This is a genomic window from Hydrogenophaga sp. PAMC20947 (genome assembly GCF_004795855.1).
GTDB lineage: Bacteria > Pseudomonadota > Gammaproteobacteria > Burkholderiales > Burkholderiaceae_C > Hydrogenophaga.
Window position 1 is genome coordinate 2,643,996 of sequence record NZ_CP039252.1, and the last position, 115,343, is coordinate 2,759,338.

The 115,343-nt window shown below is 58.8% G+C and carries 110 protein-coding genes, 1 tRNA gene and 2 pseudogenes (2 of these 113 cut by a window edge); 30 read left to right on the forward strand and 83 right to left on the reverse strand.

The window, feature by feature from the left end; translation table 11 throughout:
* The 11 genes and pseudogenes from E5678_RS11880 to E5678_RS11930 form a co-directional block, all read right to left on the reverse strand.
* A protein-coding gene (locus E5678_RS11880) for an Ig-like domain-containing protein (RefSeq protein ID WP_136178723.1) crosses the window boundary here: on the reverse strand, positions 1-786 show its start. 17,811 nt of this gene lie to the left of the window's left edge; the window shows 786 of its 18,597 coding nt (coding positions 1-786); the start codon lies at positions 784-786; its stop codon lies beyond the left edge, outside the window.
* Positions 787-1,310: 524 nt separating this feature from the next.
* Entirely contained in the window at positions 1,311-1,760 is a 450-nt protein-coding gene (gene nudB, locus E5678_RS11885) for a dihydroneopterin triphosphate diphosphatase (RefSeq protein ID WP_136178724.1), read from the reverse strand.
* 175 nt (positions 1,761-1,935) lie between these two features.
* Positions 1,936-3,738, reverse strand: a complete 1,803-nt coding sequence (gene aspS, locus E5678_RS11890; RefSeq protein ID WP_136178725.1) for an aspartate--tRNA ligase — start codon at positions 3,736-3,738, stop codon at positions 1,936-1,938.
* Positions 3,739-3,791: 53 nt separating this feature from the next.
* Positions 3,792-4,472: a DUF502 domain-containing protein gene (locus E5678_RS11895; protein ID WP_136178726.1), complete on the reverse strand. Its 681-nt coding sequence runs from the start codon at positions 4,470-4,472 to the stop codon at positions 3,792-3,794.
* A gap of 11 nt (positions 4,473-4,483) precedes the next feature.
* Positions 4,484-4,846, reverse strand: coding sequence for an FmdB family zinc ribbon protein (locus E5678_RS11900; RefSeq protein WP_136178727.1), 363 nt, complete (start codon positions 4,844-4,846; stop codon positions 4,484-4,486).
* A 162-nt stretch (positions 4,847-5,008) separates the two neighbouring features.
* Positions 5,009-6,574 (reverse strand): ubiquinone biosynthesis regulatory protein kinase UbiB, encoded by a 1,566-nt coding sequence (ubiB, locus tag E5678_RS11905; protein ID WP_136178728.1) that lies wholly within the window; start codon positions 6,572-6,574, stop codon positions 5,009-5,011.
* A complete protein-coding gene (locus E5678_RS11910; RefSeq protein ID WP_136178729.1) occupies positions 6,571-7,167 on the reverse strand; it encodes a hypothetical protein in 597 nt (198 codons plus the stop codon). Before E5678_RS11910 ends, ubiB begins: the two co-directional genes overlap by 4 nt.
* A 47-nt stretch (positions 7,168-7,214) precedes the next feature.
* Positions 7,215-7,709 (reverse strand): annotated as a pseudogene (locus E5678_RS11915) (Tim44-like domain-containing protein); the annotation flags it as partial.
* Positions 7,710-7,871: 162 nt separating this feature from the next.
* A complete protein-coding gene (gene ubiE, locus E5678_RS11920; protein ID WP_136178731.1) occupies positions 7,872-8,603 on the reverse strand; it encodes a bifunctional demethylmenaquinone methyltransferase/2-methoxy-6-polyprenyl-1,4-benzoquinol methylase UbiE in 732 nt (243 codons plus the stop codon).
* Positions 8,604-8,619: 16 nt separating this feature from the next.
* Positions 8,620-9,033, reverse strand: a complete 414-nt coding sequence (locus tag E5678_RS11925; protein ID WP_136178732.1) for a DUF971 domain-containing protein — start codon at positions 9,031-9,033, stop codon at positions 8,620-8,622.
* Between the two features lie 147 nt (positions 9,034-9,180).
* A complete protein-coding gene (locus E5678_RS11930) occupies positions 9,181-13,086 on the reverse strand; it encodes an FAD/FMN-binding oxidoreductase (RefSeq protein ID WP_136178733.1) in 3,906 nt (1,301 codons plus the stop codon).
* A gap of 182 nt (positions 13,087-13,268) precedes the next feature.
* Here E5678_RS11930 and ugpB point away from each other — a divergent pair, with 182 nt between their 5' ends.
* From ugpB to ugpQ, 5 genes are all read left to right on the forward strand, one after another.
* A complete protein-coding gene (ugpB, locus tag E5678_RS11935) occupies positions 13,269-14,591 on the forward strand; it encodes a sn-glycerol-3-phosphate ABC transporter substrate-binding protein UgpB (protein ID WP_136178734.1) in 1,323 nt (440 codons plus the stop codon).
* A 97-nt stretch (positions 14,592-14,688) separates the two neighbouring features.
* Positions 14,689-15,570 carry a sn-glycerol-3-phosphate ABC transporter permease UgpA gene (ugpA, locus tag E5678_RS11940; protein ID WP_136178735.1) on the forward strand — a complete coding sequence of 294 codons (882 nt, stop codon included), beginning with the start codon at positions 14,689-14,691 and terminating at the stop codon, positions 15,568-15,570.
* 2 nt (positions 15,571-15,572) lie between these two features.
* Positions 15,573-16,427: a sn-glycerol-3-phosphate ABC transporter permease UgpE gene (gene ugpE / locus E5678_RS11945; protein WP_136178736.1), complete on the forward strand. Its 855-nt coding sequence runs from the start codon at positions 15,573-15,575 to the stop codon at positions 16,425-16,427.
* 39 nt (positions 16,428-16,466) lie between these two features.
* Positions 16,467-17,471, forward strand: a complete 1,005-nt coding sequence (gene ugpC, locus E5678_RS11950) for a sn-glycerol-3-phosphate ABC transporter ATP-binding protein UgpC (RefSeq protein ID WP_136178737.1) — start codon at positions 16,467-16,469, stop codon at positions 17,469-17,471.
* A complete protein-coding gene (ugpQ, locus tag E5678_RS11955) occupies positions 17,468-18,235 on the forward strand; it encodes a glycerophosphodiester phosphodiesterase (protein ID WP_136178738.1) in 768 nt (255 codons plus the stop codon). The genes ugpC and ugpQ overlap by 4 nt, the downstream gene beginning before the upstream one ends.
* Before the next feature lie 3 nt (positions 18,236-18,238).
* Here ugpQ and E5678_RS11960 read toward each other — a convergent pair whose 3' ends face one another.
* Positions 18,239-18,517 (reverse strand): hypothetical protein, encoded by a 279-nt coding sequence (locus E5678_RS11960; RefSeq protein ID WP_136178739.1) that lies wholly within the window; start codon positions 18,515-18,517, stop codon positions 18,239-18,241.
* Between the two features lie 47 nt (positions 18,518-18,564).
* Between E5678_RS11960 and hemA the strand changes: the two genes are divergently transcribed.
* The 5 genes from hemA (at position 18,565) to E5678_RS11985 (ending at position 23,444) form a co-directional block, all read left to right on the forward strand.
* Positions 18,565-19,857, forward strand: a complete 1,293-nt coding sequence (gene hemA, locus E5678_RS11965; protein WP_136178740.1) for a glutamyl-tRNA reductase — start codon at positions 18,565-18,567, stop codon at positions 19,855-19,857.
* 97 nt (positions 19,858-19,954) lie between these two features.
* The gene (prfA, locus tag E5678_RS11970; RefSeq protein ID WP_136178741.1) at positions 19,955-21,043 is read left to right on the forward strand and encodes a peptide chain release factor 1; all 1,089 of its coding nucleotides are present in this window, start codon (positions 19,955-19,957) and stop codon (positions 21,041-21,043) included.
* Positions 21,044-21,056: 13 nt separating this feature from the next.
* Entirely contained in the window at positions 21,057-21,905 is an 849-nt protein-coding gene (gene prmC, locus E5678_RS11975; protein WP_136178742.1) for a peptide chain release factor N(5)-glutamine methyltransferase, read from the forward strand.
* Between the two features lie 51 nt (positions 21,906-21,956).
* Complete coding sequence (gene grxD, locus E5678_RS11980; protein WP_136178743.1) at positions 21,957-22,280, forward strand: Grx4 family monothiol glutaredoxin; 324 nt, start codon at positions 21,957-21,959, stop codon at positions 22,278-22,280.
* A 159-nt stretch (positions 22,281-22,439) separates the two neighbouring features.
* Entirely contained in the window at positions 22,440-23,444 is a 1,005-nt protein-coding gene (locus E5678_RS11985; RefSeq protein ID WP_136178744.1) for an AAA family ATPase, read from the forward strand.
* Between the two features lie 101 nt (positions 23,445-23,545).
* Here the strand turns inward: E5678_RS11985 and E5678_RS11990 are convergent, their stop codons facing one another.
* A complete protein-coding gene (locus E5678_RS11990; protein WP_136180747.1) occupies positions 23,546-24,190 on the reverse strand; it encodes a lytic transglycosylase domain-containing protein in 645 nt (214 codons plus the stop codon).
* An 8-nt stretch (positions 24,191-24,198) separates the two neighbouring features.
* Positions 24,199-25,947, reverse strand: coding sequence for a proline--tRNA ligase (locus E5678_RS11995; RefSeq protein WP_136178745.1), 1,749 nt, complete (start codon positions 25,945-25,947; stop codon positions 24,199-24,201).
* Positions 25,948-26,144: 197 nt separating this feature from the next.
* Here E5678_RS11995 and E5678_RS12000 point away from each other — a divergent pair, with 197 nt between their 5' ends.
* Positions 26,145-26,774 carry an RNA pyrophosphohydrolase gene (locus E5678_RS12000; RefSeq protein ID WP_136178746.1) on the forward strand — a complete coding sequence of 210 codons (630 nt, stop codon included), beginning with the start codon at positions 26,145-26,147 and terminating at the stop codon, positions 26,772-26,774.
* Positions 26,775-26,855: 81 nt separating this feature from the next.
* Here E5678_RS12000 and proB read toward each other — a convergent pair whose 3' ends face one another.
* From proB to rplU, 4 genes are all read right to left on the reverse strand, one after another.
* Positions 26,856-27,989 carry a glutamate 5-kinase gene (gene proB / locus E5678_RS12005; RefSeq protein WP_136180748.1) on the reverse strand — a complete coding sequence of 378 codons (1,134 nt, stop codon included), beginning with the start codon at positions 27,987-27,989 and terminating at the stop codon, positions 26,856-26,858.
* 72 nt (positions 27,990-28,061) lie between these two features.
* Entirely contained in the window at positions 28,062-29,138 is a 1,077-nt protein-coding gene (gene cgtA, locus E5678_RS12010) for an Obg family GTPase CgtA (protein WP_136178747.1), read from the reverse strand.
* Between the two features lie 129 nt (positions 29,139-29,267).
* Positions 29,268-29,525 carry a 50S ribosomal protein L27 gene (rpmA, locus tag E5678_RS12015; RefSeq protein ID WP_136178748.1) on the reverse strand — a complete coding sequence of 86 codons (258 nt, stop codon included), beginning with the start codon at positions 29,523-29,525 and terminating at the stop codon, positions 29,268-29,270.
* A 15-nt stretch (positions 29,526-29,540) separates the two neighbouring features.
* Entirely contained in the window at positions 29,541-29,852 is a 312-nt protein-coding gene (rplU, locus tag E5678_RS12020; RefSeq protein WP_066092426.1) for a 50S ribosomal protein L21, read from the reverse strand.
* Between the two features lie 274 nt (positions 29,853-30,126).
* Between rplU and E5678_RS12025 the strand changes: the two genes are divergently transcribed.
* The 7 genes from E5678_RS12025 (at position 30,127) to E5678_RS12055 (ending at position 36,799) form a co-directional block, all read left to right on the forward strand.
* The gene (locus tag E5678_RS12025; protein ID WP_136180749.1) at positions 30,127-31,056 is read left to right on the forward strand and encodes a polyprenyl synthetase family protein; all 930 of its coding nucleotides are present in this window, start codon (positions 30,127-30,129) and stop codon (positions 31,054-31,056) included.
* Positions 31,057-31,344: 288 nt separating this feature from the next.
* Positions 31,345-33,084: a type IV-A pilus assembly ATPase PilB gene (gene pilB / locus E5678_RS12030; RefSeq protein WP_136178749.1), complete on the forward strand. Its 1,740-nt coding sequence runs from the start codon at positions 31,345-31,347 to the stop codon at positions 33,082-33,084.
* 31 nt (positions 33,085-33,115) lie between these two features.
* Positions 33,116-34,333 carry a type II secretion system F family protein gene (locus E5678_RS12035; protein ID WP_136178750.1) on the forward strand — a complete coding sequence of 406 codons (1,218 nt, stop codon included), beginning with the start codon at positions 33,116-33,118 and terminating at the stop codon, positions 34,331-34,333.
* Positions 34,333-35,190, forward strand: coding sequence for an A24 family peptidase (locus tag E5678_RS12040; protein WP_136178751.1), 858 nt, complete (start codon positions 34,333-34,335; stop codon positions 35,188-35,190). Before E5678_RS12035 ends, E5678_RS12040 begins: the two co-directional genes overlap by 1 nt.
* Positions 35,191-35,261: 71 nt before the next feature.
* Complete coding sequence (gene coaE / locus E5678_RS12045; RefSeq protein WP_247597027.1) at positions 35,262-35,795, forward strand: dephospho-CoA kinase; 534 nt, start codon at positions 35,262-35,264, stop codon at positions 35,793-35,795.
* Positions 35,796-35,833: 38 nt separating this feature from the next.
* Positions 35,834-36,589, forward strand: coding sequence for a cell division protein ZapD (gene zapD / locus E5678_RS12050; protein ID WP_136178753.1), 756 nt, complete (start codon positions 35,834-35,836; stop codon positions 36,587-36,589).
* A gap of 6 nt (positions 36,590-36,595) precedes the next feature.
* Positions 36,596-36,799, forward strand: a complete 204-nt coding sequence (locus E5678_RS12055) for a DNA gyrase inhibitor YacG (RefSeq protein WP_136178754.1) — start codon at positions 36,596-36,598, stop codon at positions 36,797-36,799.
* A 16-nt stretch (positions 36,800-36,815) separates the two neighbouring features.
* Here the strand turns inward: E5678_RS12055 and E5678_RS12060 are convergent, their stop codons facing one another.
* From E5678_RS12060 to petA, 11 genes are all read right to left on the reverse strand, one after another.
* Positions 36,816-37,250, reverse strand: a complete 435-nt coding sequence (locus E5678_RS12060) for an NUDIX domain-containing protein (RefSeq protein ID WP_247597028.1) — start codon at positions 37,248-37,250, stop codon at positions 36,816-36,818.
* A gap of 46 nt (positions 37,251-37,296) precedes the next feature.
* Positions 37,297-38,181: an ATP-binding protein gene (locus E5678_RS12065; protein WP_136178756.1), complete on the reverse strand. Its 885-nt coding sequence runs from the start codon at positions 38,179-38,181 to the stop codon at positions 37,297-37,299.
* A complete protein-coding gene (gene argJ, locus E5678_RS12070; protein ID WP_136178757.1) occupies positions 38,178-39,425 on the reverse strand; it encodes a bifunctional glutamate N-acetyltransferase/amino-acid acetyltransferase ArgJ in 1,248 nt (415 codons plus the stop codon). Before argJ ends, E5678_RS12065 begins: the two co-directional genes overlap by 4 nt.
* Before the next feature lie 76 nt (positions 39,426-39,501).
* On the reverse strand, positions 39,502-42,252 hold the full coding sequence (gene secA, locus E5678_RS12075) for a preprotein translocase subunit SecA (protein ID WP_136178758.1): 2,751 nt from the start codon (positions 42,250-42,252) through the stop codon (positions 39,502-39,504).
* 166 nt (positions 42,253-42,418) lie between these two features.
* The gene (locus E5678_RS12080) at positions 42,419-43,366 is read right to left on the reverse strand and encodes a M23 family metallopeptidase (protein ID WP_247596759.1); all 948 of its coding nucleotides are present in this window, start codon (positions 43,364-43,366) and stop codon (positions 42,419-42,421) included.
* 394 nt (positions 43,367-43,760) lie between these two features.
* Positions 43,761-43,836, reverse strand: a tRNA-Thr gene (locus E5678_RS12090).
* A 21-nt stretch (positions 43,837-43,857) separates the two neighbouring features.
* Positions 43,858-44,394: a ClpXP protease specificity-enhancing factor gene (locus E5678_RS12095; protein ID WP_210731905.1), complete on the reverse strand. Its 537-nt coding sequence runs from the start codon at positions 44,392-44,394 to the stop codon at positions 43,858-43,860.
* Between the two features lie 51 nt (positions 44,395-44,445).
* Positions 44,446-45,057, reverse strand: coding sequence for a glutathione S-transferase N-terminal domain-containing protein (locus tag E5678_RS12100; protein WP_136178760.1), 612 nt, complete (start codon positions 45,055-45,057; stop codon positions 44,446-44,448).
* A 118-nt stretch (positions 45,058-45,175) separates the two neighbouring features.
* Entirely contained in the window at positions 45,176-45,931 is a 756-nt protein-coding gene (locus E5678_RS12105) for a cytochrome c1 (protein ID WP_136178761.1), read from the reverse strand.
* 31 nt (positions 45,932-45,962) lie between these two features.
* Entirely contained in the window at positions 45,963-47,366 is a 1,404-nt protein-coding gene (locus E5678_RS12110) for a cytochrome bc complex cytochrome b subunit (protein WP_136178762.1), read from the reverse strand.
* A gap of 37 nt (positions 47,367-47,403) precedes the next feature.
* Complete coding sequence (gene petA / locus E5678_RS12115) at positions 47,404-48,015, reverse strand: ubiquinol-cytochrome c reductase iron-sulfur subunit (RefSeq protein WP_136178763.1); 612 nt, start codon at positions 48,013-48,015, stop codon at positions 47,404-47,406.
* 256 nt (positions 48,016-48,271) lie between these two features.
* Between petA and mscL the strand changes: the two genes are divergently transcribed.
* A complete protein-coding gene (mscL, locus tag E5678_RS12120; protein ID WP_136178764.1) occupies positions 48,272-48,700 on the forward strand; it encodes a large conductance mechanosensitive channel protein MscL in 429 nt (142 codons plus the stop codon).
* A gap of 48 nt (positions 48,701-48,748) precedes the next feature.
* On the opposite strand, the pseudogene pdxA reads toward mscL, so the two are convergent.
* The 3 genes and pseudogenes from pdxA to E5678_RS12135 form a co-directional block, all read right to left on the reverse strand.
* Positions 48,749-49,776, reverse strand: a pseudogene (pdxA, locus tag E5678_RS12125) (4-hydroxythreonine-4-phosphate dehydrogenase PdxA).
* A 40-nt stretch (positions 49,777-49,816) separates the two neighbouring features.
* Positions 49,817-50,593: a Nif3-like dinuclear metal center hexameric protein gene (locus E5678_RS12130; RefSeq protein ID WP_136178765.1), complete on the reverse strand. Its 777-nt coding sequence runs from the start codon at positions 50,591-50,593 to the stop codon at positions 49,817-49,819.
* Between the two features lie 140 nt (positions 50,594-50,733).
* Positions 50,734-50,883 carry a DUF3149 domain-containing protein gene (locus E5678_RS12135; protein WP_136178766.1) on the reverse strand — a complete coding sequence of 50 codons (150 nt, stop codon included), beginning with the start codon at positions 50,881-50,883 and terminating at the stop codon, positions 50,734-50,736.
* Positions 50,884-51,339: 456 nt separating this feature from the next.
* On the opposite strand from E5678_RS12135, the gene E5678_RS12140 reads away from it, so the two are divergent.
* Positions 51,340-52,491, forward strand: a complete 1,152-nt coding sequence (locus tag E5678_RS12140; protein WP_136178767.1) for a Do family serine endopeptidase — start codon at positions 51,340-51,342, stop codon at positions 52,489-52,491.
* Between the two features lie 339 nt (positions 52,492-52,830).
* Here the strand turns inward: E5678_RS12140 and tatC are convergent, their stop codons facing one another.
* The 7 genes from tatC to hisI form a co-directional block, all read right to left on the reverse strand.
* Positions 52,831-53,637 carry a twin-arginine translocase subunit TatC gene (tatC, locus tag E5678_RS12145; RefSeq protein ID WP_136178768.1) on the reverse strand — a complete coding sequence of 269 codons (807 nt, stop codon included), beginning with the start codon at positions 53,635-53,637 and terminating at the stop codon, positions 52,831-52,833.
* Entirely contained in the window at positions 53,637-54,128 is a 492-nt protein-coding gene (locus tag E5678_RS12150) for a twin-arginine translocase TatA/TatE family subunit (RefSeq protein WP_136178769.1), read from the reverse strand. Before E5678_RS12150 ends, tatC begins: the two co-directional genes overlap by 1 nt.
* A gap of 92 nt (positions 54,129-54,220) precedes the next feature.
* Positions 54,221-54,466 carry a Sec-independent protein translocase subunit TatA gene (gene tatA / locus E5678_RS12155; protein ID WP_136178770.1) on the reverse strand — a complete coding sequence of 82 codons (246 nt, stop codon included), beginning with the start codon at positions 54,464-54,466 and terminating at the stop codon, positions 54,221-54,223.
* Between the two features lie 115 nt (positions 54,467-54,581).
* On the reverse strand, positions 54,582-54,944 hold the full coding sequence (locus tag E5678_RS12160) for a histidine triad nucleotide-binding protein (protein WP_136178771.1): 363 nt from the start codon (positions 54,942-54,944) through the stop codon (positions 54,582-54,584).
* A gap of 76 nt (positions 54,945-55,020) precedes the next feature.
* Complete coding sequence (locus tag E5678_RS12165) at positions 55,021-55,419, reverse strand: hypothetical protein (protein ID WP_247596760.1); 399 nt, start codon at positions 55,417-55,419, stop codon at positions 55,021-55,023.
* Positions 55,420-55,444: 25 nt separating this feature from the next.
* The gene (locus E5678_RS12170; protein ID WP_136180753.1) at positions 55,445-55,828 is read right to left on the reverse strand and encodes a phosphoribosyl-ATP diphosphatase; all 384 of its coding nucleotides are present in this window, start codon (positions 55,826-55,828) and stop codon (positions 55,445-55,447) included.
* The gene (gene hisI / locus E5678_RS12175; RefSeq protein WP_210732062.1) at positions 55,828-56,229 is read right to left on the reverse strand and encodes a phosphoribosyl-AMP cyclohydrolase; all 402 of its coding nucleotides are present in this window, start codon (positions 56,227-56,229) and stop codon (positions 55,828-55,830) included. The genes E5678_RS12170 and hisI overlap by 1 nt, the downstream gene beginning before the upstream one ends.
* Before the next feature lie 117 nt (positions 56,230-56,346).
* On the opposite strand from hisI, the gene E5678_RS12180 reads away from it, so the two are divergent.
* The gene (locus E5678_RS12180) at positions 56,347-56,847 is read left to right on the forward strand and encodes a lipopolysaccharide assembly protein LapA domain-containing protein (RefSeq protein ID WP_136178773.1); all 501 of its coding nucleotides are present in this window, start codon (positions 56,347-56,349) and stop codon (positions 56,845-56,847) included.
* A gap of 55 nt (positions 56,848-56,902) precedes the next feature.
* On the opposite strand, the gene hisF is transcribed toward E5678_RS12180, so the two are convergent.
* From hisF to E5678_RS12335, 31 genes are all read right to left on the reverse strand, one after another.
* A complete protein-coding gene (gene hisF / locus E5678_RS12185; RefSeq protein ID WP_136178774.1) occupies positions 56,903-57,682 on the reverse strand; it encodes an imidazole glycerol phosphate synthase subunit HisF in 780 nt (259 codons plus the stop codon).
* Positions 57,683-58,336: 654 nt separating this feature from the next.
* Positions 58,337-58,735: a hypothetical protein gene (locus tag E5678_RS12190; RefSeq protein WP_136178775.1), complete on the reverse strand. Its 399-nt coding sequence runs from the start codon at positions 58,733-58,735 to the stop codon at positions 58,337-58,339.
* A 147-nt stretch (positions 58,736-58,882) separates the two neighbouring features.
* Entirely contained in the window at positions 58,883-59,623 is a 741-nt protein-coding gene (gene hisA / locus E5678_RS12195; protein ID WP_136178776.1) for a 1-(5-phosphoribosyl)-5-[(5-phosphoribosylamino)methylideneamino]imidazole-4-carboxamide isomerase, read from the reverse strand.
* A 27-nt stretch (positions 59,624-59,650) separates the two neighbouring features.
* Entirely contained in the window at positions 59,651-60,313 is a 663-nt protein-coding gene (gene hisH, locus E5678_RS12200; RefSeq protein WP_136178777.1) for an imidazole glycerol phosphate synthase subunit HisH, read from the reverse strand.
* A gap of 26 nt (positions 60,314-60,339) precedes the next feature.
* The gene (gene hisB / locus E5678_RS12205) at positions 60,340-60,966 is read right to left on the reverse strand and encodes an imidazoleglycerol-phosphate dehydratase HisB (protein WP_136178778.1); all 627 of its coding nucleotides are present in this window, start codon (positions 60,964-60,966) and stop codon (positions 60,340-60,342) included.
* Complete coding sequence (gene hisC / locus E5678_RS12210; protein ID WP_136178779.1) at positions 60,963-62,051, reverse strand: histidinol-phosphate transaminase; 1,089 nt, start codon at positions 62,049-62,051, stop codon at positions 60,963-60,965. The genes hisB and hisC overlap by 4 nt, the downstream gene beginning before the upstream one ends.
* Positions 62,052-63,395: a histidinol dehydrogenase gene (gene hisD, locus E5678_RS12215; protein ID WP_136178780.1), complete on the reverse strand. Its 1,344-nt coding sequence runs from the start codon at positions 63,393-63,395 to the stop codon at positions 62,052-62,054.
* Positions 63,392-64,048 (reverse strand): ATP phosphoribosyltransferase, encoded by a 657-nt coding sequence (hisG, locus tag E5678_RS12220; RefSeq protein WP_136178781.1) that lies wholly within the window; start codon positions 64,046-64,048, stop codon positions 63,392-63,394. The genes hisD and hisG overlap by 4 nt, the downstream gene beginning before the upstream one ends.
* Before the next feature lie 4 nt (positions 64,049-64,052).
* On the reverse strand, positions 64,053-65,336 hold the full coding sequence (gene murA / locus E5678_RS12225; protein ID WP_136178782.1) for a UDP-N-acetylglucosamine 1-carboxyvinyltransferase: 1,284 nt from the start codon (positions 65,334-65,336) through the stop codon (positions 64,053-64,055).
* A gap of 141 nt (positions 65,337-65,477) precedes the next feature.
* The gene (locus E5678_RS12230) at positions 65,478-65,714 is read right to left on the reverse strand and encodes a BolA family protein (RefSeq protein WP_136178783.1); all 237 of its coding nucleotides are present in this window, start codon (positions 65,712-65,714) and stop codon (positions 65,478-65,480) included.
* Between the two features lie 38 nt (positions 65,715-65,752).
* The gene (locus E5678_RS12235; protein WP_136178784.1) at positions 65,753-66,508 is read right to left on the reverse strand and encodes an ABC transporter permease; all 756 of its coding nucleotides are present in this window, start codon (positions 66,506-66,508) and stop codon (positions 65,753-65,755) included.
* The gene (locus E5678_RS12240) at positions 66,505-67,440 is read right to left on the reverse strand and encodes an ABC transporter ATP-binding protein (protein WP_136178785.1); all 936 of its coding nucleotides are present in this window, start codon (positions 67,438-67,440) and stop codon (positions 66,505-66,507) included. The genes E5678_RS12235 and E5678_RS12240 overlap by 4 nt, the downstream gene beginning before the upstream one ends.
* Positions 67,441-67,561: 121 nt before the next feature.
* Positions 67,562-67,855, reverse strand: a complete 294-nt coding sequence (locus E5678_RS12245) for an STAS domain-containing protein (RefSeq protein WP_136178786.1) — start codon at positions 67,853-67,855, stop codon at positions 67,562-67,564.
* A gap of 11 nt (positions 67,856-67,866) precedes the next feature.
* Positions 67,867-68,496, reverse strand: coding sequence for an ABC transporter substrate-binding protein (locus tag E5678_RS12250; RefSeq protein WP_247596761.1), 630 nt, complete (start codon positions 68,494-68,496; stop codon positions 67,867-67,869).
* A 133-nt stretch (positions 68,497-68,629) separates the two neighbouring features.
* The gene (locus E5678_RS12255) at positions 68,630-69,370 is read right to left on the reverse strand and encodes a VacJ family lipoprotein (protein WP_136178787.1); all 741 of its coding nucleotides are present in this window, start codon (positions 69,368-69,370) and stop codon (positions 68,630-68,632) included.
* Positions 69,371-69,443: 73 nt separating this feature from the next.
* Positions 69,444-69,923 carry an outer membrane lipid asymmetry maintenance protein MlaD gene (gene mlaD, locus E5678_RS12260; protein WP_136178788.1) on the reverse strand — a complete coding sequence of 160 codons (480 nt, stop codon included), beginning with the start codon at positions 69,921-69,923 and terminating at the stop codon, positions 69,444-69,446.
* A gap of 19 nt (positions 69,924-69,942) precedes the next feature.
* Positions 69,943-70,722: a lipid asymmetry maintenance ABC transporter permease subunit MlaE gene (gene mlaE, locus E5678_RS12265; protein WP_136178789.1), complete on the reverse strand. Its 780-nt coding sequence runs from the start codon at positions 70,720-70,722 to the stop codon at positions 69,943-69,945.
* Positions 70,719-71,534 carry an ATP-binding cassette domain-containing protein gene (locus tag E5678_RS12270; protein WP_210731906.1) on the reverse strand — a complete coding sequence of 272 codons (816 nt, stop codon included), beginning with the start codon at positions 71,532-71,534 and terminating at the stop codon, positions 70,719-70,721. Before E5678_RS12270 ends, mlaE begins: the two co-directional genes overlap by 4 nt.
* Positions 71,535-71,741: 207 nt before the next feature.
* Positions 71,742-73,208 carry a glutamate synthase subunit beta gene (locus tag E5678_RS12275; RefSeq protein ID WP_136178791.1) on the reverse strand — a complete coding sequence of 489 codons (1,467 nt, stop codon included), beginning with the start codon at positions 73,206-73,208 and terminating at the stop codon, positions 71,742-71,744.
* A 28-nt stretch (positions 73,209-73,236) separates the two neighbouring features.
* Positions 73,237-77,967 carry a glutamate synthase-related protein gene (locus E5678_RS12280; RefSeq protein WP_136178792.1) on the reverse strand — a complete coding sequence of 1,577 codons (4,731 nt, stop codon included), beginning with the start codon at positions 77,965-77,967 and terminating at the stop codon, positions 73,237-73,239.
* 196 nt (positions 77,968-78,163) lie between these two features.
* Positions 78,164-78,868 carry a transposase gene (locus tag E5678_RS12285; RefSeq protein ID WP_136178793.1) on the reverse strand — a complete coding sequence of 235 codons (705 nt, stop codon included), beginning with the start codon at positions 78,866-78,868 and terminating at the stop codon, positions 78,164-78,166.
* 199 nt (positions 78,869-79,067) lie between these two features.
* Complete coding sequence (locus tag E5678_RS12290) at positions 79,068-80,285, reverse strand: MFS transporter (RefSeq protein ID WP_136178794.1); 1,218 nt, start codon at positions 80,283-80,285, stop codon at positions 79,068-79,070.
* Positions 80,282-81,445 (reverse strand): deoxyguanosinetriphosphate triphosphohydrolase, encoded by a 1,164-nt coding sequence (locus tag E5678_RS12295; protein WP_136178795.1) that lies wholly within the window; start codon positions 81,443-81,445, stop codon positions 80,282-80,284. Before E5678_RS12295 ends, E5678_RS12290 begins: the two co-directional genes overlap by 4 nt.
* A 4-nt stretch (positions 81,446-81,449) precedes the next feature.
* The gene (gene aroB / locus E5678_RS12300) at positions 81,450-82,571 is read right to left on the reverse strand and encodes a 3-dehydroquinate synthase (RefSeq protein ID WP_136178796.1); all 1,122 of its coding nucleotides are present in this window, start codon (positions 82,569-82,571) and stop codon (positions 81,450-81,452) included.
* Between the two features lie 48 nt (positions 82,572-82,619).
* Positions 82,620-83,180: a shikimate kinase gene (locus E5678_RS22640; protein WP_136178797.1), complete on the reverse strand. Its 561-nt coding sequence runs from the start codon at positions 83,178-83,180 to the stop codon at positions 82,620-82,622.
* A gap of 25 nt (positions 83,181-83,205) precedes the next feature.
* Positions 83,206-83,610, reverse strand: a complete 405-nt coding sequence (locus E5678_RS12310) for a hypothetical protein (RefSeq protein ID WP_136178798.1) — start codon at positions 83,608-83,610, stop codon at positions 83,206-83,208.
* 17 nt (positions 83,611-83,627) lie between these two features.
* A complete protein-coding gene (locus E5678_RS12315) occupies positions 83,628-85,742 on the reverse strand; it encodes a type IV pilus secretin PilQ (RefSeq protein ID WP_247597029.1) in 2,115 nt (704 codons plus the stop codon).
* Between the two features lie 44 nt (positions 85,743-85,786).
* Positions 85,787-86,356 carry a pilus assembly protein PilP gene (locus tag E5678_RS12320; protein ID WP_348770346.1) on the reverse strand — a complete coding sequence of 190 codons (570 nt, stop codon included), beginning with the start codon at positions 86,354-86,356 and terminating at the stop codon, positions 85,787-85,789.
* On the reverse strand, positions 86,353-87,048 hold the full coding sequence (locus E5678_RS12325; protein WP_136178799.1) for a type 4a pilus biogenesis protein PilO: 696 nt from the start codon (positions 87,046-87,048) through the stop codon (positions 86,353-86,355). Before E5678_RS12325 ends, E5678_RS12320 begins: the two co-directional genes overlap by 4 nt.
* A gap of 21 nt (positions 87,049-87,069) precedes the next feature.
* Positions 87,070-87,693, reverse strand: coding sequence for a PilN domain-containing protein (locus E5678_RS12330; protein ID WP_136178800.1), 624 nt, complete (start codon positions 87,691-87,693; stop codon positions 87,070-87,072).
* Complete coding sequence (locus tag E5678_RS12335) at positions 87,690-88,769, reverse strand: pilus assembly protein PilM (protein ID WP_136178801.1); 1,080 nt, start codon at positions 88,767-88,769, stop codon at positions 87,690-87,692. Before E5678_RS12335 ends, E5678_RS12330 begins: the two co-directional genes overlap by 4 nt.
* 269 nt (positions 88,770-89,038) lie before the next feature.
* Here E5678_RS12335 and E5678_RS12340 point away from each other — a divergent pair, with 269 nt between their 5' ends.
* Positions 89,039-91,450, forward strand: coding sequence for a penicillin-binding protein 1A (locus E5678_RS12340; protein ID WP_136178802.1), 2,412 nt, complete (start codon positions 89,039-89,041; stop codon positions 91,448-91,450).
* On the opposite strand, the gene cyaY is transcribed toward E5678_RS12340, so the two are convergent.
* From cyaY to E5678_RS12375, 6 genes are all read right to left on the reverse strand, one after another.
* Complete coding sequence (gene cyaY / locus E5678_RS12345) at positions 91,440-91,772, reverse strand: iron donor protein CyaY (protein WP_136178803.1); 333 nt, start codon at positions 91,770-91,772, stop codon at positions 91,440-91,442. The two genes, E5678_RS12340 and cyaY, sit on opposite strands and share 11 nt — an antisense overlap.
* Before the next feature lie 392 nt (positions 91,773-92,164).
* On the reverse strand, positions 92,165-92,770 hold the full coding sequence (locus E5678_RS12355) for a protein-methionine-sulfoxide reductase heme-binding subunit MsrQ (protein WP_247596762.1): 606 nt from the start codon (positions 92,768-92,770) through the stop codon (positions 92,165-92,167).
* An 86-nt stretch (positions 92,771-92,856) separates the two neighbouring features.
* Complete coding sequence (gene msrP, locus E5678_RS12360) at positions 92,857-93,855, reverse strand: protein-methionine-sulfoxide reductase catalytic subunit MsrP (RefSeq protein WP_136178805.1); 999 nt, start codon at positions 93,853-93,855, stop codon at positions 92,857-92,859.
* 119 nt (positions 93,856-93,974) lie between these two features.
* Positions 93,975-95,336, reverse strand: a complete 1,362-nt coding sequence (ccsB, locus tag E5678_RS12365) for a c-type cytochrome biogenesis protein CcsB (protein ID WP_136178806.1) — start codon at positions 95,334-95,336, stop codon at positions 93,975-93,977.
* On the reverse strand, positions 95,333-97,468 hold the full coding sequence (locus E5678_RS12370; RefSeq protein WP_136178807.1) for a cytochrome c biogenesis protein ResB: 2,136 nt from the start codon (positions 97,466-97,468) through the stop codon (positions 95,333-95,335). Before E5678_RS12370 ends, ccsB begins: the two co-directional genes overlap by 4 nt.
* 168 nt (positions 97,469-97,636) lie before the next feature.
* Positions 97,637-98,269 carry a c-type cytochrome gene (locus E5678_RS12375; protein ID WP_136178808.1) on the reverse strand — a complete coding sequence of 211 codons (633 nt, stop codon included), beginning with the start codon at positions 98,267-98,269 and terminating at the stop codon, positions 97,637-97,639.
* A 114-nt stretch (positions 98,270-98,383) separates the two neighbouring features.
* On the opposite strand from E5678_RS12375, the gene yihA reads away from it, so the two are divergent.
* A complete protein-coding gene (gene yihA / locus E5678_RS12380) occupies positions 98,384-99,169 on the forward strand; it encodes a ribosome biogenesis GTP-binding protein YihA/YsxC (RefSeq protein WP_136178809.1) in 786 nt (261 codons plus the stop codon).
* 9 nt (positions 99,170-99,178) lie between these two features.
* On the opposite strand, the gene E5678_RS12385 is transcribed toward yihA, so the two are convergent.
* Both E5678_RS12385 and E5678_RS12390 read right to left on the reverse strand, forming a co-directional pair.
* Positions 99,179-100,099 carry a lipid A biosynthesis acyltransferase gene (locus E5678_RS12385; RefSeq protein ID WP_136178810.1) on the reverse strand — a complete coding sequence of 307 codons (921 nt, stop codon included), beginning with the start codon at positions 100,097-100,099 and terminating at the stop codon, positions 99,179-99,181.
* Positions 100,083-101,000 carry a lysophospholipid acyltransferase family protein gene (locus E5678_RS12390; RefSeq protein ID WP_247596763.1) on the reverse strand — a complete coding sequence of 306 codons (918 nt, stop codon included), beginning with the start codon at positions 100,998-101,000 and terminating at the stop codon, positions 100,083-100,085. Before E5678_RS12390 ends, E5678_RS12385 begins: the two co-directional genes overlap by 17 nt.
* A 203-nt stretch (positions 101,001-101,203) precedes the next feature.
* Here E5678_RS12390 and metK point away from each other — a divergent pair, with 203 nt between their 5' ends.
* From metK to E5678_RS12420, 6 genes are all read left to right on the forward strand, one after another.
* Entirely contained in the window at positions 101,204-102,388 is a 1,185-nt protein-coding gene (gene metK / locus E5678_RS12395) for a methionine adenosyltransferase (RefSeq protein WP_136178811.1), read from the forward strand.
* 274 nt (positions 102,389-102,662) lie between these two features.
* Positions 102,663-104,738: a PAS domain-containing sensor histidine kinase gene (locus E5678_RS12400; RefSeq protein WP_168708552.1), complete on the forward strand. Its 2,076-nt coding sequence runs from the start codon at positions 102,663-102,665 to the stop codon at positions 104,736-104,738.
* 175 nt (positions 104,739-104,913) lie between these two features.
* Complete coding sequence (locus E5678_RS12405; RefSeq protein ID WP_136178813.1) at positions 104,914-105,717, forward strand: SDR family oxidoreductase; 804 nt, start codon at positions 104,914-104,916, stop codon at positions 105,715-105,717.
* Between the two features lie 242 nt (positions 105,718-105,959).
* Complete coding sequence (locus E5678_RS12410; protein ID WP_066091498.1) at positions 105,960-106,253, forward strand: co-chaperone GroES; 294 nt, start codon at positions 105,960-105,962, stop codon at positions 106,251-106,253.
* Positions 106,254-106,332: 79 nt separating this feature from the next.
* Positions 106,333-107,979, forward strand: a complete 1,647-nt coding sequence (groL, locus tag E5678_RS12415; protein WP_136178814.1) for a chaperonin GroEL — start codon at positions 106,333-106,335, stop codon at positions 107,977-107,979.
* Between the two features lie 573 nt (positions 107,980-108,552).
* Positions 108,553-109,878: a C13 family peptidase gene (locus tag E5678_RS12420; protein ID WP_136178815.1), complete on the forward strand. Its 1,326-nt coding sequence runs from the start codon at positions 108,553-108,555 to the stop codon at positions 109,876-109,878.
* A gap of 97 nt (positions 109,879-109,975) precedes the next feature.
* On the opposite strand, the gene tal is transcribed toward E5678_RS12420, so the two are convergent.
* Positions 109,976-110,917 carry a transaldolase gene (gene tal, locus E5678_RS12425; protein WP_136178816.1) on the reverse strand — a complete coding sequence of 314 codons (942 nt, stop codon included), beginning with the start codon at positions 110,915-110,917 and terminating at the stop codon, positions 109,976-109,978.
* A gap of 70 nt (positions 110,918-110,987) precedes the next feature.
* Between tal and E5678_RS12430 the strand changes: the two genes are divergently transcribed.
* On the forward strand, positions 110,988-111,836 hold the full coding sequence (locus E5678_RS12430; RefSeq protein ID WP_136178817.1) for an SIS domain-containing protein: 849 nt from the start codon (positions 110,988-110,990) through the stop codon (positions 111,834-111,836).
* Between the two features lie 226 nt (positions 111,837-112,062).
* Here E5678_RS12430 and E5678_RS12435 read toward each other — a convergent pair whose 3' ends face one another.
* The 4 genes from E5678_RS12435 to E5678_RS12450 all read right to left on the reverse strand — a co-directional run.
* On the reverse strand, positions 112,063-113,088 hold the full coding sequence (locus E5678_RS12435; protein WP_136180759.1) for a dipeptide ABC transporter ATP-binding protein: 1,026 nt from the start codon (positions 113,086-113,088) through the stop codon (positions 112,063-112,065).
* Positions 113,089-113,114: 26 nt separating this feature from the next.
* On the reverse strand, positions 113,115-114,089 hold the full coding sequence (locus E5678_RS12440; RefSeq protein WP_136178818.1) for an ABC transporter ATP-binding protein: 975 nt from the start codon (positions 114,087-114,089) through the stop codon (positions 113,115-113,117).
* Between the two features lie 100 nt (positions 114,090-114,189).
* Entirely contained in the window at positions 114,190-115,101 is a 912-nt protein-coding gene (locus E5678_RS12445; RefSeq protein ID WP_136178819.1) for an ABC transporter permease, read from the reverse strand.
* An 85-nt stretch (positions 115,102-115,186) separates the two neighbouring features.
* Positions 115,187-115,343 carry the end of an ABC transporter substrate-binding protein gene (locus tag E5678_RS12450; RefSeq protein ID WP_136178820.1) on the reverse strand. Its footprint extends 1,421 nt past the window's final position, so the window shows 157 of its 1,578 coding nt (coding positions 1,422-1,578); its start codon lies beyond the right edge, outside the window; it ends in the stop codon at positions 115,187-115,189.

Sequence of the window (115,343 nt, forward strand, 5' to 3'; positions counted from 1 at the left end):
TTGGGACTGTTCCGTGCTCGTATCGACCGAATCATCGCTCGAGTTTTCGCCTGCGGAAGCGCTGAGATCGGTTTCTGCACCTCCCAGGGGCGCCGAGTTGTCGCTCACATTGCCAAAGGACAGGGAAGCCGTGGTCGTAGCGCCTCCATCTGACACGGTATAGGTAGCTGACGGGATGGCGCCCTCATAACCTTCCACGGGTGTGAACTCATAACTGCCATCCGCGCGAATGACCAGAGAACCCACGCCATCAATGCTGGCAGCATCGCCAGCCTGGTAAATCCGGGTATCACCAGCCACCGTGAAAGAGACCACGGACAACCCCTCACTGCCCACGCCAACACTGTCGTTGTCCAGCACATTGCCTGAATGCGCTTGAGTCCCTACCGCACGGTCGTCGGCTGCGTGCAGGCCTTTGTCCGGCGCATCTGCCACCACGACGTCCAATGCCTCGCCTGAGACCTCGGATGGTGCCTCAGCCGGCTCGTCCACCGCTGGTGCTTGCGGCGCAGCTTCTACCTCTAGGGCCGCCAGCTGATCGATGCCTTCGAACAAGGGGTCATGCGCCGCATCGGGTGCGTCTTGCACATCAACGATGGTGGCTGCCACGGCCGCATCAAAGACAATGCGCTGCTCTAGCGCCAACTGACCAGCATGGGCGCGCGCTGGTGTCCGGCGTGCCTTTCGACTGGATGACGACTTGCGACCACTGGTGCTGGCAGTCTCGGCTGCCGCCACATAGGTACCCAATGCTTCGTTCCAGATCGATTTGTATGACTTGTTCATGCTGCTCAGTGGTGTTTCGCCAACCGTTTGTAATCAATGTAACAATACGTGTCGTTAGCTACTTAAGTTCTCAATCTCCTTAGGGTACCAAAAAAGCCTACTTTTCGGCTGCTTATTCAACCTTTGTGTCGGTAAAAAATGGCTTTCAGGCGCAAATTCTCACGCTTCTTACCATGCACATTCGGCGGTGTTTAAGGAGCCCACAAATAAATCACGGTGAGACCAAACGAGGTAACGTGAGCGCGCCCTCCTCAAAGAGGGCGTGCCATCCAGTCAATGCAGGTGGTCGGAACCTTTCCTGGATCCATTTTTGGCTGGCGACACCTGGTGGGCAATGAGGCCATCGCTTGTTCTGGCACAGAGGCGGCAAGGCTCCGGGCTCTGAACCTGAACCCGCTTGGGCGAAAGAAGAGAGACCCCATGCGTCGTTGGATTCAGGGACTGTGCCGGTATCTGAAATCCAAACAACGCCACCATGCATCAGAGGAAAACACCCCTCGGCCTGCCAGCTTCGAAGTGGTCGTTTACCTGCTCGACAGCTGCAAAATTGCTTCAGCGTTTGACGGAGAAAAACACCGATCTGCTGCTTCCCGCCAAGGCAACCAGCAGAAATCGACGTGCTCTCGCGGATTCAACACCACCGGCAACATGCTCGGGAGCTGCAAACCAAACAGGTGTTCGGTGTTGCGCACCACACCCGGTTCATAGCGGCCACGCCAGCCCGGATAGATTTCGTAAATATTCTCAATACCCCAATCCAGCAAACGGTTCGTTGTGGCTGAGGCATCGATCCCGGTCTCTTCCAAAACCTCGCGGGCCGCGGTCACGTCCAAGGGCTCATCGATCCAGTCTTTGGAACCGGTGACAGATTGCCAGAAACCCGGCGCATCTGCGCGCTCGATCAGCAAAACGTCGAGTGCGCGCGTGTGGATCACCACCAGCACAGATTGGGGAATCTTGTAGCGCACGCTCACACCCTCACACCACCTGCTGATCCCAGATCCACAACCCAGGACGAATCAACTTCGACAGCGGGCTTGCTGTGGCCCCATGGCGGTGAACCTTTGTCCTTAAACACAGGGATGATGGATGAGAATTTCATAAAAAAAGAGCACCCTAAGGTGCTCTCATTTTGCCTGGTCGCGACGATCAGGTCGCCTTGACGGCATCGGGATTGCGCAAGCGAATGTGCAGCTCGCGCAGCTGCTTGTCGTCGACCACCGATGGCGCCTGCGTCAGCAAACATTGAGCGCGCTGGGTCTTGGGGAACGCGATCACATCGCGAATGGACTCGGCACCCGTCATCAGGGTAATCACGCGATCCAGGCCAAAGGCCAGCCCACCATGCGGTGGAGCGCCATACTGCAGGGCATCCAGCAGGAAGCCAAACTTGACCTGAGCATCTTCCCGGGAGATTTTGAGCGCGTCAAACACCTTTTGCTGCACCGATGCCGTATGAATACGCACCGAACCACCGCCGATCTCCCAACCGTTCAAGACCATGTCATAGCCTTTGGCGATGCACTTCTCAGGCGCTGTGACCATCCAGTCCTCGTGGCCGTCTTTCGGTGCAGTGAAGGGGTGGTGCACAGCCGTCCAGCGGTCCTCTTCCTCGTCATGTTCGAACATCGGAAAGTCCACCACCCACATCGGAGCCCAACGGCTCTCGAACAATCCATTTTTCTTGCCCAATGCACTGTGGCCAATCTTCAACCGCAGTGCACCGATGGCATCGTTGACGACTTTGGCCTTGTCCGCACCAAAGAAGATGATGTCACCGTCCTGCGCCTGGGTGCGCTTGAGAATTTCAGTGAGCGCTGCGTCGTGGATATTCTTGACGATCGGCGACTGCAACCCATCACGTCCCTTGGCGACTTCATTGACCTTGATCCAGGCCAGACCCTTGGCACCGTAGATTTTCACAAAATCGGTGTAGGCATCGATTTCGCTGCGACTCATTTCGGCGCCGCCGCGCACACAAAGCGCCACCACACGTCCATTGGGCATCAGCGCAGGCGCACTGAACACCTTGAAGTCCACATCGCCCATCACATCGGTGAGCTCGGTGAACTCCATGGTCACGCGCAGATCGGGTTTATCTGACCCAAAACGGTGCATGGCTTCGCTGTAGGCCATTACCGGGAACTCACCCAAATCAACATTCAAGGTGTTCTGAAACACCGTTTTGATCATGCCCTGGAACATGTCGCGAATCTCTTCCTCGTCAAGGAACGAGGTTTCGATATCGATCTGGGTGAACTCTGGCTGGCGATCGGCACGCAAATCTTCGTCGCGGAAGCACTTGGTGATTTGGTAGTAGCGATCAAATCCCGCCACCATCAACAGTTGCTTGAACAGCTGCGGCGACTGGGGCAGCGCGAAAAACTGGCCATCGTGCACACGACTGGGCACCAGGTAGTCGCGCGCGCCTTCAGGCGTGCTCTTGGTGAGCATGGGTGTTTCGATGTCGATGAACCCATTGGCGTCCAGAAACTTGCGCACTTCCATCGCCACGCGGTAACGCAGCATCAGGTTGTTTTGCATGTAGGGGCGGCGCAGGTCCAGCACGCGATGGGTCAGACGGGTGGTTTCCGAGAGGTTCTCATCATCAATCTGGAACGCTGGCGTGACCGAGGGGTTGAGCACCTTCAACTCATGACACAAGATTTCAATCTGACCACTCTTGAGCTTGTCGTTGGTGGTGCCATCGGGGCGGGCACGAACCAGACCAGTCACCTGCACGCAAAATTCGTTGCGCACGTCTTCGGCGGTCGAAAACATTTCCGCGCGGTCCGGATCACACACCACTTGAACGTAGCCCTCACGATCACGAAGATCAATGAAGATCACGCCACCATGGTCACGACGGCGGTTCACCCAGCCACACAGCTGAACGGTTTGGCCCATCAGGGCTTCGGTCACCAGACCGCAATAGTGGGAGCGCATGGCCATGAAATACTCTTCTTTCAGCAGTTTCGCTACCGGGGCAGCGAGGGAGGTCAATATCAGTTCGGAGAAGCCGACGCCACATCGGCGAGGGCCTTCACGGGCGATTTTTTAGGGAAGCTTGGCACGATCACGCCCATGGACACGATGTAAGTCAAAGCCTCATCCACACTCATGGACAGTTCCTGGCACGAGCTGCGTCGCACCAACACGAAATAACCACCAGTCGGATTGGGTGTGGTGGGCACAAAAACACTCAGGAACTCATCGCCCTCCCCGGTCGCACCGGGCTGGGCTTTAAGCTGGCTCAACAGGTCACCAGAGGGCGCACCGGTCAGAAATGCAATGGTCCACATGCCTTCATGGGGCCATTCCACCAGCAATGCCTTGCGAAAGGCGTTCCCTTTTTCTGAGAAGAGCGTATCCGATACCTGCTTGACGCCCGAATAGATCGAGCGAACCACCGGGATGCGGTGCAACAACGCATGCCACCAGTTGACGAGGCGATTGCCAATGAAGTTGGATGCGAAGGCTCCAATGGTGAGCACGACCAGCAGGGCAAAAACCACACCCAGTCCGGGAATGTGCACGCCAAACAGTTTGTCGGGGTGCCATCCGTTGGGAAGAATAAAGAGGGTCAGATCCAATGTGGACACGACCCACTCCAGCACCCACAAAGTGATGATGAGAGGCGCTAAAACCAGCAAGCCTGACAGCAACCACTTGCGCAATGAGGGCATCACCAGTGAGCTCAGTGGGAAGATGAGCCACCACCCGAGGTGGTTGGCTTGGGTGCGGGTGCGGGCGATGGAGTGGCCGCAGCAGGCGCAGCAACGGATGGGGCAGGCGATCCAGACGCAGGCACCGACGCAGGTGCTGCCGTGGTTTCGGCCCCGCCTGCGGCTGGCGCTGCGGCCGGCTCGCCCTTGCTGCCGCCACGAAAATCGGTGACGTACCAGCCCGAACCTTTGAGCTGAAATCCTGCGGCAGTGACCTGCTTCTGGAAGGACGCCTCGCCGCAAGCGGGACAAACCGTCAATTGGTCATCGGACATCCGCTGCAACACGTCTTTGGCATGGCCGCAGGACGCGCACTTGTAGGCATAAATCGGCATGGTAGATCCGTGAGGGGGGAATGCGGTAGGAGCCGTCGTATGGGCAGCCGATCAACGGCCCTGCCTTAGAGCAGCAACAAAACCCACGATTATAAATTGGACCGCTGCCTGTCGGGGCGTTAGTTCACCCATAGGCTTAAAGTACGAGTGCAAACGCCCCGATCACCACAAACGAATGCGGGTCAACACCTGCATGAGGATCAGCCCCAGCACAAATCCCACCCCACCCCAGATGATGCCCTGCAGGAGTTTGTTGGTGCGTCGCTGCTCCACCAGCAAGGCATCCAGCTCCCTGCGCAACTCGTGGGGTTTGTGCTGCAGATAGTCTTGCAGCAGGCGGGGCAAAGCCGGCAACAACTTGGCGTACTGCGGCGCCTCGGCCTTCAACTGTTGCAACAGTTTTTGTGGGCCAACTTGCTCGACCATCCATTTCTCAAGAAATGGCTTGGCCGTGTTCCAGAGATCAAGCTCAGGATCCAGTTCGCGGCCCAAGCCCTCGATGTTGAGCAATGTTTTCTGCAGCAGCACCAACTGCGGCTGGATTTCCACCTGGAAGCGGCGCGAAGTTTGGAACAGACGCATCAGCACCATGCCCAACGAAATTTCCTTCAACGGACGATCAAAATAGGGCTCGCAAACGGCGCGAATCGCCCCCTCCAACTCGTCAACCCGGGTGGAGGCTGGCACCCAACCGCTTTCTATGTGCAGCTCGGCCACCCGTTTGTAGTCCCGCCGGAAGAAAGCTGTGAAGTTTTGGGCCAGGTATTCCTTGTCGAATTCGGTGAGCGTTCCCACGATGCCGAAATCGAGCGAGATATACCGCCCAAACGAGGCCGGATCAATGCTCACCCGAATATTACCCGGGTGCATGTCAGCGTGGAAAAAACCATCCCGAAAGACTTGCGTGAAAAAAATCGTGACACCATCCCGGGCCAGCTTGGGAATGTCCACCCCGAGGCGCCGCAATTCGTCGACTTTGTTGATCGGGACGCCGTGCATGCGCTCCATCACCATCACTTCTGTGTGGCAATAGTCCCAGAACATCTCCGGAATCAAAACCAGATCGAGTCCTTGCATGTTGCGACGCAGCTGTGCCGCGTTGGACGCTTCACGCACCAGGTCCAACTCGTCGTGGAGGTATTTGTCGAACTCGGCCACCACTTCCCGAGGTTTGAGACGTTTGCCATCGGCGGACAGCCTCTCGACCCAGCCCGCCATCATGCGCATCAAGCTCAGGTCTTTCTCGATCGCGCGCAACATGTTGGGCCGCAGCACCTTGACGGCCACTTCGCGCCCGCCGTGCCGACCGTCACGCAAGGTCGCAAAATGGACTTGGGCAATCGAGGCACTGGCAACCGGCACGTGTTCAAAATCGGTGAATATGGCGTCCAGCGACTTGCCAAAGGCGCGCTCAATCGTCGCCACAGCCACCTTGCTCGAAAAGGGCGGTACCCGGTCCTGCAAATGGGTCAACTCATCGGCGATGTCTGGCGCCAGCAAATCCCGACGCGTCGACAACACTTGGCCAAACTTCACAAAGATCGGCCCCAGCTGCTCAAGCGCCTCTCGAAGTCGTTGTCCTCTGGGTGCATCCAGGTTCCGCCCCATCGAGACCACACGTCTCAAAACCTTGACCCACGGGCTGTCAAAACCAGACAAGACCAGCTCGTCAAGACCATGTCGCAACACCACCCAGACGATAAACACACCGCGAAACAAGCGGCTCATGTGTCGGATCCGGTCGTATCGGAAGAGGCCTGCGTCGCACCGCTGGCGCCAGGTTTACGCCCCGCAGCAAAACCTTTGATCGCCGTGGTAGCGCTGCGCGCCACGCCAGCGAGGGTGTGCGCTGTGGCATCGCCGACCACCCGGGACAGGTCTTCTTCAACATCCCAGCGAACGTTGTCCACCAGCCAGGCCACTTCGGCCGCCAGCTGCACATCGCCCTGGATATCAACCGCCGGTTTGTCACCCAGCAACAGGGACTGCGCCAGATCCAATGGTGAGGTTTGTGTCAGGGAGACCGACAGCTCAGCTTTCGCAGGCCCGGAAGGCCGCTCCAACAGGCCTGCCGGCGTTGCGGAGAGGGTGAGATGGAAATCACCCCACTGCACCCGAACCGGTTTGCCTTTTTGGCGTTTCAAACGCTCCTGGGCCACGGGCTCTTGCTGCAACACATGGTTGAGCAAGAGCACGACACGGTTTTGCACTTCGTCCACGACCCAGTCGGGTGGGCGAATACGCCCCAGGATAGATTGGAGAAAGCCAGGAATACCGGGCTTGCCGGCGGCAGGGCGGGAATCGGAGGTTGATTCGGTCATCCCCCGATTTTGACGGATAAAGTGCACCCTATCGGCACGCTCCCCTTTTATTGCAGGGCTTGCACGCCAGCCACCAACCAGTCGCCAAAGCCTACCTTGGGACGGGTAATCACCCAGATTTCACGAAACGGGTTCGGGCCCGCCGAAGACTCTTCGCGCAACATGCCGGAAAACTCAACGCTGGCCAGGTAAACCTCACCCTGATCCTCCACACCCAGCAAATGGGCGTCCAGCATGACCACCTCGGTGGTTCCCTGTGCACCGGCACTGGGCCGCTCCCGCTCAGCCAGCTGACCCTGAATTTGCTCCAGCATTGCTTCGGTCATCATGGCGCGCAGGCTGGCCACATCGGCCTGATTCCACGCGGCCTGGAGGCTCACAAAATTGGTTTTGGACGTCGTGAGGAATGCCTCAACATCAAAATCCGCAGGTATGCCCGACGCCGGAGCGCTGTCGGGCTGCGGCGAAGAAATCGCCACCGACTCCCAAGGCCTGGCGGAAGCATCATTGCCCACATTTTTTGGACTGTAGCCCCGTGGAGCAATGACAGCAGTGTCTCGCACACCGCCTCCAGGCCCTTGAGCCACCACAGGGTTGCCACTGGCGTCGGCTGTCTTGGGGCGAATTGCACCCCGAACCCCTGCCAACAAACCTGCCCACAACCCGCTCATTCCCCGCTCCTCTGATGAATTTTTTTCAATTTCTTAACATTTGATACCCAAGTGCAAAGCCACCAAGCCCGCACTGAGGTTGTGAACATCCACGTGCCCAAAGCCCACCGACTTCATGAGCTGTCGCAGCTCTTCCTGACCTGGGTGCATGCGGATGGATTCCGCGAGATACCGGTAGCTGTGGGCATCGCCCGCAACGAGCTGCCCCAGCTTGGGCAAAACATTGAACGAATACCAGTCATACGCCTTCTCCAGCGGTTTGGCCACTTTGGAAAACTCCAGCACCAGCAATTTACCGCCCGGTTTGAGCACGCGCTGCATTTCCGCCAGCGCCCGGTCTTTGTGCGTCATGTTGCGCAAGCCAAAGGCCACGGTCACGATGTTGAATGACTCGCTGGCAAAGGGCAGCTTTTCGGCATCACAGACCATGGTCGGCAACACCACGCCCTTGTCGAGCAACCGGTTGCGCCCTTCGCGCAGCATGGCTTCGTTGATATCGGTATGGACCACGCGGCCAGTGGGCCCGACCTTGCCGGCAAATGCCAAAGATAGATCCCCAGTACCGCCAGCGATATCGAGCACTTGATCCCCTTGCTGAGGATTGGCCACGGCGATCGTGTATTTCTTCCAGACACGGTGTAACCCAGCCGACATGAGATCGTTCATCACGTCGTATTTGGGCGCGACGGAATCAAACACGCTGCGCACATGGCGTGCTTTTTCTTGCTCGTCGACGGTCTCGAAACCAAAATGTGTTGAAGCCATTTCGCAATCCTAAGTCTCAGTGACCCTTGCAGGCCGCACCCGCGGCTGCAATCATCGGTTGATCGCGGTCCAGGCCCGCCGATTGAAGCCGAACGTTGTAGTCAGCCCACAATTTAGCTTCTTGTGATCCAAGGAAATACAAATAGTCCCAGGAAAAAAGTCCGCTGTTGTGACCATCAGAAAAAGTGGGTTGGACCGCGTAATTGCCCACCGCCTCCAGCGCGTCAATCGTCACTTCGCGCTTCCCGCTCTGCAGCGTCTCTTGCCCGGGACCATGGCCCTGCACCTCCGCCGATGGCGAATAGACCCGCATCAGCTCGAATGGGATTCGGAAACGCTGCCCATCGGAGAACAACACCTCCAGCACGCGCGACTGGCTGTGCACCGTGATGTCTTCGGGCGTCGGGGAGTCTTTTTTCAATCCAGCCATATCAGTGATCCCAGGTTGTGAAAATGAGGCAGCGCCATCCAGGTGCAGCTTGAAGCCCCTCGATTGGAGGACTCCGCCGGGCCGACGTTGCCGAACAACTGATGCCGCCCACTTGATGGGGCACCGAAGATGGCGCAGGGAGCTTTGCTACACCAGCACCCGCTCAATACCACCGTCGTTGGCTTTGGCCACGTAGTCCGGCAACCAATCCGCACCCAGAATCTGGCGCGCCATTTCCACCACGATGTAATCGGCTTCCAGCAGACCATTCTCGAGATCGTCACCATAACGGGTCAGGCCTTGCAGGCAGCTGGGGCAGGAAGTGAGGATTTTGACGTTGTCTTTCTCACCCACAGAGCCCGCAGCGCGCAAAGCAGCCTCGCCTTTTTTGATTTCTTCTTCCTTGCGGAAGCGCACCTGGGTCGAAATATCGGGTCGGGTCACACCCAACGTGCCACTCTCACCACAGCAGCGCTCCGATTTCAGCACCTGATCGCCGATCAATGCCTTGACCGTCTTCATCGGGTCACCCAGCTTCATGGGATTGTGGCAAGGCTCGTGGTACAGGAACCCGGGTTGCCCGGCCGGCAAGGTGATGTTTTTTTCCAGCAGGTATTCGTGGATGTCGATGATGCGGCAACCGGGAAATATCTTGTCGAATTCGTAGCCTTGCAGCTGGTCGTAACAAGTGCCACAACTCACCACCACCGTCTTGATATCCAGGTAGTTAAGCGTGTTGGCCACGCGGTGGAACAAGACACGGTTGTCCGTGATCATCTTTTCCGCCTTGTCGAACTGGCCCGAACCCCGCTGCGGATAACCGCAACACAGGTAGCCCGGTGGCAAGACGGTTTGGACTCCCGCGTGCCACAACATGGCCTGAGTAGCCAACCCCACCTGACTGAACAAACGCTCCGAGCCACACCCGGGGAAATAAAACACAGCCTCGGTGTCGGCGGTGGTGGCCTTGGGGTCGCGAATGATCGGGACGTAATCTTTGTCTTCGATGTCCAGCAAGGCGCGTGCGGTTTTTTTGGGCAATCCGCCAGGCATCTTCTTGTTGATGAAGTGGATGATCTGCTCTTTAATGGGCGCAGCACCCAGCGTAGCCGGCGGCGCGCTGGTTTGTTTGCGCGCGGCCAGCTTCATCACCTTGTTGGCCATGCGCTGGGCCTTGAAGCCCACGCCGACCATCGCTGTCCGCATCACCTTGATGGTTTCCGGGTTGGTCGCGTTCAGGAAGAACATGGCAGCAGCGTTGCCCGGGCGGAAGCTCTTTTTCCCCATCTTTCGCAACAGGTTGCGCATGTTCATGGTCACATCGCCGAAGTCGATATCCACCGGACAAGGCGAAAGGCATTTGTGGCACACCGTGCAGTGATCGGCGACATCTTCGAACTCTTCCCAGTGCTTGATGCTGATGCCCCGCCGAGTCTGCTCTTCGTAGAGGAACGCTTCGACGAGAAGCGAAGTCGCCAGGATCTTGTTGCGCGGTGAGTAGAGCAAATTGGCCCGCGGCACATGGGTGGCGCAGACCGGCTTGCATTTGCCACATCGCAGGCAGTCTTTGACACTGTCAGCGATGGCGCCGATGTCGCTCTGCTGCATGATCAGAGACTCGTGGCCCATCAGGCCAAAACTCGGCGTGTAGGCGTTGACCAGATCGGAGCTGCGCAACGCGCCATCGAACACGGACTCGGGCGCACCAGGCAAGCTGCGCAGCAGCTTGCCTTTGTTGAAGCGTCCTTCGGGATCGATCCTGGCCTTGTACTCGGCAAACGGTCGCAGCTCGTCGTCGGTCAGGAACTCCAGCTTGGTGATGCCGATGCCGTGCTCACCAGAAATGACGCCGTCCAGGCTGCGCGCCAACAACATGATGCGGGCCACTGCCTGGTGGGCGCTTTGCAGCATCTCGTAATCGTCGCTGTTGACCGGGATGTTGGTGTGCACGTTGCCGTCGCCGGCGTGCATGTGCAGCGCCACCCATACGCGGCCTTTGAGCACTCGCTGGTGAATAGCGGTGCATTCTGTCAGGATGGGCGCAAAAGCGGCACCCGTGAAAATGCCTTGCAGCGGCGTGCGCAGCTGGGCTTTCCAGCTGGCGCGCAGTGAGTGGTCCTGCAGCTGATCAAACAGCCCGTCCACGTCTTGCAGCCATCCGCTCCACAAGGCCCGCACTTCGCCAACCAGCGCCAGCGCTTGTTGCACGCGGTCGTCCAGCCATTCGGACTGGGCCAGATCACTGGCGTCTTCGGCCTTTCCCAGCGGGAGGTTGCCACCCGAAAAGAACGCCTCCAGTTCGTTGCACAGTTTGAGTTTGTTGCGCAGCGAGAGCTCGATGTTGATGCGCTCTATGCCCAGCGTGTACTCCCCCATGCGGGGCAGTGGGATGACCACGTCTTCGTTGATTTTGAAGGCGTTGGTGTGCTTGCTGATCGCGGCGGTGCGCTTGCGATCGAGCCAGAACTTTTTGCGTGCTTCTGGGCTGATGGCAACGAAACCTTCACCATGGCGCGTATTGGCCATGCGCACAACTTCGCTGGTGACACGGGCGACAGCATCGGCATCGTCGCCCACGATGTCGCCAATCAACACCATTTTGGGAAGGCCGTTGCCCGCTGCATTGCGTTTGCTCTTGGTGGCGTAGCCCACTGCTTTCAGGTAGCGATCATCCAGATGCTCCAGACCGGCCAGCAGCGTGCCCGAGCGCTTTTGCTCGGCGAACATGAAGTCTTTGATGTCAACGATGCTGGGCACACCGTCTTTCGGATTGCCGAAAAACTCCAGACACACGGTGCGCACGTGTTCGGGCATGCGGTGCACCAGCCAGCGCGCGCTGGTGATCAGGCCGTCACAGCCCTCTTTCTGGATGCCCGGCAAGCCGCTCAGGAATTTATCGGTCACATCCTTGCCCAATCCCTCCTTGCGGAAGGACTTGCCGGGGATGACCAATCGCTCGGTGTGCACAGCCGTTTTGCCGTCCGCTTCGAATGTTTTCAGCTCGAAGGTGGCGACCTCTGCGTCGTGAATCTTGCCCAGATTGTGATCCAGGCGCGTGACTTCCAGCCACTGTGCCTGCGGGGTCACCATGCGCCAAGACACCAGATTATCCAGCGCGGTGCCCCACAAAACGGCCTTTTTACCGCCGGCGTTCATGGCGATATTGCCGCCAATGCACGAAGCTTCCGCACTGGTCGGGTCGACCGCAAACACATGGCCGGCACGCTCGGCTGCGTCGGCCACGCGCTGGGTGACCACCCCGGCTTCCGTCCAGACCGTGGGCAACGGTTTCTGGTGGCCAGGTACTTCTATCCACTCCACTTCGGTCATGGCCTCAAGCTTTTCGGTGTTGATCACCGCGCTCTTCCAGGTCAGAGGAATGGCGCCGCCCGTGTAACCCGTGCCACCCCCACGGGGAATAATGGTCAGCCCCAACTCAAAACAGCCTTTGACCAGCAAGGCCATCTCGGTTTCGGTATCGGGCGTGAGCACGACAAAGGGATACTCCACGCGCCAGTCGGTGGCATCGGTGACGTGAGAGACACGCGAGAGGCCGTCAAACTTGATGTTGTCCTTGGCCGTCAGCTTGCGAAGCACCTTGACCGAGCGCTGGCGCAGGCGGGCCATTTCCTCAAACGACAAGGCAAACGTGGTCACAGCCCCTCGAGCGGCTTTGAGGAGCTCATCGACCAGCGCATCACGCGCTGCGTCGTCTTCGGGCGTGCGGCGCTTTTGCACTTCGCCGAGCCGGTGCTGCAAGGCTTCAACCAGCTGCAGGCGCCGCTTCGGGTTGTCCAGCAAGTCGTCCTGAAGGTAGGGGTTGCGTTGGACCACCCAGATGTCGCCCAGCACTTCGTAGAGCATGCGGGCCGAACGCCCGGTGCGCCGCTCACCGCGCAAGCCCTCCAGAACAGCCCAGGAGCGCTCCCCCAACAACCGCAAAACAATTTCACGATCCGAAAAAGAGGTGTAGTTGTAGGGAATTTCGCGCAAGCGCGGAGCTTCGTCTCCGGCGGCGATTTCGAGCAATTTGTGAGGGATCGGGGCGTTCATTGGCGGTGTGTACTGTCAGCAAAAGACGCTGAACAGCGATGGTACCGCAGCGCAACTTACACTCACGTCCCTTATGGAAACCCCTGTTGTCACATTTCTGTCGCAAAGGTGCAATAGAGGTTTCACGAAACTGACCTAACCTTCGCCCCGAAAGTTCAACCGTTTGACCCGATGGAGACCCTATGAAAAACACAATCAAAACCACCGCGCTGACCGGCGCCATGGCACTGGCGGCCCTGATCAGCGCCCCTGCCCACGCAGCCACCGAAGTGCAGTGGTGGCACTCCATGGGCGGCGCCCTGGGCGAATGGGTCAATGACCTGGCCAAAGAATTCAACGCCAGCCAGACCGAATACACCATCGTGCCTACCTTCAAAGGCAGCTACGACGAATCGATGACGGCAGCCATCGCGGCCTTCCGCTCGGGCAATGCCCCGCACATTTTGCAGGTGTTTGAGGTCGGCACCGCTACCATGATGGCCAGCAAGGGTGCGATTGTTCCCGTGGCCAAAGTCATGGCGAACGCCGGGGAAAAATTTGATGCCAAGGCCTACGTGCCTGCTGTGGCCGGCTACTACACCGCACCAAACGGCCAGATGTTGAGCATGCCGTTCAACAGTTCCACGCCCGTGTTCCACTACAACAAAGACGCCTTCAAAGCGGCGGGCATGGATCCCGAGAGCCCTCCCAAGACCTGGCCGGAAGTGGCGTTGGCCGCGGGCAAACTCAAGGCCGCCGGCCACAAGTGCCCCTTCACCACCAGCTGGGTGAGCTGGACGCAGCTAGAGAGTTTCTCGGCCTGGCACAACACCGAGTTCGCCACCAAGGGCAATGGCATGCGCGGCATGGACGCCCGCCTGTCATTCAACTCACCACTGCATGTTCGCCACATTGAAAACCTGGCGAACATGGCCAAGACCGGCCTGTTTGTCTACAAAGGCCGCGGCAACGCTGCCGACGCGACCTTCGTTTCGGGCGAGTGCGCCATGATCACCGGCTCCTCGGGCTTGTATGGCAGCGTCAAGCGCAACGCCAAGTTCGCATCTGGCACCAGCACCCTGCCCTACTATCCCGACGTTCCAGGCGCTCCACAGAACACCGTGATCGGTGGCGCCAGCCTGTGGGTGATGTCCGGCAAGAAGGCCGAGGAATACAAGGGTGTGGCCAAGTTCTTCAACTACATTGGCAAGCCCGAAGTGGCTGCGGCCAGCCACCAGCGCACGGGCTACCTGCCTGTGACCCTCGCGTCGTTCAAACTGACCGAAGACAGTGGCTTTTACAAAAAGAACCCGGGTTCCGATGTGGCTGTTACACAAATGATCCGCAAGACGACGGAAAAGTCGCGCGGCATTCGTCTCGGCAACTTCGTGCAGATCCGCACGATCATTGACGAAGAGCTCGAAGGCGTGTGGTCCGGAAAAACAGCTCCAAAAGAGGCGCTGGACGCTGCGGTAGCCCGTGGCAACGAGCAACTCGCGCGCTTTGAAAAAGCCAACAAGAACTGATCTCCCCGCCCATTGAGCAACATCCGCCCTGGCGCTTCTCGCGCCCAGGGCGGTTTTTGCGTTTTGATCCCCTCCGTTTTCCGACTTTCTATTCCTCATGGAAAAACGCGTCCGCTTTAAATCAGCGTGGTTGCCCTGGGTGCTGATCGCACCCCAGATGACCATCGTGCTGGTGTTCTTCTTCTGGCCTGCTGGCCAGGCCATCTACCAAAGCCTGCTCACGCAAGACCCCTTCGGGCTGTCCACCGAATTCGTCGGGTTGGAGAACTTCGAACGCCTCTGGAACGACGCCAGCTACCTCGCGTCATTCAAGACCACGGGCGTCTTCTCCCTGTTGGTCGCCACCATCGGCCTGGCCATCGCGCTGCTGCTGGCCGTGATGGCCAATCGCGTGCTCAGAGGTGCGTCCGTCTACAAAACCCTTTTGATCTGGCCTTATGCCGTGGCGCCCGTGGTGGCAGGTGTGCTGTGGCTGTTCATGTTTGCGTCGCCCATGGGCGTCGCCGCGTACTATTTTCGGGCCATGGGCATTGAGTGGAACCATTTGTTGAATTCAAACCATGCCATGGGCTTGATTGTGGCTGCGGCCGTCTGGAAGCAGATTTCCTACAACTTCCTGTTTTTCCTTGCCGGGTTGCAGTCCATCCCCAAATCGCTGATCGAAGCCGCCGCCATTGATGGCGCCAGCCCCTGGCACCGTTTCTGGACCATCGTTTTCCCGCTCCTTTCGCCAACGACCTTCTTTCTCTTGGTCATCAATATCGTCTATGCCTTCTTCGATACCTTCGGCATCGTGGATGCGACCACCCAGGGCGGCCCCGGCAAGGACACGTCCATCCTGGTCTACAAGGTGTATTACGACGGTTTCAAAGCACTGGACATGGGAGGATCGGCAGCCCAGTCGGTCATATTGATGGTGGTGGTGGTCACGCTCACAGTGATCCAGTTCCGCTTTGTGGAAAAGAAAGTGAACTACTGACCATGATTGAAAAACGCCCTGGGCTCACCGCCCTGTCCCACCTGATTCTGCTGCTCGGTGTGCTCATCGTTGGCTTTCCGCTCTACATCACGCTGATCGGCTCCACCCAGTCGGCAGAGCAGATCGCTCAGTCTTTTCCCATGTCGTTAATGCCGGGCGGAAACGCGATTGCAACCTACAAAACCGCCTTGTTTGGCGGCATGACCAGCCAAGGCAGCCAGATCCCGGCAGCCGCGCCCATGTTGTGGATCAGCCTGGTCAGCGCCTTGATCATCACGGTTGGAAAGATCTCGATCTCGCTGCTCTCGGCTTTTGCGATCGTGTACTTCAGATTTCCGTTTCGCACCCTCGTCTTCTGGATGATCTTCGTCACGTTGATGCTGCCGGTGGAGGTGCGCATCGGGCCGACCTATGAGGTGGTGGCGAACCTGGGCATGCTGAACACGTATGCGGGTCTGACCGTCCCGCTGATTGCGTCGGCCACCGCGACGTTCCTCTTCAGGCAGTTTTTCCTCACGGTGCCCGACGAGCTGGTGGAAGCCGCGCGCATCGATGGCGCGGGGCCCATGCGGTTTTTCAAAGACATTCTGCTGCCACTGTCCACCACCTCGATTGCGGCCCTGTTCGTGATTCAGTTCATTTACGGCTGGAACCAATACCTTTGGCCCCTGCTGGTGACCACGGACGAATCCATGTACCCCGTGGTCATGGGCATCAAGCGCCTGATTTCGGGCGAGTCGCACACCGAGTGGAACGTGGTCATGGCCATGGCCATCCTTGCCATGCTGCCGCCCGCGGTGGTCGTCATGCTGATGCAACGCTGGTTCGTCAAGGGCCTGGTAGACACCGAAAAATAAGTCAACCCAGTACCGCACCCATTTCCGAAAAAGATAACCATGTCATCCATTTCCCTTCGAAACGTCGTCAAGCGCTACACCACCGGCAAAACCGAGCTGCAGGTCATCCACGGCGTAAACGCCGAAATCCAGCAAGGCGAATTCATCGTCATCGTGGGCCCTTCTGGTTGTGGAAAATCCACGCTGTTGCGCATGGTCGCGGGTCTGGAAGACATCAGCGGCGGTGAAATTGCCATTGGCGAGCGTGTCGTCAACACCTTGGAACCAGCCGAACGCGACATCGCCATGGTGTTCCAGAACTACGCGCTGTATCCCCACATGAGCGTGTTTGAGAACATGGCCTACGGCCTGAAGATCAAAAAAATGCCGGCTGCCGAGATCCAGCAGCGGGTGGACAAGGCCGCCGCCATTCTCGAACTGGGTCACCTGCTGCAGCGCAAACCGCGCGAGCTCTCCGGAGGCCAGCGCCAGCGCGTGGCCATGGGCCGAGCCATCGTGCGCCAGCCCAAAGTGTTCCTGTTTGACGAACCGCTGTCCAACCTCGACGCCAAGTTGCGGGCCCAGACCCGGCTGGAAATCCAGAAACTCCACCGCGAACTGGGCATCACCTCGCTTTTCGTCACTCACGACCAGGTCGAGGCCATGACCCTGGCCCAGCGCATGATCGTCATGAACGGCGGCAAGATGGAGCAGTTCGGTACACCCGAAGAGGTGTACTCCCGCCCCGCCACCACCTTTGTGGCCAGCTTCATGGGCTCCCCCCCGATGAACCTGCTGAAAGACGCGCCGGGCGGCAAGCCAGGCAGCATTCTTGGCGTGCGGCCCGAGCACCTGGATATTGGCGATGCGGGCTGGGAACTGCAGGTCGAGACTGTGGAATTGCTGGGCGCCGAGCGCCTGGTGCACGCCTACCTCGGCAACGAAAGGCTCATCATCCGCATCCACGAAGACCAAGGCGCACCGGTCGTGGGCAGCACCATCCGCGCCCAACCTCGGGAAGAACGACTGCACTGGTTCGATGCCGCGTCCGGACAACGCCAATGAAGCCGGATACAACATCTTCGCTGAAAGGCTGGCCCTACCCCCTCTGGATCGCCCACCGGGGCGCGGGCAAGCTGGCGCCAGAGAACACCTTGGCAGCCTTCCGCCTGGGTGCCTCGCACGGCTACCGCATGTTCGAATGCGATGCCAAACTCAGCTCAGACGGCGTGGTGTTTCTGCTGCACGATGACACCCTCGAGCGCACCAGCAGTGGCCAGGGCGTGGCGGGGAAGCGCCCCTGGTCAGATTTGAGCCAGGTTGACGCTGGGAGCTGGCACTCGCGGCAGTATGCAGGCGAGCCATTGCCCACCCTGGCTCACATTGCCCGCTTCTGCCAAGCCAATGCAGCCTGGCTCAACATCGAAATCAAACCCACGGTCGGTCTGGAACGGGAAACGGGCCAGCGAGTGGCTGAGGCTGCCCAACAACTGTGGGCCCATCAACCCGCTCAGTGGGCTCCGCTCCTGACATCATTCCAACCAGAAGCCTTGATCGGCGCTCGCGAAGCGGCGCCAGACTTGCGTCGTGGGTTGCTGCTTGACAGCTTGTGGGCGGGCTGGCAAAGCGTGGCGAGCGACCAAGGCTGCGTGGCGCTGGTGTGCCACCACACGCTGTGGACGCCGGCACTGCGGGAAGAAACACGGCAATTGGGCCTGCGCGCCATGGCCTATACGGTCAACGAAATCCCTGATGTAAAGCGGCTGATTGAACTGCAACTTGACGGCATCATCACCGACCGAGTGGAACGGTTCGCCCCGGAGCGCTGATTTTCAGCGCCCGGATTGACGGCGATTCCACCAGGCCAGGGTTCCCACCACCACCACCAAAGCCGCGTAGGTCAGCATCTTTCCGTCGCGCCCGAAGACCACCAACCCCGCCAGCAGAACCAGCGAACCACTGCCCACCAGCAGGGCTGCTTCGGTTTTTGGCTTCCAGCGTCCTTTACGTGCACGAGGCCAGAGCCGAGGCAGGAGCATCAACACGGCGGCGACGCCCAACGCTGGCAACAGCAAGCCCAGGGCATGGTTCAGCAAGGCAAAAAATGTCATGAAACCAATCGCAACGGATGAAGGAACTTCAATTTTATAATCGGAGCATGTCTGTCTGGGCGCTTGGAATCAATCACCACACGGCTCCGCTTGATTTGCGGGGCCGTTTCGCGTTTGCGCTCGATCAGATTCAGCCCACACTGCATGGCTACCGGCAGAGCCTGCCCCGTCAACCCGAGGCCACTTTGCTGTCTACCTGCAACCGCACTGAACTCTACGGAGCGGGTGATCAGGCTGCCGTAGAACCCACCCTGGCCTGGTTGGCGAAAACCGGCGGCGTGAGCATCCAGGTGCTCAAGGATCACGCCTATGTGTTGCGGGAAGATCAGGCTGCGCGCCACGCCTTTCGTGTGGCCAGCGGCCTTGATAGCATGGTGCTCGGCGAGGCGCAGATCCTTGGTCAACTGAAGGATGCCGTGCGTGCGGCCGAAGAAGCCGGGGCGCTGGGCACCACCCTGCACCAGTTGTTCCAGCGCTCCTTTTCAGTCGCCAAGCAGGTGCGCAGTTCCACTGAGATTGGCGCCCACTCCATCAGCATGACGGCTGCGGCGGTGCGCTTGGCGGGTCAGCTGTTTGAAGACCTGAAAGATATCCGCGTGCTGTTCGTGGGCGCTGGCGACATGATCGAGCTCGCGGCCACGCATTTCGCGGCCAAAACGCCCAAGAGCATGGCCATCGCCAACCGCACCCTGGAGCGCGGGGAGAAGCTGGCTGGCCGATTTGGCGCTGAAGTCATGCGACTGGCCGATATTCCAGACCGGTTACACGAGTTCGACGCAGTCATCAGCTGCACCGCCAGCACATTGCCCATCATCGGCTTGGGCGCCGTAGAGCGGGCACTGAAAAAGCGCCGGCACAGGCCCATGTTCATGGTCGATCTGGCCGTACCGCGCGATATCGAGGTTGAGGTCAAGGCACTGGACGACGTCTACCTCTACACCGTGGATGACCTTGCCAGCGTGGTGCAAACCGGCAAGGACAACCGGCAGGCCGCAGTGGCACAGGCCGAAGCCATCATCGACGCAGGTGTCTTGAGCTTCATGCACTGGATGGACCAGCGCAGCCCAACCCACGGAGTGGTCCCCCTGATCCAGCAGATCCAGGCCCAGACCGACGCATGGCGCAGCACCGAGCTGGCACGGGCCCGAAAGCTCCTGGCCAAGGGTGAGCCCGTGGAGGCGGTGTTGGAAGCCCTGTCGCGCGGCCTCACCCAGAAAATGATGCACGGCACCTTGGCCGAGTTGCGCGTTGGAGATGCACTGGCGCGAGCGGCCACGGCCCAAACGGTGTCCCGCCTCTTCCTGAGAGAAGACACCGGAAAGCCACCGCGGCAGTCTTAGCGACGCACGCCGCTCCATCCGGCTCGATATCCGCCGAGCCACTCTGCAGCCCGCCCCTCGCGCTGCCCTTCGTGCCCCAAATTTCGCCCCTGCCGCCATGAAATCCTTTGTCCGCGTTACCTTGATGCGCCAGCGCGCCCGGCTTCACGAGCTTGACGCCCTGCTCGCCGCGCCCGACGTGGTCGACAACATGGACCGGTTTCGCGCCCTCAGCCGCGAACATTCGGAAGCCAGCGCCATCACCGAAGTCTTCAACCGCTACCTGCAGCGTGAAGAAGACATGACCTCAGCGACTGAGATGCTGCAAGACCCCGACATGGCGGAGATGGCACAGGACGAAATCGATCAGGCGAAGACCGATCTGGAAGCATTGGACAGTGAGCTGCAACATCTCCTGCTGCCCAAAGACCCCGATGACGAACGCAACGCCTTCGTGGAAATCCGGGCGGGCACCGGTGGCGACGAATCGGCTTTGTTTGCCGGTGACTTGGCCCGTATGATCACCCGATATGCCGATACCCAACGCTGGACCACGGAGATCGTGAGCGAATCACCCAGCGAACTGGGCGGGTACAAAGAAGTTGTGCTGCGCTTCGTCGGCGCGGGCGCCTACGGCAAGCTGAGATTTGAATCCGGAGGCCACCGCGTGCAGCGCGTCCCGGTCACGGAAACACAAGGCCGCATCCACACGAGTGCGGCGACGATCGCAGTCATGCCCGAGCCCGACGAAACCCAGGCGGTGCAGCTCAACCCCAGCGAACTGCGCATTGACACTTACCGCGCCAGCGGTGCCGGCGGCCAGCACATCAACAAAACCGACTCCGCAGTGCGCGTGACCCACCTGCCCACCGGCATCACCGCCGAATGCCAGGACGGGCGCAGCCAACACAGCAACAAAGCCAAGGCCTTACAGGTGCTCACGGCACGTCTGCAAGAGAAAGACCGAAGTGAGCGCGCGGCGAAAGAAGCCGCCACGCGCAAAGGCCTGATCGGCAGCGGCGACCGCAGCGACCGCATCCGCACTTACAACTTCCCCCAAGGCCGCCTGACCGATCACCGCATCAACCTCACCCTGTACAAACTGCTGCAGATAATGGAAGGCGACATGGGCGACGTGATCCACGCCCTGCAAGTCGCTCGCGGCGCAGAGCTCCTGGCCGAGCTGGAACACAACAACAGCTTTTGATTGCCACAAAACCATGCAACCAAAGGTCATCACACTGGGCCTTGCCCTGCAACAGGCACAGGCCCAAGGATTGGAACGCCTGGATGCCCAGATGCTGCTCCTGTTCGCCTTGCACCGCGACACCAACGACCGCGCCTGGTTGCTGACCCATGATCACGACCCCTTGCCAGCCGACGCAGCCTCACGCCTGAACGACGCCGTCAGCCGCCGAGCAGCAGGGGAGCCTCTCGCTTATATCGAAGGCACCAAAGAATTTTTCGGCTTGCGCCTCCTCGTTGACCATCGCGTGCTGGTCCCCCGGCCCGACACCGAAACACTGGTGGAATGGACGTTGGAACTGCTGGCGCAGGCCCCCACACCCGCCGACTGCCTCGATCTGGGCACGGGCAGTGGCGCCATCGCACTCGCTGTGAAAAGCCAAAGCACCACAACCCGCGTCACAGCCACCGACGCCAGCGCTGATGCCTTGGTCGTCGCCAGGGCCAACGCCGAACAGCTCGGCCTGCCGGTCACTTTTCGGCAGGGCTCTTGGTTGCAAGCTGTTGCTGGAGAGCGGTACCACGTGATTGCCAGCAACCCGCCATACATTGCCGAAGGCGATCACCACCTGCCAGGCCTCGTCCATGAGCCCATTTCCGCGCTCACTGCAGGCCAGGACGGACTGAGCGACTTGCGCGACCTGGTCTCCACTGCGCCCGGCGCGCTGCATCCTGGAGGCTGGCTGCTGCTGGAGCACGGCCACGACCAAGCCGCTGCCGTCCGTGCGTTGCTTTCCGCAAAAGGGTTTGAGCAGGTACTCAGCCGCACCGATCTGACGGGCATCGAGCGGTGCAGCGGCGGTCAATGGCCACACAGGCGATAATTCACTATCTTCACAGGTCGGTCACGACCTAACTGCTTCAGGAGCCCTGCCATGAGCGACGCGCAAACCCAGATCGACCAACTGGTCAAATCCAACGACATCGTGCTCTTCATGAAGGGCAACGCCAGTTTTCCCATGTGTGGCTTTTCCGGACGAGCCATCCAGATCCTGAAAGCCTGTGGTGTTGAGCCCAAGACGTTGAAAACTGTCAATGTGCTGGAAGACGAAGGCGTCCGCCAGGGCATCAAGGAATACAGCAAGTGGCCCACCATCCCACAGCTCTACGTCAAAGGTGAATTCATCGGCGGCTCGGACATCATGATGGAAATGTACGAATCCGGCGAGTTGCAACAGGTCATAACCGGCCAAGCCTGATCCCCGCTACATCGGTTCAAACCGCCTTCGGGCGGTTTTTGTTTTTCTAAACGTGGTGTTGTTGTGGAAAGCCACACTTTTTACAGGTTGTTCCCGCATTGAGGTCGGGCACGTCTTGTGCTTGAATGAAGACGTTGCCCAACACCACAGGAGAACCGCATGAGCTCCAACAGCCTGGTCACTTCCGCTTCCATGGGTTTGCCCATCGCACAGATGCGCAACGTGTTCAGCGCCAACGACGTCGAACGCAAACTCCACCGACTGCAATCCAGCGGCAACGAACGCGAACACGAGAGCCTGGTGAACATCTACCAGCGCATGCTCGAACGTGGGCCTGAGCGGTTCGCGGTCAAACCCTCGGGGGTGCCCGATATGGGGCCTCTGTACGATTTGCTGCCCAATTTTGGTGACGTGCTGGACGATGTGAAACGCCATGTGGCCTTGAGCCAGGACAGCCGTGACAGCCTGGAGGTCACGCCCATTCTTCTGCTTGGCCCGCCGGGGGTGGGGAAAACCCATTTCGCACGCCAGATTGCATCGCTGCTGGGCACCAGCATGAGCCTGGTGCCCATGAGTTCCATGACTGCTGGCTGGCTGTTGTCAGGATCATCCTCCCAATGGAAGGGCTCCAAGCCTGGCAAAGTATTTGAAGCATTGGTGGATGGGCAGTACGCCAACCCAGTCATTGTTGTGGATGAAATCGACAAGGCTTCGGCCGATGCCCAATACGACCCTCTGGGTTCACTTTACAGCTTGCTCGAACATGACACTGCCCAGAGCTTTGTGGACGAGTTCGCCGATGTACCCATTGATGCCAGCCAAGTCATCTGGATCACCACCGCGAATCGGGAAAGCGCCATTCCCGATCCCATACTCAACCGCATGAACGTGTTCGAAATTGCGCCGCCATCGCCTGAGGCCGCGCGAAAGATCGCGGCCCACCTGTACCGAGGGATCCGCAGCGAGCACGACTGGGGGCAACGGTTTGACTCCGAGCCCAGCGAAGCTGTGCTGGACCTGCTGGCAACCCAAGCACCCCGGGAAATGCGCCGTGCGCTGGTTACCGGTTTCGGCAACGCCCGCTTGGGCAGCCGCTACGAGATCGAATCAGGGGATTTGCCCAAAGCGGGCAACAGCAAGTCTCGTATTGGATTCCTGCAATAGCCCAATGGCCTGGACCAACCTCACGCTTCGGGCAACCTGATCCTGGCCATATTCGGGCATAAACGGGCAAAACATGCACGCTTCAACGAGCCAGACTGAAGTCAGGCGTCCGGATGAACCCAGTTCTTGGCCGCTGCATACACGGCGTTCGGGTATTCCGAACGTCCCCGGCTGCCGTTGTAACGACCCAGAGCCAGAAAGGTATCGCCGCGCTCCCGCTCAAGGTAGTGGCGCAGGATCACGCAGCCAAACCGCAGGTTCGCCTGCATGTTGAACAACTTGCCTGCATCGCCATCGCCAATCAGGCGCGACCAGAAGGGCATGATCTGCATGTAGCCACGGGCGCCCACCCTTGAAATCGCAAACTTGCGGAACGCGCTCTCCACCTGGATCAGCCCCATGACCATCGTGGTGTCCAGGCCCGCGCGCCGCGTTTCGTACCAGACCGTTTGCAAGAACTCGATGCGCGTCTGGAAATCGGGCTTGCGCTTTTTCATGCGTTCGCTCATGGCACCCAACCAGCGCAAGTGATCCATGCGCTTTTCTGTGGTGGTGAATTCAGGTACTGGCGGCGCCTTGTTGGCGATGGCATAGCTCAAGGTCGACCGCACCGAATCTGCCAAGGGCTCTTCCACCTGGCCGGCAAACACCGGCTCGGGCAACGCCAAACTGCCAAGCCCACTCAACCCCGCGGCAGCCGTGCCCGCCCAAGTCAGGCAGTCTCGCCGTGTCGGTACCCCTGTCATCACCACCTTCATGCGGCGGTCAGGCGGCTCTTCAGGATCCCCGCCACGTCTGCGGTCGCCACCTTGGTGGCCGCAGTGTCGCGCCGATGTTGGTACTCCACCTGGCCTTCTTTCAAACTCTTGTCACCAATGGTCACTCGGTGGGGCACACCAATCAACTCCCAATCCGCGAACATAGCGCCTGGCCTCTCGCCACGATCATCCAGAATGACATCCACGCCGTCGGCTATCAGCTCTGCGTAGAGCGCCTCAGCGGCTGACTTGACCTCTGCACTGCGGTCCATGCCAATAGGGCAAATAACCACCGTGAACGGTGCCAATGCATCGGGCCATATCATGCCGCGCTCATCGTGATTTTGCTCAACCGCTGCAGCAGGCAGGCGGGTGATACCAATGCCATAACAACCCATTTCAAAGGGTGCAGGTTTGCCATCTTCCGCCAGGAAACTGGCATTCATCGCCTTGCTGTATTTGGTCCCAAGGTAAAACACATGACCCACCTCAATGCCCCGTTCGATCGCCAAGATACCCAGCCCATCGGGCGACGCATCGCCTTCGACCACGTTGCGGATATCAGCCACCAGATCGGGCTCAGGCAGATCTCGTCCCCAGCTCACGCCCGTGTAGTGGAAGTCCGTTTCATTGGCCCCACAAATCCAGTCGGACATCACCGCCACATCACGATCAACCACCACATTCACGGGCTTCAGCAACCCAATCGGGCCCAGGTAACCCGGCTTGCTGCCGAAATGTGACTCGATCTCAGGCACGGTGGCAAAACGGAAGCCCACATTCAAGCCAGGCAGCTTGTTGACCTTGACCTCGTTCATGTCATGGTCCCCACGCAGCAACAGCAACCAGACTTGGCTCTTCATGACCTCGCCCGCATCATTGAGCTCGTCGGTCGCCAGAACCAGCGATTTAACGGTGGTGGCCAGCGGGACGCCCAGAAACTCAGCCACGTTGGCGCATGTGCTCTTGCCGGGCGTAGGTGTTTTGACCATCTCATTGAGCGCAGAGGGCCGTGGCCCTGCGGGCGCCGCCGCCTCGGCCTTTTCCATATTGGCTGCGTATTCGCTGCCGGGGCAATACACGATGGCATCTTCTCCTGTCGCCGCGATCACCTGGAATTCCTCGCTCAAATCCCCGCCAATCGCCCCGCTGTCGGCCGCCACTGCCCGGTAACGCAGCCCAAACCGATCAAAGATGCGCCGATAAGCGGCCGCCATCCCCTGGTAGCTCACCTTGGCTGCGGCTTCATTGCGGTCAAAGCTGTAGGCGTCCTTCATGATGAACTCGCGCCCCCGCATCAGACCAAAACGCGGGCGCCGTTCATCCCGAAATTTGGTCTGGATCTGGTAGAAATTTTTGGGCAGCTGCTTATAGCTGCGCAGTTCCTGACGCGCCATGTCGGTGACAACCTCTTCGCTGGTCGGCTGCACGATGAAGTCCCGACCATGGCGGTCCCGAATGCGCAAGAGCTCGGGCCCCATTTTCTCAAAACGGCCGGTTTCCTGCCAATACTCCGCAGGCTGAATCACGGGCATGGTCATCTCCACGGCGCCCGCGCGGTTCATTTCCTCGCGGACGATGCGCTCCACTTTCTGGATAACACGCAATCCCATGGGCATGTAGGTATAGATACCTGCGCCCAGCTTCTTGATCATGCCCGCGCGGGTCATCAACTGGTGGCTGACGACCTCGGCGTCCGCGGGCGCTTCCTTGAGAGTAGAAATAAAGAACTGTGAAGCTTTCATGAGACAAGATGGCCGCGACAACGGCGTGCAGAAGGCAAAAGAAGTATGAAATGGAAGCACGCGGCCCAGCCCGAGCAGCATTTACCCGTTAGGCATTGGGATTTACCCCTGCTTTGATTGGCTACAGGTGGGCAATCACTTCGCAACCAACCAAGCGCGATGCATAATCCAGACAATATAGAAATTTGGGATTGATTATGCTTGACAGAGAAGGCTTCAGGCCCAATGTCGGCATCATTCTGCTCAACCAGAAAAACGAAGTGTTCTGGGGCAAACGCATCCGCTCCCACTCTTGGCAGTTTCCACAGGGTGGCATCGACCGGGGCGAAACGCCAGAGCAGGCGATGTACCGAGAGCTGCACGAAGAAGTGGGGCTGATGCCCGAGCACGTGAACATTGTGGCCCGTACACGGGACTGGTTGCGCTACGAGGTGCCCGACCGATTCATCCGGCGCGATGCCCGAGGTCACTACAAGGGCCAGAAACAGATCTGGTATCTGCTGCGTTTGGTCGCGCACGACTGGCAGCTCAATCTGCGCGCCACCAGCCATCCCGAATTCGATGCTTGGCGCTGGCACGACTACTGGGTTCCCCTGGATGTGGTGGTGGAATTCAAGCGCGGCGTCTATGAAATGGCGCTCACGGAGCTTGCCCGCTACCTGCCTCGCAACGACCACCGCAACCGCTACTTGCGCGGTAACGTCACCCGCCATCGCGCCATGGATGACGGCCTGCCATCGGCGTTGCCGACACACGACGGCCCCCCCGGCATGGAGCTGCCTCCCGGGGCCTGTTTTGACCCCGATCCTCAGAGCGACCTGCGCTAAATCCACTCCCCAACTGCGCTTGTGTCGAAAACACGGTAGATCAAAAGCACCAGACGCAACAGGCCATCCCTGTTGCCTCGGTCAGAGACGCGTCAGGACCAGGTTGTCTCGGTGGATCATTTCGGGCTCGGCCACGTAACCCAGCAAACGCTCAAACTCGCTGGACGATTTTCGGCACAACAAACGTGCTTCTGAACTGGCGTAATTCGCAAGGCCGCGTGCGATCTCTCGGCCGTCCGCACTTCGCACGGCGATCACATCGCCCCGTGAAAAATCACCGGCCACGGCGGTCATGCCAATGGGCAACAGGCTCTTGCCTTCGCCCACCACCTTGCTGACCGCGCCATCGTCAACCACGACCGCCCCAAACAGTTTGAGGTGATCCGCCATCCAACGCTTGCGGGCCTGGCTCTTGCCGGTATTCGCCTGAAGGCAGGTCCCGATGGCTTCGCCCTCGCACAAGCGTTGCAGGACCTGGGGCTCCCGGCCCCAGGCAATCACCGTCGAAGCTCCTGATCCAGCCGCGCGTTTGGCTGCCAGGATCTTTGTGATCATGCCTCCCGTGCCAATGCCCGAACCCGCACCTCCGGCCATCACCTCCAGCAGGGGGTCGCCGGCGAGGGCCTGGTGCACAAACGCCGCGGTTGGATCACGCCGCGGATCGGCTGTGTAAAGGCCTTTCTGGTCCGTCAGGATCACCAAAGCGTCAGCCTCGACCAAGTTGGCCACCAAGGCACCCAGGGTGTCGTTGTCGCCAAACTTGATCTCATCATTCACCACAGTGTCGTTTTCGTTGATCACCGGGACCACCCCCAGCTTCAGTAACGTAAGCAAGGTCGAGCGGGCATTGAGATACCGCTCCCGATCAGCCAGATCGGCATGCGTGAGCAAGACCTGGGCACTGCGCACGCCACACTCACTCAGTTTGCGCTCATACATCTGCACCAGACCCATCTGCCCCACGGCTGCGGCCGCCTGCAGTTCATTGACCTCTTTGGGTCGGACGGTCCAACCCAGCCGTTTCATGCCCTCCGCGATCGCGCCGCTGCTGACCATGATCAGCTCACGTCCTTGTTTGACCAGGGCTGCCAGCTCTTGACTCCACTGACCAATCGCCTCTTCATCCAGACCCCTGCCCTCATTGGTCACCAGGCTGGAGCCCACCTTGACCACAATGCGCCGCGCCTTTTTCAGAGGCCCTGCAGACAAGGAAATCAAACTTGCGTCAGTCACGACATCGCTCATGGGCTGCCAGGAAATAATCGGGTTGCAGAGAAATTGGTCGACTCAGATGCCGCGCGGATCGGGCTCCACGAATCGGGGGTCCGGGTTCTCTTCTGGCAAATGTGAGCGGAATTCCTTGGCGAGGTACTCGTACACCGACTGCACCAAGCGCTCACAACCTTCGCGCGTCAGCGCAGAGATTTCAAAGACCGGTCCCTTGAACTTGAGCCGCTTGACGATGCCTTTTACCAGCGCCTCTCGCTCGTCCGCCGGCACCATATCCAGTTTGTTGAGCACCAGCCAGCGTGGCTTGTCATACAGTTTTTGATCAAACTTCTTCAGTTCTTTCACGATGGCCTTGGCCTGTGCAACCGGATCAACGCTGTCGTCAAAGGGCGCCACGTCCACCAGATGCAGCAGCACACGCGTACGCTGCAAGTGGCGCAAAAATTGATGCCCCAGACCCGCACCTTCAGACGCACCCTCGATCAAACCCGGTACATCGGCCACCACAAAACTTTTCTCAGGCGCCACCCGAACCACGCCCAGATTGGGGTGCAGTGTCGTAAACGGATAGTCCGCGATTTTTGGGCGGGCATTCGAGACCGCCGCAATCAAAGTGGACTTTCCGGCATTCGGCATGCCGAGCAGACCCACATCGGCCAACACTTTGAGCTCCAGCTGGAGGGTGTGCCGTTCGCCAACCCAACCTGGCGTTTTTTTGCGCGGTGAACGGTTGGTTGAGCTCTTGAAATGCATGTTGCCAAAACCGCCATCGCCGCCTTTGGCGAGCGTGATCTGCTCACCAGGCTCCAGCAGCTCGTGCAAAACCTCACCGGTCTCTGCGTCTGCAATGATGGTGCCCACGGGCATTTTGAGCAAAATGTCATCGCCCTTGATACCGAACATATCAGAGCCTTTGCCGTGTTCACCCCGGCGAGCTTCAAACCGTCGCGTAAAGCGAAAATCCACAAGCGTGTTCAGACTGGCATCGGCAACGGCCAGTACGTGGCCGCCGCGACCACCGTCGCCGCCATCAGGCCCACCAAATTCTTTGTACTTCTCGTGCCGAAAAGAAGCGCAGCCGTTGCCCCCGTCGCCAGCGGCAACGTCAATCGTGGCCTCGTCCACAAATTTCATATCGTTCTTTCCTCGAAGTACCAACACAAAAGGGCCCGCGATCGCGGGCCCTTTTTAAATGCAATGCCGATGGTCGCTTGTACCGCCCTGACCCCGTCAAGGGACTGCGCATACAAGACGCATCATCCCTCAAACAGGGGTGACGAACACCATTTGGCGATTCAAAGCACCCTTCACCGCAAAGCTCACAGTACCGGTCGCCGTGGCGAACAAGGTGTGATCTTTGCCCACGCCGACATTGGTGCCGGGGTGGAATCGGGTCCCGCGCTGGCGCACGATGATGGCGCCGGCGCTAACCAGTTCACCACCAAATTTTTTCACGCCAAGCATCTTGGGGTTGGAATCGCGCCCGTTTCGCGTTGAGCCGCCGCCTTTTTTCTGTGCCATTTTTGGTTACTCCTCTCAGCCTGCGATCGACGCAACTTGCAGTTCGGTGAAATTTTGACGATGGCCTTGGCGCTTTTGGTAGTGCTTACGACGGCGCATCTTGAAGATGGTGACCTTTTCGTGCCTGCCGTGTGCCAGAACCGTGACCGTGACCGTTGCGCCGGAAACCAAGGGAGTGCCCACCTTGATCTCGCTGCCGTTACCGACTGCCAGAACCTGGTCAAACACGATCTCTTGGCCCACGTCCGCAGCAATCTGTTCTACTTTAATTTTTTCGCCGGCAGCAACACGATACTGTTTGCCACCGGTTTTTATGACCGCGTACATATGAACCTCTTGAAATTATTCCACAAGTGGAAACCCGGCAGACGAATTCCACCGAGCCCAAGAGTTTACCATGCACTGCCAATCTGACGCAAGCACAGCAATCCGCCCACCGCATGGGCATGCAAACACCCGCTCTGACGCCCGCATTTCCTGCGCATACACCGCGCTTTCTATAATCGGGACCTAAACCCTTCGGCCCGAACCCTTGCCGGCATCGATCTTGACCCCCCCAGCTACAACCACCGCCCACCCCTTGGACATCATCCTGGGGGACATGCAACAGGTCGATCGCGTGATCAGCGAGCGCCTCACCACCGAGGTGCCGCTCGTCCGCGAGGTGGCGCAATACATCATCTCGGCTGGCGGCAAACGCCTTCGGCCCGCCCTGCTGCTCCTGATCAGCGGCGCTCTAGGAAACCACCATCCCGACCGGTTCACCCTGGCTGCAGTGGTTGAATTCATCCACACCGCCACACTGCTGCACGACGATGTCGTGGATGAATCAACAATGCGCAGGGGGCGTCCTACCGCCAACGAGGCGTTTGGCAATGCACCGAGCGTATTGGTGGGCGACTTCCTCTACTCACGCGCCTTTCAGATGATGGTCGACGTGAACAACATGCGCGTGATGCAGGTGTTGTCTGACGCCACGAATGTGATCGCCGAGGGCGAGGTGCTACAGCTGATGAACATGCGCGATGCGTCCCTGGACGAGGCGGCCTACTTGCGGGTCATACGCTCCAAGACCGCCAAGCTCTTTGAGGCGAGTGCTCGCCTGGCGCCGATCATCGCCAACAGCTCATCGGCCATTGAAACAGCTTGTGCAACCTACGGTCAGGCACTGGGCACCGCGTTTCAAATCATCGACGACGTCCTTGACTACGAAGGCAGCGCCGACCTGCTGGGCAAGAACCTCGGTGATGACCTGCGAGAAGGCAAAGTTACGCTGCCGATCATTTGCGCGCTCAAAACAGCCAACGAACGTGAAAAGGCCATTCTTCGAAACGCCATCGAAGAGGGGGATCTTTCTCATCTGGGTGAGATCCTCGCGATCATTCGCGCGACCGGCGCCCTGGAATCCGCCCGGCAAACTGCTGCTGCAGAAGCCCAGCGGGCCATTGCTGCCGCACAGCAACTCCCCACCAACCGCTACTCTTCTGCGTTGCTGGAATTGGCCGCAGGGTTGCTGGAGCGCCGCACCTGATCGCTTTTCCCGATCCCTGACGGGAGGTTCACAAATTCCCCTCCTCCAAGGCGGGTGCAGCTGAGCCAGGCAGAACGACACGCTGCTGTACGCGGTGAACGCAGGCTCAATCCCCGCTTCTCTCGACCGCCCTGGCCTTTCGCTGACCGCGGAAAGGCCAGCCTTGGTGACGAAAGCAAGGCCCTCTCGACCTCGATACAACGCTTGAAGTGCGTGAATCGGTACTTTCAGCACAAGTTGCGTCAATAATAGCCGCCAAGTCATTGATTTAAGATAGATTACGGCTCTATGGCGTCTGCTGACACGATCATCCAAGACTCTCCCTCTCTGGCCTTGCCCGGGCTTGGGCGGGCGCTTGTCTCCGCTGGAAAACTGGGGCAAAAGGCCGCAGAGGACCTGTACAAAAAAGCGCAAAGCGCACGCACAAGCTTCATTGCCGAGCTGACTGGCTCCGGAGCCGTGTCGGCATCGGATCTCGCGCACACGATGTCCATCGCATTTGCAGCGCCACTTCTTGATCTGGATGCAATCGATCAAGAGCGGCTGCCCAAAAACCTGCTCGACTCCAAGATTTGCACGGACTACCGCATTGTGGTGCTCAGCAAGCGCAACAACCGCTTGCTGGTGGCAACCGCCGACCCATCTGACCAGCAAGCCGCAGAAAAGATCAAGTTTTCGACCCAACTGGGTGTCGATTGGGTGATTGCCGAGTTTGACAAGCTCAGCAAGCTGGTTGATGCGCTGTCCACCACGGCCAACGAGGCCATGGACAACATCATCGGGGGCGATTTCGAGTTTGACGAAGCGTCCACCGATACTGTGGAAGTTGAAACGAACGAAAAAGCTGTTTCGGCAGAAGTTGACGATGCCCCCGTCGTCAAGTTCCTGCACAAAATGCTTCTGGACGCTTTCAACATGCGGGCATCTGACTTGCACTTTGAGCCCTACGAGCACACCTACCGGGTGCGCTTCCGGGTAGACGGGGAGTTGCGGGAAATCGCCTCCCCCCCCATCGCGATCAAAGACAAACTAGCGTCCCGGATCAAAGTCATCTCCCGCATGGACATTTCGGAGAAGCGGATCCCCCAAGACGGGCGGATGAAGCTCAAAGTGGGTCCCGATCGGGTGATCGATTTCCGGGTGAGCTCGTTGCCCACCCTCTTCGGCGAGAAGATCGTCATCCGTATTCTCGACCCCAGCAGCGCCAAGGTGGGTATCGATGCGCTGGGTTATGAACCCGAAGAAAAAGAGCGCCTGATGGAGGCGATTTCCCGTCCCTACGGGATGGTTCTGGTAACCGGCCCAACAGGTTCAGGCAAGACCGTGTCTTTGTACACCTGCCTGAACATACTCAACAAGCCCGGCATCAACATCTCGACGGCTGAAGATCCGTCGGAGATCAACTTGCCAGGCGTCAACCAGGTCAACGTGAATGAGAAGGCTGGCTTGACGTTCGCCGCCGCGCTCAAGGCCTTCTTGCGCCAGGATCCAGACGTCATCATGGTGGGTGAGATTCGCGACCTCGAAACTGCGGACATCTCCATCAAAGCCGCACAGACGGGTCACATGGTGCTCTCTACGCTGCACACCAACGATGCGCCTACGACGCTCACGCGCATGATGAACATGGGAATACCCGTTTTCAACATCGCTTCCAGCGTCATCCTGATCACGGCACAGCGCTTGGCCAGGCGCCTGTGCGCCACCTGCAAAGTGACTTTGGACGTCCCGCGGAAAGCACTGCTGGACGCCGGATACACGGCGGAGGCGCTGGATGGCACCTGGACGCCCTACAAACCGGTGGGTTGCAGCGCTTGCAACAACGGCTACAAGGGCCGGGTGGGTATCTACCAGGTCATGCCCATTTCGGAAGAAATACAGCGCATCATTCTCAAGGGTGGCAGCGCCCTCGACATCGCACAACAAGCCGGCAAAGAGGGCGTCAGAACCCTGCGCCAATCTGGACTGCTCAAGGTCAAGCTGGGCCTCACTTCTCTTGAAGAAGTGCTCAGCGTGACCAACGAATAGTTCCGATCAGGACACAGCACCAGAGGAACACATGGCAACCGCAGCATTGAAAAAGGTGAAGGACTTTGTCTTCGAATGGGAAGGCAAAGACCGCAATGGCAAGCAGGTCCGCGGGGAGACACGCGCAGTCGGCCAGAACCAGGTCTTGGCGGCTCTGCGCCGCCAGGGCATTGTGCCCGGCAAGGTCAAAAAACGCCGCATGTCGTCGGGCAAGCGCATCAAGCCCAAAGACATCGCCATCTTCACGCGCCAGCTCGCCACCATGATGAAAGCAGGCGTACCCCTGCTGCAATCGTTCGATATTGTGGGCCGCGGGAATCCCAATCCCAATGTATCCAAGCTGTTGAACGATATTCGTTCCGATGTTGAAACCGGCACCTCGCTCAGCGGCGCCTTCCGCAAAAACCCGCTGTACTTTGACACGCTGTATTGCAACTTGATCGAAGCGGGAGAGACTGCCGGTATTCTGGAAGAGTTGCTGGACCGCCTGGCGGTCTACATGGAGAAGACCGAGGCCATCAAGTCGAAAATCAAGTCGGCTTTGATGTACCCCATCTCCGTTGTTATTGTCGCCTTTGTGGTGGTGGCTGTGATCATGATTTTTGTGATCCCTTCTTTCAAAGAGGTGTTCTCATCCTTCGGCGCGGACTTGCCCGGCCCAACATTGTTTGTCATCGCCATCAGTGAGTTCTTCACGGAATACTGGTGGCTGATCTTTGGTGGCATCGGCGGGGGACTGTACTTTTTCTTCCAGGCCTGGCGCCGAAACGAAAAGATGCAGCGGGTGATGGACCGGCTGATGCTGAAGATGCCCATTTTCGGCACATTGGTGGAGAAATCTGTGATCGCTCGGTGGACCAGAACGCTGGCAACGATGTTTGCGGCGGGCGTGCCTTTGGTGGAGGCACTGGACTCTGTGGGGGGTGCATCGGGCAATTCGGTCTATGCCATGGCCACCGAAAGAATCCAGCAAGAAGTCTCCACCGGGACCAGTCTCACCAACGCCATGACCAACGCCAACCTGTTTCCGTCCATGGTTTTGCAAATGTGCGCCATCGGTGAGGAGTCAGGTTCCATCGATCACATGTTGGGCAAAGCTGCTGACTTCTATGAGGCAGAGGTTGACGACATGGTTGCCGGTATCTCCAGCTTGATGGAACCCATCATCATCGTGGTTCTGGGAACCATCATTGGTGGCATCGTGGTCTCCATGTACCTGCCCATTTTCAAACTGGGTCAGGTTGTTTGATGGGCGGGACGGAGGCGCTGGATGCCTTGGCACTCGGCTTGCTGGGGCTGATGGTCGGCAGTTTTTTGAATGTGGTGATCCACCGTCTTCCCAAGATGATGGAACTGCGCTGGGTGGCGGAATGCGCTGAACTCAATCCCGTTGGTGACCAGAACTTCGAAGCAACGCCGCAGCCCGCGTTCAATCTGATGGTGCCCCGTTCGCGGTGTCCCCATTGCGGGCATGCGATCCAATGGTTTGAGAACATTCCCTTGATCAGCTATGTGGCGCTCAAGGGTCGGTGCCGTGGCTGTCATGCGGGTATTTCAGCCCGTTATCCGGCGGTTGAGCTTGTGTGCGCCGGACTCTTCGCTTGGTGTGGCTGGCAGTGGGGGCTCACTTGGTCGGGTCTTGCCTGGAGCGGTTTTTCTGCTGCCGTCTTGGCTTTGGCGTGTATTGACTGGGATACAACCCTCCTGCCCGACGACATCACCCTGCCCTTGCTTTGGGCGGGCTTGTGCGCAAGCGCACTGAACCTGAGCGGTACGGCCCTGCCCGATGCCGTGTGGGGTGCCGTTTTAGGGTATTTGTCATTGTGGCTGGTGTACTGGGCATTCAAACTGGCTACCGGCAAAGAAGGCATGGGATACGGCGACTTCAAGCTGTTCGCGGCCATTGGCGCTTGGTTCGGCTGGCAAGCATTGATTCCTGTGATCTTGATGTCATCCGTTATTGGCGCCATGGTCGGCATCGCTATCAAGATGTTCAGTCAGTTGCGCGAAGGTGGCTACGTGCCCTTTGGGCCTTTTCTTGCATTGGCCGCACTGACTTCCATGATCTTTGGCCCACAGGCCATCCTCAGCCTGATCGGGCTGTGAGCAAGAGCGCCCCCCCGTGGCGGATTGGCCTGACAGGCGGTATCGGCAGTGGGAAAAGCACCGTGGCTGAGATGTTGGGTTTGCGAGGCGCAGACGTGATTGACGCAGACGCCATTTCCCGCGCGACAACCGAGGCCGGTGGACTCGCGATGCCCGCTATCGGAGCTCAGTTCGGTCCGGACTTCGTCGCCCTCGACGGATCCATGGACCGAGAAAAAATGAGGGCCCAGGTGTTTGGGAGGGCCCGAGACAGGCAGCTTCTGGAGAGCATCATTCACCCGTTGGTGGCCCAAGAAATTCAACGGCGCATTCAAGCAAGCACTGCGTCTTGCCTGGTCTTTGACATCCCATTGTTGGTAGAAAGCAGCCATTGGCGAAGGCAGTTGGACCATATCCTTGTCATAGACTGCTCTGAGGACACCCAGATTCGAAGGGTTCAACGGCGCAACGCCTGGGACCGTGGCCAGGTCGAATCCGTGATCTCCAGCCAGTGCTCTCGTTTGAAGCGTTTGGCCGCCGCAGACACCGCGCTGCTGAACGATGGTGAAGATATCAAGGCCCTGGAAGTTCTTGTGGCTCGATGTGCTCACCAGTTCGGGCTATGATGAAACTCTCGCTTGCCCATCCGCACCAACTCTCCGCTGTGATCCTGTACGAATACCCCTTCAACGAACGCATCCGCACCTACCTGCGCCTGGAGCATCTCTTCCAGCGCCTCGAAGAGTTGCTGCCCCGAAGTCACGCGCTCGATCATCACTACGTGATTCAAACCATCTTTGAAATCATGGACGTTGCGGCTAGGGCCGACATGAAGTCGGATGTGCTGAAGGATATCGACAGGCACAAACTGCAGCTCAACAGCTACAGAGGCAACCCGGCTATTTCTGAGCGCGCGCTGGATGAAGTGATTGCTGAACTGGATGGCTGTTTTTCCGAACTCAACAAGCTGCAAGGCAAAACCGGCCAGGCTCTGACGGAGAACGACTGGTTGATGAGCATTCGCAGCCGAATCGGTATTCCAGGAGGGACGTGTGAGTTTGACCTGCCCGCCTACTTTGACTGGCAGCACCACAGCGTCCAACAGCGACAGACCGACTTGAGAGAGTGGGTACAAAATTTGGCTCCATTGGCGGAAGCCATTGCTTTGCTGATGAAAATGCTGCGCGACTCAGGTTCACCTCAAAAAGTGGTCGCACCGAGCGGACAGTTTCAACAAATTCTGCCCCAAGGACGGACGTTCCAGTTGCTCCGCTTGGGCATCAATCCCTCAACAGGCCTGATTCCGGAAATCAGTGGCAATCGGCTCATGCTTTCTGTGCGCCTCATGCGCCTCGGTGACGACGACCGTCTCCACAGCGCAGTGGAAGATGCCGCTTTTGAACTCACTTTGTGCGCTTGAGGAACGATGAGCAGCCATCGTCCTGAGTCTGCGCCAAGAACCGTGGACTGTCCCCAGTGTCGAGGGCAGAGCCTTTACTCACCTGGCAATCGCTTCAGACCATTTTGCAGCGAGCGCTGCAAGCAGATGGATCTGGGCGCGTGGGCCAGCGAAGACTTCAAACTACCCGAGCAAGAAGTTAACCAAGATCCTGGCTTCGAGCAAAGCTGATCGTCACCCGGGTGGCTCAATCATCCCGCCCCAGCGCCAACCATTCGAGCACAGGCACTGTGCCGGGCAATACCGGCGCTGACACCACGGGTAACTGCTCCCATGTGAAGCTTTGCCCTTCGCGCATTTCGAGCACGCCTGTCCACTCGTAAATCTTGCAAAAATGCAGCCTGACGAGGGCGTGGGGGTAGTCCACCAGCTTGTCTCTCCAAATGTGGACCTCGCCTATGGTGACGCCAATTTCTTCATGGAGCTCGCGTCTCAACGCCTGCTCCACAGACTCCCCCACCTCCAGCTTGCCTCCGGGAAACTCCCAGTACCCTGCGTAGGCCTTGCCAACGGGGCGTGAAGTTAGCAAGAACCGCTCATCACCGGCAATAAGGATCCCGACAGCGACATGAACCTCCGGACGATCGGATCCTTCCGGACGACGCAGATCTCCGTCCACCATCAAGACTGGTTCGCTGGGTTTCGTCATCGCTTCCTTGCCGCGCCCATCAGGACGCCAGTGAAGCCGCTCTGGCACCTGCGAAATCCCGTGCGAACTGATAGGCCACTCGGCCGCTGCGCGAGCCACGCTCCAGCGCCCATACCAAGGCCTGCGGATGTGCTGCAACAGCCTCTTCAGGTTCAATACCCATGACGGACAACCACTGGGACACGATCACAAGGTACTCTTCTTGGCTGAAAGGATAAAAACTCACCCAGAGGCCAAAGCGCTCGGAGAGCGATATTTTTTCCTCCACTACCTCGCCCGGGTGAACCTCGCCATCGGCGGTGTGGGTGTAGCTGAGGTTTTCCTTCATGTATTCAGGCAGCAGGTGCCGGCGATTGCTGGTCGCATAAATCAAAATGTTCTGACCCGCCGCAGAGATCGAACCGTCCAGGATCGACTTCAAGGCCTTGTAGCCCGGCTCACCATCTTCGAAGCTCAAATCATCACAGAACACGATGAAGCGCTCTGGCCGATCAGAAACCACGTCAACGATGTCTGGCAAATCCACCAAATCAGATTTGTCGACTTCAATCAAGCGCAGACCAAGGTGCATGTACTCGCCCAGGCACGCCTTCACCAAGGACGACTTGCCGGTACCTCTTGCACCCGTCAGCAAGACATTGTTCGCCGGCAGGCCTTGCACAAATTGCAAGGTATTGCGTTGAATTTTTTCTTTTTGGCCGTCAATCTCCTGAAGATCTGACAAATGCATCTGGGCCACCTGGCGCACGGGTTCCAGGACGCCATGACCGCTGCTGCGTTTGCGGTAGCGATAGGCCACCGATGCGTCCCAATCGGGCGCCCCCAGCGGTTGTGGAAGCACCGATTCGATACGCTGTATCAATTGTTCCGCGCGTTCCAGCAAACGTTCAAGCGAAAGGGTCATGAGCGGTAATCGGCATTGATGGTCACGTAGTCGTGGCTGAGGTCGCAAGTCCAGACGGTGTCGCTGACCGTTCCACGCTGCAACCCGATTCGCACCAGAATTTCAGGCTCTTTCATCACCCGTTGTCCGTCTTCCTCACGGTATTGCGGGTGTCGCCCGCCCGCCGTCACCACATGCACGTCACCCAGATGCAACTCAATCTGTGTTGCATCAAGGTCAGAAATGCCCGCATAACCCACCGCCGCCAGAATGCGACCCAAATTGGGATCGCTGGCAAAGAAGGCTGTTTTCACAAGCGGCGAATGCGCCACAGCGTAGGCTACCTTCAAACACTCTTCTGTATTTCGCCCACCATCCACCTGGATAGTGATGAATTTGGTCGCGCCTTCACCATCTCGAACGATTGCGTGAGCCAAAACCTGGGCCACCTGCGTCAGTGCCTTGACCAACGCTTGACCATCTGGTGTATTCAGATCGGCAATGGGTTTGTTGCCGGCTTGCCCCGTTGCCAGCACCACAAAGGAGTCATTGGTCGATGTGTCACCGTCGACGGTGACACGGTTAAAAGAAGCGTCTGCCAATTGTTTGGCCAATTGGTTCATCAGCGCAGGCTCCACCGCCGCATCGGTCGCGAGAAAGCCGAGCATGGTGGCCATATTGGGACGGATCATGCCCGCCCCTTTGGCAATGCCAGTGGCACTGAACCTTTTTTCCGCCGAGGTCCAGCCCACGCTGGCGGCTTTGGGCAAGGTGTCGGTGGTCATGATGGCTTCGGCAGCCAGCAGCCAACGGGCCGCCTCGCCCGCCTGCCCCGACCCGGCGCTTTCAAGCGCCTTGGGCAGACCCGCCAACAGGCGGTCCAATGGCAAGGGCTCCATGATCACACCGGTGGAAAACGGCAACACCTGCTCGTGCTGAAAGCCCATGGCTCGCGCCAGAGCAGCACAGGTTTGTCGAGCGTCTGACAGCCCAGACGCCCCTGTTCCGGCGTTGGCATTCCCTGTATTGATCACGATCGCGCGAATTGGTTGGCCAGCAGCCAGATGCTCACGACAAACCTGCACGGGTGCGGCGGCAAAGCGGTTCTGTGTGAACACGGCACCCACCGCGCACCCCTCTTCCACCAAAAAAATGGTCAGGTCTTTGCGGTTGACCTTGCGGATGGCCGCCTCGGCCACACCGATCCGCACGCCGGATATCGCCAACAGATCCGCCACGTCGGGTGTTTGAAGGAGAACTGGCATAAAAACTCCAAAAAAAGTCGATTCAAGAGCCCAGCCTGCTGCTGGACTTGCCGACGAGGGCAAAACGATGGCGCAGTCAGGTCAATTGGCCGTGGCAGTGCTTGTATTTCTTGCCACTGCCACAAGGGCAAGGCTCGTTGCGCCCAACGCGCACGACGTCTCCCTCAGGTGCGGTATCCGAAACGGCCCCCACGCTCTCGGGGTCACCCGTTTCGTTTGGCGCGGTGTACGTCACGTTGACCATTTGTTCGCCACGCTCTTCAATTTGTTCTGCGGCATCGGCCACCTGCTCGGCCGATTGAACTTTCACGTTCATCAAAATGCGGGTCACGTCGTTTTTCACGCTGTCCAGCAATTGCCCAAACAACACAAATGCTTCACGTTTGTACTCTTGCTTGGGCTGCTTCTGGGCGTAGCCACGCAGATGAATACCTTGTCGCAGGTAATCCAGGGCTGACAAATGCTCGCGCCACTGGCTGTCGATCGTCTGCAGCAGCACCATGCGCTCGAACTGGGTGAAGTTCTCTTCGCCCACCAAAGTCAACTTCTCGGAGAAAGCGGACTTGGCCGCCGCAAGGACGCGCTCAACCACTTCCTCAGAGTCAATGGAATCGGCATCCGAAACCCAGGAAGCCACAGGAGCATCAACAATCCATTCGTCATTGAGCGCTTTTTCTAAGTTCGCAAGATCCCACTGCTCTTCCACACTGCCCTCGGGAACGAACTGGCGCACCAAATCGGTAAAAGCGCCATCGCGCAGTGCATCAATCTGGGCACGCAGATCGGCCGCGTCGAGAATGTCGTTGCGTTGCTGATAGATCACTTTGCGTTGATCATTGGAGACGTCGTCGTACTCCAGCAGTTGCTTGCGAATATCGAAGTTGCGCGCCTCAACCTTGCGCTGGGCACTTTCAATGCTCCGTGTGACCATGCCCGCTTCAATCGCCTCACCCTCAGGCATCTTCAGGCGATCCATGATGGCCCGCACGCGGTCCCCCGCGAAGATGCGCATCAGCGAATCGTCAAGGCTCAGGTAGAAGCGGGAAGAGCCCGGGTCCCCCTGGCGGCCTGAGCGTCCACGAAGCTGGTTGTCGATACGGCGGCTCTCATGGCGCTCGGTGGCAATGATGCGCAAGCCGCCCAAAGCCTTGACTTTGTCTTGATCCGCCTGCCATTGTGTGCGCACTGCTTCAAGGCGATTGGCCTTGGCCGTCTCATCCAGAGATTCGTCTGTTTCGACGATAGCCAGCATTTTTTCAAGGTTTCCACCAAGAACGATGTCGGTTCCCCGACCCGCCATGTTGGTGGCGATCGTGATGGCAGAAGGCTGCCCCGCCTGCACGATGATGTCAGCCTCGCGTGCATGCTGCTTGGCGTTGAGCACTTCGTGGGGGAGGTTTTCTTTGACGAGCAGTTCCGCGATGATTTCGGAGTTTTCGATCGAAGAAGTTCCGACCAGCACCGGCTGCCCACGTTCGTGGCACTCCCGGATATCCTGGATCGCTGCAGCGTACTTTTCCTGCGTGGTCTTATAAACGCGATCCAGCTGATCGTTTCGCTTGCTCGGGCGGTTGGCGGGAATCACCACCGTTTCCAGTCCGTAAATTTCCTGGAACTCATACGCTTCTGTATCGGCGGTGCCAGTCATGCCCGACAGCTTGCCGTACAAGCGGAAATAGTTTTGAAAGGTGATCGATGCCAAGGTCTGGTTCTCTGGCTGGATGGCCACGCCTTCTTTCGCCTCGACCGCCTGGTGAAGTCCGTCGCTCCATCGGCGGCCTGACATCAGGCGACCGGTGAACTCATCCACGATGACGATCTCACCCGCCTGATTCACGTAGTGCTGATCGCGGTGGTACAGGTGGTGCGCCTTGAGTGACGTCACCAGGTTGTGCATCAGCGCGATGTTGGATGGATCGTACAGAGAAGCACCTTCGGGCAAGAGCCCTGCCTCGCTAAGCAAGCGCTCGGCATTCTCATGGCCTTGCTCTGTCATGTGAATCGAGTGCCCCTTCTCGTCCACGGTGAAATCGCCTGCCTTGATCACACCCTCTCCGGTGCGTGGGTCTGCCTCGCCCTCTTGACGAACCAGATGGTGCACCAGCGCCTTGATCGCCTGGTATACCTGCGTCTGATCCTCGGCCTGCCCACTGATGATCAAAGGCGTGCGTGCCTCGTCAATCAGAATGGAGTCGACTTCGTCAACGATGGCGTAGTTCAGGCCCCGCTGAACACGATCAGCGACCTCGTAGACCATGTTGTCGCGGAGGTAGTCAAATCCATACTCGTTGTTGGTGCCGTAGGTGATGTCAGCCTGGTAGGCTGCCTGCTTTTCCTCCCGGGGGGCCTGGGGAAGATTGATGCCGACACGGAGTCCGAGGAAAGTGTATAGACGTCCCATCCATTGGGCGTCGCGGCTGGCAAGGTAGTCGTTCACGGTCACGACATGCACGCCTTTGCCAGTCAGGGCATTGAGATAGACCGGCAAAGTCGCGGTCAGCGTTTTGCCCTCTCCCGTGCGCATTTCAGCCACTTTGCCGTGGTGAAGAGCCAGGCCGCCCACCATCTGGACATCAAAGTGACGCATTTTCATGACACGTTTGCTCGCCTCCCTCACCACGGCAAATGCCTCTGGCAAGACCGCCTCCAATGCTTCCCCGTCCGCAATCCGTTTTTTGAAGACTTCTGTTTGCCCCTTCAGCTCATCGTCGCTGAGCTTCTCGAATTGCGGTTCAAGGCCATTGATGTGCTCCACCGTTTTGCGGTAGGTCTTGAGCAATCGATCATTGCGACTACCGAATATTTTGGTGAGAATGTTTGTGGCCATACGTGCAGTCAGGCCTCACCGCCAGAAGCGGTCAGGCCAGAGTTAAATAACAGGAATTTTTTGCCAGTGTCACCGACCAGCCTCGGGATGCCCCTGATCTGCCGGCGATTGCTGCTGTTTCAAGAGCAAAAGCTCAGATTTTAACGGGTGCCCACTTAAGGCAGCTTCAGGGCTTGCGCGGGGCGCGAAGTTCGGCGGCCGCAAGATTTTCACCGGCGTTGAGGAAACGCCGTGGATCTTGGACCACGCCCGCCACCCAGACTTCGAAATGCAGGTGCGGACCGGTGGATCGGCCCGTTGATCCCACTTCGGCAATTTTTTGACCCCGCTTGATGATGTCGCCCTTTTTGACAAAGACCCGAGAAGCGTGCGCATAGCGGGTGATCAGGTTGTTACCGTGATCCACTTCGATCATGTTCCCATAGGCGTGGTGTTCGTCTTGCACGATCACTACACCCCCTGCAGCCGCAAAAATGGGCGTTCCCGTGTCAGCAGGAAAATCGAGACCCGTGTGGAGCGCACTTTTGCCTGTGATGGGATCGATTCTGAATCCAAATGGGGAACCCACTCGAGCACCCAAAACAGGCTCCTGTGTGGGAACCAGATTGCGTTGCATCTGTTGATCAAAGAGCCTGGATTCAACGACCGTGAGCCAATCAACACGCGAACCCGTGAGTTGGCTCAAGTCATCCATTGCGCTGTTCAATGCATCCATGCTCAAAGAGCGCCCGCCCACCAGCACACCACCGGCGCCAGCGGGCGCAGGTTTGAACTCTTCGGGATTGAGGCCTGCCAGGCCTGCCACACGTTCGCCGAGCGAATCGATCTGCATCATGCGCGCCTGCATTTCACCCAGCTTGCGGGCCATGGCATCCAGGTTTTCGCGCATATACAGCGCCGACGTTTCTGCCCGCTTGGGTGCCACGATTCGAGCCACTGAACTGAACCCCGGCCATCCCTGGCGCACACCCTCGAGAAAGACCCAGTGGTAGGCGGTGACCGAAGTCAGCATGAGCAACAGGGATGCCAGGACTCCGAGCCCGACCAAACGGATGCCCGTCAGATGCATGGCCTGGCTTTTGGCCAGCCAGCCATCCGTGATAATGATGTGCACTTAATCAACCTTTCTTCATGGATCTGCCCTGGAGGCGGCTTTCCCCACTTTTTGCATGACCTCTGGCAAACGGATACAAACCACCTTCAGCCTAGAAGAGGCTGCAGATGCTGCGCCCTCGCTGGGTGCCTTGAGGGAGCGCATCAAAGCCTCCCAGTGGTGCCTTGACCAAGTCAGGCACCTGATCCCGAGCACTTTGCGTGCTCACGTCAAATCGGGCCCCCTCCAAGAGGGTGAATGGTGTTTGCTCGTCGGCAATGCCGCTGCCTCAACAAAGCTGCGCCAACTTCTGCCGGCCCTGCAGAAGGAACTGGTCCGCAACGGCGGACAGGTTACCTCGATTCGCCTGAAAGTCCAATCCCACGCTCGCTGACCAATGCCAATGAGATGTGAGTGGTGCCGCTTGTCTGACTCGAACAGACGACCTATCGCTTACAAGGCGATTGCTCTACCAACTGAGCTAAAGCGGCAAATGGGAAACGGTCGCTATTTTACTTGACCCGCTTGAGCACCGGACGACCCCCGCGAGGCGGTGGCGGCTCGGGTGGTGTATCGCTGGCCTCATGAGCTGCATTGGCTTCTCCGGCGGGCTCGGTCGGTACCGCCCTCAGCGGTGGGCGCACCGAACCTCCCCCTGGCGGCGACAAATCCTCGCCCTCAGGCATCTCTGTCTCGGCACCCAACGCTGCGATGACGCGCGGACTTGGCGCAGGGAAGGCCATTCCCTGGCCATTTTCCCGGGCATAAATGGCCACCACATGGCTGATCGGCACAACGATATCGCGCGAGACGCCACCAAAGCGGGCCTTGAACTCTACAAAATCATTGCCCAAACGCAGATTGCTGGTCGCATCGACGCTGACGTTGAGAACGATCTCACCGTTCTTGACGAAGTCCATCGGCACCTGCACTGAAGCATCCACCTGTACCGCGAGATACGGCGAATACCCATTATCGCTACACCACTCATGCAATGCGCGAATCAGGTAGGGTCGGGTAGAAGGGCTGTCCTGCTCGGAAATGTTCACTGGCCTGGCTCGTTCAAAAATGCCGGTGCCCTTCGAGCACCGGCCACAGCTTTACTTGCGCATCACCTTTTCAGAAGGTGTGAGCGCTTCGATGTAGGCAGGGCGTGAAAAAATACGCTCGGCGTATTTCAGCAACGGCGCTGCATTTTTGCTCAGCTCAATGCCGTAGAAGTCGAGGCGCCAGAGCAAGGGTGCGATGGCGACGTCCAGCATCGAGAAGTTATCGCCGAGCATGAATTTGTTTTTCAGGAACACGGGCGCCAGCTGGGTCAGGCGGTCGCGAATATGCGAGCGGGCCTTTTCCAGTGCCTTTTCATTGCCTTTGACGCTGCGCGCCTCGAGCACGGAAACATGGGCGAACAGTTCTTTCTCAAAGTTGAGCAAGAACAGACGGACGCGCGCGCGATCCACCGGGTCGCCGGGCATCAGCTGCGGATGGGGAAATCGCTCATCGATGTACTCATTGATGATGTTCGATTCGTAGAGGATCAAGTCGCGTTCGACCAAAATGGGCACCTGCCCGTAAGGGTTCATCACACTGATGTCTTCGGGCTTGTTGTAGAGGTCCACATCCCGAATTTCAAAGTCCATGCCCTTTTCGAACAAGACGAAACGGCAACGGTGGGAGTAAGGGCAAGTAGTACCCGAATACAAAACCATCATGGTGAGAGTCTCCTTAATGCAAAAAACAGTGGAGGACCGTTTGGCCGCATGCATGCGGCGCCAGCCCTGCCACTGTGAAGATTCGACCCGCCGTTTAGCGAGGCCGATCAATGTGTGATTACTTGATGTCTTTCCAGAACGCGGCATTCAGACGCCACGCCACCAGGGTGAAGGCAGCCAAAAACAACAACACCCAGACACCGATGCGAACACGGGTATTTTGAGCGGGCTCGGCCATCCACTGCATGTAGGCCACGAGGTCGCCCATGTTGTTGTTGAATTCCGCTTCGCTCATGGTGCCAGGCTTCACGGCTTCCCAGCCCTTGAGCACCTCGACCTCAGCACCATGGCTCTCTGCCTTGGTATGGATTGGCTCACGCTCTCCCTGCAACTGCCAGAACGGATTGGGCATGCCGACGTTGTGGAACACCATGTTGTTCCAGCCCGTTGGGCGGGCGGGGTCACGGTAGAACGTGCGCAGGAAAGTGTAAATGTAGTCAGCGCCCGTCCCGCCAGAACCAGCACGCGAGCGAGCGATCACGGTCAAGTCGGGCGGGTTGGCGCCGAACCATTCTTTCGCCTGATTCGGGTCGATGGACGCTTTCATGGTGTCACCGATTTTGTCCGTGGCGAAGGTCAGGTTTTCGGCGATCTGCTTGTCATTGAGCCCAATGTCGCGCAAGCGGTTGTAGCGCATGTAGGCCGCCGAGTGGCAACTCAGGCAATAGTTGACAAACAATTTCGCACCGTTTTGCAGTGAGGCCATGTCATTGGTGCGGTTGGGCGCCTTGTCCAGCGGAAATCCCCCGCCAGCAGCCATTGCAGCGCCAGACAGGCCCAAGGCCAGCGCAAAACCCAGAAGAATTTTTTTCATTTGTTTGACTCTCCGTGTCACAGGAAGGGCTTCAGTGAGGCGTGAAGGTAACGCGGCTGGGCACCGTCTTGAACTCGCCCAGACGACTCCACCAAGGCATCAGCAGGAAGAAACCAAAATAGAACAAGGTACCCACCTGAGACACCCGCTCACCCACAGGGGATGGCGGCTGCACGCCCAGATAGCCGAGAATCAGGAAGTTGATCACGAAGATCGTGTAGAGCCACTTGACCAAGTTTGGACGGTAACGGATCGACTTCACTGGACTGAAGTCCAGCCAGGGCAGGAAGAACAGGATCACCACCGCGCCGCCCATGGCGACGACACCCCAGAACTTGGCATCAATCGCATACAGCAGGCCCACGGCCACAACGGCAGCGCCAACCACGGCCATTTTCAGCATGCCGCTGATTTTGGCTTTGGCCACACCCAGCAACGCACCCAGCACCACGCAGATCATGAGCACATAGACCATTTCACCGGTGATGGCACGCAGCATCGAATAGAACGGCGTGAAGTACCAGACAGGCGCAATGTGCAAAGGCGTCACCAGCGGATCAGCCGGAATGAAGTTGTTGTACTCGAGGAAGTAACCGCCCAGCTCTGGCGCGAAGAAAACAATCGCCGAAAACACCATCAGGAACACCGACACGCCAAAAATGTCATGCACGGTGTAGTAAGGATGGAAGGGGATGCCGTCCAGCGGAATACCCTTTTCGTCCTTGGTCGCCTTGATTTCGACGCCATCGGGGTTGTTCGAACCCACATCGTGCAAAGCCAGCAAGTGAGCGACCACCAGACCCAGCAGCACCAGCGGCACGGCGATAACGTGGAAACTGAAGAATCGATTCAACGTGGCGTCACCCACCACGAAGTCGCCACGGATCAGCAAAGCCAGATCGGGGCCAACAAACGGGATCGCGGAGAACAGGTTCACGATCACCTGAGCACCCCAGTAGCTCATCTGACCCCAGGGCAACAGGTAACCCATGAAGGCCTCACCCATCAACACCAGAAAGATGGCGCAACCAAAGATCCACACCAGCTCGCGCGGCTTGCGGTACGAGCCGTAGAGCAATCCGCGGAACATGTGGAGATACACGACCACGAAGAAGGCCGATGCGCCCGTAGAGTGCATGTAGCGGATCAACCAGCCCCACGGCACGTCGCGCATGATGTACTCAACCGACGCAAACGCGAGGTTTGCATCCGGCTTGTAGTGCATCACCAGGAAGATGCCTGTCACGATCTGGATCACCAGCACCAGCAAGGCCAGCGAGCCGAAGATGTACCAGAAGTTGAAGTTTTTCGGAGCGTAGTACTCCGACATGTGGACGCGGTACGCATCAAACGCGGTCGGAAAACGGTTTTCAAACCAGTTGGTCACCTGCGCACCGACGGGTGCACCGGGAGGGAGTTCTTTGAATTCAGCCATGGGTTGCCTCAATGATCGGTGGACTGCGCAGAGCGGCTCAGGCCGCTTTATCTTCACCAATCAAAACCACGGTATCGGACACGTAGTAATGAGGCGGGATTTCCAGGTTGTCGGGTGCTGGCTTGTTCTTGAACACGCGCCCAGCAAGGTCAAATGTCGAGCCGTGGCAAGCGCACAAGTAGCCCCCCACCCAGTTGTCGGGCAGCGAAGGCTGCGGGCCTGTGGTGAATTTGTCGCCCGGCGAGCACCCCAGGTGGGTGCAAATACCGATGCCGATGAAATACTCGGGCTTGATGGACCGGTGCTGATTCAGCGCGTATGCCGGCGTGGGGTATGTTTTGCGTTCGGAATTGGGGTCTGCCAGGTCACCTTCGATCTTGGCCAGGTTGGCCAACTCTTCTTCCGTGCGGCGCATGATCCAGATCGGTTTGCCGCGCCAGGCAACGACTTTTTTCGTGCCAGGCGCCACATCAGAAATATCCACTTCCACGGAGGCGCCTGCCGCTTTGGCGCGCTCGGATGGCTGGAAGGAGCTCACAAAAGGGACTGCGACGGCTGCCGCGCCCACACCACCCATAGCGGCGGAGGTGATCAGCCAAGTTCGACGACTGCTGTCCACTGCAGGCGCTCCAACGGTTGCTTCACTCATGGATTTCTTTCAAAGTCGTTTCTGAATGGGGGACCCACTGGGGTCAACCCGGCATTGTACCGGACGGTAACAAGGGTCAGGCCCGGGACTGAGCCCCGCAGTAGGACATTGTGACGGGCCAGTAACAACAGCTTGCTGACAAAGATCACACAACGAGGGGTATTCTCAATAACACCAAGGTGTTCCATGCGAGAATTTTTTCAGCTGACTCGCTTGCCAGTGAATAATTTCTACCCACACGTTTTGAGGACACAACATGAGCATGATGCAAGAATTTAAGGAATTTGCCGTCAAGGGCAACGTGATCGACTTGGCTGTCGGTGTGATCATCGGCGGGGCGTTTGGCAAGATTGTGGGCTCGCTGGTCGAGGACGTGATCATGCCCGTCGTGGGAGCCATCTTTGGAAACATGGATTTCAGCAACCTGTTTGTCACACTGGGCGCAGTGCCCGATGGCACGGCCACGACGCTGGCCGCGATGAAGGAAGCGGGTGTTCCCGTCTTGGCCTATGGCAACTTCATCACGGTCGCCATCAACTTCATGATTCTGGCCTTCATCATCTTCATGATGGTCAAGCAAATCAACCGCATGAAGCGCGAAGAGCCAGCAGCCGAAGCTGCACCCGAAGTGACGCCGGAAGATGTGGTGTTGCTGCGCGAAATCCGCGACAGCCTGCGCAAATAGACCAGCCATTTTCAGCCGCCCGCTTCAAAAAAGTGTGGGTGGCTAATTCTATGGAGACAGGCCCGAGCAGGCGTCCTGCGCGGCATCGATCGCGGCCAGCAAGCTGCTGGCACTGGCTCGTCCTGTTCCGGCGAGATCGAAGGCCGTGCCATGGTCCGGGCTGGTCCTGACAAAAGGCAAGCCCAAGGTGGTATTGACACCGTGCTCCAGGCCCAGCAGCTTCACGGGTATCAGACCTTGATCGTGGTACATCGCAATCACCACATCAAACTCGCCCTGGCGGGCCCGCATAAAAACGGTGTCGGGTGCGTGCGGGCCGTTGACATTGATGCCCTGATCTTGCATTCGCCGAACGGCGGGTGAGATCACCTCAACTTCCTCGCTACCAAACAACCCCCCCTCCCCGCGTGAGGATTGAGGCCGGACACACCGATGCGCAAGCTGTTCCAGCCCAGACGGCGGAAGTGTTCATAGGTGATTCGAATCGTACTGGCGACACGGTCCGTGGTGACCGCGTCCAGCGCATTCCGCAAAGACACATGAATGCTCACCAACACGGTGCGCAAATCTGGTGAGCTCAGCATCATGCGTACAGGCAGTTCCTGGACGGAAACACCGAGGTGTGCGGCAGACAGCGCCTGGAGGTATTCGGTGTGGCCGGGATGCTCGACACCCGCCAACGCCAGCGACTCTTTGTGAATTGGCGCGGTCACCAGGCCGCAGGCGGCCCCGCTCAACACAGCCCCAGCACCCACCCGGATACATTCCGCCGCAGCCTTGCCCGCCTGGGCGCTCACCACGCCCCACTCGGGCCGCACAGGAAGCTCACAAGCCTGCAACACAGCCACATGCGCTTCAGGTACCTGCCCGCGACGCTCCAGCGTGGGAATCGGCCAAAACAACACGGGTTCGCTGCCCCCAGCTTTGGCCACTAACAGGGCAGCGGTCTCTAGCGTCGCCAGATTCCCGGCAATCACCACCGCATGCTTCAACGCGGGGCGCTCGGTCAAAGCCTTGGCGATGATCTCAGGCCCAATCCCGGCGGGATCTCCCATGCTGATCACCAAAGGGCGCATCGACTCCGGTACAGAAGATGGTTCAGCCAGCATCACGACCTCATGCCGGGTTGGGAATATCAATGAACTGGTGGGCAATGCCCAGCTGACTTGCCACGTGTGCAGCCACTGCGGGTGCCCCATAGCGTTCCGAGGCGTGGTGGCCGCAAGCGATGTAGGCCACACCACATTCCCGAGCGTAATGCGCTTGGGGCTCAGAGATTTCACCAGTGATGAACACCTCGGCGCCGGCTGCAATGGCCGCTTCAAAGTAGCCTTGGGCGCCCCCGGTACACAGCGCAACCCGCTCAATAGGTTGATCGTTCGGGGCAATCAGCGTTACTGGGCGTCCCAACTGCTGTTCAACCCAAAGGGCAAGCGTTGCCGCAGAACGTTCGGCGCGCACACCAAGAAAGCCCAAGGACTGCTCACCAAAGCGAACCGGCTCAGCACCCACCCAGTGAATTCCCAGGTGGCGCGCCAGTTGTGCGTTGTTGCCCAGGGTGAGATGGGCGTCCAGTGGCAAGTGGTAGGCAAACAGATTGATTTCGTGCGCCAACAACCGAGCCAGGCGCTGCTTCATCCACCCTGTGACCCGCCCATCCTGCCCGCGCCAGAACAATCCATGGTGCACAAACAGTGCGTCAGCTCCGACCTCGATCGCTGCATCGATCAGTGCCAAACTCGCCGTGACACCCGAAACCACGCTGCGGATCTCCTTCTTACCCTCAACCTGCAGCCCATTGGGCCCATAGTCTTTGAACGCTGCGGGCTGCAGCAGGTCGTCAAAGGCACTCAGGAGTACATCACGGGAAACAGAAGATTCTGGTGAATTCATGGCGGAACGACACAATGGAAACTATGCCAACGGCCTCAACGGGGCCAGTTGGTTGGACTTTGCATTCTGACAGCCATCCTGCTCAACAACTTTGAGCAGGCGACACAAGCACCTGAGGAAAAAGTGTTGCCGAAACTCATTCAATGCATGGCCTTCTGGGCTTGCTCAGCCTCCTCCATCTTCCGGGTGAAGAACCGGTAAAACCAGATCGCCATGCCGATCATGAATACGATGCCTGAAATGCTGAACAAGCCGTAATCGGTAGAAAAAAGGTCGACGATCGCTTTCATAGTGTTCTCCATGCTTTCTGATAATGCATCCATTGCAACCGAAGCAGCGATTGAACGCCTTGACTTGGGTCAAACCACCCAAAATCCCATGCTCCGGGAAGCTCCGCATGACCCAAGCTGTGCACAGCGCAGCTTTTTTGGGATGAGAGGCCAGGCGCGAATTCCAGGGTCAGACCGGCCGACTGATCCGGTTTTGCAACAATACAGATTGACCGAACAACCACAACCTACAAGGGCTCGGTTCAGAACAGGCGCCTGAAACGCCTGTTGGTTTGTGTGTGCCAGCGGTACACGATGCGCCACGAAGGCCCGCCAGTGCACCGCATTTTGAACCTGAAAGCGCGTCGCGGGAGAATGCAGCGCTTACCTGATCTGCATTTGCAGGACAATATCCTCGCTAGCGCTGATCTGCATTCAGGTCGGCGCTGCCTATGTGCACTGGACCCTGAACACCCCATGAAACGACTCTGGCTGGTTTTTTCCCAATCTGTAACGGTCTTGCTGGCGGCGTTTTTCGTCATCGCAACGCTCAAGCCCGAGTGGCTCAACCGCAAGCCGATCGTGGCATCTGTGGTGCCCGTTTTCGAGTCAAACGAACCCGTTGCATCCGGCGGTGGGACCCAGGGCTTCAGCGCGGCGGCGCGCATTGCATCGCCCGCCGTGGTCAGCATCAACACCAGCAAGGCTCCAGAAACCGGTCCGTTGGCGAACGATCCGTGGTCGCGATTCTTTTTCGGAGAACAAGGCCAATCCCAGCCCCAAGCGGGCTTGGGATCTGGCGTGATCGTCAGCCCAGCCGGCTACATCCTCACAAACAACCACGTGATTGAAGAGGCCGATCAAATCGAGGTCCTCCTGAACGACGGCCGGAAAAGTGCGGCTCAAGTGATCGGCACAGATCCCGAGACCGATTTGGCGATCCTGAAGGTCGACCTGAAGGAGTTGCCTGTGATCACCCTTGGCGATTCCGACGGCCTGGCCATTGGCGACCAGGTTCTGGCCATCGGTAACCCGTTTGGCGTCGGGCAAACGGTCACCAGCGGCATTGTCAGCGCGCTCGGACGCACCCAACTGGGCATCAACACGTTCGAAAATTTCATCCAGACAGACGCCGCGATCAACCCCGGCAATTCGGGCGGAGCCCTGGTTGATACGGGTGGCCGCCTGATGGGCATCAACACGGCCATTTACTCCCGATCCGGGGGCTCCATGGGCATCGGGTTTGCCATTCCAACCTCCACGGCCAAGAACGTGCTGGAGGCGATTGTGCGCGACGGACAGGTCACGCGCGGCTGGATCGGCGTTGAGCCCCAGGACCTTTCCCCCGAGCTGGCTGAGAGCTTTGGCCTGAGCACAAATGTGGGCGTGATCATCACAGGCGTGCTACAAAACGGCCCTGCCGCAAAAGCCGGTATTCGCCCGGGTGACGTGATCACCCAGGTGGCGGGTCGCTCCGTGAGCAATGTGGCCCAGCTGCTATCGGCTGTCGCCGCATTGAAACCAGGCACGGCCGCCCAGCTGGATGTGGTGCGCAAAGACGGCAAAGAGACCATCGAAGTGACGCCCGGCAAACGCACGCGGCCACGATTGCAGGAACAACAACGCTGACGCCCTACCCTGACGCCTCCGCGTCAGGTCATTGATTGGGTCCGCAATTCACCGACGTTGTTGGCCGCCACCGCGTGAACCGCGCAAAGACCCGTCAAGTGGGACTGAACGACCGGAATGTGCTCACGGAACACCTGCCTACCGCCTCGCCCCAGGCGGCGCCTCATAGGATCCAACAAATCTGAACACCCTTGCTTGCGGAACCTCTGCCGAAACCAGCCTGGAGCCAGCGGGCACTAACATCAATCTCGCTTGCCGGGATCCTTTGAATCGACGCCACCCAAGGTCCGGATCCATCCCCCGGCTGGTTCGACCCCACGATCAACCTTCGAGACTGCCTTAAGAAGAAGACTCATCAGACTCTGGCGAAGCTTCTTCGGAGTCTGGTTTGGCCGAGTTGGTGACGAACCACCGTGAGCCCCAGATGCCCAGCTCATACAACAGGCACATGGGCACGGCCAAAGCAAGCTGGGAGATCACATCGGGTGGCGTCACCACCGCTGAAATCACGAAGGCAACCACAATGAAATAGCCTCGAAACTCCTTGAGCTTCTGCACCGAGACCATGTTCATCTTAACGAGCAACACCACCACAATCGGGACCTGGAATGCCAGGCCGAAAGCCAGATAAAGCGACAGGATCGCCTCTACGTACGAAGCGATGTCGGGGGTTGCCGCCACACTCTTTGGCGTGAACTGTTGAATGAAGCCAAACATCTTGTCCAGCACAAAGAACTGGACAAATGCAATGCCTGTGTAGGCCAGCAAGCTGCCCAACACAATCAGCGGAATGGCAAAACGCTTTTCGTGGCCGTAAAGCCCTGGTGCAACGAAAGCCCAGATCTGGTACATCCACCACGGCAACGACATCACCAAGGCAGTCATCCCCAAGACTTTCAATGGAATGAAGAAGGGTGTAAAAACACCCACAGCGATCAGTTTGGCATCCGGTGGCATGTGGGCCCGAATCGGAACAGCAATCCAGTCGATCAGACCGCTGGGGCCTGGCCAGAAGGCCAGCGCCGCCATGCACAAACCCAAACCTGCCAGCCCCAGCATCAGCCGGTTGCGCAACTCCATCAGGTGCTGGACAAAAGGCTGTTCGGTACCGGCCAGCTCGTCGTTGGAATTTGAGGTATCGGTCATCAACGCGTTGAGGAAAAAGTACGGGGGCGGAAGCGCGCCACACGAGCCGCTCCTGACTGGGTACGGGTTCGCACACCTGTGCGGGCTTTGTACCACTGGGGCATTGCCTTTTGCTTGATGCGCCAGTTCTTTTTGGGGCGGGTGTAAACCGGGTAGCCATCGCTCCCGATACCGCCCATCGAATCGGAACCGTAATCAAGCCCCTCCAGTCCAGCCGTCGCTTCTGACCAGGATTTCTCGAAATCGTTGGCCGTGGACTGCATGGAGCCTTGCACATCGCGCGCCGCCCCCTCCACCGAATCCTTCATGCGCTTGAGCTCTTCCAGATCCATAGATCGGTTGACCTCTGCTTTCACGTCGGCCACGTAGCGTTGCGCTTTGCCCAGCAACGCCCCCACTGTCCGGGCCACGCGCGGAAGCTTTTCGGGGCCGATCACAATGAGGGCCACCGCTCCGATGAGGGCAAGTTTGGAGATGCCCAGATCAATCATGTGTCAGCTGTCCTGATGTCAAGGGAGTCCCTGAGCCTGTGTGCCCAAGAACCGTTAGCCGCGGTGGCCTGAAGCCCCGCAGGCAAGGGATCTCAGCTCTTGTTCTTGGCTTCGACGTCGATGGTGTCTTTTGTGGCGCGTGTGCTGTCCTGCGTCACTTTGGCCGCTGGAGCCGCAGCCGACTCAGCGCCGCCCTGCTCGCCATCTTTGATGCCGTCCTTGAAGCCCTTGACGGCGCCGCCGAGGTCAGCACCGATGTTTTTCAGTTTTTTGGTGCCAAACACCATCACCACGATCAGCAGCACGATCAGCCAGTGCCAGATTGAAAAGGAACCCATGATTCAACTCCAGAAAGGAAACAAAGCGCTTGGACGCTGACCATGGGATTCTAAGCCCCGGCAAGAGTTCACTCCAGAACAGCCAGAGACAAAAATGGTGAGGGGTCTTCCGGGATCAACCCCGCAGCCAAGGCCGAGGACCGCCCATGACATGGACGTGCAGGTGATGCACTTCCTGCCCACCTTCAACTCCTGTGTTGCAAACTACCCGGAATCCGCCCTCGGGATAGGGATTGCAGCCTTGCTCGGCCGCCAACCGCGGGGCCAGCACCATCATGCGGCCCATGAGGCGCTCATGCTCAGACGTGAGCTGCGCCAAGGAGGGAATGTGCTGCTTGGGGACGATCAAGAAATGGACGGGCGCCCAAGGCTGAATATCGTGAAAAACAAAAAGCTCTTCGTCTTCATAGACTTTTTTGGACGGTATCTGACCGGTGACGATCTTGCAAAAAATGCAGTTGGGGTCGTTTGCACTCATGGCGGTTTAAGGGGTGGTAACACGTGCTCAACTTTCTCTCAGTTGGGACCGGTGAGGGAATTCTTGTCAAATGCCCTTATTCGGGCATGGCCCGGCTCGCGTTCATGCGAACCATGCCTTTGACAATGCGATAGAGGAACCAGATGGAAATAATGGCCCAGGCGACCATGCCTGGCAACAGAAAAATGATCCACAAAGGCAGAGTCACCAGATAGAGCACGCCCGCCCAGAGCACGGTGCGGATGCGCCACGAGAAATGGCTCTCCTGCCAGGTCCCCTCGGCGTCGGATTTTTTCACCAGATCGATTATGAGCGCGATGATCAACAGTCCTGCGCCAACCTGTGCGCCAGGGATCACGGCCGCAACCGCCACGATAAGGTGAAGCAAATAGCTGATCCAGCCAACGGTCTTGAGGGATTCGGCCTGCTCTTGCGCCCGTATCGATTGGTCCGCAACGTCTGTTTTTTCGGTCACTGGAGCGCTCCTTGGGATAACGAATTCATGACGGCTCTGAGGCATCGCGGGCTTGGGCCTTGCGCAATGCCTTCTCCTCCAGCCCGCTCAAACCCTCCCGCCGGGTGAGTTCAGCGACCACATCTGCTGGAGATCGACCGTAGTGGGCCAAGGCGATCATGGAGTGGAACCACAGGTCGGCCACTTCGTTGACCAGCGTCTGGACATCGCCGCCATGGTCACAGTCTTTGGCAGCCATCACCACTTCTGTCGCTTCCTCGCCCACCTTTTTGAGGAAAGCGTCTGGCCCTTTGTGGAGCAAGCGAGCGACATAGCTCTTCTCCGGGTTTCCACCGTTTTCTGGTTTTCGGCTTTCGATCAAGGCGGCCAAACGGGCCAGGTCGTCGTGGGTGGACATGGGAGGAGACATCACGTTTTGTAGATGGTTTCAGGAGCTTTGAGTACAGGCTCTGCGGTTTGCCATTGGCCATCGTCATAGCGCTGGTAAAAGCAGCTGTGGCGCCCGGTATGGCAAGCAATGCCGGGCTTGTGCCCGAGTTGAGTCACTTTGAGCAGCACCACGTCGTTATCGCAATCCAGCCGAATATCGTGAACCGTTTGAATGTGGCCGGATTCTTCCCCTTTGAACCACAATTTGGCGCGCGAGCGGCTGAAATACACGGCACGCTTCAACTCGGCCGTTTTCTGCAGCGCCTCACGGTTCATCCAGGCGAACATCAACACGTCACCCGTGTCGGCCTCTTGCGCAATCACAGGCACCAAGCCTTGCGCATCCCATTTCACATCGTCTAGCCAATTCATGCATGGAATCTACCATGCAGGCGGCATCGGGATCAGCTGGAATGGCGTTACGATCAGGCACACTACTTGAATCTTCACGGCCCAACAGCACTGCGCTGAACGTGGTCACAGCCTGAGGAGGGCGCTATGCGGTTCCGAACTTTGCTTTTGATTGCGCTGATCCTGTTGATTGCAGGGTTCGTGGCCCTGAACTTTGATGCCGTCATGCAAAACACCGACCTCAATCTCGGCGTGGCCCAGATTCAGGCACCACTGGGCTTGGTGATGCTCGGCATGGTGGTCGCCGTCACAGGTGTGTTTCTCGTGGCCTTGCTGTTTTTTCAGGCAGGTCACGCCATGGAAATTCGTCGCCTCACCAAGGAGATGGCTGAGCAACGCCATCTCGCCGACAAGGCCGAGGCCTCCCGCTTCACCGAGCTTCGGGAATTTCTGAAGGCGGAGATGCAAATAACAGCCGAGCGCGATGCAGAGCTGTCTGACAAACTGGCTCAGAAAATGGACTTGGTGCGGAATTCGATCACCGAAACCATTGAGCACACCGGCAATGGTTTGAGCGCTAACCTGGGCGAGCTGGAAGACAGGCTCGAGCGCCAGGCACAACTGCCTGCCCCGACCAAGTCCATCTAAGGTCCGCAGCGCCCGACAGCTTTGGAGCCCAACCCGGAGGTCGGACCTACAGGGTTCAAAGGCGAATGGGAATCCCACGCTCGGCCATGCGCGCCTTGGCTTGTCCGACGGTGTATTCCCCGTAATGAAAAATACTGGCGGCCAAGACGGCATCTGCACCGCCTTGCTGAACACCATCTGCAAGATGATCCAGATTGCCCACGCCGCCTGAAGCAATCACAGGCACGCTTACCGCATCGGCGACGGCTCGCGTGAGCGCTAGGTCAAACCCCGACTTGGTGCCATCCCGGTCCATGCTGGTGAGCAAGATCTCGCCTGCGCCCATCTCGGCCATTTGACGCGCCCATGCAACCGCGTCCAGACCGGTGTTTTTCCGGCCCCCGTGGCTGTAGACGTCCCAGCCTTCACCACGATCGAGCATGTCATCGCCAAAGCGCCGCTTGGCGTCGATGGCTACCACGATGCATTGCGATCCGTATTTGTCAGAAACTTCGCGAATGACCGCTGGCCTCGCCAGCGCTGCCGAGTTGAAGCTGGTTTTGTCTGCGCCCGCATTCAGCAGTCGACGGACGTCTTCTACTGAGCGCACCCCACCGCCGACTGTGAGGGGAATGAACACCTGCGACGCCACGGCTTCGATGATGTGCAGGATGAGGTCGCGTTCGTCTGAGGTCGCAGTGATATCCAGAAATGTGAGCTCATCGGCACCTTGATCGTTGTACCGCGCAGCGATCTCGACAGGGTCGCCTGCATCGCGCAACTCAAGAAAATTGACACCTTTGACGACCCGTCCACCGGTGACGTCGAGGCAAGGAATGATGCGTTTGGCGAGCATGAAGTAGGCACGAACTTGGGGTCAGAGAAGCCTCGACTATACAGACCGATACCGATTCAAGGCGCAGGTTGAAGACCTCGCCCGAGCGCAGGCACCGAAAGCCTCCCGACAGTTTCAAAGCCTTGGAAGTGACGTTCCAGATCCAGGTCCTACCCATTTGCAACCACTCTTCTTGCAGTTTTTCGCCGTTTTTTTCCACTCGTGAGGCTGCTGCGGTGTGTAGTGGTGGATATTGGTCAAGCCGGGGACCGGCAAGGAATCGGGCAGTTCAACGCCGGCTAGGTTAGCTCCGCTGGATTGCCCATCCTTGACATCAAAGCAAGAGCCCAGAGGCTTGGGCGGACACACAGGGACGATGGTCGACTCGATTTCCCAGGGTTCAAAAGGGACTACGCAGGCTTCTTGCAGTTTTGCAGCAGTTTGTTCGCCGGTCGCCAGCGTTTCCCAGCAAGTCACCAATGGAAACTCGGGCCGGGTCAGATCCATTTTTCCCTTTTGGATGCAAGCGATGGGTTGTGCAGAAACACCTGCTGCGCCCAGCAGCCACAGGGCACACAGGGCGCTTTTGAGCGCTGTGCGCCACGTCTTCTTTTGCATCAAAACAGGCCCCCAGAAATTTTCCCATCTCACCCACTCACAAGCCGGCAACGGGTACTACTGCATGTGCGAACAGGATGTCAGCCCATCTTCGCTGTCGGGCGATCCCTTGTACATCAGCTCAGGCTTGCCTGGGGCCTTCCAGGTACCGGGCGCCTTGCCGTCTCGGACCCCATACGGGCAGACCTTTTCGTACTGCGAGGTCCACTGCGCGTTAAAGCAGTACTGACTGACGATTTTCCAGGTACCCGTGGCGGGATTGATGCCCATCCAGCAGTGAGGTGGATACCCTTTGGAGCAAAACGAGAAGACGTCCTGATCAAACGGCAAGTTGTCGTCGAAGAACGCGCCGCCTTGGTCCTTCCCTTCGGAAACCCCGCCACAGTTTGAAGCGGCCAGCCCCCACGGCGATGCCATGGCCATCAGCAGCACAAGCAAAACACCACGCAAGTTCATGAAAGTCTCCCTGATTGCTTGCACTCTTGCGGTAGTGCACCACACATCTGCCAGTGATTATGGCCAATCAGGACTTTATTGTCAGTTGTTTTTCGTATAACTTCAGAAAATAATAGTTAAAAATAGCTATATATCTTGCCGAATCGCTCAACCGTTGAGATCGTCTGCCAATTGCTGAGCAGCTTCAAAATCAAGGTCGCCGCTGTAGATCGAGCGTCCACAGATCACGCCTTCGACCCCCTCTTCTTCTACGGCGCACAGCGCTCGAATATCCTCGAGATTGGACAGCCCGCCCGAAGCAATCACGGGGATGCTCAGGGCCTGGGCCAGTTTCACTGTGGCTTCAATGTTGATGCCGCTGAGCATGCCATCGCGTCCGATGTCGGTGTAGATGATGCCTTCGACACCGTAGTCCTGAAACTTCTTACCGAGGTCGACCACTTCGTGCCCGGTGAGCTTGCTCCACCCGTCGGTCGCGACCTTGCCGTCCTTGGCATCGAGGCCCACGATGATGTGGCCACCGAATGCTGTGCAGGCATCTTGCAGGAAGCCCGGGTTTTTCACCGCGGCCGTGCCGATGATGACGTAGCGCAAACCTGCGTCCAGGTACCGTTCAATCGTGTCCAGATCGCGGATGCCACCGCCCAGCTGCACATCGACCTCGGAACCCACTTCCTTCAGAATGGCACGGATCGCCTGCTCGTTCTTGGGTTTACCGGCAAACGCCCCATTCAAATCCACCAGGTGCACGCGTCGCGCACCTTTATCTACCCAAATTCGCGCCATGGCGGCCGGGTCTTCGCCGAACACGGTGGATTGGTCCATATCGCCTTGCTTGAGGCGAACGCACTGGCCGTCTTTGAGATCGATGGCGGGAATGAGCAACATGATGGTGGTGTCTTTCGACGGTTGATATCAGGGGTTCCAGTGAAGGAAGTTACGGTAGAGCGCCAAGCCCTGGTCAGCACTCTTCTCAGGATGAAACTGGGTGGCAAAAATATTGTCGCGAGCGATAGCCGCTGCAAAGCGTCCGCCAAAGTCCGCCTCGCCCACCGCATGACGGGGATCGACGGGCCGGGCGTAATAGCTGTGGACAAAATAGTAGTAGGCGCCATCGGCAATGCCGTTCCACAGAGGGTGCGCAGGGCCTCTTCCGAGGTCGTGAAACACGGCGTTCCAACCCATTTGCGGCACTTTGAAACGGCTGCCATCGGCCTGCAGCCGGCCTTCCAGCTGGAACCGGATCACCTCGCCCGGGATCAGCCCCAGCCCTTTTGAGGGACCCTCTTCACTGCTATCCAGCAACATTTGCATGCCCACGCAAACGCCAAACAGGGGTTTGTTGGCCGCTGCGTGCAACACAGCCTCCAGCAAGCCCGAATCGGCCAGGCCCCGGGTGCAATCGCCCATGTGGCCCTGACCAGGCAGGACGATGCGCTCAGCGCGGAACACGGCGTCAGGATCGCTGGTGACTTCGACGGACAGGCCGCTGCCGGCGGCCACGTGAGCCACGGCTTGCGACACCGAGCGCAAATTGCCACTGCCGTAGTCCACCACGGCGACTGTCTTGGTATTCATCAGAGCGAACAATCAGCAGTGGGAACTCAGAGCGAGCCTTTGGTGGAGGGAATCAGATCACCCATACGCGGATCGCGCTCCAGCGCCATGCGCAAAGCCCGGGCGAAGGCCTTGAAGACGGTTTCTGCCTGATGGTGAGCATTCTCGCCGTGCAGGTTGTCGATGTGCAGGGTCACGCCGGCGTGGTTCACAAAGCCCTGAAAGAATTCGAAAGCGAGTTGGGTGTCGAACTGGCCAACCATGCCGCTTTTGAAAGGCACGCGCATGTGCAATCCGGGTCGACCGGAGAAATCGATCACCACCCGGGACAAGGCTTCGTCCAGTGGTACGTAGGCGTGACCGTAGCGTCGGATGCCTTTTTTGTCGCCCACCGCTTTTGCAAAGGCCTGCCCCAGCGCAATGCCCACGTCTTCAACCGTGTGGTGGCCATCGATGTGCAGATCGCCCTTGGCCTGGATATCGAGGTCGATGAGGCCGTGGCGAGCGATCTGATCGAGCATGTGGTCAAAAAACCCGATGCCGGTAGACAGGTTGGCAACGCCCGTGCCGTCCAGATTGACGCGCACGCCGATCTGGGTTTCCGAGGTGTCGCGCTGGACTTGGGCCACGCGGTCGATCGCGGCCGGGGAAGAAGCTGGGGACGGGGAAGTCATAGGGTTTTCTGCAGGGCTTGAATCAGTAACGCGTTTTCTGCGGGTGTGCCCACCGTCAAACGCAGGCATTCGCCCAGCAGTGGGTGCATTTTAGAAACATTCTTGACCAGAATGCCGTCGGCTTTAAGGGCATCGAAGCACCGTTGTGCATCCGGCACACGTATCAGCACCATGTTGGCATCGCTGGCGAAGACCGTCACGCCGGGATTGTTCATCAGCGCGTCCGTCAACACGGCGCGCTGCTCTCGAATCTGGGCGGCCTGTTGGGCAAACACGCCGGCATGCTCCAAAGCAAACAAAGCGCACTCGGCATTGAGCACACTGACGTTGTAGGGTGGGCGCAGCTTGTCCACTTCCTGTACCAATGCGGCCGGCCCGACCAGGTAGCCCAGACGCACTCCAGCCAGACCAAACTTGGACAACGTGCGCATCAGCAACACATGGGCATTGGCGGCCGGATGGGCACGAATTTCATCGAGCCAGCTGTGGCTTGAGAACGGCTGGTAAGCCTCATCCATCACCACCAAGCCTCCGAAGGTGGCTGCCTCCTGGATCAGCCGACGGATCACGGCGGCATCCCAAAGATTGGCGGTGGGGTTGTTGGGGTAGGCGATGTAGGTGATGGCGGGTTGATGTTGGTGCATGGTGGCCAACATGGCGGCCTCATCCAGCTCAAACTCGGCCGTCAGTGGAACGCCGTGAAAAGCCAGACCCTGCAGTTGTGCGGCCACGGCATACATGACAAAGCCGGGCATAGGCGCCAAGATGGAGGCACCCGGCACATCACAGGCCATGGCCAGCAGGGAAATCAACTCGTCAGAGCCGTTTCCCACCATCAGGGCATACCCTTCTGGCAGGTTCACATAGGCGGCCAAGGCCTTTTTCAAGTCTTCGACTCGGGCACCTGGGTAGCGGTTGATCGCAACCGCGCCCAAACGTGCGCCCAATTCAGCCTGAAGCGCAGATGACAAGGTGAAGGGGTTCTCCATCGCGTCGAGCTTGACCATCCCCTCCGCGTTCTGAATCGCGTAGGCGTGCATGGACTGGACGTCTTGGCGGATGAATCTCGTGGGGCTGTTCAACATTTATTTTTCACCTCGCATGGCAGGGACTTCGTTCAATCGCAGTTCGGCGGCCCGGGCGTGGGCTTGCAGACCTTCTCCGTAGGCGAGCTCAGCGGCGATGAGCCCCAAGGTCTGAGCCCCTGCGGCACTGACTTCGATCAGGCTGCTGCGCTTCTGAAAATCGTACACCCCCAAGGGCGACGAAAACCGCGCCGTGCCGCTGGTGGGCAAGACATGGTTGGGGCCTGCGCAGTAGTCACCCAGACTTTCACTGGTGTAAGCGCCCAGAAAAATAGCCCCCGCGTGTTTGAGCAACGGCTCCCACCGGTGCGGTTCGGCACTGGAAACCTCCAGATGCTCGGGCGCAATACGGTTGCTGAGGGCGCAAGCCTCGGCCATGTCACGGGTGTGGATCAGCGCCCCGCGATCGTTGAGGCTTTTGGCGATGATGGCCGCACGAGGCATTGCAGGGAGGAGTCGGTCCATCTCGGCTTGTACGGCGTCCAGGTAGGCCTCATCGGGGCACAACAGGATGCTTTGCGCCAGTTCGTCGTGTTCGGCCTGGCTGAACAAATCCATGGCCACCCATTCGGCGGGCGTGCTGCCATCGGCCAGGACCAGAATTTCGCTCGGACCCGCAATCATGTCGATACCAACCGTGCCAAACACGCGTTTTTTGGCGCTGGCCACATAGGCATTGCCAGGGCCTGTGATCTTGTCTACTTTGGGAACCGTCACCGTGCCGAATGCCAAGGCGGCCACCGCCTGGGCGCCGCCGATGGTGAACGCCCGCGACACGCCTGCCACGTACGCTGCCGCAAGCACCAGCATGTTCTTCTCGCCGCGCGGGGTGGGCACGACCATGATGATCTCGGGTACACCGGCCACATGGGCAGGAATCGCGTTCATCAACACACTGGACGGATACGCTGCCTTGCCCCCAGGAACATAAATGCCCACGCGGTCCAGCGGAGTGACCTTTTGACCCAGCAAGGTGCCGTCTTCGTCTCGATAGCTCCAGCTTTCACCAGAGGCTTTTTTCTGGGCCTCATGGTAGGAGCGAACCCGGCTCGCAGCGGCTACCAGTGCGTTGCGCTGCGCAGGGGGCAAACCCTCAAACGCCGCCTTGAGCTCCGCCTGAGTAAGCTCGAGTGCCTCAACGCCGTCTCGCACCAAACTGTCGAACCGGGCCGTGTACTCCAGCACTGCGGCATCACCACGCTGCTGGACGTCGACCAGGATATCGGCCACCCGCTGCTCGATCGCACCATCGACCTCAGCGGACCAATGCAACTTGGCCGAAAACTGCTCCTCAAAATCGGGAGCGACGGTGGACAGGCGAAGGGGCTTGGCAGAGAGGCTCATGTCGAGGCAGTGGAGGTCTTGGCAATGGCTCGGGAGAAAGCGTCAAGAATGGGGCGAATCGCCGCCTGCTTGAGTTTGAGCGCAGCCTGGTTGACGACCAGGCGGGAGCTGATGTCCATGATGCGCTCGACTTCGACCAGATGGTTGGCCTTGAGGGTGTTGCCCGTGGACACCAGATCCACAATGGCATCGGCCAAGCCGGTGAGTGGTGCAAGCTCCATGCTGCCATACAGCTTGATCAAGTCAACGTGCACACCCTTGCTGGCGAAGAACTCGCGCGCAATGGCGGTGTATTTGGTGGCCACCCGAAGCCGAGAACCCTGGCGCACCGCCGTTGCGTAGTCAAAATCAGCGCGCACGGCCACGCTCATGCGGCATTTCGCGATCTCAAGATCCAACGGTTGGTACAAGCCTTGTCCGCCATGCTCAATCAGTGTGTCTTTGCCAGTGACCCCCACATCAGCGCCACCGTGCTCCACATAGGTGGGTACATCGGTGGCCCGCACCAGCACCACCCGAACACCCGGTTGGTTGGTGGGCAATATCAGCTTGCGCGATTTGTCGGGATCTTCCAGTACTTCAATACCTGCCGCTGCCAGCAAAGGCAGGGTTTCTTCAAAAATGCGGCCCTTGGAGAGTGCGAGCGTGATCATGCCTTCATCCTTTGACGCGATTGATCTGTGCGCCAATGCTGCGCAGCTTTTCTTCCATCTGGTCGTAGCCTCGGTCCAGATGGTAGATACGGTCCACCACCGTTTCACCGTCGGCCACCAGGCCCGCAATCACCAGGCTCGCAGACGCGCGAAGGTCGGTCGCCATGACGGTCGCGCCAGACAGCTTGGCCACGCCCTCCACCACAGCGATCTTGCCATCGGTCTGGATGTGAGCACCCAACCGCACCAGCTCATTGACGTGCATGAAGCGGTTTTCGAAGATGGTCTCGGTGACCTTGGCTGTACCTTCCGCGATGCAGTTGAGCACCATGAACTGGGCTTGCATGTCGGTGGGGAAGCCCGGGTACTCGGTCGTGCGGAAGGTCTGGGCTTTGAGGCGACCCGATGCCCGCACGCGGACAAAGGGCCCATCCTCGTTCTGCCCTGCCTCCACTTCGGCGCCCGCTTCGCGCAGCTTGTCCACCACGGCATCCATGTGATCCATACGCGCATGGCGCAGAATCACATCGCCGCCGGTTGCGGCTACGGCGCACAGGAAGGTGCCCGCTTCGATGCGATCGGCCACCACCTGGTGGGTGCATCCGTGCAAGCGATCCACACCCTGAATGTGGATGCGACTGGTGCCGTGGCCCTCAATCTTCGCGCCCATGGCGATCAGCATCTCGGCAAGATCGGGGATCTCGGGTTCCTGGGCGGCATTTTCCAGCACCGTTTCACCCTGTGCCAATGCAGCGGCCATGAGGAAGTTCTCTGTCCCGGTCACGGTCACCATGTCGGTCGCAATGCGTGCGCCTTGCAGGCGTTTACGTCCACCCCCCAGTCGCGCCACCATGTAGCCGTGTTCCACATCGATCTCGGCACCCATGGCCTGCAGGCCTTTAAGGTGCTGGTCCACTGGACGGGAACCAATGGCGCACCCCCCTGGCAGGGACACCTTGGCATGGCCAAAACGTGCCAGCAACGGCCCCAACACGAGCACCGAAGCGCGCATGGTCTTCACCAGCTCGTAGGGCGCCTCAGCCAAGATCGGATCAGCGGCGTGGAAGGACATGCCACCGCGGTCTCCGTGGGTTTCCGTCTTGACACCCATGTTGTCGAGCAAGCGGCGCATCGTGGCCACGTCTTGCAAACGGGGAACGTTGAGCAAGCGCACAGGCTCGTCGGTCAGCAGGGTGGCGCACATTTCGGGCAGCGCCGCGTTCTTGGCACCAGAAATGACCACCTCGCCATTGAGAGGGTGGCCGCCAGTGATTTGCAGTTTGTCCATGGAGAATTCTTTCAGTTGTCGGCGGAACGCTGCTCAATTGGCATCCCAGATACCGCTCTCAGCCAGGTCGCCGCAGAACCGGCTCTGCCGGGCTGCCAGCGACGCCCTCTGGGGGATGGCGCGAAGCGGCGCGGGGGGACGCTATTTGTTTTGCCATTCGGCGGGAGTGTGGGTCTTCATGGACAAGGCGTGCACCTCATCGGTCTTGATCCTTGCGCCCAGCGTGTCGTAAACCTTTTTATGGCGCGCAATCAATCGCAAGCCTTCAAAGGCCGGAGACACGATCACGGCAGACCAATGCCGGCCATCGCCGGAGACTTCGATGTGGTCACAGGGCAGGCCTGCAGCGATGAGCGATTGGAGTTCTTCAGCGGTCATAACAATAAACAATTAACAAACGGTTGGACGTTTTCAGCTCAGTGGCGGGTCTTGTAGCCCGTGCGCAGCAAATGCAATCCGATGGCACTCACCACAGCCAGTGCACCGCCCACCAAAATCAGGCTGATCCACGGCGACACATCGCTCACGCCAAAAAAGCCATAGCGAAAACCGTCGATCATGTAGAAGAACGGATTGAGATGGCTCACACGCTGCCAAATCTCTGGCAGTGAATGAATTGAGTAGAACACGCCCGATAAAAACGTCATGGGCATGATGATGAAGTTTTGAAACGCCGCCATTTGATCAAATTTCTCGGCCCACAGACCCGCGATCAGGCCCAGGCCACCCAGCAAGGCTGCGCCCATGAATCCAAACACGAGAATCCAGACAGGTGCTGCAAATGGCGGGCGAGCGAACCACCAGGTCACCAGCATCACTCCCGCTCCCACGGCCAGCCCACGCACCACCGACGACCCAACGTAGGCCACAAACCAGGCGCGATGGGACAACGGCGTGAGCTGTAGAAACACCAAGTTGCCCATCACCTTGCTCTGGATCAGTGAGCTGCTGCTGTTGGCAAACGCGTTTTGCAAAACACTCATCATCACCAGACCCGGCAACAGAAAGGCGGTGTAGCTGACCGACTCGTACACCTCAACCCGGCCCTCAAGCACATGGCCAAAGATCATCATGTAAAGAATGGCCGTGATCACCGGCGCGGCCACAGTTTGGAATCCTACTTTCCAGAAACGCAGGATTTCCTTGTAAAACAGCATTTGCCAACCGTTCATTCCGCCGTTCCTTGTTTTTTGAGCGCCGCGTTGCTGCCCTGAATCAGCTCCAGGAACACGTCTTCCAGGTCGGCCTTCCGTATTTCAATGTCGTCTGCGGTGGCTCCTGCCTCGCGCACTTTCGTCAGGATGCGCTCGACGGCCAAGGCATCGTTGGCGGGCAACTGCACCACTCGGCCCGTGATCCGCGCTTGAGCGGCCAGATCGGCCGGCAAGACGTCATCGGTTTTGAAACGCAAAATATTGGAAGCAGCTCTCTTGAGCAATTCCGAAGTGCGGTCCAGCGCCACCACCTCACCGCGGTTGAGCAAGGCAAGGCGGCCACACAGCGCTTCTGCTTCTTCCAGGTAATGGGTGGTCAGCAGCACCGTGCTGCCCTGCTTGTTGAGCTGGGAAACGAATTGCCACAGCGTTTGCCGCAGCTCGACATCGACGCCCGCCGTGGGCTCGTCGAGAACGATCACTTGAGGTTTGTGCACCAGCGCCAGCGCCACCAGCACGCGGCGCTTCATGCCCCCCGAGAGCTGGCGCATGTTGGCGGTCGCTTTGTCGGTCAGACCCAGGCTGTGCAAGAGCTCATCGATCCACGCACCATTCTTTTGAATGCCAAAATAACCCGACTGGAAGCGGAGCGCCTCGCGCACAGTGAAGAACGGGTCGAAGACCAGCTCCTGCGGCACCACCCCCAAGGCGCGACGTGCGGCCTGGTAGTCGGTTTGAACATCATGGCCCTGCACGCGGGCAACACCACCGGTGGCCTTCGCCAGGCCAGCGAGTACGCTGATCAACGTTGTCTTACCAGCCCCGTTGGGCCCGAGCAAGCCAAAGAACTCACCCTGCTCGATGTCGAAAGACACAGACTTCAGAGCGTGCAGTTCACCGCTGGGCGTGGCGTAGGTTTTGGAGACGTGTTGAAACGAGACGGCTGGCATGAAGGGGCGCTGGACCTCGGGGCACGCCACCTGGGGCAGGACATCTGCTCGATGGGTGGCGAACCTGACATTTTAAGCGGGTCCGCGAAAGACCGCCCGAGCAAGGGCTAGAACCGCTGATTCAAGCCGCCAGCAGCTCGCTCACACCATACAGCTTGACCAAATCGGCCAGGCGCTGCGGCCAGCCATCAACGCTGAGCTTCTTGCCTTGAGCCAGCAAGTTGCTGCGCAATGTCAGCAAGACCGCTACGGCCGACGTGTCAAAGACCTGTAAACCACTGGCATCCAGGGTCACTTGTGCTCCGGGCAACTTGGCCAAGGCCTGGTTGAGCTCGTCCAGCACCTGCACCGCCTCCTGCAACGTGACACGCTCAGGGAGTCGGACAAAGGAATCTGACGTATCAACAGCAGCCATGGTTTTCATCTTCAGCCAGCTTTGGCCGCGGCCGCCGCTTTGTTGCGCTGAGCCAAGGTCGCAATCAGGCCATCGATGCCCTTGCTGTTGATTTCTTGGGCAAACTGGCTGCGATAGGTATCCACCAGCCAGATTCCAAGCACATTCAAATCATAGATTTTCCAACCCTCACTGGTCTTCTCAAGGCGGTAGTCCAGCTGGATCGGCTCGCCTCGGCCCCGCACCTCAGAGCGCACCACCACGTCGGTGTCCTCTGGGCGGAAACGGGAAGGACGGAACGACAAGGACTGGTCCTTCACCTCACCCAATGCGCCCGCATAGGTGCGCACCAGCAACAGCTTGAACTCGGCCTGCAAGGCTTTTTGTTGCTCAGGCGTCGCCTGCCGCCAGAACCTGCCAACGGCAGATGACGTCATTCGGGAGAAATTCACGTGGGGCATGATCTTGGTATCGACCAAGGTCACGATTCGCCCGACATCTCCACCCTGAATGGCAGCATCGGCTTTGATGGTGTCCATCACCTGCCCAGACACGCGCTGCACCAAGGCATCGGGCGCCTCGTCGGCGGCAAAGGTCATGGGGCTGATCAGGGCGGCACTCACGATCACGAGGGCGGACATCCATTGGCGGCGTTGAATCATTTTATTTTCCTTCTGTGGGCGAGACACCTGAATGGTGCGAGTCGCCTTGGGTTGAGACTGCCACTGTAAAGCCACAGTCCACCAGTTTTGTATCGCTTGTGTAATTGTTTCGTATCGTCTTGTAGAGCCACGCTCAGCGCGCATTCTTCAAGCCGATGCCTTTTTCCTTCAGATCCTCGATCTGGTTTTCGCGCCGCTGCAGGTAGATATCCCGCGTGAAGCTGTACTTGTCGAGAGCCGCAGCTTCCAGCATGGAAGTGGCGCGCAACAGATTGGCGCGCGTCTCCACTGCGCGCAAGGCGTAAAGGGAATTTCGGGCCGGAATATTGGACAGCCCCTGCACCAGGTCGCCCTTCGATTCAATGGTAAAACCTGCGGCATCCCGAACCGACGAGGGTCCAAAAATGGGCAATACAAGGTAGGGTCCCGAAGGAACACCCCAGCGCCCCAGCGTTTGCCCGAAATCGAGTGAGGTGCGCTCGATCCCCATCTCTGAAGCGATGTCGACCAGGCCCAGCACGCCAAAAATGGAGTTCACCGAAACGCGCAGGAAATTTTGTGAAGCTTCTTTCGGACGCAACTGGAGCGAGGCGTTTACGAAGGACCAAGCATCGTTGAGGTTGCCAAAGAAGTTGGCGACATAGGTTCGAACCGGATCGGGTGTCACGTCCCGGTAAACCGTGGCCACAGGCTTGAGCAGCGCACCGTCCACGGCATCATTAAAACGGGTGACGTCGCGATTGAAAGGCTCCCAGGGATCCCGAGGGTTGGCATCGGGCCCCGTGGCACAGCCCGCCAGCCCAACAACCAGCAATGAAATAGCCAAATGGCGCCCTCGCCGCGCTCCAGGAATAGGAAAATAACCGTGTTTCATGGATAAACTCCCGTTCCAAAATCTGGCCTGGCCTGGTCAGGTCCATGGGCGCCCACGGCTGGCAATTTTGACTTCATTCGCTCTTGGCACTGCCGCCATCAGCGGCCTTGCTGAAGAGGAACTGTCCAATCAGATTTTCCAACACAATGGCAGACTGGGTGCGCGTGATGACATCGCCTGCCTTCAGGTTCTCAATATCTCCACCCGCCACGAGTCCAATGTACTGATCGCCCAGCAAGCCGGCCGTCAAAATTTTGGCCGAGGAATCTCGGGGAAACTCGACCCCCTTGGCGACATCAAGAGTGACCAACCCCTGGTAAGTCACCGAATCCAACGTGATGCTGGTGACCCGACCCACATCCACACCCGCGGAGCGCACCGGCGCACGCGCTTTGAGCCCGCCGATGTTGTCGAACTTCGCAGTCAAGGTGTAGGTATCGCCTGCGCCCGAAAAGCTGCCCAGGTTGGCGGCCTTCAAAGCGAGGAACAGCAGGCCCACGGCACCCAAGGCCACAAAAAGACCGACAAAAATTTCAATGCTTTTTTTGTTCATAAGAGCTCCACAAGGGAAATCAGGGCGCTGAAAACATCCACGCCGTGAGAATAAAGTCCATCGCCAGTACGCCCAGCGAGGCGGTGACCACAGTCCGCGTTGTAGCGTAGGCCACGCCTTCAGGGGTCGCTTCGGTTTCAAACCCCTGGTAGAGGGCCACCGCAGTGCAGATCACCCCAAATACGACACTTTTGACGAAGCCGTTGCCCACATCGCGCCAGACGTCGACACCGTTTTGCTGGATAGACCAGAAGTTGCCGGCATCGATCCCGATCAGACCCACGGCCACCACGTAGGCGCCCAAAATTCCGATGGCGGAAAACAACGCAGCGAGCAAAGGCATTGAAACAATGCCGGCCAGGAATCTGGGGGCCAACACCCGGGTACGGGGATCAATCGCCATCAGCTCCATGGCCGCGATCTGCTCACCCGCCTTCATCAGGCCGATTTCAGCGGTCAGCGAAGTGCCCGCCCGACCTGCAAACAGCAAAGCTGTTACCACTGGCCCCAGCTCGCGGACCAAAGACAAATTCACAATCAAACCCAGCGACTCAGCGGCGCCGTAAGTCACCAGCGCGTAATACATCTGCAACGCCAACACAAAGCCTACCGAGAGACCGGAGGCCAGAATGATGACCAGCGAACGGTTGCCAATGGCATGGATCTGCGTCACAACCAGCCCGAATCGGCGCAACGAGGCCGGCAGCGCAAGAAGCAACTCAACAAAAAACACCGCACCATGGCCCCAGTCTGCCAGCGTGTCCAATGTGCGCCGGCCCAACCGTTGGAAAAAGTTCATGCCGACGTCCTCGCTCCGAAGTCTTCTTCCAGCGACGGTGCCGGGTAGTGAAATTTCACGGGTCCATCAGGCTCACCGCGCACAAACTGCCGCGTCTCCGGATCGTCACTGGCCATCAGTTCAGCTGGCGTGCCCTGGGCCACGATACGGCCACCCGACGCCATCAGGATCACCGCATCACTGATCGCCATGCACTGTGGAATATCGTGAGAAATCAACAGCGTGGTCGCTCCCGTCACGTCGGTCAGGGTGCGGATCAACTTGGCGGCCACACCCATGGAAACCAGGTCAAGGCCCGCAAATGGCTCGTCGTACATGATCAGTTCAGGATCCAGTGCGATGGCACGCGCCAAGGCGATGCGCCGGGCCATACCGCCCGACACCTCACTGATGCGAAGGCCTGCCGCGCCACGCAAGCCCACCGCATTGAGCTTCATAAGCACGATGTTGCGGATGAGGTCTTCGGGCAACTCGGTCATCTCGCGAAGCGGAAATGCCACGTTGTCAAACACCGTCAAATCGGTGAACAACGCACCAAACTGAAACAGCATGCCCAATCGCCGACGCAGTCGAAAGAGTTGTTGCTTGTTGCTGGTGTCGATAACCTCGCCATCAAACACCACACGACCACTGTTGGTCGCATGAACACCGCCGATCAGTCGCAACAGCGTCGTCTTTCCACAGCCTGAGCCACCCAGGACGGCCGTGACTTTGCCCCGCGCGAATTGCAGCGAGACATCGTTCAGTATGATCCGCCGGCTGTCGTAGCCAAAGGTCACATGGTCGATTTCGATAAAGGGTTTGTCACTCATGGGCATCTGTGTTCAATCGCGCATTGTCGCATGGGGGAATACCCCGAGTTCCAACCCGGCTGAATCAACCCCCACCCAGCCCGGACTTGTGCATGCGGCCATCGTTTGCACACAATCGCTGGTAGAAAAAAAGAGGGTGATGCCGCACGACTGCGGCATCGCCCTCCCTCAGAATCATGGCGAATAGGCCCGCTGATTCTGGAGGATTCAGCGTGGCAGATCTGAAAATCCCATCAGGAACTCATCCACCGAACGCGCGGCCTGGCGGCCTTCACGGATCGCCCAGACAACCAGACTCTGACCTCGGCGCATGTCGCCAGCCGCGAACACCTTGTCCACGCTGGTAGCGTAACCACCGGTGAAATCGGTGGTGGCTTTGGCATTGCCGCGACCATCTTTGTCGATACCAAAAGCATCCAGCACAGTGGCGACCGGGTTCACAAATCCCATGGCCAGCAAGACCAGATCGGCTTTGTATTCTTTTTCCGTACCCGGTATTTCGGTCAACTTGCCGTCTTTAAACTCCACCTGCACCGTGGTCAATCCAGTGACCTTGCCCTTGCTGCCGGTGAAGGCCTTGGTGGAAATGGCAAACTCGCGCATGCACCCTTCTTCGTGGCTGGAGCTGGTGCGCAGCTTGAGCGGCCAGTAAGGCCACACCAAAGGTTTGTTCTCCTCTTCTGGCGGCTGGGGCATGACTTCAAACTGGGTCACGCTCGCGGCGCCGTGGCGATTGCTGGTGCCCACACAATCGCTGCCGGTATCGCCGCCGCCGATCACGATGACGTGTTTGCCTTCGGCGCGCAACTGGTTCTTCAGTTTGTCGCCAGCATTGACCTTGTTTTGCTGGGGCAGGAACTCCATGGCGAAATGAATGCCGTCCAGATCGCGTCCGGGCACGGGCAAATCGCGGCTCTCTTCTGACCCACCGGTCAGCACCACAGCGTCGAAGTCCTTCTTCAACTGCTCGGGGCTGATGGTTTCACTGGCCCAATTGACTACTTTGCTGTCTTTAGGCATCACCCCCACCAGCACGCTGGTCTTGATGACCACGCCCTCGGCCTGCATCTGCTCAACACGGCGATCGATGTGGCTCTTCTCCATCTTGAAGTCAGGGATGCCGTAGCGCAACAAGCCGCCCACACGGTCGTTCTTTTCGAACAGCGTGACGTCGTGGCCTGCGCGTGCCAATTGTTGCGCTGCGGCCATGCCGGCCGGGCCCGAACCCACCACCGCCACTTTTTTGCCGGTCTTGATCTTGGCCGGCATGGGCTTGACCCAGCCTTCGGCCCAGGCACGGTCAATGATGGCGTGCTCGATGCTCTTGATACCGACGGCATCGTCGTTGACATTGAGCGTGCAAGCCGCCTCACAAGGCGCAGGGCAGATGCGGCCGGTGAACTCGGGGAAGTTGTTGGTGCTGTGCAGCACGGCGATCGCGTTTAGCCAATCGCCCTGGTAAACCAGGTCGTTGAAGTCAGGAATGATGTTGTTGACCGGGCAGCCGTTGTTGCAGAACGGTGTCCCGCAGTCCATGCAGCGCGCAGCCTGAATCTTGGCCTTTCCATCGTCCAGACCGATGACGAATTCTTTGTAGTCTTTCAAGCGCTCGGGTACAGGCTTGTAACCCTCTTCCAGACGCTCGTATTCCATGAAGCCAGTGACTTTTCCCATGATGTGTGTCCTTTTCTAGCTCTGCGCTTTATTTGGCCGGAGCCGTCTTTTTCTTGGCGGTTGCCTGGGCCTTGGTGGTCACCTCGGCCGCTTCTTTGCGCGCGTGGATTTCGCCCAAAGCACGCTTGTACTCATTCGGAAACACCTTCACGAACTTCTCGCGAGACTGCGCCCAGTTGTCGAGCAATTCGCGCGCACGCTTGCTGCCTGTCCAACGGTTGTGGTCTTCAAGCAGCTTCTTGAGTTGCGCTTCATCGGTCTGGTCACGGTGCCAGATGGCACGGTCTTGTTTGGCCGTCTGTTCCGCCGTGGTCAACACCTTGTCGATGCTGACCATGGCCGTGTTGCAGCGCTCGGCAAAATTGCCATCCTGGTCATAGATGTAAGCCACGCCACCGCTCATGCCAGCGGCAAAGTTGCGCCCGGTTTTCCCCAACACGGCGACGGTGCCGCCGGTCATGTATTCACAACCGTGGTCGCCGGTGCCCTCCACCACCGCAGTGGCACCCGACAGGCGCACAGCGAAGCGTTCACCTGCCACGCCGCTGAAATAGGCTTCCCCGGAGGTCGCGCCGTACATCACGGTATTGCCCACAATGATGTTGCGTGCCGACTCTCCGCGGAAGTCGATGCTGGGACGCACCACCACACGACCGCCCGAAAGCCCTTTGCCGGTGTAGTCGTTGGCATCGCCAATCAGGTACAGCGTGATGCCATTCGTCAAGAACGCGCCGAACGACTGACCACCCGTGCCTTCCAGCTGGATGTGGATGGTGTCGTCAGGCAGACCCTCTGGGTGCACCTTGGTGACTGCACCAGACAGCATGGCGCCGACCGAGCGGTTCACATTGCGTGTTGCTTCCAGGAACTTGACCCGCTCGCCTTTGTCGATCGCAGCTCGCGACTTGGCGATCAACACCTGGTCCAGCGCCTTCTCCAGTCCATGATCCTGGGTTTCGGTGTGGTAGCGCGGCACATCGGCCGGCACATTGGGCGTGGCCAGCAGGCGGCTGAAATCCAGGCCCTTGGCCTTCCAGTGATCGATGCCCTGGCGCATATCGAGCAAGTCGGCGCGGCCAATCAGTTCGTCGAACGTGCGAATACCCAGCTGGGCCATGATCTGGCGTGCTTCCTCGGCGATGAAGAAGAAATAGTTCACCACATGCTCAGGCTTGCCAGTGAATTTCTTGCGCAGCTCGGGGTCTTGTGTCGCCACCCCCACGGGGCAGGTGTTGAGGTGGCACTTGCGCATCATGATGCAGCCTTCGACCACCAGCGGAGCGGTGGCGAAACCGAACTCGTCAGCACCCAGCAGCGCACCAATCACGACATCACGACCGGTCTTCATCTGACCGTCGGCCTGCACGCGGATGCGGCTGCGCAGGCGGTTGAGCACCAGCGTTTGCTGCGTCTCGGCCAGACCGATCTCCCAAGGGCTACCGGCGTGCTTGATCGACGACCAGGGCGAAGCACCCGTGCCGCCATCGTGGCCCGCGATCACCACGTGATCAGCCTTGCACTTGGCCACGCCCGTAGCGATGGTGCCCACACCAATTTCCGACACCAGTTTCACGCTGATTGAACTGTGTGGCGCCACGTTCTTCAGGTCGTGGATCAGTTGCGCCAAGTCTTCAATCGAATAAATGTCGTGGTGCGGTGGCGGGCTGATCAGGCCCACGCCCGGCACGCTGTGGCGCAGCTTTCCGATGTATTCCGAGACCTTGCCGCCAGGCAGTTGACCGCCCTCGCCAGGCTTGGCGCCCTGAGCCATCTTGATCTGGATCTGATCGGCGCTGTTGAGGTATTCTGCGGTCACGCCAAATCGGCCCGAGGCCACCTGCTTGATGCGCGAGCGCATGGAGTCGCCCTCTTGCAACACGTAGTCCACTTCAAAGACATCCTTGCCCAGCAGATCAGACATGGTCTGGCCTTGCTTGATCGGGATGCCCTTGAGCTCGTTGCGGTAGCGCTTGGCGTCTTCCCCGCCTTCGCCGGTGTTGCTCTTGCCACCGATGCGGTTCATGGCCACGGCCAGCGTGGAGTGCGCCTCGGTCGAGATCGATCCGAGCGACATCGCACCGGTTGCAAAGCGCTTGACGATCTCCTTCGCGGACTCGACTTCATCAATGGCAATGGCCTTGCTGGGCTCGATCTTGAATTCGAACAGGCCGCGCAATGTCATGTGGCGACGGCTTTGGTCGTTGATGATCTGAGCGTATTCCTTGTAGGTGTTCCAGTTGTTGGACCGTGCGCTGTGCTGCAGCTTGGCAATGGCGTCGGGCGTCCACATGTGCTCTTCACCGCGCGTACGCCAAGCGTATTCACCGCCTGCGTCAAGCATGTTTTCCAGCACAGGGTCATCACCGAACGCGGCATTGTGCATGCGGATGGCTTCTTCAGCAATCTGGAACACGCCAATACCTTGTACACGGCTGGGGGTGCCGGTGAAGTATTTGCTGATGGTGTCGGTGTTCAGACCAATGGCCTCGAACAGTTGTGCACCACAGTACGACATGTAGGTCGACACGCCCATCTTGGACATGATCTTCGACAAACCTTTGCCAATGGCCTTCACATAGTTGTAGATCGCCTTTTCGGCACTCAGATCGCCCGGTAGATCCTTGTGCATTTTGGCCAAGGCTTCCATGGCGAGGTAGGGGTGAACCGCCTCGGCGCCGTAACCGGCGAGCACCGCGAAATGATGGACTTCCCGTGCGGTCCCCGTCTCGACAACCAGCCCTGCCGTGGTGCGCAAGCCTTCGCGCACCAGGTGCTGGTGAATCGCGGACAAGGCCAGCAGCGCCGGAATCGCCACCTGGGTCGCGGAGACTTTGCGGTCGCTCACGATCAAAATGTTCTTTCCGCCCTTGATCGCATCCACCGCTTCGGCGCACAGAGATGCCAACTTGGCTTCCACGCCCTCTCGGCCCCAGCTCAAAGGGTAGGTAATGTCGAGTACATGGCTGCGGAACTTGCCCTCTGTGAAGGCTTCGATGTTGCGCAACTTGGCCATGTCGGCGAAGTCCAGCACAGGCTGGCTCACCTCCAAACGCATCGGTGGGTTGACCTGGTTGATGTCCAGCAAGTTCGGTTTTGGGCCGATGAAGGACACCAGTGACATCACTATCGCCTCGCGAATAGGATCGATTGGCGGGTTGGTCACTTGCGCGAACAGCTGCTTGAAGTAGTTGAACAGCGGCTTGTTTTTGTCCGACAACACAGCCAGCGGGCTGTCGTTGCCCATCGATCCCAGGGCCTCTTCACCGGCGGAGGCCATGGGCGCCAGCAGGAACTTGATGTCTTCCTGGGTAGTGCCAAAAGCTTGCTGACGGTCAAGCAACGATACCTCGCTGGGCAGCGGTTCAGCCGTGGCGGGGCCATCTACATCGTCTAGTTTGACGCGGAGGTTGTCGATCCACTGCTTGTAGGGCTTGCTGTTGGCGAGATTGGATTTCAGTTCCTCATCGTCGATCATGCGACCCTGCTCCAGGTCGATCAGGAACATCTTGCCAGGCTGCAGGCGCCACTTGCGCACAATCTTGTGCTCTGGAATGGGCAACACGCCCGACTCCGAACCCATGATCACGAAATCGTCGTCGGTCACACAGTAGCGCGAAGGGCGCAAGCCGTTGCGGTCCAGCGTGGCGCCGATTTGACGACCGTCGGTGAACACGATGGAAGCCGGGCCATCCCATGGCTCCATCATCGCGGCGTGGTACTCATAGAAAGCCTTGCGGCGCGGGTCCATGGTGGCGTGGTTTTCCCAAGGCTCGGGAATCATCATCATCATCGCCTGAGCCAAGGGGTAGCCGGCCATGGTCATGAGCTCGAGCACGTTGTCAAACGTGGCGGTGTCGGACTGGCCAGCAAAGCTGATCGGGTACAGCTTCTTCAGGTCGTCCCCCAGCACCGGCGACTTCATCACGCCCTCCCGCGCCTTCATCCAGTTGTAGTTGCCCTTGACGGTGTTGATCTCGCCGTTATGCGCCACATAGCGATAGGGATGGGCCAGCGGCCACTCAGGGAAGGTATTGGTCGAGAACCGCTGGTGAACCAGTCCGAGCGCGGAAACGCAGCGGGAGTCAGTCAGATCGGTGAAGTAGGTGCCCACCTGGTCGGCCAGCAACAGGCCTTTGTAAACCACCGTGCGGCTGCTCATGCTGACCACGTAATATTCTTTGCTGTGCGTCAGCTTCAGGCGCTGCACATTGCCGCTGCAGGTCTTGCGGATCACATAAAGCTTGCGCTCCAACGCGTCCTGCACGATCACATCGTTGCCGCGCCCGATGAACACCTGGCGAATGATGGGTTCTTTCTTGCGCACGCTCGGCGACATGGGCATGTCGCGGTTCACCGGTACATCGCGCCATCCCAGCAAAACCTGGCCCTCGGCGGCAATCGCGCGCTCCATCTCCTGCTCGACAGCCATGCGTGAGGCGTGTTCTTTGGGAAGGAACAACATGCCCACGCCATATTCCCCCAAAGGGGGCAACTTGACGCCTTTCGCTGCAAACTCTTCTCGGTACAGCGCGTCCGGGATCTGGATCAGCAAGCCAGCGCCGTCACCCATCAGCTTGTCTGCACCCACTGCACCCCGGTGGTCCAGGTTCTCCAGAATCTTGAGTGCCTGAGACACGATAGCGTGGCTCTTCTCACCCTTGATATGGGCTACAAAGCCGACGCCACAGGCGTCGTGCTCGTTCGCGGGGTCGTACAGACCGTTTTCCTGGAGATGTTGCAGTTCGGCAGCCGTGGTCATGGCACTTCCTTATTTTGGGGTTCGAATACGGGATATATGCGTTGCGGATGAGGAGCATAGTGCATTGCAACAATGGTGCCAAGCACAACAATTGGGGTCTGACCCCAATTGTTTCCGCAAAAATTGATCGTCTTATAAATTAGGGACAGATTGAAGACTGAATGGTTTACCCGGATCAGTGTCGAAAAAGGCTGCTTTAGGATGCGGTTTTGTTGGGTGTCGAAGCCGGTCTGCCCGGCGATATTTGGCGCAAACGCCGAGGAGTGTGCGCCTGCAACGCCGCCAGAAATCCCTCGCCGCCCAACGCCCAACCCCTCAAGGTGGATTCGGTCAGAGCCTTTTGCTCACTGGCGCTCACACCAGCTTGCACCCATTTCTCATATGCGGCTTCGCGGGCGAATGGCGTATTGCCCATGGCCCAGACCCGTGGGTGTGGCGTCACCAGTTTGTCAGTGGCCTGCCCAACGTAGTGCGCATGGCTTGACCAGCGGTATTCCAGCGGGGAACGCACCATATTGGCGCGCACAGGATTGAGGTCCATGTAGGCCATACAAGACAGCAAGTAACGCTCGGCATCGATCACCGTCGAGTGGTAGCGCCCTTCCCACAGGGTGCCTGTGCGCCCCACACGGTCATTGAAATAGCGGACATAGCTTCGGCCGACCGCTTGCATCATGCCGGGCAGACCTTCAATGGTTTCGGGTGTGGCAAGGAGATGGAAATGGTTGTCCATCAACACGTAGGCGTGGATGGCAACGTTGTTCTTCGCAGAGTGTTCCAGCAAGAGATCCAGCATACGCTGACGATCGGCTTCGGTCTGGAAGATGGCCTGCTGGTTGTTTCCACGCTGGATAACGTGGTGGGAAAAGCCGGGGATGCTCAGACGAGGGAGTCGGGCCATGGGTATTGATCAATCGGCAAAGGCATGAATCTGACCCCAATTATGCAGCCCTACCCCCCTGTATGCTGAGCGCCCGGCAGGCGCTGGGTCGATACGGAAGAAACCACCTATGCCCGGTGCCGTCCTATTCCTCCAGCCCGGTGGTCCATGGCCCAGTGTTGAGAGCTGAAGCATGGCATCGGGCTGATCAGCCCCCCCTTCAGCTTTTCATCCCATCCCAGGCCAGCTGTACCCGTGACGCCACCCAGAACCCCAGCATTGAACAAGCACCTGTCGCCACGCCAGTCCAATGCCAATTGCCTACGAGGGACGCCAGCCATGCCACAGCAGGCGGACCGAGGAACTGCCCCAGCGCCGAGAGCTGCTGCATCCAGCCGACGGTCGTCGACACGGTATCGTTGTCTGGCGCGAGACGCACCGAGGCGCCAAACAGGGTGCCCGGGATCAGCCCCCCGACGCCCGAGAACAGCAACACGGCGAGATAGGCCACAGTGGGCGGCGTGTCCCCCGCAAACGCAAGCAGGGCGCCCATGCCCATCACCCCGTACGCCACGCTCATCAACCGCCCGGGCCCCACACCCCGGGCAAGCAAGTGACCCGCCATCACATTGCCCACGATGTTGACCCCAGCGGCCAATGCGGTCAGCACGGCTACCCAGCCACCGGTGTAGCCCGCTTGCTGGTAGACCGTGGGCAGAAATCCAATCACGGCCAGCCACTGGCCTGAATACAAGAAGAAGCCCAAGGCAACCAGCCAGGGGCCGGGCGCAGAGAGCGTGCGGCGCAGGCGCGGGCCGAGCGGCGCAAGCGCTGCGCGGGCATGGCTGCTCAAACGGGGTCGCACCGCCCATGTCAACACAGCCCAGGCCACCAGAGACACGCCCGACAACACCAGCCAAGCGCCGCGCCAGCCGACCCTGTCCATCACCTCAGTGCCGGCCAGTAAAGCGATCGCAGTGCCCAGTGGCATATAGGCACCCCACCAGCCCAACGCTTTGGACAACGTCTGCGGGTGCGCCACACGCTGGCGCAACAGCGCAGGCGCCGGCAGGACCGACAGCAAAAACCCCAAGCCTTCCAGCGCACGCGACGCCAGCAGCCATTGCACCTGATGTGTCACCGCGCCCAGAGCACTGGCCATCGCCAACAACCACAACCCGATTTGCATGATGCGCCGCGGCCCGAATCGGTCTGCTCCCAGGCCCACCAACAACCCCAAGGACATGCCCGCCAGCTGCACCATGGACAACAGGAATCCCGCTTGAACCAGACTCACACCCAGGGCATCCTGCAACACGGGAATCGCCACGGGCAACTTCCCAATGTGCAGCGCGGAACTCACCCCCACGCCCAATACCACCCAGGCCACCCGCTGGGACTGGGCTTCGGCAGGATCGGTAGGGGACCATTTGTTCATGGGAACAAGACGGTACCGCAAAGCCGCTCGTGTTCGCGGATGGCGAACCGGTCGGTCATGCCGGCGATATAGTCGGCCACCGCGCGGGGCAGACTGGAGGTGGCAGTGCGCTCTTCGCCAATTTCTTCCGGATGAGCCATCAAGAAGGCAAACAAGTCCCGCACCACCACGGCAGCGCGCTCTGTGGTCTCAGTGACTTGAGGATGGCGATACAGGTTGCGGAACAGGAACCGCTTGAGCTCGGACGATTCAGCGCGCATGGTGTCGGAAAATGCCACCAGCGACTTGCTCTGCCGAACATCGTCTAGGCTCTGAATGCCAGAATCGGCAATTCGCTCACCCGTGGTGTCGATCACGTCGTACACCTGCTGGCTCAACATCAGGCGTATCGACTCAAACAGCAAACGGCGCCCGCCCAGTTGAGGGTGTGACCGCAATGCCTGCTGGCGAAAGCGCTCGAACAAAGGAACTTCAGCCATTTGATCCAGTGTCAACAAGCCCGATCGCACACCGTCGTCGATGTCGTGAGCGTTGTAGGCAATCTCGTCAGCAAGGTTGCACAGCTGAGCTTCCAGTGACGGTGACCCGCCAACCAGAAACCGCTGCGCCACGCCCGAGGCATCGACCAGCGCAAGCCGTTCTGCGTCGCCACGTGAACAATGCTTCAAGATACCTTCGCGGGTTTCAAAAGTGAGGTTGAGGCCGTCAAAGTTGGGGTAGCGTACCTCCAGCCGGTCCACCACACGAAGGCTCTGGAGGTTGTGCTCAAAGCCCACGATCACAGCAGTGGCCGGGTCATCCCCTTGTGGCCCAAGCGCTTTCAAGCAGCCGTTGAGCGCATCCTGTCCGGCATGGCCAAAGGGGGTGTGACCGAGGTCGTGCGCCAGCGCCACCGCCTCCACCAGATCTTCATTCAGCCGCAGGGTGCGTGCGATGCTGCGGGCGAGCTGTGCCACCTCCAATGAATGGGTGAGTCGGGTTCGAAACAAGTCGCCTTCATGGTTCAGGAACACCTGCGTTTTATAGACCAGGCGGCGAAAGGCCGTGCTGTGCACGATACGGTCGCGGTCGCGCTGGTAGACCGAGCGCGTGGGCGCATCAGCTTCAGGAAATCGCCGCCCCCGGCTCTGGCGGGCCTGGCAGGCATAAGGCGCCAACATGGCCTCAGCCAGCACAACAAGTGTTGATAACTTCAGCCACCAAGGCGTCGGGCGCCGGTCTCACGTGCGCTGTACCCCGTCCATCGACCACCACGAACTGAATCTGCCCTGCATCGGCCTTTTTGTCCACGCGCATCAGTTCCATGTAACGGCCCACGTTGTCTTGGGCATCGAGCACGGGCGCCACGGTGGGCAGGCCGGCGCGCTTGACGATGCGGGTGATCCGGTCCACAAAGGCCTGTTCCACCAATCCCATCTTCTGCGACAACACCGAAGCCATCACCATGCCGCAGCCAACACCCTCGCCGTGCAGCCAGGCACCGTAGCCCATGCCGGCTTCAATGGCGTGACCAAAAGTGTGCCCAAAATTGAGAATTGCACGCAAACCTCCTTCTCGCTCATCCTTGCTCACCACGTCAGCCTTGATTTCGCAGCTGCGTCGGACGGCGTAGGCCATCGTCTCAGGGTCGCAAGCCCTCAAGGCGTCAAGGTTGGCTTCGACCCAGTCAAGAAAGGCCATGTCGTAGATCGGGCCGTACTTGATCACTTCGGACAGGCCCGCGCTCAATTCACGTGAAGGCAGCGTCTTCAGGGTGTCCAGATCGCAAATGACGCGCTGCGGCTGGTAGAAAGCGCCAACCATGTTTTTTCCCAGGGGATGGTTGATGCCCGTCTTACCTCCCACAGAAGAATCCACCTGTGCCAGCAAGGTGGTCGGCAACTGGACAAAAGGGACGCCCCGCATATAGCTGGCGGCGGCAAACCCGGTCATATCCCCGACCACGCCCCCGCCCAACGCGAAAAGAACGGTCTTGCGATCACAACGCTGCGCTAAAAGGTGGTCGAAGATCTCATTCAGAGTCTCCCAGTTTTTGTACACCTCGCCATCTGGGAGGATCACAGAATGCACGGCAGAGAAGTGCTGCTTCAAAGCGACAGCCGTACGTTCCAGGTAGAGCGGCGCAATGGTTTCATTGGAAACCACTACGGCACTGGTCGCGTGCGGCAAATCGAAAAAAGAACCGCTCCGTTGGAGTAGTCCCGAGCCGATTCGGATGTCGTAGGAACGATTCCCGAGGTCAATGTGAACCGAGGATTCTGTGGAGTTGGAAGAGTTCGATGACATAGCCACCAAGTGTAGAGGCTATCAGGGCAAACCTCCTCCCTGAGAGCATCACTCCTGCGGAGATCCACCCGGCTGGTGTGCAACATTTCGCTCTACCAAGCAAATGCCAGCCAACTCCAGTTGCATGGCGATCATGTTGACCAGTGTTGCAACCGATGGTCGGCCTGTATCAATCGTGAAATGAGCCACCTCCCTGTACAAAGGGTCTCGCTCTTCAAACAAAACACGAAGCTTTTGCAAGGGATCGGCCACCTGTAGCAGCGGCCGATTCCGATCGTGGCGAAGACGGCGAAAGAGCTCTTCAGGTGTTGAACGCAGATAGACCACATGCGATCGTTCGCGAAGCAAGCGCCTGTTCTCCGCCAAAAGAACAGCCCCGCCTCCCGTCGACAAAACAGAAGAGGAAGTCTCAAGAAGCGCAGCAAGAACCCGTGCCTCGACCGCCCGAAATGCAGACTCCCCTTCCCGCTCAAAGAAAGTTCGTATCCCACATCCCAGATCCTTTTCGATCAGCGCGTCCGAGTCCAGGAAAGAAACACCAAGGCGTCGAGCCAGATGGCGACCGACAGTCGACTTTCCTGAGCCAGGCAGCCCAACCAAAGAGATCATAGGATCATGAAATACTTTGCATCAATCAAGTAGCGTCGTCGCCTTTTTCGATGGTAATTTCAACCGAAGCCGATTGCGAATGGTAGTCAAGGATCAGAATCGTCAATGGATCTCCACATCCGGTCAATGTGGTCACTTTGAACTGAGGGTCTTTGCCAGTCGCTTCGGTTCGATCGAGCTGCAAATACTGCGGCACTGAATTCACGATTCGGTAGGGGGGTTGGCCTCCTACAATTGCAAACGTCAACTGCGTACCTTTGGTGTACTGGCAAGAGGTGTCTCCGTCACCTGCTTTGAATGAAACCGTGGCAGGAACCACCGCGAATTCCGTCGAATCCCCTGCGTCCCCTCCGCCACCGCCACAAGAAGCAAGCAGAGCCACCAATGCCAGTGGAGCCAAACGACGGAACGATTGCACAAACATATTCATACCCAACTCCATCAAAATTAACGAGCCATGCCACGGTCACCAATGGTCCGAGGAGTAATAAAAATCAAGAGCTCAGATTTGTCTGAGGCTGTGGTTTTCGTCTTGAACAAATTACCGAGCACCGGAATATCACCGAGCAAGGGCACCTTGGAGACATCTTCGGTTTCTGTCTGAGAAAAAATACCACCAATCACAACCGTGCCACCGTTTTCCACAAGAACCTGTGTTTGCACGTGCTTGGTGTTGATTGCGATACCTGCAGTGGTTGTCTCCCCACGGCTGTCTTTGTTGATATCGACATCCAGAATTATGCTTCCTTCAGGCGTAATTTGAGGAGTGACTTCAAGTTTGAGGTTGGCCTTGCGAAAGGCGATTGCCGTTGCTCCGCTGGACGTAGCCGTCTGATAGGGGTATTCGGTACCTTGTTCAATCAAGGCCTTCACCTGGTCAGCAGTGACCACCCGCGGACTCGACACAATTTTTCCACGGCCATCCGCTTCCAGAGCAGAGATCTCCAGATTGAGAAATCGATTGGCGGCTGAGCTGAACAACGACACAGCAAAAGCGGCTGGATTCACGCCGTTTCCAAATCCCACTGCTGGGAGGTTAAAAAAGCTGGTGTTGGTTGTGGTGAGCGTGTTGGCCGACTCCCCAGTGGTACTGGACACGGCATCGTAACTGCCTCCAAAAGCAACCCTGTTTGCACCTGTGGTCGCATAGCCCGCGTCGCCTCCACTCACACCACGCAGATCACTACCACCCAGGCGAACGCCAAGGGACCGTCCAAAACTGTCATCGGCCTCAACGATCCGAGCCTCTATCAAAACCTGTCTGACCGGAATATCCAGTTTGGAGATCAGTTGCTGGACCTGTTCGAGCTTGGATGGAACATCTGTCACGAACAGCTGATTGGTGCGCGATTCCGCTATTGCACTCCCACGCCCAGACAGGATTCGAGCGCTCGAAGAGCCGCTGGAAGTGCTATTCCCCCCAGCCGTCAGCTGAGCGGCCACATCGGCAGCTTTCGCATAATTCATCTGGAAGCTCTGGGTTCGCAATGATTCCAAGGTCTCCAGAGAAGCCTTGGCTTCCAGTTCTTGCTTTTCCCTCGCCGCAATTTCGTCTTGAGGCGCGATCCAGAGAACGTTGCCACTCTTCCTCATCCCAAGTCCTTTGGCCTGGAGAATGATGTCCAACGCCTGGTCCCAAGGGACGTCTTTCAAACGCAATGTCACCGCCCCGGTCACAGAGTCTGAAGTAACAATGTTGAAGTTGGTGAAATCGGCAATCACCTGGAGCAAAGAGCGGATCTCGATGTTCTGAAAATTCAACGACAGCTTCTCACCGCTGTAGCCCGGACCTTGAGTCAGTTTGGAGTCATCGACCTTGCGCTCGCGCACCTCAAGCACAAACTGACTATCGCTTTGGTATGCCGAGTGCTCCCAATTGCCTTTTGGAGTCACCGTCATGCGGACCCGATCCCCGACCTGGGTCGTCACAATCGATTGAACCGGTGAGCCAAAGTCAGTCACGTCAAGCTTGCGACGAAGACCTTCTGGCAAGGAGCTCCGCAGGAAGTCGACCACGAGGTCCTTGCCCTGCTGGCGAATGTCCACGCCCACCTGACTCGTTGCGAGATCGACCACAACCCGACCTGAGTTGCCAGCACCAAGCCGGAAGTCGATATCTTTCAGCGTCACCGTACCCTGATTTTGCGTTTCAGCAAACATCGCTGTAGCTGAAGGTTTCTGCGAAGTCACCTCCACACGGTCCATCACCAGCAACACCGTCTTCCCCTCCAGCCGGGCTTGATAGGCCGCCGGCTGCTTGAGGTTGATCACAACCCGTGTGCGGTCTCCTGCCTGAACCACATTGGCCGAGCGAAGATTCCCTTGATTGATCTCAACGGTGCTGCGTCCCATGGCATTGATGACGCCTGGAAAATCGAGTGCAATGCGGGCTGGCGATTGAATGGTAAACCCAGTCGGCGCAACCGTCAGTGCCTCAGACGTTTCAATGCGAATCACCTCAGATCCACCCTGCACGCTACCGGTCAAAGTCTGAATAGCATTTTGCGCAAAGGCAGACCAAGAAGCCAACGACAAACCCAGCACCAAACATAGTTGACGCATTCTCTGTGCCTCTTTTTTCTGAACCATTACGTTGTGTGACTTGTTCATTTAATAGCTTCCTCTTGTAACTGCAACGCTGCCGGGCGCTCAATCCACTCGCCCGCGGCATCCTGTACCACTTCCCGCAATGCCAGCTCATTTTCGGAAATTTTCAGTACACGGCCGTAGTTTTGACCCAAATAAGCACCGGGCTCAACCTTATATAGCAGCTGATCTACCTTAACCAAGGCCACCAATTGACCTTTTCGATTCATACTCCCAACCATCTTCATGGTATCCAATGGAAACGCCTCCAGCGGCTGTTTGCGTCGATTCAATTCCGCTTCTATCAATGCAGATTTTCCCGCCGGCAATGCCTGACCGCTGCGCAAAATACTGGCAAGCTTCTCACTGCTGAATGGCTCAACCAGCGACTCACCTCCATAGATGGAGGGTTCAAACTTGGATGGCTCAGGAATAGGTTCAACAGAGGGCTTTATCGCATCACGCTCACTTTGCATCCAGGAGGTGAGCTCCTCTTGCTCTGAGCTTGCACAACCGCCCAGCAACAGGGCGAAGGTGAAGAAAAGGCAGCTACGAAGTAACTTCCCGTGAGGCAATCTTGTGCTCATCATGGCTTGACCCCTTTGCCATCGCCAGCTTTGGCTTTTGCAGCCTGCTGCTGCATTTCAATCTCTTCTTGATCCAGGTACCGGAAGGTCTTGGCTGTGCCATCCATCGTCAGCATGCCATCTCGGTCCTTCACAGGAGACAGGGAAAGATTATTCAGCGTCACAATGCGCGACAAGCTGGCGATATCTGCAGCAAAAAGACCAATATCGTGGTAGCCGCCTGTCACTCGAACGGCAATGGGCAATTCAGCGTAATACTCTTTCACAGAAACATCTCCCGGACGAAAGAGTTCAAACTGGAGACTGCGCCCAAGACCGGCCTGGTTGATATCCGACAGCAATGCATCCATTTCAGCCTTGCTGGGCAACTGTTTTTCCAGTTGAGTAACGTATTGCTGGACTTGAACAAGCTGCTTCTTCAGTGCATCCAAGTTCACCGCTTGAACCAATTTTTTGCGGTATTCCACTCGCAACGCCTGCTCGCTGGCCTGCTCAGCGAGCAATTCTTCGTCAACTGTCTTCAACCACGCAAACCAGAGCCCAGCGATAACCGCGACACAAACTGCAAGATACAGAAGATTTCGAGGAAGGGAAGGCCAAACGGAGGGATCGTTGGGATCCAATCCGGAAAACTGCTTTTGCAGATTTTCTTGAATGGATTTGAAGTCCACGTTCATAGTATTGGATAGGGCCATAGTATGTGCTTTTGCTCTCGCTTAACCCGGCACAGCCGGCGCAATGGGCTGCTGCACTCCGGTCGAGCTTGCGGCGGCGGCGGCTTTGGGGCGATTCAGGGTCACCCGGATGGTGAAATTCGAAACCCGACGCTGCTCTCGACTGGACACAGCTGCATTCGCTGCAACAATTTCAACCAGCTCAGGCTTGTGCAACCAAGCCTGCTCACCTGATAGGTTCCGCAACAACTCGGAAACCCGCTCCTGGGATTGAGCAACGCCTGTCAGCAGCACAGACTGACCGTCCTGCTTCATGGTGCGGAGGTAAATACCATCTGGTAAACGACTCACCAACTCGTCCAGCAGGTGAACCGGCATATTTCGGTCTGACTGCAAGTTCTCTACTGCGATTTGCCGCGCACGCAGGGATGCAATTTCTGCTTGAAGCCCCGTAATATCTTTGATTTCGGCATCAAGCAATGCGGTCCGATCTTTCAAAAGAGCATTGCGCCCTTTCTGGGTGTCTATCTGGCCTTGGTACCATAAGAAAACACCACCGCAAATGATTCCGCCCAACACGGCAGAGGACAGCAGCTGGCTGTAGAACTGCTTCTTCTGGCGTTCACGCGCGGCTTCGCGGTGAGGCAATAGGTTGATCAAAATCATTGGGAAAACCTCCGCAAAGCCAACCCTGTGGAGGTCAGGTATGAAGGCGCTTCACGGGCAATCTTGCGTGAGTGAACCGTGGACGCCATCTCCATGCCATCGAATGGATTGATCACCATGCAGGCAAAGGATGTCTGGTGGGTTACACCTTCGGTCAGACCGGGAATAGCTGCGCTACCGCCCGCCAACAGAATGTGGTCCACCTTGTTGTAGGGCGTGCTGGTGAAGAAAAACTGCAAGGCCCGACCGATTTCCTGAGCCATGCTTTCGATAAACGGATTCAGCACGGCCGATTTGTAATCGTCAGGCAGGTCACCAGAGCGTTTTTTGGCCTCGGCTTCATCAACAGAGAAACCATACTGGCGGACGATCAACTGGGTAAGCTGAGCTCCACCAAATGCTTGATCGCGCTCGTACAGAACGTCGTCATTGCGCATGACCTGCATGCTGGTGGTCAACGCACCGACCTCAAACAATGCCACCAAGGAATCCACGCCCTGGTTTGGCAGGGTTTCAATCACTCGGCCAGCCGACATACGCGAGGCATAGGGCTCTACATCCATGATCACAGGCTTGAGACCCGCTGCCTCGGCAAGACCTTGCCGATCCGATACCTTTTCCTTGCGCGAAGCCGCGATCAGAACCTCGACATCACCCACTGAGGTGGCACTTGGGCCGATCACGCAAAAATCGAGACTGACCTCATCCAGAGAGAACGGGATGTACTGATTGGCCTCTGACTCCACCTGCACTTCGAGCTCTTTGTCCGACAGCCCGCCCGGCAGGATGATTTTTTTGGTGATGACCGCCGAAGCGGGCAGTGCCATGGCTACGTTCTTGGTCTTGCTGCCGCTCTTGCGGACCACACGACGCACGGCTTCCGCGACTTCATCGAATTTTTCGATGTTGCCGTCGGTTATCCAGCCGCGCTCAAGCGGCTCGATAGCACAACGCTCCAAGACCAGATCGCCGGATCGATTGCGGCTCAACTCGACGAGCTTGACGCTCGACGAACTCACATCAATGCCCAGCAAGGGAGCCGAATCACGGCTGAAAAACGACCCCAATGAGATCAAGGTGACCCCCAAAAAATGAGCGGCGCTAGCTGCGCCAGACTTAAGACTTCACTTGAATGCTAGCAGCAAGCCCCTTGTGCAGCAAAGAATTATTGTCATTGAGACAAATCGAAACGTTGTCAAAAGCATACGCAATTTGGGATTCACCAAGCCTGCCGGGCTTACAGAAAGCGTCCAGAGCACACAACAACTCACAATCAACCGGGGGTGAACTGCCCTCTACACAACACCCGTTTTTATAATCGGGGTCTTCAGACACGATTGACTGCATGCCATCCAAAGACACAGCCGCCCCCCGTAGCAAGGACTCAGACGCGCCGAAGCGCTCTGGCGCATTGATCTGGCTGGGCAAAGCACTCGCTACCACCACAGGCCTTTTTCTGGCCGGCGGTTTAGCGGTCTTGCTGGCGGTGGGCATTGCTCTGGCTGTGGCGTACCCAAACCTGCCAGACGTCGGGGACTTGGCCGACTACAGGCCCAAACTTCCACTGCGCGTGCTGACAGCGGACGGGCAACTGATCGGAGAATTTGGCGAGGAACGTCGCAACCTGCTCCCGATCAAGGAGATTCCGGAGGTGATGAAAAACGCGGTCCTGGCGATCGAGGACTCTCGTTTTTTTGAGCACAGCGGTGTGGACTACCGAGGCATGCTTCGCGCAGCATTGGCCAATCTGGGGCGGGCGAAAAGCCAAGGAGCATCAACCATCACCATGCAGGTCGCGCGCAACGTTTACTTGTCGGCCGAGAAAAGCTACACGCGCAAGATCTACGAGGTTTTGCTGACCTTCAAGCTGGAACACATGCTGACCAAGGAACAAATTCTTGAGATCTACATGAATCAGATCTTCCTGGGGCAGCGTGCGTACGGCTTCTCAACAGCCTCACAAACCTACTTTGGCAAGCCCCTTCGGGATGTGACCATCGCCGAAGCCGCCATGTTGGCCGGACTCCCCAAGGCCCCGTCGGCTTACAACCCCATCTCCAACCCCAAACGCGCCAGGGAGCGCCAGCTCTACATCATTCAACGCATGTTGGAGAACGGCTTTATCTCGTCAGATGAGGCTGCTGCAGCCAGCAAAGAAGAGCTCAAACTGCGTGCAACAGGCAGCAAAGACCTGGTGCCAGCGGACTACGTGGCCGAGATGGTGCGGCAGTCCATGGTGTTGCAATATGGCGACGAAGCGTACACACGCGGACTGACGGTGACGACAACATTGCGCTCAAACGAACAGCGTGCGGCCTACAAGGCGGTGCGCGAAGGCATTCTCGACTTTGAGACCCGTCAGCGATACCGCGGTCCAGAGGCTTATATCAAGCTGCCCGAAGAGAAGGCAGCTCTTGACGAGGCCATCGACGATGCGCTGAGCGAACACCCGGACAACGGCGATCTGCTCTCTGCCCTGGTTCTTGAGGCATCCCCTCGCCAGGTTGTTGCCATTCGGCAAGATGGCGAAACCTTCACCATCACGGGCGATGGCTTGCGGCCCGCGCAATCGGGACTGGCCGCAAAGGCTGGAGCCAACGTGCAGATCAGGCCCGGCGCGGTGATCCGGGTAGTCAAGCTAAGCGAAAATGCGTGGCGGATCAGTCAGCTGCCCGAAGTCGAATCGGCATTCGTCGCTATGGACCCGCGAAGTGGGGCGGTGCGCGCGCTGGTCGGTGGATTTGACTTCCAGAAAAACAAGTTCAACCATGTGACCCAAGCTTGGCGTCAACCGGGTTCCAGCTTCAAGCCTTTCATTTATTCTGCTGCCCTGGAAAAGGGCTTGAAAACAACCACGGTGGTCAACGATGCACCATTGTTCTACAGCGCAGCGGAAACAGGCGGCAAGCCTTGGGAGCCCAAGAACTACGACGGTCGGTTCGAAGGACCAATGTCGGTACGCCGCGCGTTGGCCAAATCCAAGAACATGGTGTCGATTCGTGTGCTGCAGTTGGTTGGGACTCAGAGCGCCCAGCAGTGGGTGAGCCGGTTTGGGTTCCCGCCTGAGCGGCATCCCCCCTACCTGACGATGGCATTGGGAGCTGGCTCGGTAACGCCAATTCAGATGGCGACTGGCTATGCGGTGTTCGCCAATGGGGGCTACCGCGTTGAGCCGAGGTTGATCACCCGTGTGGTCGAACAACGTGGCCACGTCCTGTATGAAGCACCAGAACCAGCGCTCGATCCGGCCCACCATGTGATCGACGAGCGCAATGCTTTCGTGATGAGCAGCCTGCTGCAGGAAATAACCCGCACGGGAACCGCGGCCAGAGCACAAGGCACACTCAAGCGACCCGACCTGTATGGCAAGACCGGCACCACAAACGATTCGGTTGACGCTTGGTTTGTGGGCTATCAGCCCACGGTGGTGGCAGCAGCGTGGGTCGGTTACGACACACCCCGCAACCTGGGCAGCCGCGAGACAGGTGGCGGCTTGAGTTTGCCCATCTGGATCGCCTACATGCAAGAAGCGCTCAAGGGCGTTCCCGTTCAGGAGGTCACGCCGCCAGCAGGGGTCATCCGCGTCGGAGGTGACTGGTACTACGAGGAATTTGGCCCCAGCCGCGGTGTGCAAGGCTTGGGGCTGCAGGACCCATGGCCAGGCGCGGTGCCTGAGGGCGAAGGTGTCGGCGCAGAGGCCATCGCGCCCGCCACGACCGAAGACCGGCGCAGCATCCTGGATTTGTTCAGGAATTGAATTTCAGGGCCAAGCCCGATTGCTCACTGGAAAACTGGGTCAGGTGTTGGAAAAATTCACCTTGGCCCTTGGTGTCCATCCAACGCCCATCGGCTTCGCAGCGGTAGTGGAAGCCCCCCGCCCGCGCGGCCATCCAGACTTCCTGCAGGGGTTTTTGCAGATTCACGATGATCTGACTGCCATTGGCAAAGACCAGGGTGATCATGCCGCCGACCCGCTGGTTGTCGATGTCGGCATCTGTCGCATCATTGATGCGGTCGCAGGCGCTCTCGACGGCTCCCAGCAGGGACTCAGCTTGGTTTAAATATTCGTTGTCGGTCATTACAATGCCACCATGATCAATACATCTGGAATTCTAGGCGCTCTGCCCACCTTGGGTAGATTGGCCGGCGCAACTGCCATGCTGGCCGCTGGGTTGCTGGTGTCGGCATGTGGACAAAAAGGCCCATTGTTTCTGCCTCCGGCAACGCCTCAAAGTGTGCCATCCAAGCCCGCGCCTCCAGATACCTCCAAGCCGGCCGACAAAACACCCGCCCAACCGTCAAGTTGACGGCAAAGGGCTTCGGGCGGCCGGCATGCAGCGCGTATCCCCTTCCACTTTGATCGCGCTTCCAGGGCACAACAACCGGAACCGCTGCACCTGCCTTGCTTCCGTTTGCCATGTCCTCCGGCGAAGGAATCTACCCCTGAGCGGCCCGTTGCCTGGTCGCCGGCTCAGGACTTTGGCCTTGGAGATGGACGCGTGGTGAAGCGGCGCCAAGCTCGCCAGCCCAGCAGCGTGCCCAGCAGCGCTGCGTAAACCACCACTTCAGCGAAGTCATTCTTGCCAGCTCGCATCCAGAAGAAATGCAGGACAGCCAAGGCGCAAACCGCATAGATGCAGCGATGCAACAATTGCCACCGCCGAGCACCCATCGAGCGAATGGCCCGGTTGAATGAAGTCAGCGCCAAAAGAAGCAACAAGCACCAGGACAACATGCCCACGAGGATGAAGGGCCGCTTGATCACATCGGTCAGGACTTCTCCCCAGACAAAACCCATGTCAAACCAGGCGTAGGCAGTGAGATGCAGGCTGGCATAGAAAAATACAAACAGCCCCACCATGCGCCGCCACCGGGCCAGAGCGGACAGTCCCAGCGTCACACGCAGTGGTGTGATGGCCATCACGAGGACGAGTGCTCGCAAGGTCCAATCGCCCAAGGACCGGATCAGAGCCTCTGCAGGATTGGCCCCCAATTGGTCGTGGTACACGGCCCAGATCAACCACGCCAAAGGCAGGCACAGCAAGAAAAATACGACCGGGCGCGCCCAAGGGCTCATCAGGGTCTGATGGGTACTTGCGCGCCAACGCACCCCATTGGCCTTCAGCGAAGTCCGCAAAGGTACTGCGCTGGGCCGGGAAAACATCAGAAGAGCTTCCGAAGATCCATGCCCGAATACAACTGCCCCACCTGTGCTTCATACCCGTTGAACATCAACGTCTTGCGACGCCGGGCCAGCAAGCCCCCTTCTTCACCGATGCGGCGCTCCGTGGCCTGGCTCCAGCGGGGATGGGAAACGTCGGGGTTCACGTTGGAGTAGAACCCGTACTCTTGGGCTGCCGCCTTGTTCCAGGCGGTGGCAGGCTGTTTATCCGTGAATCGGATCTTGATCAGCGACTTGGCCGACTTGAACCCATACTTCCAGGGAACCACAAGCCGCACGGGCGCGCCATTCTGGTTGGGCAAGACTTCGCCGTACATGCCAAAAGCCAGCAAGGTCAACGGGTGCATGGCCTCGTCCAGCCTGAGTCCCTCGGTGTAAGGCCAATCAAGAACGCCGCTGCGCAACCCCGGCATCACTTTGGGATCAGCAAGCGTGACAAACTCCACATACTTCGCGCTGGTCTGAGGCTGCACCTCCTTGATCAGTGCGGCCAGGGAGTAGCCCACCCAGGGGATGACCATGGACCATCCCTCAACACATCGCAGGCGGTATACCCGCTCTTCCATGGCGCTGAGTTTGAGCAGAGAATCGATGTCGAAGGTTTTCGGCTTGTTCACCAAGCCCTCGACCTGGACCGTCCATGGATGGGTCTGCAGGCCAGCGGACAAAGCGGCAGGCTGTGCCTTGTCGGTGCTGAACTCGTAGTAGTTGTTGTAGCTGGAAGCATCCTGATAAGAGGTGAGCTTCTCAACGGTTTGCGCCCCTGCAAGCTTTGACGCCGAAGCTTGCAATGCCTGCAGTCGCCCCGGAATTGGTGCGAGTGCCCAGGCATCGCGGGCTGCCCAACCGGCCAAAGCGGCTCCGCCAGCACCCAAGGCCAGCGATTGCAGCCAGGCGCGGCGACCAAGGTATTGTGCTGGCGACGTGATGTCGCTTGGCGTAGGGTGAACGAACCCCGAATCTTGCGTGCGGATGATCATCAAATGCTCCGATTGTCTCAATGGGTCGTGAGACTCGGCGCATTCTTACAGGGTTCCCTGGCTCCCGGAAGGGTTGAGCCTCGCCACCCCAAGGCGCACAGGGTCACGCGGCACCAAGTTCACAGCTCTCCGTAGCTGTGCAAGCCCGAAAGAAACATGTTCACCCCCAGGAAGGCAAAGGTCGTGATCACCAGGCCTGTCAATGCCCACCAAGCCGCCACTGTTCCCCTGAGGCCCTTCATCAAACGCATGTGGAGCCAGGCAGCATAGTTGAGCCAGACGATGAGCGCCCAGGTTTCCTTGGGGTCCCAGCTCCAGTAGCCACCCCATGCTTCTGCTGCCCAGAACGCGCCCAGCACGGTGGCGATGGTGAAAAAAGCAAAGCCGACGGCGATGGCCTTGTACATCACATCGTCGAGCACTTCAAACGTAGGCAAGCGCTCGGCGATGCGGCGACGCCCAAACATGATGCCACCCACGATCAACAACGAAATACCGAAGTAAACAAACCAGTAGCTGCTGCCTTTTTCGGCTGCAGAGGTTCGGAAGACGATGGGCTCGAAACACAACACCAGTCCGAGGATCCACAGTGGCGCCAGCTTGTACCAGCGGCTCTCGGAGGCGCTCTGTTTGATCAGATAGGCAAAGGCCAGCATGGCCGCGATGGCAAACGTGCCATAGCCGATAAAGTTGGCAGGCACATGCAGTTTCATCCACCAACTTTGCAGCGCAGGCACCAGTGGCTGAATTTGATGCGCTTCGCGCACAACGGTGTACCAGAGCAAAAAGCCCACGGCAGCGCTCACCACCAGCATCACAAAGGCACCCATCGATCGGGTCTGATAGTGATCTTCGTAGTAGAGGTAGAACGTCGCCGTCAGCCAGCAAAACAACACGAACACTTCGTAGAGGTTGCTCACTGGAATGTGCCCGATGCCTACGCCAATCTGGTGACTCTCATACCAGCGCACCATCGTGCCCACCAGGGCCAGGGTCACGGCGGCCCAGGCGAGACGGGAGCCAATCCCTTCGAACGCACTCCCCGCCCGCGTCGCCATTCCGATCCAGTAAAACAGCGTGCTCATGAAAAACAGCACGCTCATCCAAAGAATGGCCGACTGGCTGGAGAGAAAGTATTTCAACAAAAAAACGTGGTCGGCGCGGGCGAGGTCAGCGGCACCTTCGGGCGTCTGGTAGAGCGATATTCCGATCAACGACAAAATCGTTACGCCCACCATCAGAAGGCGCAAGGGCCGCCAGAACCAGCCCAGCAAGATCACCGAGGGCACCGCCCCCATCAGAATGCCTTTTTCGTAGACATCCATCGACCCGCCATACAGCCCAAAGGCGGCCGCAGCCCCCACCACGACCAGGGCGGCAAACACCCAGTCCCACACGTTGCGGCTGGCGAAATAGCCGGGCGACAAGCGATCGCCCGACCGGCTACGCTTCAGTTCTATGGTTTGGGCGACGGTACTCATGGGGACACCTTCAGCAATTGGGTTTTCAACACATCAAACTCCTGGTCGGATTCCATGGTCTTGCGGTTGGACGACAAGGCCATGGTTGCGCTCGATCCCGATCCATCCGCAGTCGGTGTGAGCCAGACCCACACCCGACGCTCACGCACATACAGCATGGCAAACACGCCGAGGATCAGGAATCCACAGCCCAGATACACGATCGTCTGACCGGGCGCACGGGCCACTTGAAATACGCTCGCCTGGATATGGGTGAAGTCCTTCAATCCGAACGCCATCGGGGCGGGGTACAAGAACGCGTCACTCAGACCCATGACAGACAGGGTCATGAACCGTTGGGTGTCTTCTCCACGCTCCAACGGCGCCAGGCCCGCTTTTTCACGGCTGAGCTGCAACAACTCGAACAAAGTGCCATTGAGAATGCGCACCAGCACATCGCTCGCGCGCTCACGCTCGGCCTCTGGCACGTTGACCTCCAGGAAAGTCGACACAGCCTGCAGGCCACCTTTGATCGCGGGCTCACCCGCCGCAGGTTTCGGCAAGGCATCAGTTTCTGCTCCGGCGAACAAGCCCAGCGCACGCCCCGCAGAGCCTTTCAAGGCCTCAATCAACTCCGGGCGGTTGGCCTCGACTGCCACAGCGGCATAGCGACTGATCGCCTCAGCCCGCATGTCGGGATCGGCCAACGCCGCGCGCAGGCGAATAAAACCATCGAGGCTGTCTTGGTCATCGGCCGGGATGCGCAAGTACCGGAAAGGCTCTGAAGGGGTGTCGCGCATGCCCAGCAAGTACATGCGGGCACCATCAAGCTCCATCGGCAACATGTAGTTGTGGTACTCGACCGCCTGGCCAGCGGCGTCACGCAACTTGTAGCTGATGCTGGGCCCCACGTTAAGCAAAGTTTTTTCGGTGACGGTCTTGTGACCCGAGCCCAAGCGGCTTTCGATGGCGCTGCGCAAATCAACGCTGCGCACATCGGTGCCCGACTCCCGACCTGCAAAGTTCTCCACGTTGATCACGCGCAGAGCGGTGAATTCCAAGGTGAGTTTTTGGTCACCGTTGCTCAAAGGCGCGCTGCCACCGATCACACCCGAGATGTCGAAGGGACGAACCGCCCCATTGATAGGCAATGCTTGCAGCGTGACCTTGGAGCCACCATCGTCAAAGCTCGACTGGTAGATGTTGATGCCTTTGTAGCTCGCTGGGTGGTTCACTTCCACGCGTGTCGGAAACTGCTCACCGGTTTCGCGATCGTGGATGACGATGTCGCTGGCAAACAGGCGTGGCATACCCGTTTCGTAGTATTCCACGATGAATTTCTTCAGTTCAACAGAGAAGGGCAAATCCTGCAGCAATACCCCTGTGGGCTGGGCCAGGATGGCGGTGCTGGAGCTGGTACCTTCGGTCACCAGCAGGTTGCCCCTGAAGGTCGGATTCGTCGGTGACAAACGATGCTCGGCTGGAACATCGGCGATCAATCCGCCACCGGTGAAAGGGGTTTTCCCGTTGAACCACATTTCAGCCCGAACGACGAGATCGCCGTCCAGCAACCCACCGATACACACCAGCACAATGGCACTGTGGGCGGCCAGATACCCGATCTTGTTGGCCACGCCCTTCTTGGCCGCCACCATCCAGCCCAGGCCTGCAGAAGTCTCCCGCGATTGCAACTTCACCTTCCAGCCAGAGCCCAGCAATTGCTGCCCCATCCGGTTGGCGGCGGCCTCAGGTCCTTCGCTCAGGGTGTTTTCCGCCCGGTTTGGGAAGGATTTCAGGCTCTGCTCGCGAATATTCTCCTTGAACGCCTTGAAGTCGCTGAAGATTTTCGGGGTGTTGCGGGTGATGCACAGGCTGGTGCTGATCACCAGAAAAGCCAGGATCAGCAGAAACCACCATGCGCTGTAAACGGAAAAAAGGCCGGCGGCGCTGAATACGTCGGCCCAGAACGGACCAAACTGGTTCACGTAATTGTTGGCCGGCTCGTGTTGCTTGACCACCGTACCAATGACGGATGCGATGCAAATCACCGACAACAGGGAGATGGCGAATCGCATGGACGATAGCAACTCGACCAGCTGCTTGGCCAGGCGGGAGCCGGTCTGGAGTTGCCAGCCTTCAGTGGAAACGGTCATGGGGGCTTCAAAAAAACAAACAGGGCGGGTCTGGATAACCCAGAACACGCCCTGATGTGATGCTCACTTGGCTCAGCGGTTCAATGAATATCACCAAACCGTATTGTGCCGTCAAATATTAACGATGGCTTATATCCCCAGGCTGACCGGGGAGAAAGGCCATGACACTCAGCGCAGGCCTGCGATGTAGTCCGATACCGCTTTGATCTCACGATCGTTCATTTTGGCGGCAACCCCAGTCATCTGGACGCTGTTCTTGCGAACGCCCGAGCGAAATGCATTCAGCTGGTTGACGGTATAGGTGGCATGCTGGCCAGCCAGGCGGGGGTACTGCGCAGGAATACCGGCACCGTTGGGGCTGTGGCAGCCGGCGCAAGCGGCGACCTGGCGATCGGCTATGCCACCTCGGTAGATGCGCTCGCCCAGACGAACCAAGTCTTTGTCGGTGGCAAAGCCTTCTTTGGCTTTCTGATCGGCAAGCCAGAAGGCCATGTTGTTCATGTCCTCATCGGACAGACTCGAAGCAAAGCCCTTCATGATGGCGTTGTCGCGCTTGCCCGACTTGAATTCCATCAGCTGCTTGGCGAGGTATTCGGGATGCTGCGCGGCGAGCTTGGGGTTCTCGGGGGTGGTCGAGTTGCCGTCGGCGGCGTGGCAGGCCACACACACTTGGCCATACGAGGCAGAACCCTTGCCCAGATCGGGCTTGGCAGCTTCGGTCTTGGCCGTCTCAGCGTGGGCGCTGAAAGACAGGCTGGCAGCAGCGGCAATGGCGCAGAAAAGGGAGACGGGCAATTTCATGTCGGGGGCGGCGTCGGCGACGACGCATCGGTTTGGAGAAGAAACACGCGGTCTTCTGAAGACTCTTTCAGACCATTAACCAAACGATTTTACAATGGCCCACAGGAACCCCCAATGTCATCCCCCAAAAATACCGTCCCCGACCCCTCCGCTCAGCTCTCAGCAGCCCAGTCCGCGCCCTCTTTTGAGGCCGAAAGCGGAGGCGATGTGCCCCTTCAGCCTGAAATCAAGGCACTCCACGGCTGGTTGCATACAGCCCGCTTTCTCACCACCGCGCCCAAATTGGAGTTCTTGCCCGATCTCGATGTTCCAGAGGTCGCTTTTGTGGGGCGCTCCAATGCGGGCAAGTCGACGTGCATCAACACGATGACACAGCAAAAGCGGCTCGCGTATGCCTCCAAAACACCGGGGCGCACCCAAAGCATCAACCTGTTTTCACTGGGCAAACAGGGTGTAACCGACGCAGTGCTGGCCGATTTGCCGGGCTATGGCTATGCGGCTGTGCCACGCGAGGCCAAGCTGCGTTGGCAGCGCGTGATGGGCAACTATTTGCTCACCCGCAAAAACCTGAAGGCGGTGGTATTGCTCTGCGACCCTCGCCTGGGGCTGACCGAGCTGGACGAAATTTTGCTTGACGTCATTCGCCCGCGCGTGGCCGACGGATTGAATTTTTTGATTTTGCTCACCAAGTCCGACAAGCTCACCCGCGCTGAGGCCAACAAGGCCTTGTCGATCGCGCAGCTGCAAAGCGGCGGCGGCGAAGCGCGTTTGTTCTCGGCGCTCAAAAAGCAGGGGCTGGACGAGGTGGCACGCCTTTTGTGGGATTGGACGCATGGGGAATACGCGGCGCCCGCTCCCTCGGTGGTCTACGACGAAGAAGAGCCCCCTTCACTCGATTGAAGCCCCGCCTCAGACCTTGTAAAACGATTGTTCGCCGGTCGGCCGGGTCTTGAAGCGCTTGTGGACCCAGTAATACTGCTCGGGCATGGTGGCGATCATTTCTTCCAGGCGCTGGTTCATGAACGCCGTATCGGCAACAGGATCGCCTGTCGGGTAATCGGTCCAGGCCGGTAAAACGGTGACCTCGTAGCCATCTGGTGTGATCTTGCTGATGACGGGAACCACACGGGCCCGGCCCAGCTGCGCAAGGCGTGGCAAGGTGGGCACCGTGGCAGCCGGAACGCCAAAGAACGGCACAAATACCGAATCGTTTGGGCCGAGATCCATATCGGGCAAGAGGTACAAGGCCTCGCCTGATCGCAACGCCTGCACCAAGCTCCGCAAGCTTTCGTGTTTCTCGACGAGACGCACCGATCCGTATTTAAGGCGGCCGGCCCGCACCCATTGGTCTATGGCCACATTGCGTTGCCGGGCGTACAAACTGATGAAGCGGCGCGAAAACCCCAGCGAGAGCGCCGCGCCACCCGCGTCCAACCCCACGAAATGGGGCGCAAAAATGGCCACCGCGCCCTCGGCAGACAAGGCCTCCAGGTCGCCCGTCAGTTTGATGCGCGAGCGCACCCTGGCTTCATCTGCTCCCCATATCCAGCCGCGGTCAAGCCAGGATTGTGCGAATACCACAAAATGCCTGCGCACCGCCCCACGGCACTCGGCCGCTGTCTGCTCGGGAAAACACAGCGCCCAGTTGGTCTGGGCAATGCGCCGGCGTTTGCCGGCGAGCAGGTGCAGCAGTTGCCCCACAAACCAACCGAGGCCACGCACCCAGGACAAAGGCAGCAGGGCCAGTGCGTGCATGGTGCTGACCGCCAGGCGGCCGGTCCAGTTGGTTCGCGCACGGGGCACAGCGGGTTTTTCAGGTGTCGTCGGCATGCAAATCGGGTGGGACGGGTCGGTCGATCAGGCTGCGGGCAGTGCCAGCGTCGGTTGCGGCCAGTCCATGGGGTGTCTTGTAGCGGTCGTAGGACCAGATGTACTGGGCCGGGCATTCTCTCACCAAGGCCTCCATGGCCTGGTTGATCTGGGTCGCAGCGATCAAGGGATCGCGGCTCAGGCCACCCTCAACGGGGCAAGGGCGCACATGAACCAGGTACCCTCGCCCCCAGGACAGGCGCTCACCCCAGATCAGGACCAGCTGCACACCTGCCGTTTGGGCCAGCCGTGCTGACAGCGTCATGGTGTAGGCCTCGCGGCCGAAGAATGGCGCCCACACCCCTTGGCCCGCCGGCGGGACCTGATCGGGCAACAGGCCGACCGCCTGCTGGCTTTTGAGCGCCTTGATGAGCTGCTTGACGCCTGCCAGGGTGGTGGGTGCGGTGAACAGATGGGGGCGCTCGCGGGCCGTTGCCACCAGATCCCGAAGTGCTGGCTGCCGAGAAGGGCGAAACAACACGGTGATGGGCATGCGCTCGCCAAAGCGCTGCGCCAGGGCCTGTGCCGTGATTTCAAAGCAGCCCAGATGCGGTGTCAGGAACAACACGCCTGAGCCATGCGTCAAAGCGGACTCCACGACCGACGCCCCTTCCCAGCCCATCCTCATGGGCTTGCCCAGCCACAGGCGAGGGGTTTCGGCCACCATCTTGCCGGACTCACCGACCGAAACCAGCGCGGTGCGCAGGGACAACCCAGCCTGGCGCGCATTGGCCAGCAACCGACGCCGGTAACGGCCCGACAAGACAAAACTGGCCCAGCCCATCAGCCAGCCACCCGCGTGCAACACCGGCAAGGGCAGGACGGACAGGAGGCGAAAAATCAGCTGAATAAAGACAGTCACGGCAAGTAAAAAGCAAAGGACTCAAGGCACGGGGCGGCACCCCGACAGACAGATAATCGACAGGCTGAGCGAGTCGATGTTCTAAAATACCGACATCGCCGAGTTACTGAACTAATTGCGGGGCGATTCATAAATTCCGCTAAAGCGTTCGCCGAACTCCGACAGGCCGGCAACGCCGAACAACCTACTTGGAGTTTATCTACATGGCGAACGATTTTCTTTTTACATCCGAATCCGTCTCTGAAGGCCACCCCGACAAGGTGTCTGACCAGATTTCCGATGCGATCCTGGATGCGATTTTCAAACAAGACCCCCTGAGCCGTGTGGCTGCCGAAACGCTGTGCAACACCGGGCTGGTCGTTTTGGCGGGTGAAATCACCACCAACGCCCATGTCGACTACATTCAGGTCGCTCGCGACACGATCAAGCGAATCGGCTACGACGACACCACCTACGGGATCGACTACAAGGGCTGCGCTGTCATGGTCTGCTACGACAAGCAGAGCAATGACATCGCCCAAGGGGTGGATCATGCGTCGGACGACCACCTCAACACCGGGGCTGGCGATCAAGGCCTGATGTTTGGCTACGCGTGCGATGAGACGCCCGAGCTCATGCCCGCGCCCATTTACTACGCCCACCGCCTGGTGGAACGCCAGGCGCAGTTGCGCAAAGACGGCCGCCTGCCTTTCCTGCGCCCCGACGCCAAGAGCCAGGTGACGATGCGTTATGTGGACGGCAAGCCCCACAGCATCGACACCGTGGTGCTGTCGACGCAGCACACGCCCGACCAGTCGGAAACGGCGACCAAGATGAAGGCCTCGTTCAACGAAGCCATCATTGAAGAATTGATCAAGCCGGTGCTGCCCAAAGAGTGGCTGCAAAACACCCGCTACCTGATCAACCCCACCGGCCGATTTGTCGTTGGTGGCCCCCAGGGGGATTGCGGCCTGACGGGACGCAAGATCATTGTGGACACCTACGGCGGCGCCTGCCCTCACGGCGGCGGAGCCTTCAGCGGAAAAGACCCCAGCAAGGTGGACCGGTCAGCTGCATACGCAGCTCGCTATGTGGCGAAAAACGTGGTCGCCGCAGGGCTGGCCCGCCAGTGTCAAGTGCAAGTGGCCTATGCCATCGGCGTGGCCCAGCCCATGAACATCACGGTCTACACCGAAGGCACTGGCGTGATTCCGGATGAAAAAATCGCAGCGCTGGTCAATGAACACTTCGACCTTCGTCCCAAGGGCATCATCCAGATGCTGGATCTGCTGCGCCCCATCTACGAAAAGACAGCGGCCTATGGTCACTTCGGGCGCGAAGAACCCGAATTCACCTGGGAGCGCACCGACAAGGCAGCGGTGCTGCGAGCGGCTGCCGGTCTGAAGTAAGACAAGCGCCTCGTCTGGTGGACATGCCGGCAGCGTTGCCGCTTTAGCGACGGTTGTTCAGCACCCAAATAGGCGAGCTAAACAGGTGTGCATGCGCTCACTTTCAAAAAATGCCCCTGTGCAAATGCGCTGGGGCATTTTTTTTCCCCCTCGTCGATCAGGCGGCCCACATGAGCACATCCCCAAAACAATCCTGAATTTTTGGCCCAGGCGTCCGATAAGAAATGCACAGACCTTCCCAATCTGCCTGCAACGACCTGGAGTCCGACCGATCATGGAACACAACGCCTGCCCAGAAGCCAGCCCGGCCACAAGCCAGGAACTCGACCGCCTGGTGGCCATGCGCACCCAAGACCTGCAATCCCAGCTAAAACTGGCCCAACAACGCTTTGACCACGCACCTTGCGGGCATCTGACCATGGATGCAGACCTCAAGCTGATCGACATCAACCAGACGCTGCTCGACTGGTTGGGCTACGACCGTGAAACACTCATGAGCACCATGGACGTGGACGCCTTAACGAGCCTGATCTCGCACGGCGGGATGCAGCCGTCGTTGAGGGATTTGCTCGGATCGGAAGACCTGGCGTCGATAGAGATCGATTTGCTTCACAGCGATGGCTATCGATGGCCCGCCTTGCTGTGGTCGACAGCGGTCCGAGATTCCAACGGAAAGCTTTTGCGCTGCAACGCATCCGTTGTACCTCTCACGGAGCAGCCAGACCGCCCGAAAGAAACGCAGAGAGATGACGGGCTGCTTCAGAGCTTCACCGACCACCTGACAACACGCCTAGCCTATTACGACAAGGATTTGATTTGCCGATTCTCGAATGCCGCACACGCTGAGCGATACGGAAGGCGTTCCGGCGAACTCATTGGCACGCATCTGAGCGACGTTGTATTGCCGGAACTGATGCCCGAGATCTTGCCCCACGTGGCAGAGACACTAAGTGGGAAGCTCCAAGTGTTTGAGACCCAGCGTGAGAACAAGGACGGGAGTTGCAGCGCATTTGAAATCCGCTACATCCCGGACTTTCAAGGCGACTCGGTCGAGGGCATCTTCATCGAAGTGCGAGACGTCACCGAACACCGCCGCACCGAAGAGTTTGTTCTGGAGGCCAACCGCGATCTGGAAGAACGGGTTCGTGAACGCAGCGCCGAGCTCTTTCAGAGTGAGCAGCGGTACCGGCTGATGGTGGACGCCATCCAGGACCACTGCATCTACTTTGTAGACGAAGGTGGTGCGGTGACCGAATGGACCGAAAGCGCACAGCGCCTGCATGGCCACACCCGCCTGCAGATGCTGGGGCGCCCCTACCAAAACCTGTTGGCCACGGGCAACGCCGGGGAAGACGAGGTCGATCCCGCCCAAGTGCTTCGCCTGGCCAAGACCCACGGTCAATGGGAAACACGCGGTTGGCGCCTGCGCGACGATGGCTCGCGCTTTTGGGCACACACGGTGTTGACGGCCTTGCGCAATGAAACCGGTGAGTTGCAAGGCCTGTCGGCCATCACACGCGACATGACGGCGGCGAAGAGCCTGGAGGACGTCATGAACGACCTCAACAAAGAGCTGGAAAAGCGGGTGGCCGAGCGCACGCAGCAGCTGGTTGCCGCCAACAAAGATCTGGACGTGTTTTCGCACATGGTGTCTCACGACCTCCGCGCGCCTTTGCGCCACATTTCCAGCTTTGTGAGCCTGCTCCAGGAGCAACTCGGGGAGACTTCCGACCGGCTCACCCTGCAGTACCTGAGTTCCACCGCCAAAGCCAGCAAGCGCATGAGCCACATGATCGAGGGCTTGCTGGAATACGCACGCCTGGGCCGGGTCAGCATCGAAACCCAGCCCGTGCCGCTGGCCCCCTTGCTGGATGGCGTCATCGCACACTTGAAGGTGGAAAATCCCGACCGTGCCATCGAATGGGTCATCGAAGAAGACCTGCCTGTGGTACGGGGCGACGCCATGCTGCTGGCACAGGCTTGGGGCAACCTGCTCAGCAACTCAGTCAAATACACCCGAACCCGCGAACAGGCTCGCATCGAGGTGGGCTGGAAAGTCAATCCGGTGGGCGGGCGGACCTTCTTCGTGCATGACAACGGTGTCGGATTTGATCTGGAAAAAGCGCACAACCTGTTTGTCATGTTCCAGCGTCAACACCACTCCATGGACTTCGAGGGCACTGGCACCGGACTCGCGCTGTCCCAGCGCATCATTGAGCGCCACAGCGGACGCATCTGGGCCGAGACCTCGCCTGGAGAAGGCTGCACCTTCTTTTTCACCTTGCCTTTTGAAGGGCTGGAACCCGAGCTGGACTTCCCGCTTTCGTCCATGGCAGAGCTTTCGCTGTAAATCCCTTCGGCGCATGAACACGGCGATCACAAAACGGTCCAGATAGAAGGCCAGAGCGAGGCGATTTGCATGCCCATTTCGCTGTTGCGTTAGAGTCAAGCGCCGGACCCCTTTTTTAGAGGGTAAGACCGCGCGTCAGCTGCGCCTGCATGGGGTCCGGACGGGCCCAAAGCCCATGAATTCGACCGACCGCCCTGCCCCACCTCATCCTCTTTTTTCCTTGAAGAACCAGGTGGCTCTGGTCACGGGTGCCTCGCGAGGACTGGGGTTCGAAATGGCGCGTGCGCTGGCCAACCATGGCGCACAAGTATGGCTGGGTGGACGGGATCTCGACGCCCTGCAGGCCGCCGCAGAATGCATCCAGGAACACTGCCGGGTCCACGGGGGCTCTGTGCACCCTCTGCCGGTGGACCTCACCGACCCCGGGCTCAGCAGCGCAGCTTTGGAAACCCTGCTCAAACAAAGCGGTCGCCTGGACATCCTGATCAACAACGCAGGGCAACGGCGCCGGGAGCCGCTTGAGCAACTGCCCTCGGCCGCATTGCGCGAGCTGCTGGAAACCAACCTGATTGCCGCCTGGCACCTGTGCCGGGAAGCGGCTCGGCCCATGCGGGCGCAAGGAAGTGGCTGCATCATCAACATCACATCCATCGCCGGCCCCATCGCACGAGCCGGAGACGCTGCCTACACCACCAGCAAGGGCGCGCTCGACGCCATGACCCGCGCGCTCGCTGCCGAGTTGGGTCCAGATGGCATCCGTGTCAACGCCATAGCGCCCGGCTTCTTCAGCACCGAAGCGAATGCCAACATGGTGTCCGATCCTCAAATCCAGTCCTGGCTGGACAAACGCACCTCGTTGGGGCGCTGGGGCCAACCGCACGAAGTGGCCGGCGCCGCCGTCTTTCTGGCCAGCGGCGCAGCCACCTACATCACCGGGCAGACGCTCACGATCGATGGGGGCTTCCTGTCCCACTTCTGAGCGATGCAGACATTTTTGGCCAGTTTGGCCCTGATCCGGCCGCGCCAGAACACCCAAAATGCCATGAATTGCACCCATGGCTCTTGAAAACCCCTTGGGTCGCCCTTATCATTAGCACTCGTTGGTGATGAGTGCTAACACCCTTCACCACTTCGATCTGCAGACGGCGACGCAAACTTCTTTGGATGCGGCGCCCTGTTGTTTGACCTTGTTTTTTTTACTGTTCTATCTCAGGAGATCCCATGAACCTTCGTCCTCTCGCCGACCGCGTGATCGTCAAGCGTATTGACAGCGAAACCAAGACCGCCTCTGGCATCTTTATCCCTGACGCAGCCGCTGAAAAACCAGACCAGGGCGAAGTCCTGGCCGTGGGCCCAGGCAAGAAAAACGACAAAGGCGACTTGTTGCCCATGAACGTCAAGGTCGGTGACCGCGTTTTGTTCGGCAAGTACAGCGGCCAAACGGTCAAAGTGGCCGGTGATGAGCTGTTGGTCATGAAAGAAGACGACCTGTTCGCAGTCGTTGAAGGCAAGTAATTTGCTGAACTGGCGAGTTGGAGCGCAAAGCGCCCAACTGCCTTGTTTGGTAATTTTTTAAATATCTGGAGAAATACACATGGCAGCAAAAGACGTAGTTTTCGGCGGCGAAGCCCGCGCACGCATGGTTGAAGGCGTGAACATTTTGGCCAATGCGGTCAAAGTGACCCTGGGCCCCAAAGGTCGCAACGTGGTGCTCGAGCGCTCGTTCGGCGCTCCTACCGTGACCAAGGACGGTGTGTCCGTGGCCAAGGAAATCGAACTCAAGGACAAGCTCCAGAACATGGGCGCCCAGATGGTCAAGGAAGTCGCTTCCAAGACTTCTGACATCGCTGGCGACGGCACCACCACCGCCACCGTCCTGGCCCAGGCCATCGTGCGCGAGGGCATGAAGTACGTGGCCGCCGGCATGAACCCGATGGACCTGAAGCGCGGCATCGACAAGGCTGTCACCGTGCTGGTCGAAGAGCTGAAGAAGGCTTCCAAGGCCACCACCACCTCCAAGGAAATCGCTCAAGTCGGCTCCATCTCGGCCAACTCTGACGAAACCATCGGCAAAATCATTGCCGATGCCATGGACAAGGTCGGCAAGGAAGGCGTGATCACCGTCGAAGACGGCAAGTCGCTGGAATCCGAACTCGACGTCGTCGAAGGCATGCAGTTCGACCGCGGCTACCTCAGCCCATACTTCATCAACAACCCCGAGAAGCAATCCGCCATCTTGGAAAACCCCTTCGTGCTGTTGTACGACAAAAAGGTTTCCAACATCCGTGATCTGCTGCCCGTACTGGAGCAGGTCGCCAAAGCTGGCCGCCCTCTGTTGATCATTGCTGAAGATGTCGATGGCGAAGCCCTGGCAACGTTGGTGGTCAACACCATCCGTGGCATCTTGAAGGTTGTGGCTGTGAAGGCTCCTGGCTTCGGCGACCGCCGCAAAGCCATGCTGGAAGACATCGCCATCCTGACCGGCGGCAAAGTGATCGCTGAAGAAGTGGGCCTGACCCTGGAAAAAGTGACCCTGGCCGACCTCGGCTCTGCCAAGACCATCGAAGTGGGCAAAGAAAACACCATCATCATCGACGGTGCTGGCGCCGCTGCTGACATCGAAGCCCGCGTGAAGCAGGTTCGTGTTCAGATCGAAGAAGCCACCAGCGACTACGACCGTGAGAAGCTGCAAGAGCGCGTGGCCAAGCTGGCCGGCGGTGTTGCCGTGATCAAGGTTGGCGCTGCCACCGAAGTCGAGATGAAGGAAAAGAAAGCCCGCGTTGAAGACGCCCTGCACGCTACCCGCGCTGCTGTGGAAGAAGGCATTGTTGCTGGTGGTGGCGTGGCCTTGCTGCGCGCTCGCCAGACGGCTGGCGTCATCAAAGGCGACAACGCTGACCAAGACGCCGGTATCAAGCTGGTGTTGAAGGCCATCGAAGCGCCTCTGCGCGAAATCGTGGCCAACGCCGGTGGCGAGCCATCGGTGGTGGTCAACGCCATCCTGGCTGGCAAAGGCAACCACGGCTTCAACGCCTCCAACGACACCTACGGCGACATGATCGAAATGGGTATCCTGGACCCAACGAAAGTGACCCGTACCGCGCTGCAAAACGCCGCTTCGGTGTCCAGCCTGATGCTGACGACCGAGTGCATGGTGGCCGAGTCTCCAAAAGACGACTCGCCTTCCATGGGCGGCGGTGATATGGGCGGCATGGGCGGCATGGGCGGCATGGGCATGTAATTGCGCCTTGCCTGAGACGCCATGCCGGCGTTGCAGGGGTTTGCCGTGGCGGTGCCACTGTCTGCTCCCTTGCACCTTGGCTTGGCGCCTCATGCTGCGGCGGAATGCCTTCAGGTGTTCCGACCGAAACCAAAGAAAAAGCCCCGCGAGTAAGCTCGCGGGGCTTTTTCTTTGGGCGTTCGACATTTGGTCAACATCGCTCATGGTTTGAACGCGCGCCTTTTCGCAGCTCGCCATCAACACAGTCTCAGCAACCCTTCTATCGCATTTTTTGACAACGGCCGCCTGATCAATATCGGCCTTGCTTGGTGGGGAACACTCTAAGATCTCGCTGCACAAGGCCGTATCCCTTTTTGCACCACCTCAACCAAATGCACCAAACTCAAACTCCATGGAATTCGACACCGATCAAGCAGCGGACGACCCATTAAAGGAAGTTGCCTTGCCCTCGTCCGGGCTCAGGGAAAAAGCAGGAACACGCCCAATAGGTGGCGCAACTGGGCGCAGCAAGGCCTTCGTGCTGGCTTCTGTTTGCGCTTGGGCGAGCTGCCTCTTCGAGTGCCCCCAGCGTGGATGCTGTGCGCTTTCGCGCTGTATTGCGCCATCGATCTGGGGACCAGCCGACTGGCGTACCCCGGCGAGGCCGTGTTTTCTTTGTGGGGCTGGTTGTACGACTGGGCCGGTGTCGGCATCTGGCTGCTGGCACTGGGTTGGTGGTTTGCCCTGGGGGCCTCACACAAGCAACACCCCACTCCGGTGGCAGCATGGCTGACCCTTTCTTGGGTCGCGGTCATTCCCATGCAACTGGTGGGCGGGGCAATCACCCTGTGGGCCATGTCCGGCCACTACCCTGCGGCGTTGAACAGCGAAGAGGGTCGCTGGATGGTCTACGGCGCACTGGTCTCTTGGTCGGCGCTGACCAACTGGCGGATCGCTCAAGCGCTCATGAAACACCAAGGGCTGAAGGCCGCATTGGTGATCTCTGCTGTGGCCATCGGCATTCTGAGTTCTTTTTGGTTGCGCAGCTCGGCCTGGGAAGCCCAACACGCATCCAACCCCAACAAGCCCATCCTGGAGCTCAGCCAGGCGGTGTTTGAGGGCCAGCAAGCCCTGTTCCAATCCCAGACCGATGCTGTTTTGCCTTCGGATGGAGACACCCCCCAAGTCTACGCACTGATCTATGCACCCTATGAACAAGATGTGTTCTTGCGCGAGAGCAAGATGGTGGGTGGCGTATTGGCCTCGCGCTTTGGCACCGAGGGCCGAACCCTCACACTGGTCAACCACCCTCAAGCCACGAAGACCCAGCCTTGGGCAACGCCCGCCAACCTTGAGCGGGCGGTGACTGCCCTCGCGGACAAGATGAATCGGGACCGCGATGTGCTGGTGATGTACCTCACCTCACACGGGGGAAAAGACCACCGCCTGGCTTCCAGTCACTGGCCATTGAGCGTGCCCGAACTCACCGCGGAGGCGGTTCGGAAAATGCTCGACAAGGCCGGCATTCTTTACCGTGTGGTGGGCGTATCGGCTTGTTATTCGGGTGGCTGGATCGATCCCTTGAAGGAAGCGCACACCTTGGTGATGACCGCTGCCGACAAAGACCACACCTCTTACGGCTGCGGGGCTTTGTCTGAGCTCACGTTCTTTGGCCGCGCCATGTTCGATGAAGCCTTGCGCAGCACACGCTCATTTGAACAAGCCTTTTCCGACGCCGTTCCGCGCATTCGGCAGCGTGAAACCGACGCGGGCAAGGACGACGGCTTCTCCAACCCACAAATCGCTGTGGGCGCGGCCTTTCGAGCCCACTGGGCCACCCAGGTGCAGGGGGCGCTGGACAAGGCACCTGCAGGAGCGCAGAAAACGGTGGGTGCAAGGGTGGTCAACCCTTCGAATTGAGGGGCTCGAGGTACCTGCCGGTCTTCGCACGACACATCTCAAAGAAAAACGGCACCCATCGGGTGCCGTTTGATCCTCATCCCGCAACAAACCAGGGTCAGCCCATCATGCCTTCGAGCTTGATGGTGTCCGCCACGAAAGCCCTAATGCCTTCTGCCAGCTTTTCGGTAGCCATGGCATCTTCGTTCATGGCGAACCGGAAACTGGCTTCGTCGTGGGTGACAACCGGAATGTCCATGGCTTTGGCCGCGGTCGCATCCAGCGCCGGTGGCAAAGGTGCCTCGGTGCCAGCCAGCTTGCCCAGCAGGTCAGGGCTGATGGTCAGGAGATCACAGCCGGCGAGCGCCGTGATCTGGCCCACATTGCGGAAACTCGCGCCCATCACTTCGGTGGCGATACCGTGCTTCTTGTAGAAGTTGTAGATCGAACGCACCGACTGCACGCCCGGGTCGTTGGCTTCGGCCATGGCGGCCTCGTCCCATGAGGCACCTGCGGTTTTCTTGTACCAGTCGTAAATGCGCCCCACAAACGGCGAGATCAACTGCACCTTGGCCTGACCACAGGCCACGGCCTGGGCGAACGAAAACAGCAAAGTCAAATTGGTGTGGATGCCATCGCGCTCCAATTGGGCTGCTGCCTGAATGCCCTCCCAGGTAGAGGCCATCTTGATCAAAACGCGGTCAACATGTACGCCCTCGCCCTGGTACAGCTCGATGATGCGACGGGCGCGGATCACCGTGGCTTCGGCGTCAAAGCTCAAACGCGCGTCCACTTCGGTGGAAACACGGCCCGGTATGTGCTTCAAGATTTCACAACCGAAACGCACCAGCAAACGGTTCATGATCTCGTCCTTACCCTCGGCGCCGTATTTGGCCACGGCCTCCTGCAACAAGGGCGCGTATTCCGGCTTTTGCACGGCTTTCAAGATCAGCGACGGATTGGTCGTTGCATCCTGCGGCGCATAGGCCGCAAGTTGATTGAAATCGCCGGTATCGGCCACCACCGTGGTGAGTTGTTTGAGTGCGTCTAACTGGTTCATGGCTTCGATTGTCCTCTATCAGGGTTACTTCGATATCACTGCCTACTGTAACTGAGTTACCATCTTTCGCATGTTAGACCGTATCAAAGCCTCCCTGCCCTCGCTGGCCCCCGCCGAACAGCGTGTGGGCAAATTGGTCCTGCTGGATCCCCGCAGCTTCGCCAATTTGCCGGTGTCAGAGCTGGCTGAGCGCTCCCACGTCAGCAAGCCCACCGTGGTGCGGTTTTGTCGCAGCATGGGCTACGACGGCCTGTCCGATTTCAAACTCAAACTGGCCGGTACGGTGAGCGAAGGCGTGCCTTTCATCCACCGCAGTGTGGACGCTGACGACAAAGTGGGCGATGTGCTGGTCAAGGTGATCGACAACACCGTGGCCGCTTTTCTGAAGTACCGCAACGACGCATCGAGCCATGCGATCGAAAAGGCGGTTGATGCGCTGATGAAGACGTATCAAAACCGTGGGCGCATCGAGTTTTACGGGGCCGGCAATTCGGGCATCGTGGCCCAGGATGCGCAACACAAATTCTTCCGCCTGGGTATCAATGCCATCGCGTACAGCGACGGCCACATGCAGGTGATGAGCGCCTCCTTGCTGGGTCCGGGAGACTGCCTGGTCATCGTATCCAACTCAGGGCGCACCCGCGATCTGATGGACGCTGCCGACATTGCGCGCAAACATGGCGCCACCGTGATCGTCATCACCGCCAGCGGATCGCCCCTGGCTACGGCCGGCCACATCCACCTCTCCGCTGACCACCCCGAAGGCTACGACCGTTACAGCCCGATGACGTCGCGGCTCATGCATTTGATGGTGATCGACGTCGTGGCCACTTGCCTGGCGTTGCGCATTGGTGGTACCAAGCTGCAGCCTCTGCTCAAAGAGATGAAAAACAACTTGCGGAGCAAGCGATATGCGTAACCGTGCGCGCTGCGCACAGGCAACGCATCCCCTGCGCCGCTTGGCGTCTTCCCCCCAATGGGACGGCGCCTGTGGCCCGGCTGAGCCGGTTCCCCGGCATCCCTGAACCAGACACGCGCTCGGGCACCGGACGCACCCAAACTAGAGGGGAAGTCCGCACAGCGCGCCAGCGGACATTCGGGGAGGGGCGTACGCGTTGTCCGTGCCATAGCCCATATGCCTACTATCAAATGCGCCCTTCCTCCACGGCGTGACACGCCACGCGAACCCCTTCGATGCTTTGCAACACGGGCCGCTCGTTGCGGCAACGGTCGTTGGCATGGGGGCACCGGGGATTGAAGGCGCAGCCTGTTGGGGGGTCCAGCGGGTTGGGCACCTCGCCGGAGACGGGTAAACGTGCCCTCCCGGTGTCGTGCATCTTGGGAATTGCGTCCAGCAACATGCGGGTGTAAGGGTGGCGCGGGTGATCAAAGAGTGCGTGTTTGGGCGCGACTTCCACCAAGCGCCCAAGGTACATCACCCCCACGTGGTCGCTCACATGCCGCACCACCGCCAGGTTGTGGCTGATGAACAGGTAGGTGAGCCCACGCTCGCGCTGCAAGTCCTTCATAAGGTTCAGCACCTGCGCCTGCACACTCACATCGAGCGCCGAGGTCGGCTCGTCACACACCAAAAACTCGGGCTCCGTGGCCAGTGCGCGTGCGATGGAAATGCGCTGGCGCTGCCCGCCGGAGAATTGGTGTGGAAATTTCTTGCGGTCCTGCGGTGACAAGCCCACCGAACTCAACAGGGTTTCCACCCGCTGGTGAAGGGCCTGCGCTTCTGTCTCTATGCCGTGTTCGAGCAAGGGCTCTGCGACGATGTCTTCGACAGTCCAGCGTGGATTCAGACTCGCAAAAGGATCCTGAAAAATCATCTGGATGCGGCTGCGCAACTCGCGCCCGGCCGGTGTCTTGAATGCCGCATGCGCATCCTGCCCATCAAACGTCAGGCCTCCACGCGTCGGGTTGTACAAACCCACCAACAAGCGAGCGACCGTGCTCTTGCCGCAACCGGATTCACCGACCAACGCCAGCGTCTGCCCGCGCTCAATATCAAAGGAAACGCCATCGACCGCATGCAGCCACTGCCGTGGCCGCCGTTCCAGCACGCGGTTCAACCAAGGGGTTGAGACGTCAAACGACTTGGCCAGATCGTGGGCACGCACCAGCGGTTCCTGCACCACAGCGGCCTGATGTGAAAAGCTTTGCATCGAATCGTTCACGGCATCTGGCTCCCTCATGCGGAGACCTCCGGTTCGGCATGCAACCAGCAGGCAGCGCGTGTTGCGCCCGCCTGCATGAGCTCGGGCCGCTGGCGATGGCAGCGATCCAGGGTGTGCTCACAGCGTGGGTTGAAGGCGCAGCCCGGAGGAATCGCGTGCAACCTGGGCATGGCGCCATCAATCTGGTGCAAGTGTTCACGGTCTTCGCTCATATCAGGAATGCAGGCCATCAGACCTCGGGTGTACGGATGGGCGGGGTGGTTGATGACCTCATGAACAGGGCCCATCTCGGCCATGCGTCCGGCGTACATCACGGCAACACGATCACAAGTCTCCGCGATCACGCCCATGTCGTGTGTGATCAGCATCACCGCCGCACCACGATCACGGCAGATGCTCTTGAGCAGATCGATGATTTGCGCCTGTACAGACACATCCAGCGCAGTCGTGGGCTCATCGGCCACGATGAGCTGGGGCTCCGCAGCCAGAGCCAGAGCGATCACCACCCGTTGGCGCATGCCCCCTGAAAACTGATGCGGAAAATGCGCCATGCGCTGCTCCGGCGCAGGTATTCCGGTGTCGCCTAACAATTGAATGGCACGCTGGCGGGCCTCACTTCTGGACAGGGGAAGATGGGTGGTGATGGTCTCCACCAACTGCCGTCCAATCGAATACAACGGATTGAGCGAGGTCAGTGGGTCCTGAAAAATCGCACCAATCCTGCGCCCCCGGATGGCACGCATGGCGGCGGGTGGCAAATTGTCAATGCGTTGGCCTTGCAGCAGGATCTGGCCCGACGCAATGCGCCCAGGGGGTTCCAGCAATCCCACAATGGACGCACCCGTGAGCGACTTGCCAGCGCCGGACTCGCCCACCACGCCCAGGATCTCTCCCGGCGCAATCGAAAACGACAACCCGTCCAGGGCGCGCAGATTGCCACGCCGGTGGGGGAACTCGACCACCAAATCTTTGACTTCCAGCAAACTCATGAATGAGTACCTCCCCAATGCTCGAACGGATGCCCAAAAACCACGTGCACCCCCGACGGCACCGGCACACGGCGAGACGACTGTGTGACAACCGCCATGGCTACCTCAAACGCGGATTCAGCGCGTCCCGCAACCAGTCGCCCAACAGATTCACGCTCAATGCGATCAGCACCAGCATCAGCCCCGGAAAGACCGTGATCCACCACTCACCTGAAAATAGATAGTCGTTGCCCACCCGAATCAGGGTGCCCAGCGAAGGCGCCGTCGGTGGGGCACCGACCCCCAGGAAAGACAGCGTTGCTTCGGTGATGATGGCTGTGGCCACCTGGATCGTCGCCAAAACCATGACAGGGCCCAACACGTTGGGCAACACATGCTTGCGCATGATTCGCAGCGGCGTCACTCCCGTCACACGAGCCGCCTGCACATACTCTTTGCTGCGCTCCACCAGGGTCGACCCGCGAACGGTTCGCGCGTATTGAACCCAGCCCGTGAGCGAGATCGACAGAATGAGCACGCCAAAGGCAACCGAGTCTTGAGCCCCCGGAAACATTGCGCGGCCCACGCCCGCGATCAACAAGGCCACCAGGATCGCGGGGAACGACAGCATCACGTCACACAGCCGCATCAGGAAGGCATCGACCCACCCCCCCAGGAACCCGGACAGCAAGCCAAAAGCCACCCCCACGACCACCGACAGAAACACCGACGCCAGGCCCACCGCCAGCGAAATGCGGGCCCCATACATCACCGCCGAGAGAATGTCCCGCCCCTGGTCATCGGTGCCCAATAAAAACGCACGCTGCCCGCCCTCGCTCCAGGCCGGCGGAAGCCGAGCATTGGACAACTCCAGGGTTGCGAGGTCAAACGGGTTGTGCGGTGCGATCCAGGGGGCCAGCAAGGCTCCCGACAGGCAAACCAGCGCAATCAGTGCGGCCACGATGGCGGCCGGTGATGACGAGAAACTGTGGCCCACATCACTGTCGGCCCAACGTCTGAAAGTGGAGATCAAGAGAAGACTCTAAGTGGGATAAAACAAGGGCGGGTGGCGATGAGGCAACCCCCAACGCCACCCGCCCGACTGCACCCTGAGGTGTTTACTTCACCCGCATGTAGCGGAACGGCATGATGTTGTCCGCGAGCTGCACCAGCTCCACGTTGTTGGAAACGCCCCAAGCCAGCGCCTGCTGGTGGAGCGGCAAATGCCCGATGTCGTCGGCATGCATGGCAAAAGCCTCTTTGATCAGGGCGTTG

Coding starts and splice junctions, on each gene's coding strand:
- mlaD (WP_136178788.1), bottom strand. CDS start 69,923: ATGAACAAAAAAAGCATTGAAATTTTTGTCGGTCTTTTTGTGGCCTTG.
- E5678_RS12250 (WP_247596761.1), bottom strand. CDS start 68,496: ATGATTCAACGCCGCCAATGGATGTCCGCCCTCGTGATCGTGAGTGCC.
- E5678_RS12325 (WP_136178799.1), bottom strand. CDS start 87,048: ATGGCCCTATCCAATACTATGAACGTGGACTTCAAATCCATTCAAGAA.
- E5678_RS12275 (WP_136178791.1), bottom strand. CDS start 73,208: ATGGGAAAAGTCACTGGCTTCATGGAATACGAGCGTCTGGAAGAGGGT.
- ugpC (WP_136178737.1), top strand. CDS start 16,467: ATGTCATCCATTTCCCTTCGAAACGTCGTCAAGCGCTACACCACCGGC.
- E5678_RS12430 (WP_136178817.1), top strand. CDS start 110,988: ATGTTAGACCGTATCAAAGCCTCCCTGCCCTCGCTGGCCCCCGCCGAA.
- ccsB (WP_136178806.1), bottom strand. CDS start 95,336: ATGAGTACCGTCGCCCAAACCATAGAACTGAAGCGTAGCCGGTCGGGC.
- E5678_RS12110 (WP_136178762.1), bottom strand. CDS start 47,366: ATGGCTGAATTCAAAGAACTCCCTCCCGGTGCACCCGTCGGTGCGCAG.
- ugpE (WP_136178736.1), top strand. CDS start 15,573: ATGATTGAAAAACGCCCTGGGCTCACCGCCCTGTCCCACCTGATTCTG.
- E5678_RS11985 (WP_136178744.1), top strand. CDS start 22,440: ATGAGCTCCAACAGCCTGGTCACTTCCGCTTCCATGGGTTTGCCCATC.
- E5678_RS12435 (WP_136180759.1), bottom strand. CDS start 113,088: ATGCAAAGCTTTTCACATCAGGCCGCTGTGGTGCAGGAACCGCTGGTG.
- E5678_RS12180 (WP_136178773.1), top strand. CDS start 56,347: ATGCGGTTCCGAACTTTGCTTTTGATTGCGCTGATCCTGTTGATTGCA.
- E5678_RS12160 (WP_136178771.1), bottom strand. CDS start 54,944: ATGAGTGCAAACGACCCCAACTGCATTTTTTGCAAGATCGTCACCGGT.
- ubiE (WP_136178731.1), bottom strand. CDS start 8,603: ATGGCTTCAACACATTTTGGTTTCGAGACCGTCGACGAGCAAGAAAAA.
- E5678_RS12240 (WP_136178785.1), bottom strand. CDS start 67,440: ATGCCAGCCGTCTCGTTTCAACACGTCTCCAAAACCTACGCCACGCCC.
- E5678_RS12370 (WP_136178807.1), bottom strand. CDS start 97,468: ATGACCGTTTCCACTGAAGGCTGGCAACTCCAGACCGGCTCCCGCCTG.
- hisF (WP_136178774.1), bottom strand. CDS start 57,682: ATGCTCGCCAAACGCATCATTCCTTGCCTCGACGTCACCGGTGGACGG.
- prfA (WP_136178741.1), top strand. CDS start 19,955: ATGAAATCCTTTGTCCGCGTTACCTTGATGCGCCAGCGCGCCCGGCTT.
- E5678_RS12130 (WP_136178765.1), bottom strand. CDS start 50,593: ATGAATTCACCAGAATCTTCTGTTTCCCGTGATGTACTCCTGAGTGCC.
- secA (WP_136178758.1), bottom strand. CDS start 42,252: ATGGCCACAAACATTCTCACCAAAATATTCGGTAGTCGCAATGATCGA.
- msrP (WP_136178805.1), bottom strand. CDS start 93,855: ATGATCATCCGCACGCAAGATTCGGGGTTCGTTCACCCTACGCCAAGC.
- E5678_RS12055 (WP_136178754.1), top strand. CDS start 36,596: ATGAGCAGCCATCGTCCTGAGTCTGCGCCAAGAACCGTGGACTGTCCC.
- E5678_RS12135 (WP_136178766.1), bottom strand. CDS start 50,883: ATGAAAGCGATCGTCGACCTTTTTTCTACCGATTACGGCTTGTTCAGC.
- ugpB (WP_136178734.1), top strand. CDS start 13,269: ATGAAAAACACAATCAAAACCACCGCGCTGACCGGCGCCATGGCACTG.
- ubiB (WP_136178728.1), bottom strand. CDS start 6,574: ATGAGCCGCTTGTTTCGCGGTGTGTTTATCGTCTGGGTGGTGTTGCGA.
- E5678_RS12310 (WP_136178798.1), bottom strand. CDS start 83,610: ATGAATATGTTTGTGCAATCGTTCCGTCGTTTGGCTCCACTGGCATTG.
- E5678_RS11930 (WP_136178733.1), bottom strand. CDS start 13,086: ATGAACGCCCCGATCCCTCACAAATTGCTCGAAATCGCCGCCGGAGAC.
- argJ (WP_136178757.1), bottom strand. CDS start 39,425: ATGCCAGTTCTCCTTCAAACACCCGACGTGGCGGATCTGTTGGCGATA.
- hisC (WP_136178779.1), bottom strand. CDS start 62,051: ATGTTGAACAGCCCCACGAGATTCATCCGCCAAGACGTCCAGTCCATG.
- E5678_RS12375 (WP_136178808.1), bottom strand. CDS start 98,269: ATGAAATTGCCCGTCTCCCTTTTCTGCGCCATTGCCGCTGCTGCCAGC.
- E5678_RS11925 (WP_136178732.1), bottom strand. CDS start 9,033: ATGGCTGGATTGAAAAAAGACTCCCCGACGCCCGAAGACATCACGGTG.
- E5678_RS12405 (WP_136178813.1), top strand. CDS start 104,914: ATGAATTCGACCGACCGCCCTGCCCCACCTCATCCTCTTTTTTCCTTG.
- tal (WP_136178816.1), bottom strand. CDS start 110,917: ATGAACCAGTTAGACGCACTCAAACAACTCACCACGGTGGTGGCCGAT.
- mlaE (WP_136178789.1), bottom strand. CDS start 70,722: ATGAACTTTTTCCAACGGTTGGGCCGGCGCACATTGGACACGCTGGCA.
- aspS (WP_136178725.1), bottom strand. CDS start 3,738: ATGGCCATGCGCTCCCACTATTGCGGTCTGGTGACCGAAGCCCTGATG.
- E5678_RS12170 (WP_136180753.1), bottom strand. CDS start 55,828: ATGTCTCCTCCCATGTCCACCCACGACGACCTGGCCCGTTTGGCCGCC.
- E5678_RS12190 (WP_136178775.1), bottom strand. CDS start 58,735: ATGAACTTGCGTGGTGTTTTGCTTGTGCTGCTGATGGCCATGGCATCG.
- E5678_RS11910 (WP_136178729.1), bottom strand. CDS start 7,167: ATGACCGAATCAACCTCCGATTCCCGCCCTGCCGCCGGCAAGCCCGGT.
- E5678_RS12230 (WP_136178783.1), bottom strand. CDS start 65,714: ATGACCGCTGAAGAACTCCAATCGCTCATCGCTGCAGGCCTGCCCTGT.
- E5678_RS12100 (WP_136178760.1), bottom strand. CDS start 45,057: ATGATGGTTTTGTATTCGGGTACTACTTGCCCTTACTCCCACCGTTGC.
- E5678_RS12440 (WP_136178818.1), bottom strand. CDS start 114,089: ATGAGTTTGCTGGAAGTCAAAGATTTGGTGGTCGAGTTCCCCCACCGG.
- E5678_RS12385 (WP_136178810.1), bottom strand. CDS start 100,099: ATGCCGACGACACCTGAAAAACCCGCTGTGCCCCGTGCGCGAACCAAC.
- E5678_RS12330 (WP_136178800.1), bottom strand. CDS start 87,693: ATGATTTTGATCAACCTATTGCCTCACCGCGAAGCCGCGCGTGAACGC.
- E5678_RS12105 (WP_136178761.1), bottom strand. CDS start 45,931: ATGAAAAAAATTCTTCTGGGTTTTGCGCTGGCCTTGGGCCTGTCTGGC.
- E5678_RS12025 (WP_136180749.1), top strand. CDS start 30,127: ATGCAACAGGTCGATCGCGTGATCAGCGAGCGCCTCACCACCGAGGTG.
- coaE (WP_247597027.1), top strand. CDS start 35,262: ATGTTGGGTTTGCGAGGCGCAGACGTGATTGACGCAGACGCCATTTCC.
- grxD (WP_136178743.1), top strand. CDS start 21,957: ATGAGCGACGCGCAAACCCAGATCGACCAACTGGTCAAATCCAACGAC.
- E5678_RS11990 (WP_136180747.1), bottom strand. CDS start 24,190: ATGACAGGGGTACCGACACGGCGAGACTGCCTGACTTGGGCGGGCACG.
- E5678_RS12320 (WP_348770346.1), bottom strand. CDS start 86,356: ATGATGAGCACAAGATTGCCTCACGGGAAGTTACTTCGTAGCTGCCTT.
- murA (WP_136178782.1), bottom strand. CDS start 65,336: ATGGACAAACTGCAAATCACTGGCGGCCACCCTCTCAATGGCGAGGTG.
- hemA (WP_136178740.1), top strand. CDS start 18,565: ATGTCTGTCTGGGCGCTTGGAATCAATCACCACACGGCTCCGCTTGAT.
- hisB (WP_136178778.1), bottom strand. CDS start 60,966: ATGACTTCCCCGTCCCCAGCTTCTTCCCCGGCCGCGATCGACCGCGTG.
- hisH (WP_136178777.1), bottom strand. CDS start 60,313: ATGAATACCAAGACAGTCGCCGTGGTGGACTACGGCAGTGGCAATTTG.
- rpmA (WP_136178748.1), bottom strand. CDS start 29,525: ATGGCACAGAAAAAAGGCGGCGGCTCAACGCGAAACGGGCGCGATTCC.
- petA (WP_136178763.1), bottom strand. CDS start 48,015: ATGAGTGAAGCAACCGTTGGAGCGCCTGCAGTGGACAGCAGTCGTCGA.
- groL (WP_136178814.1), top strand. CDS start 106,333: ATGGCAGCAAAAGACGTAGTTTTCGGCGGCGAAGCCCGCGCACGCATG.
- E5678_RS11900 (WP_136178727.1), bottom strand. CDS start 4,846: ATGCCGATTTATGCCTACAAGTGCGCGTCCTGCGGCCATGCCAAAGAC.
- hisG (WP_136178781.1), bottom strand. CDS start 64,048: ATGATCACGCTCGCACTCTCCAAGGGCCGCATTTTTGAAGAAACCCTG.
- E5678_RS12285 (WP_136178793.1), bottom strand. CDS start 78,868: ATGGCCCGACTCCCTCGTCTGAGCATCCCCGGCTTTTCCCACCACGTT.
- yihA (WP_136178809.1), top strand. CDS start 98,384: ATGTCATCCCCCAAAAATACCGTCCCCGACCCCTCCGCTCAGCTCTCA.
- E5678_RS12315 (WP_247597029.1), bottom strand. CDS start 85,742: ATGCGTCAACTATGTTTGGTGCTGGGTTTGTCGTTGGCTTCTTGGTCT.
- E5678_RS12340 (WP_136178802.1), top strand. CDS start 89,039: ATGCCATCCAAAGACACAGCCGCCCCCCGTAGCAAGGACTCAGACGCG.
- hisA (WP_136178776.1), bottom strand. CDS start 59,623: ATGTTGCTCATTCCCGCCATCGATCTCAAAGACGGCCAGTGCGTTCGC.
- E5678_RS12400 (WP_168708552.1), top strand. CDS start 102,663: ATGGAACACAACGCCTGCCCAGAAGCCAGCCCGGCCACAAGCCAGGAA.
- aroB (WP_136178796.1), bottom strand. CDS start 82,571: ATGTCATCGAACTCTTCCAACTCCACAGAATCCTCGGTTCACATTGAC.
- E5678_RS12355 (WP_247596762.1), bottom strand. CDS start 92,770: ATGAGCCCTTGGGCGCGCCCGGTCGTATTTTTCTTGCTGTGCCTGCCT.
- E5678_RS12420 (WP_136178815.1), top strand. CDS start 108,553: ATGCTGTGCGCTTTCGCGCTGTATTGCGCCATCGATCTGGGGACCAGC.
- ugpA (WP_136178735.1), top strand. CDS start 14,689: ATGGAAAAACGCGTCCGCTTTAAATCAGCGTGGTTGCCCTGGGTGCTG.
- E5678_RS12040 (WP_136178751.1), top strand. CDS start 34,333: ATGGGCGGGACGGAGGCGCTGGATGCCTTGGCACTCGGCTTGCTGGGG.
- E5678_RS12065 (WP_136178756.1), bottom strand. CDS start 38,181: ATGACCCTTTCGCTTGAACGTTTGCTGGAACGCGCGGAACAATTGATA.
- E5678_RS12290 (WP_136178794.1), bottom strand. CDS start 80,285: ATGAACAAATGGTCCCCTACCGATCCTGCCGAAGCCCAGTCCCAGCGG.
- E5678_RS12270 (WP_210731906.1), bottom strand. CDS start 71,534: ATGAGTGACAAACCCTTTATCGAAATCGACCATGTGACCTTTGGCTAC.
- E5678_RS12410 (WP_066091498.1), top strand. CDS start 105,960: ATGAACCTTCGTCCTCTCGCCGACCGCGTGATCGTCAAGCGTATTGAC.
- ugpQ (WP_136178738.1), top strand. CDS start 17,468: ATGAAGCCGGATACAACATCTTCGCTGAAAGGCTGGCCCTACCCCCTC.
- E5678_RS12245 (WP_136178786.1), bottom strand. CDS start 67,855: ATGGCTGCTGTTGATACGTCAGATTCCTTTGTCCGACTCCCTGAGCGT.
- E5678_RS12150 (WP_136178769.1), bottom strand. CDS start 54,128: ATGATTGATCTGGGCATCTCCAAACTTGCCCTCATCGGAGCGGTGGCC.
- E5678_RS12140 (WP_136178767.1), top strand. CDS start 51,340: ATGAAACGACTCTGGCTGGTTTTTTCCCAATCTGTAACGGTCTTGCTG.
- E5678_RS11895 (WP_136178726.1), bottom strand. CDS start 4,472: ATGCCCTCATTGCGCAAGTGGTTGCTGTCAGGCTTGCTGGTTTTAGCG.
- pilB (WP_136178749.1), top strand. CDS start 31,345: ATGGCGTCTGCTGACACGATCATCCAAGACTCTCCCTCTCTGGCCTTG.
- tatC (WP_136178768.1), bottom strand. CDS start 53,637: ATGACCGATACCTCAAATTCCAACGACGAGCTGGCCGGTACCGAACAG.
- mscL (WP_136178764.1), top strand. CDS start 48,272: ATGAGCATGATGCAAGAATTTAAGGAATTTGCCGTCAAGGGCAACGTG.
- metK (WP_136178811.1), top strand. CDS start 101,204: ATGGCGAACGATTTTCTTTTTACATCCGAATCCGTCTCTGAAGGCCAC.
- E5678_RS12000 (WP_136178746.1), top strand. CDS start 26,145: ATGCTTGACAGAGAAGGCTTCAGGCCCAATGTCGGCATCATTCTGCTC.
- rplU (WP_066092426.1), bottom strand. CDS start 29,852: ATGTACGCGGTCATAAAAACCGGTGGCAAACAGTATCGTGTTGCTGCC.
- E5678_RS12035 (WP_136178750.1), top strand. CDS start 33,116: ATGGCAACCGCAGCATTGAAAAAGGTGAAGGACTTTGTCTTCGAATGG.
- E5678_RS22640 (WP_136178797.1), bottom strand. CDS start 83,180: ATGATCTCTTTGGTTGGGCTGCCTGGCTCAGGAAAGTCGACTGTCGGT.
- E5678_RS12255 (WP_136178787.1), bottom strand. CDS start 69,370: ATGAAACACGGTTATTTTCCTATTCCTGGAGCGCGGCGAGGGCGCCAT.
- E5678_RS12295 (WP_136178795.1), bottom strand. CDS start 81,445: ATGTTGGCGCCTTATGCCTGCCAGGCCCGCCAGAGCCGGGGGCGGCGA.
- E5678_RS11995 (WP_136178745.1), bottom strand. CDS start 25,947: ATGAAAGCTTCACAGTTCTTTATTTCTACTCTCAAGGAAGCGCCCGCG.
- hisD (WP_136178780.1), bottom strand. CDS start 63,395: ATGAGCCTCTCTGCCAAGCCCCTTCGCCTGTCCACCGTCGCTCCCGAT.
- prmC (WP_136178742.1), top strand. CDS start 21,057: ATGCAACCAAAGGTCATCACACTGGGCCTTGCCCTGCAACAGGCACAG.
- E5678_RS12280 (WP_136178792.1), bottom strand. CDS start 77,967: ATGACCACGGCTGCCGAACTGCAACATCTCCAGGAAAACGGTCTGTAC.
- E5678_RS11960 (WP_136178739.1), bottom strand. CDS start 18,517: ATGACATTTTTTGCCTTGCTGAACCATGCCCTGGGCTTGCTGTTGCCA.
- cgtA (WP_136178747.1), bottom strand. CDS start 29,138: ATGAAATTTGTGGACGAGGCCACGATTGACGTTGCCGCTGGCGACGGG.
- cyaY (WP_136178803.1), bottom strand. CDS start 91,772: ATGACCGACAACGAATATTTAAACCAAGCTGAGTCCCTGCTGGGAGCC.
- tatA (WP_136178770.1), bottom strand. CDS start 54,466: ATGGGTTCCTTTTCAATCTGGCACTGGCTGATCGTGCTGCTGATCGTG.
- E5678_RS12235 (WP_136178784.1), bottom strand. CDS start 66,508: ATGAACGGTTGGCAAATGCTGTTTTACAAGGAAATCCTGCGTTTCTGG.
- E5678_RS12060 (WP_247597028.1), bottom strand. CDS start 37,250: ATGGTGGACGGAGATCTGCGTCGTCCGGAAGGATCCGATCGTCCGGAG.